This window comes from Blautia fusiformis (genome assembly GCF_020686995.1).
Lineage (GTDB): Bacteria > Bacillota > Clostridia > Lachnospirales > Lachnospiraceae > Blautia_A > Blautia_A fusiformis.
Window position 1 is genome coordinate 57,672 of sequence record NZ_JAJEPT010000009.1, and the last position, 87,566, is coordinate 145,237.

At 42.7% G+C, this 87,566-nt stretch carries 87 protein-coding genes, 2 pseudogenes, 2 riboswitches and 1 other annotated feature (1 of these 92 only partly in view); of the genes and pseudogenes, 12 read left to right on the forward strand and 77 right to left on the reverse strand.

From position 1 onward, the window contains the following. From LKD46_RS09165 to LKD46_RS09225, 13 genes and pseudogenes are all read right to left on the reverse strand, one after another. Positions 1 to 564, reverse strand: partial view of a lantibiotic immunity ABC transporter MutE/EpiE family permease subunit gene (locus LKD46_RS09165; protein ID WP_227574057.1) — the 5' portion only. The gene continues 165 nt to the left of window position 1, outside the view; 564 of the gene's 729 nt are visible here — the first part of the coding sequence; it begins with the start codon at positions 562 to 564; its stop codon lies beyond the left edge, outside the window. A 4-nt stretch (positions 565 to 568) separates the two neighbouring features. Beyond that, positions 569 to 1,270: a lantibiotic protection ABC transporter ATP-binding protein gene (locus LKD46_RS09170; RefSeq protein WP_227574058.1), complete on the reverse strand. Its 702-nt coding sequence runs from the start codon at positions 1,268 to 1,270 to the stop codon at positions 569 to 571. A gap of 101 nt (positions 1,271 to 1,371) precedes the next feature. Continuing rightward, positions 1,372 to 1,563, reverse strand: a pseudogene (locus LKD46_RS09175) (TnpV protein); the annotation flags it as partial. A 227-nt stretch (positions 1,564 to 1,790) separates the two neighbouring features. Continuing rightward, complete coding sequence (gene lepB, locus LKD46_RS09180; protein WP_227574060.1) at positions 1,791 to 2,348, reverse strand: signal peptidase I; 558 nt, start codon at positions 2,346 to 2,348, stop codon at positions 1,791 to 1,793. 10 nt (positions 2,349 to 2,358) lie between these two features. Continuing rightward, positions 2,359 to 2,796 carry a helix-turn-helix transcriptional regulator gene (locus LKD46_RS09185; RefSeq protein WP_110925764.1) on the reverse strand — a complete coding sequence of 146 codons (438 nt, stop codon included), beginning with the start codon at positions 2,794 to 2,796 and terminating at the stop codon, positions 2,359 to 2,361. Positions 2,797 to 2,952: 156 nt separating this feature from the next. Further along, the gene (locus tag LKD46_RS09190; RefSeq protein ID WP_059085741.1) at positions 2,953 to 4,344 is read right to left on the reverse strand and encodes a DUF4179 domain-containing protein; all 1,392 of its coding nucleotides are present in this window, start codon (positions 4,342 to 4,344) and stop codon (positions 2,953 to 2,955) included. After that, on the reverse strand, positions 4,341 to 4,898 hold the full coding sequence (locus LKD46_RS09195) for an RNA polymerase sigma factor (protein ID WP_114002530.1): 558 nt from the start codon (positions 4,896 to 4,898) through the stop codon (positions 4,341 to 4,343). Before LKD46_RS09195 ends, LKD46_RS09190 begins: the two co-directional genes overlap by 4 nt. 304 nt (positions 4,899 to 5,202) lie before the next feature. Continuing rightward, a complete protein-coding gene (locus LKD46_RS09200; RefSeq protein ID WP_114002529.1) occupies positions 5,203 to 5,664 on the reverse strand; it encodes a hypothetical protein in 462 nt (153 codons plus the stop codon). 21 nt (positions 5,665 to 5,685) lie between these two features. After that, a complete protein-coding gene (locus LKD46_RS09205) occupies positions 5,686 to 5,925 on the reverse strand; it encodes a hypothetical protein (protein WP_173761521.1) in 240 nt (79 codons plus the stop codon). Then, positions 5,918 to 6,700, reverse strand: coding sequence for a hypothetical protein (locus LKD46_RS09210; protein WP_227574061.1), 783 nt, complete (start codon positions 6,698 to 6,700; stop codon positions 5,918 to 5,920). Before LKD46_RS09210 ends, LKD46_RS09205 begins: the two co-directional genes overlap by 8 nt. 112 nt (positions 6,701 to 6,812) lie before the next feature. After that, on the reverse strand, positions 6,813 to 8,672 hold the full coding sequence (asnB, locus tag LKD46_RS09215; protein ID WP_227574062.1) for an asparagine synthase (glutamine-hydrolyzing): 1,860 nt from the start codon (positions 8,670 to 8,672) through the stop codon (positions 6,813 to 6,815). A 520-nt stretch (positions 8,673 to 9,192) separates the two neighbouring features. Continuing rightward, positions 9,193 to 10,299 (reverse strand): DUF4179 domain-containing protein, encoded by a 1,107-nt coding sequence (locus LKD46_RS09220; protein WP_173741499.1) that lies wholly within the window; start codon positions 10,297 to 10,299, stop codon positions 9,193 to 9,195. Continuing rightward, on the reverse strand, positions 10,293 to 10,832 hold the full coding sequence (locus LKD46_RS09225; protein ID WP_227574063.1) for an RNA polymerase sigma factor: 540 nt from the start codon (positions 10,830 to 10,832) through the stop codon (positions 10,293 to 10,295). The genes LKD46_RS09220 and LKD46_RS09225 overlap by 7 nt, the downstream gene beginning before the upstream one ends. 746 nt (positions 10,833 to 11,578) lie before the next feature. Between LKD46_RS09225 and LKD46_RS09230 the strand changes: the two genes are divergently transcribed. Both LKD46_RS09230 and LKD46_RS09235 read left to right on the forward strand, forming a co-directional pair. Then, a complete protein-coding gene (locus tag LKD46_RS09230) occupies positions 11,579 to 12,118 on the forward strand; it encodes an RNA polymerase sigma factor (RefSeq protein ID WP_092070503.1) in 540 nt (179 codons plus the stop codon). Next, complete coding sequence (locus LKD46_RS09235; RefSeq protein ID WP_118753133.1) at positions 12,115 to 12,909, forward strand: hypothetical protein; 795 nt, start codon at positions 12,115 to 12,117, stop codon at positions 12,907 to 12,909. Before LKD46_RS09230 ends, LKD46_RS09235 begins: the two co-directional genes overlap by 4 nt. A 273-nt stretch (positions 12,910 to 13,182) precedes the next feature. Here the strand turns inward: LKD46_RS09235 and LKD46_RS09240 are convergent, their stop codons facing one another. The 15 genes from LKD46_RS09240 to LKD46_RS09310 form a co-directional block, all read right to left on the reverse strand. Beyond that, the gene (locus LKD46_RS09240) at positions 13,183 to 13,581 is read right to left on the reverse strand and encodes an IS5 family transposase (protein ID WP_227574064.1); all 399 of its coding nucleotides are present in this window, start codon (positions 13,579 to 13,581) and stop codon (positions 13,183 to 13,185) included. A gap of 212 nt (positions 13,582 to 13,793) precedes the next feature. Next, positions 13,794 to 14,792, reverse strand: coding sequence for an adenosine deaminase (add, locus tag LKD46_RS09245; RefSeq protein ID WP_022427226.1), 999 nt, complete (start codon positions 14,790 to 14,792; stop codon positions 13,794 to 13,796). A 101-nt stretch (positions 14,793 to 14,893) separates the two neighbouring features. After that, positions 14,894 to 16,684 carry an aminopeptidase P family protein gene (locus LKD46_RS09250; RefSeq protein WP_227574065.1) on the reverse strand — a complete coding sequence of 597 codons (1,791 nt, stop codon included), beginning with the start codon at positions 16,682 to 16,684 and terminating at the stop codon, positions 14,894 to 14,896. Between the two features lie 4 nt (positions 16,685 to 16,688). Then, entirely contained in the window at positions 16,689 to 17,492 is an 804-nt protein-coding gene (thiD, locus tag LKD46_RS09255) for a bifunctional hydroxymethylpyrimidine kinase/phosphomethylpyrimidine kinase (RefSeq protein ID WP_015524951.1), read from the reverse strand. Beyond that, positions 17,489 to 18,169, reverse strand: a complete 681-nt coding sequence (locus LKD46_RS09260) for an HAD family hydrolase (RefSeq protein ID WP_173758320.1) — start codon at positions 18,167 to 18,169, stop codon at positions 17,489 to 17,491. Before LKD46_RS09260 ends, thiD begins: the two co-directional genes overlap by 4 nt. 204 nt (positions 18,170 to 18,373) lie before the next feature. After that, positions 18,374 to 19,786, reverse strand: coding sequence for an amidophosphoribosyltransferase (locus tag LKD46_RS09265; protein WP_173739952.1), 1,413 nt, complete (start codon positions 19,784 to 19,786; stop codon positions 18,374 to 18,376). Between the two features lie 262 nt (positions 19,787 to 20,048). Beyond that, entirely contained in the window at positions 20,049 to 22,610 is a 2,562-nt protein-coding gene (locus LKD46_RS09270; RefSeq protein ID WP_227574066.1) for a heavy metal translocating P-type ATPase, read from the reverse strand. 36 nt (positions 22,611 to 22,646) lie between these two features. After that, complete coding sequence (locus tag LKD46_RS09275) at positions 22,647 to 22,958, reverse strand: metal-sensing transcriptional repressor (protein ID WP_227574067.1); 312 nt, start codon at positions 22,956 to 22,958, stop codon at positions 22,647 to 22,649. Positions 22,959 to 23,191: 233 nt separating this feature from the next. Continuing rightward, a complete protein-coding gene (miaB, locus tag LKD46_RS09280; RefSeq protein ID WP_227574068.1) occupies positions 23,192 to 24,589 on the reverse strand; it encodes a tRNA (N6-isopentenyl adenosine(37)-C2)-methylthiotransferase MiaB in 1,398 nt (465 codons plus the stop codon). 130 nt (positions 24,590 to 24,719) lie between these two features. After that, positions 24,720 to 26,294: a cardiolipin synthase gene (gene cls, locus LKD46_RS09285; protein ID WP_118623969.1), complete on the reverse strand. Its 1,575-nt coding sequence runs from the start codon at positions 26,292 to 26,294 to the stop codon at positions 24,720 to 24,722. An 80-nt stretch (positions 26,295 to 26,374) separates the two neighbouring features. Continuing rightward, positions 26,375 to 26,551: a 30S ribosomal protein S21 gene (gene rpsU / locus LKD46_RS09290; protein WP_004222305.1), complete on the reverse strand. Its 177-nt coding sequence runs from the start codon at positions 26,549 to 26,551 to the stop codon at positions 26,375 to 26,377. 165 nt (positions 26,552 to 26,716) lie between these two features. Continuing rightward, positions 26,717 to 29,359, reverse strand: a complete 2,643-nt coding sequence (alaS, locus tag LKD46_RS09295) for an alanine--tRNA ligase (protein WP_173753540.1) — start codon at positions 29,357 to 29,359, stop codon at positions 26,717 to 26,719. A gap of 86 nt (positions 29,360 to 29,445) precedes the next feature. Further along, positions 29,446 to 30,672 carry a tyrosine--tRNA ligase gene (gene tyrS / locus LKD46_RS09300; RefSeq protein ID WP_015524942.1) on the reverse strand — a complete coding sequence of 409 codons (1,227 nt, stop codon included), beginning with the start codon at positions 30,670 to 30,672 and terminating at the stop codon, positions 29,446 to 29,448. Positions 30,673 to 30,720: 48 nt separating this feature from the next. Next, positions 30,721 to 31,041, reverse strand: a binding site (T-box leader). Positions 31,042 to 31,235: 194 nt separating this feature from the next. Then, positions 31,236 to 31,724 carry a ribonuclease HI gene (rnhA, locus tag LKD46_RS09305; protein ID WP_022426546.1) on the reverse strand — a complete coding sequence of 163 codons (489 nt, stop codon included), beginning with the start codon at positions 31,722 to 31,724 and terminating at the stop codon, positions 31,236 to 31,238. Between the two features lie 77 nt (positions 31,725 to 31,801). Beyond that, positions 31,802 to 33,070, reverse strand: a complete 1,269-nt coding sequence (locus LKD46_RS09310; RefSeq protein ID WP_022426547.1) for a cell wall hydrolase — start codon at positions 33,068 to 33,070, stop codon at positions 31,802 to 31,804. 174 nt (positions 33,071 to 33,244) lie between these two features. On the opposite strand from LKD46_RS09310, the gene LKD46_RS09315 reads away from it, so the two are divergent. Beyond that, positions 33,245 to 33,544 carry a hypothetical protein gene (locus tag LKD46_RS09315; protein WP_015524939.1) on the forward strand — a complete coding sequence of 100 codons (300 nt, stop codon included), beginning with the start codon at positions 33,245 to 33,247 and terminating at the stop codon, positions 33,542 to 33,544. Positions 33,545 to 33,563: 19 nt separating this feature from the next. Here LKD46_RS09315 and LKD46_RS16545 read toward each other — a convergent pair whose 3' ends face one another. Next, positions 33,564 to 33,698, reverse strand: a complete 135-nt coding sequence (locus tag LKD46_RS16545; protein WP_022426548.1) for a hypothetical protein — start codon at positions 33,696 to 33,698, stop codon at positions 33,564 to 33,566. Positions 33,699 to 33,804: 106 nt separating this feature from the next. On the opposite strand from LKD46_RS16545, the gene LKD46_RS09320 reads away from it, so the two are divergent. The 6 genes from LKD46_RS09320 to folK all read left to right on the forward strand — a co-directional run bounded on the left by LKD46_RS09320 (position 33,805) and on the right by folK (position 37,585). Further along, a complete protein-coding gene (locus LKD46_RS09320) occupies positions 33,805 to 34,161 on the forward strand; it encodes a hypothetical protein (RefSeq protein ID WP_022426549.1) in 357 nt (118 codons plus the stop codon). Next, positions 34,158 to 34,433: a hypothetical protein gene (locus LKD46_RS09325; protein WP_015524936.1), complete on the forward strand. Its 276-nt coding sequence runs from the start codon at positions 34,158 to 34,160 to the stop codon at positions 34,431 to 34,433. Before LKD46_RS09320 ends, LKD46_RS09325 begins: the two co-directional genes overlap by 4 nt. 219 nt (positions 34,434 to 34,652) lie before the next feature. Then, a riboswitch (THF riboswitch) is annotated at positions 34,653 to 34,749 on the forward strand. Between the two features lie 144 nt (positions 34,750 to 34,893). Next, positions 34,894 to 35,451, forward strand: a complete 558-nt coding sequence (gene folE / locus LKD46_RS09330) for a GTP cyclohydrolase I FolE (protein ID WP_015524935.1) — start codon at positions 34,894 to 34,896, stop codon at positions 35,449 to 35,451. Next, the gene (locus LKD46_RS09335; RefSeq protein WP_227574069.1) at positions 35,451 to 35,927 is read left to right on the forward strand and encodes an HD domain-containing protein; all 477 of its coding nucleotides are present in this window, start codon (positions 35,451 to 35,453) and stop codon (positions 35,925 to 35,927) included. The genes folE and LKD46_RS09335 overlap by 1 nt, the downstream gene beginning before the upstream one ends. 11 nt (positions 35,928 to 35,938) lie before the next feature. Next, positions 35,939 to 36,745: a dihydropteroate synthase gene (gene folP, locus LKD46_RS09340; RefSeq protein ID WP_227574070.1), complete on the forward strand. Its 807-nt coding sequence runs from the start codon at positions 35,939 to 35,941 to the stop codon at positions 36,743 to 36,745. Between the two features lie 9 nt (positions 36,746 to 36,754). Then, a complete protein-coding gene (gene folK, locus LKD46_RS09345) occupies positions 36,755 to 37,585 on the forward strand; it encodes a 2-amino-4-hydroxy-6-hydroxymethyldihydropteridine diphosphokinase (RefSeq protein WP_173753537.1) in 831 nt (276 codons plus the stop codon). Positions 37,586 to 37,675: 90 nt separating this feature from the next. Here folK and putP read toward each other — a convergent pair whose 3' ends face one another. From putP to LKD46_RS09445, 20 genes are all read right to left on the reverse strand, one after another. Next, positions 37,676 to 39,208 carry a sodium/proline symporter PutP gene (putP, locus tag LKD46_RS09350; protein ID WP_118513556.1) on the reverse strand — a complete coding sequence of 511 codons (1,533 nt, stop codon included), beginning with the start codon at positions 39,206 to 39,208 and terminating at the stop codon, positions 37,676 to 37,678. A gap of 172 nt (positions 39,209 to 39,380) precedes the next feature. Beyond that, positions 39,381 to 40,628 (reverse strand): hypothetical protein, encoded by a 1,248-nt coding sequence (locus LKD46_RS09355; protein WP_227574071.1) that lies wholly within the window; start codon positions 40,626 to 40,628, stop codon positions 39,381 to 39,383. Between the two features lie 18 nt (positions 40,629 to 40,646). Then, the gene (locus LKD46_RS09360) at positions 40,647 to 41,612 is read right to left on the reverse strand and encodes an ABC transporter ATP-binding protein (protein WP_118368733.1); all 966 of its coding nucleotides are present in this window, start codon (positions 41,610 to 41,612) and stop codon (positions 40,647 to 40,649) included. Further along, a complete protein-coding gene (locus tag LKD46_RS09365; protein WP_118368732.1) occupies positions 41,605 to 42,390 on the reverse strand; it encodes an ABC transporter ATP-binding protein in 786 nt (261 codons plus the stop codon). The genes LKD46_RS09360 and LKD46_RS09365 overlap by 8 nt, the downstream gene beginning before the upstream one ends. Positions 42,391 to 42,404: 14 nt before the next feature. Beyond that, positions 42,405 to 43,973, reverse strand: coding sequence for an ABC transporter substrate-binding protein (locus LKD46_RS09370; protein WP_118368731.1), 1,569 nt, complete (start codon positions 43,971 to 43,973; stop codon positions 42,405 to 42,407). Positions 43,974 to 44,033: 60 nt separating this feature from the next. Then, positions 44,034 to 44,861 carry a nickel transporter permease gene (gene nikC / locus LKD46_RS09375; protein WP_118368730.1) on the reverse strand — a complete coding sequence of 276 codons (828 nt, stop codon included), beginning with the start codon at positions 44,859 to 44,861 and terminating at the stop codon, positions 44,034 to 44,036. Next, positions 44,862 to 45,800, reverse strand: coding sequence for a nickel ABC transporter permease (nikB, locus tag LKD46_RS09380; RefSeq protein WP_118513550.1), 939 nt, complete (start codon positions 45,798 to 45,800; stop codon positions 44,862 to 44,864). Positions 45,801 to 45,981: 181 nt separating this feature from the next. Beyond that, a riboswitch (cobalamin riboswitch) is annotated at positions 45,982 to 46,170 on the reverse strand. Positions 46,171 to 46,454: 284 nt separating this feature from the next. Then, positions 46,455 to 47,414, reverse strand: a complete 960-nt coding sequence (locus LKD46_RS09385; RefSeq protein WP_227574072.1) for a M14 family metallopeptidase — start codon at positions 47,412 to 47,414, stop codon at positions 46,455 to 46,457. A gap of 172 nt (positions 47,415 to 47,586) precedes the next feature. Further along, positions 47,587 to 48,867 (reverse strand): bifunctional phosphoribosyl-AMP cyclohydrolase/phosphoribosyl-ATP diphosphatase HisIE, encoded by a 1,281-nt coding sequence (gene hisIE, locus LKD46_RS09390; RefSeq protein ID WP_227574073.1) that lies wholly within the window; start codon positions 48,865 to 48,867, stop codon positions 47,587 to 47,589. Positions 48,868 to 48,885: 18 nt separating this feature from the next. Further along, positions 48,886 to 49,473, reverse strand: a complete 588-nt coding sequence (gene hisB, locus LKD46_RS09395) for an imidazoleglycerol-phosphate dehydratase HisB (RefSeq protein WP_021976578.1) — start codon at positions 49,471 to 49,473, stop codon at positions 48,886 to 48,888. Next, complete coding sequence (hisD, locus tag LKD46_RS09400; protein ID WP_227574074.1) at positions 49,473 to 50,783, reverse strand: histidinol dehydrogenase; 1,311 nt, start codon at positions 50,781 to 50,783, stop codon at positions 49,473 to 49,475. The genes hisB and hisD overlap by 1 nt, the downstream gene beginning before the upstream one ends. Positions 50,784 to 50,833: 50 nt before the next feature. Then, positions 50,834 to 51,472, reverse strand: a complete 639-nt coding sequence (hisG, locus tag LKD46_RS09405; RefSeq protein WP_118513540.1) for an ATP phosphoribosyltransferase — start codon at positions 51,470 to 51,472, stop codon at positions 50,834 to 50,836. Next, positions 51,472 to 52,593 (reverse strand): ATP phosphoribosyltransferase regulatory subunit, encoded by a 1,122-nt coding sequence (hisZ, locus tag LKD46_RS09410; RefSeq protein WP_227574075.1) that lies wholly within the window; start codon positions 52,591 to 52,593, stop codon positions 51,472 to 51,474. The genes hisG and hisZ overlap by 1 nt, the downstream gene beginning before the upstream one ends. A gap of 110 nt (positions 52,594 to 52,703) precedes the next feature. Next, positions 52,704 to 53,237 carry a Holliday junction resolvase RecU gene (locus tag LKD46_RS09415; RefSeq protein WP_118513536.1) on the reverse strand — a complete coding sequence of 178 codons (534 nt, stop codon included), beginning with the start codon at positions 53,235 to 53,237 and terminating at the stop codon, positions 52,704 to 52,706. Between the two features lie 12 nt (positions 53,238 to 53,249). Then, on the reverse strand, positions 53,250 to 53,807 hold the full coding sequence (gene lepB, locus LKD46_RS09420; protein WP_118513534.1) for a signal peptidase I: 558 nt from the start codon (positions 53,805 to 53,807) through the stop codon (positions 53,250 to 53,252). Further along, a complete protein-coding gene (locus LKD46_RS09425) occupies positions 53,791 to 54,759 on the reverse strand; it encodes an RluA family pseudouridine synthase (protein WP_227574076.1) in 969 nt (322 codons plus the stop codon). Before LKD46_RS09425 ends, lepB (LKD46_RS09420) begins: the two co-directional genes overlap by 17 nt. A gap of 12 nt (positions 54,760 to 54,771) precedes the next feature. Then, positions 54,772 to 55,392 carry a hypothetical protein gene (locus LKD46_RS09430; protein ID WP_118513530.1) on the reverse strand — a complete coding sequence of 207 codons (621 nt, stop codon included), beginning with the start codon at positions 55,390 to 55,392 and terminating at the stop codon, positions 54,772 to 54,774. After that, a complete protein-coding gene (locus tag LKD46_RS09435; RefSeq protein ID WP_227574077.1) occupies positions 55,355 to 57,229 on the reverse strand; it encodes a YgiQ family radical SAM protein in 1,875 nt (624 codons plus the stop codon). The genes LKD46_RS09430 and LKD46_RS09435 overlap by 38 nt, the downstream gene beginning before the upstream one ends. Before the next feature lie 46 nt (positions 57,230 to 57,275). After that, the gene (locus LKD46_RS09440; RefSeq protein ID WP_118513526.1) at positions 57,276 to 58,088 is read right to left on the reverse strand and encodes a GTP pyrophosphokinase; all 813 of its coding nucleotides are present in this window, start codon (positions 58,086 to 58,088) and stop codon (positions 57,276 to 57,278) included. Positions 58,089 to 58,366: 278 nt separating this feature from the next. Continuing rightward, on the reverse strand, positions 58,367 to 59,812 hold the full coding sequence (locus LKD46_RS09445; RefSeq protein ID WP_118513524.1) for an aminoacyl-histidine dipeptidase: 1,446 nt from the start codon (positions 59,810 to 59,812) through the stop codon (positions 58,367 to 58,369). An 82-nt stretch (positions 59,813 to 59,894) separates the two neighbouring features. Here LKD46_RS09445 and LKD46_RS09450 point away from each other — a divergent pair, with 82 nt between their 5' ends. Beyond that, positions 59,895 to 60,830 (forward strand): hypothetical protein, encoded by a 936-nt coding sequence (locus LKD46_RS09450; RefSeq protein WP_227574078.1) that lies wholly within the window; start codon positions 59,895 to 59,897, stop codon positions 60,828 to 60,830. Here LKD46_RS09450 and LKD46_RS09455 read toward each other — a convergent pair. The 5 genes and pseudogenes from LKD46_RS09455 to LKD46_RS09475 form a co-directional block, all read right to left on the reverse strand. Next, positions 60,807 to 61,445 carry a F0F1 ATP synthase subunit B family protein gene (locus tag LKD46_RS09455; RefSeq protein WP_114002511.1) on the reverse strand — a complete coding sequence of 213 codons (639 nt, stop codon included), beginning with the start codon at positions 61,443 to 61,445 and terminating at the stop codon, positions 60,807 to 60,809. The two genes, LKD46_RS09450 and LKD46_RS09455, sit on opposite strands and share 24 nt — an antisense overlap. 12 nt (positions 61,446 to 61,457) lie before the next feature. Next, positions 61,458 to 61,952, reverse strand: a complete 495-nt coding sequence (gene coaD / locus LKD46_RS09460; RefSeq protein WP_015524910.1) for a pantetheine-phosphate adenylyltransferase — start codon at positions 61,950 to 61,952, stop codon at positions 61,458 to 61,460. Between the two features lie 15 nt (positions 61,953 to 61,967). Next, entirely contained in the window at positions 61,968 to 62,516 is a 549-nt protein-coding gene (rsmD, locus tag LKD46_RS09465) for a 16S rRNA (guanine(966)-N(2))-methyltransferase RsmD (protein ID WP_015524909.1), read from the reverse strand. Next, the gene (locus LKD46_RS09470) at positions 62,513 to 62,908 is read right to left on the reverse strand and encodes a methylglyoxal synthase (RefSeq protein ID WP_015524908.1); all 396 of its coding nucleotides are present in this window, start codon (positions 62,906 to 62,908) and stop codon (positions 62,513 to 62,515) included. The genes rsmD and LKD46_RS09470 overlap by 4 nt, the downstream gene beginning before the upstream one ends. A 172-nt stretch (positions 62,909 to 63,080) precedes the next feature. Next, positions 63,081 to 63,710, reverse strand: a pseudogene (locus LKD46_RS09475) (DNA/RNA non-specific endonuclease); the annotation flags it as partial. Between the two features lie 475 nt (positions 63,711 to 64,185). Here LKD46_RS09475 and LKD46_RS09480 point away from each other — a divergent pair. Next, the gene (locus tag LKD46_RS09480) at positions 64,186 to 64,416 is read left to right on the forward strand and encodes an alpha/beta-type small acid-soluble spore protein (protein ID WP_021651493.1); all 231 of its coding nucleotides are present in this window, start codon (positions 64,186 to 64,188) and stop codon (positions 64,414 to 64,416) included. A gap of 145 nt (positions 64,417 to 64,561) precedes the next feature. Here LKD46_RS09480 and LKD46_RS09485 read toward each other — a convergent pair whose 3' ends face one another. The 8 genes from LKD46_RS09485 to LKD46_RS09520 form a co-directional block, all read right to left on the reverse strand. Then, positions 64,562 to 65,185, reverse strand: coding sequence for a GDSL-type esterase/lipase family protein (locus tag LKD46_RS09485; RefSeq protein WP_118608701.1), 624 nt, complete (start codon positions 65,183 to 65,185; stop codon positions 64,562 to 64,564). 158 nt (positions 65,186 to 65,343) lie between these two features. Beyond that, positions 65,344 to 65,919 carry a DUF6465 family protein gene (locus LKD46_RS09490; RefSeq protein ID WP_015524904.1) on the reverse strand — a complete coding sequence of 192 codons (576 nt, stop codon included), beginning with the start codon at positions 65,917 to 65,919 and terminating at the stop codon, positions 65,344 to 65,346. A gap of 95 nt (positions 65,920 to 66,014) precedes the next feature. Next, positions 66,015 to 69,470: a BspA family leucine-rich repeat surface protein gene (locus tag LKD46_RS09495; protein ID WP_186582496.1), complete on the reverse strand. Its 3,456-nt coding sequence runs from the start codon at positions 69,468 to 69,470 to the stop codon at positions 66,015 to 66,017. Between the two features lie 78 nt (positions 69,471 to 69,548). After that, positions 69,549 to 71,609, reverse strand: coding sequence for an ATP-dependent DNA helicase RecG (gene recG / locus LKD46_RS09500; RefSeq protein ID WP_110103929.1), 2,061 nt, complete (start codon positions 71,607 to 71,609; stop codon positions 69,549 to 69,551). A 12-nt stretch (positions 71,610 to 71,621) separates the two neighbouring features. Further along, positions 71,622 to 73,277, reverse strand: coding sequence for a DAK2 domain-containing protein (locus LKD46_RS09505; RefSeq protein ID WP_110103927.1), 1,656 nt, complete (start codon positions 73,275 to 73,277; stop codon positions 71,622 to 71,624). A gap of 20 nt (positions 73,278 to 73,297) precedes the next feature. Next, complete coding sequence (locus LKD46_RS09510; protein ID WP_015524900.1) at positions 73,298 to 73,657, reverse strand: Asp23/Gls24 family envelope stress response protein; 360 nt, start codon at positions 73,655 to 73,657, stop codon at positions 73,298 to 73,300. Between the two features lie 202 nt (positions 73,658 to 73,859). Next, positions 73,860 to 74,291 carry a flavodoxin family protein gene (locus LKD46_RS09515; RefSeq protein ID WP_227574079.1) on the reverse strand — a complete coding sequence of 144 codons (432 nt, stop codon included), beginning with the start codon at positions 74,289 to 74,291 and terminating at the stop codon, positions 73,860 to 73,862. Further along, positions 74,288 to 74,662: an MmcQ/YjbR family DNA-binding protein gene (locus tag LKD46_RS09520; protein ID WP_110103925.1), complete on the reverse strand. Its 375-nt coding sequence runs from the start codon at positions 74,660 to 74,662 to the stop codon at positions 74,288 to 74,290. The genes LKD46_RS09515 and LKD46_RS09520 overlap by 4 nt, the downstream gene beginning before the upstream one ends. Before the next feature lie 392 nt (positions 74,663 to 75,054). Between LKD46_RS09520 and rpmB the strand changes: the two genes are divergently transcribed. Beyond that, the gene (gene rpmB, locus LKD46_RS09525) at positions 75,055 to 75,243 is read left to right on the forward strand and encodes a 50S ribosomal protein L28 (protein ID WP_015524898.1); all 189 of its coding nucleotides are present in this window, start codon (positions 75,055 to 75,057) and stop codon (positions 75,241 to 75,243) included. Positions 75,244 to 75,340: 97 nt separating this feature from the next. Here rpmB and LKD46_RS09530 read toward each other — a convergent pair whose 3' ends face one another. The 15 genes from LKD46_RS09530 to ruvB all read right to left on the reverse strand — a co-directional run bounded on the left by LKD46_RS09530 (position 75,341) and on the right by ruvB (position 87,417). After that, the gene (locus tag LKD46_RS09530) at positions 75,341 to 75,478 is read right to left on the reverse strand and encodes a hypothetical protein (protein WP_173740860.1); all 138 of its coding nucleotides are present in this window, start codon (positions 75,476 to 75,478) and stop codon (positions 75,341 to 75,343) included. Positions 75,479 to 75,537: 59 nt separating this feature from the next. Then, entirely contained in the window at positions 75,538 to 75,909 is a 372-nt protein-coding gene (locus LKD46_RS09535) for a GerW family sporulation protein (protein ID WP_015524896.1), read from the reverse strand. Continuing rightward, positions 75,893 to 76,954, reverse strand: a complete 1,062-nt coding sequence (locus LKD46_RS09540) for a DUF2953 domain-containing protein (protein ID WP_110103923.1) — start codon at positions 76,952 to 76,954, stop codon at positions 75,893 to 75,895. The genes LKD46_RS09535 and LKD46_RS09540 overlap by 17 nt, the downstream gene beginning before the upstream one ends. A gap of 4 nt (positions 76,955 to 76,958) precedes the next feature. Then, entirely contained in the window at positions 76,959 to 77,270 is a 312-nt protein-coding gene (locus LKD46_RS09545; RefSeq protein WP_110103921.1) for a hypothetical protein, read from the reverse strand. A 63-nt stretch (positions 77,271 to 77,333) separates the two neighbouring features. Then, positions 77,334 to 77,789, reverse strand: coding sequence for an NUDIX hydrolase (locus LKD46_RS09550; RefSeq protein WP_015524893.1), 456 nt, complete (start codon positions 77,787 to 77,789; stop codon positions 77,334 to 77,336). Between the two features lie 100 nt (positions 77,790 to 77,889). Further along, complete coding sequence (locus tag LKD46_RS09555; protein WP_110103920.1) at positions 77,890 to 79,383, reverse strand: peptidoglycan D,D-transpeptidase FtsI family protein; 1,494 nt, start codon at positions 79,381 to 79,383, stop codon at positions 77,890 to 77,892. Next, positions 79,286 to 80,665, reverse strand: a complete 1,380-nt coding sequence (locus LKD46_RS09560; protein ID WP_015524892.1) for an FtsW/RodA/SpoVE family cell cycle protein — start codon at positions 80,663 to 80,665, stop codon at positions 79,286 to 79,288. The genes LKD46_RS09555 and LKD46_RS09560 overlap by 98 nt, the downstream gene beginning before the upstream one ends. A 6-nt stretch (positions 80,666 to 80,671) precedes the next feature. Beyond that, a complete protein-coding gene (locus LKD46_RS09565) occupies positions 80,672 to 82,831 on the reverse strand; it encodes a peptidase U32 family protein (RefSeq protein WP_110103994.1) in 2,160 nt (719 codons plus the stop codon). 88 nt (positions 82,832 to 82,919) lie between these two features. Further along, on the reverse strand, positions 82,920 to 83,327 hold the full coding sequence (locus tag LKD46_RS09570; protein WP_015524889.1) for a cell division protein ZapA: 408 nt from the start codon (positions 83,325 to 83,327) through the stop codon (positions 82,920 to 82,922). 177 nt (positions 83,328 to 83,504) lie between these two features. Further along, positions 83,505 to 84,536, reverse strand: a complete 1,032-nt coding sequence (locus tag LKD46_RS09575) for a peptidoglycan recognition protein family protein (RefSeq protein WP_227574080.1) — start codon at positions 84,534 to 84,536, stop codon at positions 83,505 to 83,507. 392 nt (positions 84,537 to 84,928) lie between these two features. Further along, the gene (locus tag LKD46_RS09580; protein ID WP_110103919.1) at positions 84,929 to 85,261 is read right to left on the reverse strand and encodes a ribonuclease; all 333 of its coding nucleotides are present in this window, start codon (positions 85,259 to 85,261) and stop codon (positions 84,929 to 84,931) included. A 99-nt stretch (positions 85,262 to 85,360) separates the two neighbouring features. Continuing rightward, a complete protein-coding gene (locus LKD46_RS09585) occupies positions 85,361 to 85,624 on the reverse strand; it encodes a DUF6275 family protein (RefSeq protein WP_110103918.1) in 264 nt (87 codons plus the stop codon). A gap of 10 nt (positions 85,625 to 85,634) precedes the next feature. Next, entirely contained in the window at positions 85,635 to 85,937 is a 303-nt protein-coding gene (locus LKD46_RS09590) for a DUF4406 domain-containing protein (protein WP_022426487.1), read from the reverse strand. A gap of 223 nt (positions 85,938 to 86,160) precedes the next feature. Further along, positions 86,161 to 86,322, reverse strand: a complete 162-nt coding sequence (locus tag LKD46_RS16865) for a CdiA C-terminal domain-containing protein (protein ID WP_158526504.1) — start codon at positions 86,320 to 86,322, stop codon at positions 86,161 to 86,163. Between the two features lie 84 nt (positions 86,323 to 86,406). Beyond that, positions 86,407 to 87,417 carry a Holliday junction branch migration DNA helicase RuvB gene (gene ruvB / locus LKD46_RS09600; protein WP_015524888.1) on the reverse strand — a complete coding sequence of 337 codons (1,011 nt, stop codon included), beginning with the start codon at positions 87,415 to 87,417 and terminating at the stop codon, positions 86,407 to 86,409. Positions 87,418 to 87,566 lie beyond the last annotated feature (149 nt).

An 87,566-nucleotide genomic window follows, 5' to 3' on the forward strand; every position in this document is an offset into this window, starting at 1 on the left:
TGGAGCCCAACAATATGGACACAGCCACCATAAGGAGGTAGTTCCAAAAAAGCCGGGAAGAAAAATTCCAAAGGCAGTATTTACTGCAAGCGGCATAAACAATCCTATTTTAAAAATCAAGAATAAGCAAAGCGGAATCTGCCATATAGAAGCTATCATAATAGCAACACTGCCTATAAAGGATTGTCCCGGTGTGAAAATAACGGTTGACGGGGAGATAATATTGCTAACACATACCAACAATGCCAATATAAAAGCCGCAAATATCATTTTTTCAATCAGAATCAGATTTTTACTAATCCAAAATTTTTTCAGATTGATAGACATAGAATATACAGAATAGTATTTATCTGCACGTATTTCTTTTTGATTGGACAAATAGCAAAGAACTGTAATTGTTCCCGGAAGTAAAAAGGAATACCACCAATACAAGGACATATACTGGAATCCAGTAAATCCAGCCATCAGCCAAGCAAAAACTGCTGTAATCAATGGGGCAATTATCAATAATTTATTGAAAAAGGTTCTTCTGAATTTTAAATGTTCTGATTTAAGGTATTTCATATTCTTACATTTCCTTTCTGTTTTTTTTCACAATATCCATGAATAATTTTTCGAGATTTTCTTCAGCATGTAAAACACCTTCATACCCCAAGACACCCTCCGAGATAATGCCGATATGGTCAGCAATCTGCTGTACCTCTGTAAGAATGTGGCTGGAAAGAATTACCGTAATTCCTTTAGAGGGAAAGGAACAAATCAATTCACGGAGTTCTTCTATACCAACAGGATCGAGGCCGTTTGTAGGTTCGTCTAAAATCAGCAGGCGGGGATTGTTTAAAATTGCAATCGCAATTCCCAACCGCTGTTTCATGCCAAGAGAAAATTGTCCTGCCCGTTTCTTTCCGGTATTCGTAAGGCCGACAATATCAAGCGCTTCATGACAGCGTTTATCCGGTAAGCCGAGAAGCTCCGTCCTCACTTTTAAATTTTCAAATGCAGTCAGGTTCTCATAAAGAGGCGGGGTTTCGATTAAGGTTCCTATGTCATTCAAATCTTTTCGGTGCCAAGCGTGGCCGTCAAACTCAATGCTTCCAGATGTCGGTTTCAATATGCCTGTTATCATTTTAAGTGTTGTGGACTTTCCAGCTCCGTTTGGTCCCAACAATCCATAGACGGAATTTTTTTCAATATTCAGCGATATGTTATTTACAACTGTCTGCCTGCTGAATGATTTACAGAGATTTGTTGTTTTCAAGATTATACTCATATTTTACACTATCCTTTCTTTTGATTATGCTAAAAGGATAACTGCAAATTTTGAAGATTTCATAAAGAAAATAGAATTTCTTAAATACATAATAGGAAATACTTGTCCACTTCCAGAAGATGCTTTCCAATCGTATCCTGCAGAAGCATCACCTGATAGGTTGAATTTCGATGGTTTTTCAGATAATCTCTGCGAAGAAAACCATACTTGCCAAGTTGATCCATCTGCTCACCGGATTTATAAGTAAGATCTGGAAGCAGATATCCATTTACATTCGTATACGTTAGTTTCATTTTGTTAGCACTCTCCATTTCTCATCATTTTTTGACCACAAATTTACGACATTTACGACAAATCTGACACTGCTTTACAATACCAGACAAAAGGACTGATACCCCGGAAAGCCTGTAAAACAGGCACTTTTGGGATACACAAGACAGGACAAAAATCGACTTCCATTATCAAATAAAAAACGCGAATATTCCAGTGCTTAATAAGCCACTGATATTCGCGTTTCTTATTATCCTAACCACTTGAAAGATGGATAGTATCTTATAACAGCTTTCCCCACAAGCTGGTCAAATCGTACGAATTTGTTTTTCCATGAACGTGAATCCTTCGAATTATTCCGGTTGTCACCAAGCATGAAATAACTGTTTTCCGGAACTGTATATGGACCATAACTTCCAATCATTTTCTCCGGAATGAAAGAGTCATCCAATGGAGTGGGTGAACCATCAATGTAAACTTTCCCATCCTTAATTTCCACTACTTCTCCCGGCAGTCCGATCACTCTTTTGATAAAAAGACGACTTTCATCATCTGGGTATTTGAATATTACAATATCAAATCGCTCCGGGTCCTTGAACTTTTCAGAAATTTCATAACCGAACAGATCAAGATTAATTCCATACGCAAGCCGAAAGCCGAAAAGGCGGTCTTTCACCATAAGTGTTTTTTCCATGGAGGGTGAAGGGATTTTTGCGTTAATCAAAACAACATTATTGATAACCAGGGTAATCGCCACTACTATTACAAGCAATTTCACATAGCCTAACAGTTCACGCCAGATTTTCATGCTCTCCACCTCACCGTTCTTCATTATTCATATATCTGAACAATCTTTTGTCATATTTTGCTTCCCGGTACCAGCCAATTCCGATCATGATCACGCCTAATACAATGGTAACCGTTCTGACCATTGTATCAGCCGAAAACAGGCAGGTGATTACAATTCCAGTTCCTGCACCTGTAAAAAAGTCAATAACAGACTTTTCCCGTTTCAATGATCCAAGCACTCTTTCTTTATCCATGGTTTTTACCATTTTGACATCTTCCTTTATTAAGACATCGAGAGAAATATCAAAACGGTTGCTGATGTCTATGAGAATCTGCAGATCCGGATAGCTCTTTTCATTTTCCCAATTAGACACAGTCTGTCTGGTAACATGAAATATTTTTCCAAATTCCTCCTGGGTCAGTCCCTTTTCTTTTCGTATTTTTAATATCTGCGTTCCAATGTTCATATTGCTCTGCTCCTGTTCTTCCAATCGGTTTTGCTTTCTCACCTGGATTATATAAAAATTTCTGCCAAATGAAAAGCAATTTACCTTTTACAGCGAAAAAAACAGGTATGCAAAGCTTCTTTGACATGGGATTTTTGAAAACAGATTCACGTTTCTCTACCTAATCTGAATCCTTATTTTATCCCCGACAGGTGTCCAACCAGATTCTGCAGTGATTTCACCTGTAGCTCCATCATAATATGCGCTTTCTTCGGTTCCGTAATCTTCATCCGTTTTATCTGCTGCGTCGGTATTTTCTTTCTGGTCTGTATCGTCTTGAAGCCTTACTTCTGTGGGAGCATCTGCCCCTCCGATAATTTGAGTTTCAACCTGATCCTCTGCATCTGACGGATTTTCTCCCTCCAAAGTATCCTCTGGAACTTCTTCTACCTCTTCTGTAGTCTCACCAATTTCTACAAAATCGTCATCACCCCAGACAGTGTCTGCAGCAGCCATGTAAGGTTCTCTGGTATAAAGCTGTAATTCCAGATAATCGCTGTCAATATCCGGGAGCAAAAGAACCGGACCGTCAGAATCCAGCTGATACATGCCCCAGAAACTGGTTTTAAAACTCCATTGAGTTTTACCATCTGCTGCCGAATTACTGCGCAGTTCATACTGTACCTGATTTCCTTTACTGTCTGTCCCCATAAGCATCATCTCATTACCATTATACAGCTTTTCCTCAAGTTCTTCCGGAATTTCTGCCTTAATTATACTTTGCAGTTTATTCATGGAAAAGTCTGTTAATTTTACGGTTCCTTCTTCTGTTTTAACAGAAACATCTTCCAGCTTTTTATGAACTGTCTGTTTCATAAGCTCCTCATGGGGAATAGAAAAATCAAACTCAAACTCTGCGAAATAATCTTCGCCAAGATTTTCATTTTGATAGGCACCGAGTACCAAATGTACTTCTGGATTTTCTCCCAAATCACCATCAAGGGAAAACCGGGATTCCAGAACAGCATCATAGACATTTTCATCCAGTCCAGTATTTAGCAAATCTTCGTCCGAATATGGCAGAAGGTGTCCGCTTTCGTATTCTTCAATTTTCTGTCCATTTATTGTAGTTTTCTGATAATCAATGTCAAGCTGTGTATTGGCAAAGGTCCAGTCATCCTGGACATCATCCGTGTCCTTTTGCCCGGAAGATGTTTTTTCTGCATGCACCTTTGTTAACAGAACCCCATTATCCAGAACAACTTCTTTTAATGTTACAGTAATTCCTTTGTCTTCCTTAGAGGTATTCAACACTTCCGTATAAGATTCAATGCCTTTTGGGAAACCAAGGGTTTCTCCTATGGACAATGTAATATTTTTTATTGCAGCCTGGATATGTGGATTAGAAAAGATAACAGAACCCAAGGTGACGATCACACAGGCAGCTGCTGCTTTGCTCCACCCTTTTGGTCTCCGGTTTTCCTTTTTTTCACTCCATTCCCGCTCTGCTTCCTCTATATATTTCGGATCAATATTACCAAATTCTTTTGAAAAATCAAACTTTTTCATATGCGTCCTCCTTCTTTTTCCAACAGTTTCAACAGCTTTTTCCGGTTTCTGTATAAATTCATTTTCACGCTTCCCGCTGACATATGATGCCTTTTGGATATTGCAGAAACAGGATCTAAAAACCAGTATCTTCGTACAAAAATATTTCTGTCCTTTGGAGACATTTCTTCCAAAAAACGATTTATGGTTTCCATCAGTTCTTTTTCCGCCAGCTGTTCTTCCACGGTATAAGTTACATTTAGCTGCTCCATTTCCTCCATAACATCTGCCATATGAACATCCGGGCGCTTGCCTGCAAACTTTTTCCTTAAGCGGTCAATACTAAGATTTCTTGTAATCCGACCGCAAAAGTGTGCCAATACAGAAGGATGCGTAGGAGGAATCTGTGACCATACCGAAAACCAGGTATCATTCAGACATTCCTCGGCATCTTCTCTATTCGCCAATAAATTCCAGGCAATCTTGTAGCAATAGGGATGATACTTAGTACTCAATTCTATAATTCCATTCTCATCTCTTTTCAAAAACAGGTTTATAATTTCATCATCATTCATTTACAGGTTGTCCTCCGGGTTTCTTTAAGATAAAAGTCACTGTCCATAATCTGACCAGTAACAGATAAGGCGCCTTTTTGAATAAAAAAATTTCCATTCATATTATATATCGTAAAAAATAGTGGATGGTAACAAAAAAATTTAATTTTTTCAGTTGAGATCCAAACTACAGTTTTGGTTTTCAGAAGGTTACCTTTTAGGGGTAAAAATAATGAAAAGCAGCCGATATTCTCATTTTATATATCATGAGATACCGGCTGCAACTGCTGTTATAAAATATTTTCTTGTTCTGTAGTTTTGTACTTTATATATCCTTGTCATTTCGTAGATTAGAAATTTCAAATGGGTATTGGTTCAATAATTTGATTGTTTCTTTGCAATTTGGGATTAATTGATTTCTTTTATTATATGGAATCGCATTTATGCGCTCTCTTAAATTATGCCGCAGATTGTATGCAAGCCAGTCTGCCGTATCAAAAAAAGCACGATATTCATGTCCATATGCTTTCTCAAGGTTTCCTTTGATATAAGAATAGTAATCGTATCCTTCCGGCACTTTTTTGGTTGTGCTTGCAAAAATCCTTACAATATGATCATATGCATCCCGGTGCTCTTTTAATGGCTGAATCAATGCATCCCCATTTTCTGATATTTCTTCGGCTGTAAGTAGATAAATTTTGGTTTTTTGATGTAATTGATATATCTTTTTCCACAACAGTCCAATCTCATCGTTTTGCATTAGATTAAAAACATTTTGTTCAGCCATTTAAAATACCCCGCTATTGAATTAATGAATTTTTAACTTTGACTCCTTTTCCCTCATTACCAGAAACGATTTTTCATCTAGAATACGGTCACCAAAAATCCGCCAGGATCCACGTCGCTTTATTCGGTCCGCTTTAATAGTGGAGATTTGTCCGTTTTCACAGTCTCTTGAAAAAAATTTCCTATATTTAAAAGTTTCTATTATCCCCCATAGAGTTCCTGCAACTATAAAAAAAAGAAGTACTGCTACAGCTTCAATCATAAATATTCTCCTTATCATCCCAGTTACATGCATCGTCACAATCGGACTGCATCCCAAGGTCTTTTGGTTCGATCACATTTCTTACACTACTACCTGCACTATATTTTTCTCTTCTGTAAATTATGCTAAGATGAACAAATGTTTCTCTGTAAAGTAACAAAAGAATAAATCCAACAAATATACAGGATAGTAATATAACTCCTTTACTAGATGCCACAGACTGCAATTGTGGATTTCCAAGGAAGCAAACTGCTGAAATCAAATCAATCAATGCAAGCAAAAACGTAATTCCCTGCAATAAATTCACTTGAAATACCTGTTTTTTCTTTGCAATCGAACACCCAGCATCATACATATTGTTAATTGCCTGCAATAATATTGTAATATAAAATGGTTTTATATCTGTCATGCTAAATCCACACACTAGTTCTATAAAAATGGTAGCCGTAAAAACCATAGTTTTTATCAGACATTCTAAATAACTGTCCGTTGTAAGTTTTTCATAATAGGCAAATAGAGCAGCATATTCCGGGGAATTCTCCTGGCAGATTTCCATCATCTTCTTTAATTTCTCATAGTAGGCACCTGTGCCAACGCCGCTCTCCACCACCTCCCGATCAAAAGTGCCAGCCATTGGATCCTGGTACAAAAGATATTTAGATGGATTCTGCGCTTCCTGATTTGCCTTTCCATTTAAGAACAATGAGTCGAAAGCATCCAAAACCGTAAAATCTTTCAGATTTCCACCCACATACTCCTTAAACTCTTCCTCCAATAATCCGAAAGTTTCTATACAAACAAATAGAGTTTTATCATAAAAGCCCCAAATACCATTGTCAACGGATTTTTCGTATATTTATATTTTTACCGTCTCATAACCAACTCTCTCACTTCGAACATGTAGCAAAAAATCTATCATACCAGATAAGGAATGTCAAAACTGTCCAGATTTTACGGCTGTTATCTGCCTTTTTCTCTTTGTGCTCTTTCAGAAGTAAAAGAAGCTTATCTGTATGAAAAAACTCTTCTGCTTCTTTCGAGGTAAATAACTCCTTTACCCTCTGATACCAGTCATCCTGCCGCAGCCACACACGGATTGGAATTGGAAAACCAAGTTTCCTACGTTCATCGGTTTCCTGTGGAAGAAATTCTGAAACAGCTTTACGGAAAATATATTTGGTTGTACCCGCTGCAATCTTGGCTTCCTTCGGAAGCTTTGCTGCAAAGTCAAAAACTTCTTTATCCAGAAATGGTACCCTGACTTCCAATGAATGTGCCATGCTCATTTTATCTGCTTTCTGCAAAATATCGCCAGGAAGCCAGTAGCTCAGATCTACAGACTGCATTTTTTCCATGTCTTGAAGTGATCCTCTGTTTTCTGACTCAAGTTGTTCAAAAAATGGTCTTAAATATTCCTGTGTGGAAGGTCCTGTTACTTTATTTTTCAAAATCTGCGCTTTCTCTTTTTCACGGTAAATATATGCATTTCCGATGAAACGTTCTTCCACTTTCATTCCTGCACGGATAAGGAAATCTCGTCCCTTCACATCCGGCAGCTTTGCAGCCAGTTTTCCAATTACACGTCTGACACCAAATGGAATCCAGTCAATTTTTTTCAATGATTCCGGTTCTCTGTAAATATTATATCCACCGAAAAGCTCGTCTGCTCCTTCTCCGGAAAGAACAACCTTGACATGACCTGCAGCCTCTTTTGAGAGAAAGTAGAGTGCAACGGCAGAAGCATCAGCAAGGGGCTCATCCATATGATACATAACATCTGGAAGGGCATCCCAGAATTCCTGCTTGGATATGATTTTCACATGGTGTTTCAAACCTGCTTTTTCTGCCACTTTGGCAGCTTTGTTTACTTCACTATATCGGTCTCCCTCATCGAATCCCACTGTAAATGCCTGATCTGCACCAGAGGAAGAAGCCAGATAACCGGAATCCACTCCCCCGGATAAAAACGCGCCGACTTCCACATCACTTAACATATGATGCTTCACTGAATCCTTTAGAATCTCGGAAAGCTGGCTCCGCAGCTGCGCCACATTCGTCTTATAGTCCCACTGACCTGGTGTAAGCTTTGGTTTGAAATAAGTCTTTATTTCATAGCTTCCGTTTTTATATAAAAGCATATGTCCAGGCATCAGTTTATAAATTCCCTTAAAGAAGGTCTCTTCCAGAGGAGAATATTGAAATGACAAATACTGCTCCAGAGCCTTCTGATTTACTTTCCTTTCATAGCCGGGAAATGCAAGGATACTCTTAATTTCAGAAGCAAATACAAAGTGCCCATCTATTTCGGCATAGTACACAGGCTTAATTCCAAAGAAATCCCTTGCAAGCATCAAACTCTGCTCCTGTTCATTCCATACAGCAAACCCAAACATTCCCCTGAGTTTATCCAGTGCCTTCTCCCCATACTGCTGAATAGTATTTATCAGAACCTCCGTGTCAGAATGAGTACAGAAAGAAATGCCGAAAGCCTCAAGTTCTGCCCGCAGTTCCTTATAATCATAGATCTCTCCATTAAAAACAATATGAAGGTTTCCGTCCGCACTTTCCATAGGCTGCTGCCCATCTTCTAAATCAATAATACTAAGTCTTCGAAAACCCAGCGTAATCTTCTCCCTGCAAAAAGAACCCTCACTATCCGGACCCCTATGCTCAATGGCTTTCATCATCCTTTCAATTACTGTCTTCTGATCCTGTCTGTAACCTGTAAATCCACAGATTCCGCACATTTTATCCTCCGTATCTATTTGATGTAGTTTATACGCTGCAGCAACTTTTTTACCACAATTGAATCCCACATGGTCACATCGTAATCATAGTGGTCTGTGAGTCTGCGCCTCAGCTTGTGTTCTCCCTGTTTTTCTACAGATGTAGAAATCTTTTCTAATTCTACATCTATAGAATCAAAAAGTCAATCTTATTTTCTACAATTGCAGAATCTATGTCATATATTTGATTACCCGTCATGACATACCCCAATGACTCAGTTCTTACAGATTTTCAAACGGTGTGAATGCCTCACTGCTGATAAAATGAAAAGCCGGAAAAACGGTCTTTTGTTACAGAGCCATTTTTCCGACTGTATGGTTACCTATATTTAGTCAACTACCCATTACCTAAAGGTAATGGGCTTGGCAGACTTAGCCAAAAAGAACCGATATCAGTCTTGCAAAGACCTTGTATCGGTTCTTTTTGTATTTTCTCATTATCTAATTATGGGAGGATTTTTCTGTATCACCGAAAAAACTTTTATCCCCGCACTTCAAGCCACTGGTCAATGTTCCCAAAATGTACCGCCTGCAGGTTATCTACATCAACCAGTTGCGGGAAGCTGTTTCTGATGATCAGGACACCGTTTTCCTTATCCTGTTTTTCTCCACCGCCAGCGATGCCTCCCATGGTCCTATCAAGTGTTAAAACCGTTCCATCTTTATAACGCACCTGGTCAATACTAGTTCTGGCATAAAGATCCATGCCATAGTCCGTACCTGCGTACTCAAATTTGTTTTTTTCATCTTCATACACCTTCATAGCTTCATCATAATCAAGATATAATGACCATAAAAGGGGCGTTACTTCCATTTTTTTCACTGTGATTTCATAACCTCCAAAATCACATTTCCGGTTCACTTCCAGAGTTGTCGGAGGCTTTACTGCACCCAGAGTCCATTTAAAATCCCATGTTCCATCTGTAATAACAGTCGTATCATAATCTCCTTCCTCCGTAAGATTCTTTAATGTGATTTCTACTGTTTTATTACTCAGATCATAATCACCGTCATAAGATATACAGGCGTTAAAATATTTAAGATGTGTAGAATTTTGATCTGTTTTCAGTAACACATCCTGTCCTACCCCAGTATTGAAACTTCCAAATCTGTTATCGTCCACTGCATATACTTCTTTTCCATCGATCTTAAAATGTGTCATCTCCTCAAAAGAAGTATGATCAGTCATAGAAATACTGTCCTCTGTTTTCACTTCAAAAAAAGCATACAGGAATCCCTGATCCTGAATAGAATCTGTCAGGGTAACCGTCACACCATTTTGTGTTACAGACTGGTCTATATTCTGAATATAAGTTGATTCCTGCAGTGTCTCCTGCTGTTCCTCCGATGGATCCAGTCTTTTCACCAGGTAATCATTCCATTTAAAGAACTCTTTTGCAGCCACAGTAACAGCCATACCAGTACAGATTACTGCTGCTGCAATCAATAATCGTCCACTGATTTTTTTTCTTTTGTATTTTTTATCAACTGAATCCGCCTGTTCAATCTGTTTTAGTGTATCTTCAAATTTATTATGAAAATCCTGTGGTACTTCCGGTGCGATATTATTCCATTTCTTCTCTAACATGACATTTTCCCCTTTCCTGTTATTCTCTTTAATTGCTTGTTGTTTTTCCCAGTTGCCGGTCTTTTCTCTTCTTCGGATAACTGCACCTTCAAAAACTCTCTTGCACGTGAAAGTCTGCTTTTGATCGTTCCTTCCGGAATATCCAGAGCCTCACTGATCTCTTTCAAGGAAAATCCTTCTAAATAATACAATGTTACCAAAACCCTCAGATTCTCCGGAAGTTCCATAATCGCCATATACAAATGACTGTATCTGTCCTCCTCAGTCATTTTCATATTGTCCATATATTCTTCATATGGAATAACATTTTTTCTTTTCCGAAGAATCCCTTTGCATTCATTGATCAATATCCTTGTGATCCATGTTCGGAAATATTTTTCTTTCTTTAAAGTGGGAAGTTTTTCATATGCCTTAAGAATTGTTTCCTGCACAGCATCCCCACAATCAGAGTCATTCTTCAGAATGGACTTTGATATATGATACAGCATGGCTTCTGCATCCCGAACCTCCTTAATAAATACATCTTTTGTCATAACTTTGTCTTCTCCTTTTGTCCAGCTGGATTACTACTCATGTTTACTTTTACACTAATTAGATGCATCGGAAAGGAAATCGGTTCTCATAAAAGTATTTTTTTCCGTTGCCTCTTCCATTGCCAACGAAATATCTACTTTTTTTAATCGCTGTTCTGTTTATGTTTGTATTTTTTATGTAATTCCGTAATATATTCCTCAAGCTTCTCTTTGTCTTGCTTTTCACAGGCGACCAAAACCAAACACTGCTTAGATCAATCCGATATGCTTTTACTGTTTTCTCACCCAGTTTCTCTGTATATGTGCAATGAAAGATGAGATACTTTATCCCCATTCCAGACAGGTACGCAGAGCATGACTCTCACAAAGCAGTGTCCATTCAGATAGTTGGAACCGTTGTGTGCGGCTCAGTATAGATAATATCAGCAGAAATAAGGTATTTGCTGTCGGAACAGAAAAAGTTTCAAAATAGATCAAAAAATATTGCTGAAGTCTGCCTATCAGTGTTTTTTCGCTGTATAATGTTTTTGCCGTACAGGGTCACTTTCCTTTGTAATGTTTTATGCCAAATTCATTATACATCAGGAAATCCTGTACGATATTTTTTTATAAAAAAGTTGTAAAGTGGTGTATCAATATCATAATTTTCTAAAATTGAAACTTTTTACGCTTTGACAAGATATATAAGAATGTAAAGGTTAAAAGCTTTTAATTTTTGAAAATATTAAAAAGAAAGTAGGATTGATATGACAGATGAAGAAGAACTTTTGCAGCGTCTCAGGAACAGAGAAAAAAATTCAATAGATGAAGCAATCCGAATTTATACGCCGTATTTGAGTACTGTTTTGTATCATATGGCCGGCAATTCACTGCCGAAAGAGGATATTGAAGAAATTGTGGCAGATGTGTTTGTTGTACTTTGGAAGAATACCGGGAGGATAGATTTGCAGAAAGGTACATTACGGTCATATCTTGCTGCTGTTGCCCGGAATTTTGCTCTGAAACGGATAAACAGAAAGATGGACCATACATCTCTTGAAGATATTGAGCTGTCAGATGGCAAAAATTTCATGGAAGAGAATTTTCACAATAATTATGTATGGGAAACAGTTATGAGCCTTGGCGAACCTGACAGCGAGATTTTTGTAAGGCGGTATAAATTTGATGAAAAAATCAAGGATATTTCAAAAGCAATGGGACTTAATATTTCTACAGTTAAGACCAGACTTTCAAGAGGAAAAAGAAAACTCAGAAAAATGTTATCGGATGCGGAGGAAAAATTATGAGAAGAAAAAATTTGCTTAAAGAATTGGGAATACAAAAACAGGCAGATGCTTCCCTCAATGCTCTTGATATTGATACAGAGAATGTCAGACAGAGAGTTTATGCAAAACTTGACTTCGCAGATACAGAAAGGAAGCAAACGACTATGAGATCAAAAAAGAAAATATTACCTTTGTTGATAGCTGCAACACTTACAATTGGAGTTACTGCTATGGCAGCAACAGGAAAGATTTCAATGTGGACAGGTTCATCTGCATCACGTGCTGATTATACATCTCTTCCAACGTCAGAACAGATTACAAAGGATATTGGGTATAGACCGGTATTGATTGATACCTTTGAGAACGGGTACTGCTTCAAAGAGGGCAATATTATAAAAAACAGTTTTAAGGATGGCAATGCAAATGTAATTGAGAATTTTAAATCTGTGTCCTTTGATTATCAGAAGAATGGAGATGTTGTATCGTTTGAACAGCAGAAATTTAACTCAAAACTTACTCCGTCAGGTGATATTATTGCCACTGTAAATGGAACAAATTTGTATTATGTACATTATATAAATAAAGTGGTATCAAATGATTACGAATTGACAGAACAAGATAAAAAAGACCAGTCCAGTGGAAAAGTTATATTCAGTTACAATGACAGTGCTTCTCAGATTGAAGTCAGTCAGGTTCAAAGCGTTAACTGGAATAAGGATGGCATCCAGTATGATTTGCTGCAAATAGATGGAAAATTATCTGCCGGAGAACTTGCAGATATGGCGAGAGAGGTTATTAATAACAGAAGATAAAGAAAAAAGATGGTGGATTCAGTCCGGTTCACCATCTTTTTGTAACTGTTGTGGAAATACCTGTATCGCAGCTGATGCATAATATGTTATAATTTACAGATAGTGTAGCTGTCCAGAACTTTTATAGTTAAAATAAAAGTACAGCCTTTCGATTCATTCAATTAGCTGTACTCTCATTTCCTAGATTGACATGATCCAGCAAAGGGATTGCGTAATTGATATCGTTACGCTGCCCTTCACGGATCATAAAATAAACCGGATAACCGTATGCATCTACAACTGCATGGATTTTTGTGCTGGCTCCACCACGGCTGTGTCCGATTTCGTTTGGAGGCCCCCTTTTTTTGCTCCAGCACTATGCTGATGAGCTTTGACGATAGAAGCGTCCATTGACAGTTCTGTTAATTCGGCTTCTAAGCTCAAAACACGAAAAATATTATCAAGGGTGCCGTCTTCAATCCATTTACGGAAACGGGAATAAACCGTTTGCCAGGAGCCATAACGTTCTGGAAGGTCTCGCCATGGAGCTCCGCTACGAGCAATCCAAACAATTCCATTCAGAATTGTCCGGCTGCATTTTTGTGGGCATCCCTGTTTTCCAGAATTTTCAGGCGGCAGTAATGAAGCTATACGGATCCATTCTTCATCGGTTAATTCGTATCGTCTCAACATAATTTTTCAATTCTATCATAAAAGGATTTTGGGTTCAAGATGGGGTAATGAGAAATTTTCTATCCGGATGTCCTGTTTATTCTTTATGATCATTCCAATACATGCGACAGTGCAGTGCCATTCCCGGAAATAAAAAAACGGCTCATATCTTCATGCTCCAGTTCAAAATTGGTGTCCAGGGCTATCCTTTCGCCTGATAGTTTTCATACAGTTCAGAAAAGAAGCTGTTCTTTCAGTTTCCATTTTCTGTTCCTGGAAGTAAAGGCTGCCTCCACAGAATTCAGAAGCAACAGCCTTTTCTGCTCCTGGGTAAGATCTAACAGAGATTCCATATATCGGAATTCCCGGGAAAGGGTTGTTCTTTCGATCGCCGGATCATCGGTATTTAAGGTTACCTTAAGTCCCATTTCGAGAAATGTTTTCAGCGGATAAGCAGACATTTCTTCCATAGCTTTTGTCTGGCGATTGCTTGTAGGGCACATTTCCAGAAAAACCCCCTTATCCTTTACAAGCTGTATCACTTCCTTATTTCCCGCGATCCTCACACCATGACCGATCCTGACTGCCCCCATATGGACAGCTGTTTTTACATCCTCTGCATTTCCGGCCTCGCCTGCATGGATGGTAAATGGAACCTGATATTCTCTTGCTTTTGCAAAAAGCGCCTCGTAATTTTCTGTTGGAAAGAGTGCCTCGGCTCCTGCAAGATCGATAGCAACCACGCCACCATCTTCAACAAGATATTTTTTTGCCAGCTCCAGAGTTTCCAGATTTTCTTTCTGGTTAAGATCACCGCGCATACAGCATAAGATCAGATTACCGGGGATGGGAGTTCTTTTCAGACCACGTAATGCAGCATGGATCGCTGTTTCCTGAGTCATTTCCTTCTGTGTATGGAGCTGTGGGGCAAAACGAAGTTCTGCGTAGATCACACCGTCTTCCTTCATTTCAGAAAGAATAAGATAAACAGCCTCTTCCAATGCCTCTTCTGTCTGAAGAAGAGAAAGAGGCAGGTCAAAGCATTTCAGAAAATCATTGAGATTTTCGCAGGTATCCGGCACAGAAAGGAGAGAAAGAAGCTCTTCATCTGTGGCAGCCGGAAGCGTGATCTGCTGCAATGCGGCAAGTTTTCTGGCTATCTCTGTTGTAATGCAGCCGTCCAGATGTGCGTGGAGATCGATGTAGTGATCAATTCTATTTTCTGTTTTCATAGGCGCTAAGTACCTCCCTGGTTGGATTTATTCTTATCCCTGAAATGGTTTTGCGTTTCTTATGGTATCTGTCGGAAGGAAATATTAAGGTGAATTCCGGGTTATATTTCCTGTGTGGCTTTTTTTAACCAGGATTGCTCTTCTTCATTCAGATACGGAGAAATCTTTTCGTATACAAGGGCATGATACTGATTGAGCAATTTGCGCTCTCCTGCTTCCATCTGTTCCGGATCGATACCTTCCAGATCAAATGGGACCAGAGTCAGTGGCTCAAATTTCATAAACTGGCCGTAGGATGTTTTTTCGGCTTTTTTGCAAACTACAAGATTTTCGTGACGGATGCCGAATTCATTTTCCGCATAATATCCCGGTTCATCGGAGGTGATCATCCCTTCTTCCAGAACAGGAGCCGGAAGCTCAGCAGGGCTTTTCCAGCGGAAGCTCTGCGGTCCTTCGTGTACATTGAGAAGATAACCTACGCCATGGCCGGTTCCGTGGTTGTAATCCTCTCCCATAGCCCAGAGAGGTCCTCTAGCCAGGGCATCCAGATTCAGGCCGGTACAGCCGTAACGGAATTTTGCTGCTGCCAGGTTCAGGTGTCCACGGAGTACTGCTGTGAAATATTTTTTTTCTTTTTCAGTAACCGGGCCAAGTACAACGGTGCGGGTGATATCAGTAGTGCCCTCCAGATAATGTCCGCCTGTATCCATCAGAACCAGCCCTTTTGGCTCAAGTGGAATATTGGTTTCTTCTGTAGCACTGTAATGGACAATGGCTCCATGTGCACCGTAGGCAATGATGGGATCAAAGCTGTTTCCCTGAAAATTCTCCTGTGCGGAACGGAATTCATAGAGCTTATCAGCAGCGGAAAGCTCGGTGATCTCCTTCATTCCCACATTCTTCTTCAGCCAGTGGATAAACTTCACCATTGCAACGCCATCTTTAATATGGGCTGTCTTTTCATTCCGGACTTCGGTTTCATTTTTGATGGCTTTTGGGAGAAGGGTCAGATTTTCACCGTCCAGGATCGTTACCGTCTTTGGAATACTGCTGACCAGCCGGCTGTTTACATTGCTTCTGGAAAGAAATACCTTTTTCTCTTCGGGAATCGTCTGTACATAGGTGTAAATATCATCATATGGATAAATGGCAATACCGTCTTTGGAAAGTGCTTCCTTAACAGAATCCGAAAAGGCTTTTTCATTGACAAAAAGACGGAGCTCACTGTCATCCAGCACAAGATAGGAAAGAACTACCGGGCAGCAGTGGATATCATTTCCGCGGATATTTAAAAGCCATGCAATGTCATCAAGGGAAGTGAGGATAAAGAGGTCTGCGCCCTTCTCTTTCAGTTTGCTGCGGATCTCACGGATCTTGTCTGCTCTGGATCTTCCGGCCCATTTTTCGGATAATTCCATTACCGGTTCACAGGAAAGTGCCGGACGATCATCCCAGATATTTCCGATGAGATCCTCATTTACAGAAAAATGTACCTGTTTTTTCTGAAGGATTCTTTCTAGCGTCTCTGCTTCTTCTGCGCTTACGGTACGGCCATCGAAGCCGAGACACATTCCCTCTTTCAGATTTTCTTCCAGGAATTTGTGGATCGTTGGTACGTCCGGTTCTCCCATCTTAAACAGAGTAACCGGAGTTCCCTCTAACTGCTGTGCAGCCTGGATAAAATATCTTCCGTCTGTCCAGAGTCCGGCCATGTCCTGCATGATCACGGCAGTTCCGGCAGAACCGGTAAATCCGGTGATGTATTTTCTGCATTTAAAATAATCCCCAACATACTCAGAACCATGAAAATCATCGGTCGGAACCAGATAAGCATCGATTCCCTTTTCCTTCATTTGTTTTCGAAGAGCTGTGATCCGTTCTGTAACTGTCATAATCTTATGCCTCCTCTGTATAACTGTTCTTTATCGCAAAGCCATGATCCATAGGGCCGCTTCCTTTTCCCAGATCCAGCATGGCAGCAAGGGCTCCGGAAATATAGTCCTTGGCACGGTTTACAGATTCCACCATGGAAAATCCCTTTGCAAGGTTGGAAGTGATGGCCGAGGAAAGAGTACATCCTGTTCCGTGGGTATTGGGATTGTCGATCCTTTTTCCCTCAAACCACTGATATGTTCCATTCACATAGAGAAGATCATTGGCATCATTGAGCTTATGTCCGCCCTTGCAGAGAACTGCACAGTGATACTGCTCGGAAACCTGTTTTGCAGCTTCGATCATATCATCGGCGTTTTTGATCTTCCGTCCGGTAAGCACCTCGGTTTCCGGGATATTCGGGGTGAGAAGATCTGCAAGAGGAAACAGTTCTTCCTTCAGAACATCCACCGCCTCCTCACTGATCAGTCTTGCACCGCTTGTGGCAACCATAACCGGGTCCACCACGATATTTTTTGCCCGATACTGTCGGAGCTTTCCTGCGATCATATGGATCAGATCACTTTCGGAAACCATTCCGATCTTTACTGCATCCGGAAAGATATCCGTAAAAATACAGTCCAGCTCCTGACCCAGGAACTCTGCGGTTGCATTCTGGATGGCTGTGACACCGGTGGTGTTCTGGGCAGTCAGCGCGGTGATGGCACTCATGGCGTATACTCCGTTTGCCATCATGGTTTTAATATCGGCCTGGATCCCGGCTCCTCCGCTGGAATCGCTGCCTGCGATGGTTAATGCTGTTTTCATCTTTGGTTTCCTCCGTTTTCTGTGAATATATGGTTCTGTAACTCTGTCAGATCCCGACAGTAGATATAGGCATCCTTTTTCAGCTGTTCCTGATCCGGTTCTCCTAATGCGTCATAAATACCGGCAGTCAGAAATCCTGCATTTCCGGCAGTCTGCAACGCGTAGAGAGAATCCTCCACAACCAGCGTCCGGGATGGCTCCGTTCCCAGTGCTTCTGCAGCTGTAAGATAGACCTTCGGAGAATGTTTGCTTTCTCCGATCTCACTGGTGGTATAGATTTTATCAAAAAAGGAAAGAAGTCCGTTTCTTTCCAGCGCCCGGCAGATATGTTCCCTGGGGCTTGAGGTTGCCACCGCAGCCGGGATTTTCTGTTCTGCAAGGCATTGAAGAAGTTCTCTGGCACCTGATTTTGCCGGGACCTCTTCAAAATAGTATTTACGGATCCGGGATTTCAGATCCATCACGATCTTTTCTTCGGAATACGCAAGAGTAAACCTGTTTTTCAGCCAGTCCGCTCCCTGCTCCATACTCATGGGAAAAAGGATTTCGTCCATTTCCGCAACCGGCTGATATCCCAGATCTGTAATATATCGTTTTCCAAGCTCCTTCCAAACAGAGAGCGAATCCAGAAGGACGCCGTCTGCATCAAATATCACGGCTTTTATAGGAAAAATCATGTTTATGCTCCTGAAAATTTTTTTGTGATACTCTGTCATTGGAACATTACGAAATAATTTCCCATGACATAAAAAACTGATATAAAAAACGCGGATATATCACAAAAGATATATCCGCATTTATTATAAGCCGCAGATATCCAAAATGCAACCGGGAGTTAAGGAGGCTCATCTGAAACAGCAGCTCTATTTTCAAAACATTTTTTATTCTTTACCGTTAAAACAATATGTGCATATATTACAAGGATCGATCCCAATGGATTCCAGAAGATCATCCAGTCTGTGATAACGGAGAGTTGTAAAATTCTGCATCTCGCAGATATCCTGTACCATCTGCTCGTATTTCTCTGTATGTGGATCTGCATATTCATCCAGAACTTCCTGCGGACAGTTGGGGCCTTCTCTCTTCTCGATCACCTGACGAGTGATCAGCTCCATCTCAGATTTGGAACGTGAGAAGTTTAAATATTTGCAGCCGTACATGATTGGCGGGCAGGCAGGACGGACATGAACCTCTTTGGCTCCGCTGCGGTACAGAAATTCGGTTGTCTCGCGAAGCTGGGTGCCACGTACGATGGAATCGTCTATGAGAAGAAGTTTTTTATCCTTGATCAGCGCACGTACCGGGATCAGTTTCATTTTGGCAATAAGGTTACGCTGGTTCTGATTGGTCGGCATAAAAGATCTGGGCCAGGTTGGTGTATATTTAATGAATGGTCTTGCGTAAGGAATGCCGGATTCATTGGCGTATCCGATGGCATGGGCAATGCCGGAATCCGGAACACCGGCTACAATGTCCGGGTGCACGGAATCGCCGTCTCTCTTTGCAAGCATGCTTCCACAGCGGTAGCGCATCTCCTCTACATTTACACCTTCATAAGAGGCTGTCGGATATCCGTAGTAAACCCAGAGGAAGGAACAGATCTTCATTTTCTTTCCGGGCTCAACCAGAGTTTTGACTTCGTCTGCTGTTACGAATACGATCTCTCCGGGGCCAAGTTCTTTATAATCTTCGTATCCAAGGTTGATATAGGCATGACTTTCAAAGGAAATACAGTATGACCCTTCTTTGCGGCCAATTTCCACAGGAGTTCTGCCCATCTTGTCACGGGCTGCATAAATTCCGTCTTTTGTCATAAGGAGCAAAGTCATGGAGCCGTCGATTAGTCCCTGTACGTACTGGATACCTTCCACAAAGTTGTCCTTTTCACAGATCAGTGCAGCGATCAGTTCGGTCACATTGACTGTTCCATTGGTCATCTCCTGAAAATGTACCTTGGTCGTATCATACAGCTGCTGCAGAAGTTCATCGTAATTATTGATCTTTCCCACAAAAGTGAGGGCAAAGCTGCCGATCCTGGAACTGAACAGAAGGGGCTGAGGCTCATAATCAGAAATACATCCGATTCCCATATTTCCCTTCATGGAACCCACATCTCCGTCAAATTTTGTACGGAAAGGCGTGTTCTCAATGTTGTGGATGGCACGGTCAAATCCATGTTCTCCGTAAACAGCCATACCTCCGCGGCGTGTTCCCAGATGAGAATGGTAATCCACTCCGTAAAAAAGCTCCAGTACACAGTCATCATTCGATGCTACTCCAAAAAATCCGCTCATAATGCGCTCCTCTCTACTACTATGATGTTAACGATTTCTGTTATCGTTCCTATATCCATAATCGCTATCAGTATAGCATAAGAGAATTGAAAATAAAAACCAATTTGGCGGATAATCCTGCTTTTTCAGAATAAACTATAAAGATATTAGCCGGATTTATAGAAGTGGAAAATTTTTTCTGTATGAGACAAAAGAAACAGCTCCGCTTTTGCAGAACTGTTTCTTTTGGCCATTTGGCAAATATGTGGTTTAAAAATCCGGTTTATTCCTGGGTGATTCCCTTAAACTCGTAACCGGCTTCCTTGATCACTTCTTCAACCTTTGCCTCGTCAACCTTCTCAGGTACAGAGAATACAGTTGTTCCGTTCTCGTGGGAAGAAACTACGTCTTCTGCTCCGAAAGCTGCCTGGATGGCTTTGTTTACGTGTGCCTCACAGTGTCCGCACATCATTCCTTCTACATTGACCGTTACCTTTACCATTGTTTTGTTCTCCTTTTCTTCTTTTATATTTTCATCATGACTGATGTGTAATGTTACCGGATTTTTGATCGTTTTGTCTTTGTCTGCATTGTGGACCTGAAACAGATTCAGACGCAGCGCATTTGTTACAACACAGAAGCTGGAAAGACTCATGGCCGCAGCTCCGAACATCGGATTCAAGGTCCATCCGAAAAGCGGGATCCAGACACCTGCTGCAAGGGGAATGCCGATTATATTGTAGAAAAATGCCCAGAAAAGATTCTCATGGATATTCCGAAGTGTGGCACGGCTTAAACGTACTGCCGCTGGAACATCGCTTAACTGGCTCTTCATCAGAACGATATCTGCCGCATCAATGGCAATATCTGTTCCTGCACCGATGGCAATTCCGATATCGGCTCTTGTAAGTGCCGGCGCGTCGTTGATACCGTCACCGACCATGGCAACCTTTCCCTGCTCCTTCAGAACGCGGATCACACTTTCTTTTCCATCCGGAAGAACTCCTGCGATCACATCGTCAACTCCTGCCTGAGCTCCGATGGCTTTTGCGGTACGCTCATTGTCACCGGTAAGCATAACTACACGGATTCCCATGTTCTGAAGCTCTTTTACTGCACGGGGACTGTCTTCCTTGATCACATCCGCAACTGCGATGATTCCCAGAAGTTTACCGTTTCGTGTGAAAAGAAGGGGCGTTTTTCCCTGCTCTGCAAGCTGCTCGGCTCTCCTGTTAAGGTCTGCGGAAACCTTTGTCTGGCTGCTGATAAATTTCATGCTTCCGCCTGTCAGTTTGTCACTTCCAAGTATAGCGGAAAGTCCGTTTCCCGGAAGTGCCTGGAAGCCGGTTACTTCAACTGTGGCAAGGTTCTCTTCCTCGGCTTTTTTTAGAACTGCCTTTGCCAGTGGATGTTCACTTTTTTTCTCCAGTGCACAGGCCAGAGAGAGAAGCTCTGTTTCTGTAACTCCCTCAGCCGGGAGAATATCTGTTACCTCCGGCTGACCGCTTGTAATGGTTCCGGTTTTATCCAGTGCGACGATCTGGACTTTTCCTGCTTCCTCCAGGGAAACAGCTGTTTTGAAAAGGATTCCGTTTTTGGCACCCATACCGTTGCCGACCATAATGGCAACCGGTGTTGCAAGGCCAAGTGCGCAGGGGCAGCTGATGACCAGAACGGAAATCCCCCTTGCCAGAGCATAACCGAAGGTCTGTCCTGCAAGAAGCCAGATGATTGTTGTGATCACTGCGATTGTGATCACTGCCGGTACAAACACGCCGGAAACACGGTCTGCGATCTTTGCGATCGGTGCCTTGGTGGCTGCCGCATCACTGACCATCTTGATGATCTGGGAAAGGGTGGTATCCTCTCCTACTCTGGTCGCTTCGCATTTGATAAATCCGGATTGGTTCACGGTTGCCGCAGAAACCATATCTCCGGTTTCTTTATCAACCGGGATACTCTCGCCGGTCAGTGCGGATTCATTGACTGCGGTGGTTCCTTCCAGGATCACTCCGTCCACCGGAATATTCTCTCCCGGGCGGACGACAAAGGTTTCTCCTTTCTGAACCTGCTCTATTGGAACGGTAAGTTCCTTTCCGTTTCGTACTACAACCGCAGTTTTTGGCGCAAGCTTCATAAGGCTTTTCAGGGCATCGGTAGTCTTTCCTTTGGAACGGGCTTCCAGCATTTTTCCTACGGTGATCAATGTCAGGATCATGGCTGCAGATTCAAAATAAAAATCCATCATGTAATTCATAACTGCAGCAGAATCTCCATCTACCTGCGCTCTTGTCATGGCAAACAGGGCATAGACACTCCACAGGAAGGATGCCATAGAGCCAAGAGCTACCAGAGTATCCATATTGGGGGAACGGTGCCACAGACTCTTAAATCCGTTGATGAAAAACTTCTGGTTGATCACCATGATGATACCAGCCAGGAGCAGCTGTACCAGTCCCATGGCTACGTGATTGCCGTCAAACCATTTCGGCAGTGGCCATCCCCACATCATGTGCCCCATGGAGAAATACATCAGCACCAGCAAAAATCCCACGGATGTGATAAGACGTTTCTTTAGGATCGGAGTTTCATGATCTTCCAGCGCTTCTTCTGCCGCAGACATGGAAATCTTCGCTCCGGCAGCTCCGCCCTTTAAGGATGCACCATATCCGGCGGCTTCCACTGCGGCAATGATCTCACCGGATGAAGCGATTCCTTCAACTCCCATGGAGTTGGTCAGAAGACTGACGGAACAGCTATTCACCCCCGGAACTTTTGATACGGCTTTTTCCACACGGGCAGAGCAGGCAGCGCAGCTCATACCAGTTACATTATATTGTTCCATTTTCTTTCAGTACCTCCTAAAATCCAGTTTGTCCCTTTATTTCATAAGCTTCTGGAGGGTTGCTACCAGCTCATCAATGGTCTCATCCTTACCTTCCCGGATATCCCGGGCAACGCAGGTGCGGATGTGGCTGGCAAGCAGCTCTTTGTTGAACGCATTCACTGCAGCATTGACTGCAGCGGACTGGATCAGGATATCATTACAGTAGGCATCATTCTCCATCATTCCTATAATGCCTCTGATCTGGCCTTCAATACGTTTCAGACGGTTGATCAGCTTTTTTTTCTTCTCTTCTGAACGTGCAGTGTGTTTTTCACAGCAGCAGGGACAGACTTTCTTTTCAGACATAGGCTGTCTCTCCTTTCTCATAAATACCCTTATGGGGTATCCTCTATATATGGAATATATATATACCCTCATGGGGTATTTGTCAATAGAAACAGTATTTTTATAATAAAAAAGCCCGCTCATCCGATAATGGTAATGAGCGGGCAATATAAACTTATAATTAGCCGAATCAGTTAAGTCCCCCACGGGGTTGCGAAAAGCAATAAGCAGTGGGTGAGGACTTGGCTATAATTCTACTCTTCCACGATATGTCCGAAATAATAGAATCCCTTGCAGGTATCTAGGCTTACTTTTACATATTTGCCGATGAGATCTTTTTCTCCCGGGAAATGAACCAGAAGATTATGCTGGGTACGGCCAGTAAGAGTACCCTTCTCCCGGTTTTCATCTTCTACCAGGATTTCCTGAATGGTTCCCTGGAAACGGGAGGAATTCTCCCGGCCCTTTTCCTGTACCAGGGTAAGAAGACGGCTGAAACGGTCTTTTACCACATCCTCCGGCACCTGATTTTCCATGCCGGCTGCAGGGGTTCCGCTTCGTTTGGAATAAATAAATGTGAAGGCAGTATCGTAATTTGCCTTTCTTACAACATCCAGTGTTTCCTGGAAATCTTCTTCTGTTTCTCCTGGAAATCCGACCATGATATCTGTTGTCAGCGAAATATCCGGGATCGCCTTACGGATCTTATCTACCAGCTCCAGATATTTCTCCTTGTCGTAACGGCGGTTCATTTCCTTTAAGACTCTGCTGCTTCCGGACTGCAGCGGAAGATGCAGATGGTGACAGATCTTCTGGCTCTCTGCCATGGTCTGGATCAGCTCATCGGACAGGTCCTTCGGATGGGAAGTCATAAAACGGATACGCTTTAGCCCTTCGATCTTTTCCACTTCTTTCAGAAGTTCTGCAAAGGTTACCGGTGTTTCCAGAGTTTTTCCGTAGGAGTTTACATTCTGACCAAGAAGCATGATCTCAGTAACGCCATCTGCGACCAGTTCCTCGATTTCGCGGATGATGGCCTGTGGCTCGCGGCTCTTTTCGCGGCCGCGGACATAAGGAACGATGCAGTAGCTGCAGAAGTTATTGCAGCCAAACATTACGCTGACTCCTGTTTTGAAGGAGTATTTGCGGGAAGTTGGCATGCCCTCTACGATTTCATCGGATTCCTTCCAGATATCAATGATCTGGTCGTCGGTCTGCAGCGTCCGGTAAAAAAGCTCCGGGAATTTGTGGATATTATGGGTTCCGAATACAAGATTTACATATTTATAATCCTTACGGATCTTTTCTACTACGTGATGCTCCTGCATCATACATCCGAACAGTACGATCTTCATATCCGGGTGATTCCGTTTGATGCTCTTTAAATGTCCAAGATGTCCATAGATCTTCTGATTGGCATTTTCCCGGACTGTACAGGTGTTAAATACAACTGCATCAGCATCCTCGGTATCTACCATTTCATATCCCATTTTTTCCATGATGGCCGCAATAGACTCTGTCTGGATGGAGTTCATCTGGCATCCTTCATTCTGGATGTGGAAGGTGGGACGTTTCGTACTGTTTTTGGCAAGAAGCTCTTTACATTTTTCGATGTACTGAAGCTGGATCTCTGTTTCTTTGTTCTGGCTCAAATCAATTCCTCCAATAACTAAAATTTCATATGTATCTATAAATAATTCTTCGTTAGACAATATCAGACGGGAGCGTTTAACTCCCGTCTGGTATATCATACAGAATTTACAGTTGTCTGTCAAAGAGTTTTTATAATAGCGGTGCAAAAACTCTCAGTACGTTCTGAATGGCACGTACCACAATATTTCTCTTCTGGCAGAATGCCAGATCAATGGGATCACAGTACTCCAGGGTTTCTGTAAAATCATCCCGGATGTCCAGGATCACATCATTCTTATACATCCAGACACCATCTTCAAAATGCAGATAAAGGCTTCGGTAATCCAGATTTATGGTTCCTACGACGCCTACTTTGTCATCACAGACAAAAGATTTTGCATGTAAAAATCCCGGCTGGTATTCGTAGATCTTTACACCTGCTTCCAGAAGCTGTTTATAATAAGACTGTGTCAGCAGGAAGACCATTTTTTTGTCCGGGATGCCTGGTGTCATGATCCGGACATCTACACCGCTTTTTGCAGCGAGGCACAGGGCGGTCATCATCTCATTATCTATGATCAGATATGGCGTGCAGATATAAACATAGTTTTTGGCACGATTGATAATATTAAGATAAACGTTCTCTCCTACGATCTCATCGTCCAGGGGGGAATCGCAGAATGGCTGGACATAACCGCTTCCCGGAAATTCGTTGGGGTGCCACCTGTGCGGAACATAATTTCCGAAATCAAGAGAAGTATCTGTTCTGGTAACGATTCCCCACATATACAGGAACATAGCTGTCATATTCCAGACGCCTTCTCCTTTCAGCATAACGGCTGTATCCTTCCAGTGGCCAAACCGTTTTCGCTGATTGATATATTCGTCAGCCAGGTTGATGCCGCCGGTAAAACCGGTCCAGCCATCGATCACACAGATCTTACGGTGGTCACGGTTATTCTGGATAATATTAAGAATCGGACGGAATCGGTTGAATACTTCGCATTTGATCCCCCGCTGGCGCATCTCCTGATCATACTTGTACGGCAATGTGGTAAGGCAGCCGAAGCCGTCATAGATCAATCGGACATCCACTCCTTCTTTAGCCTTTTTTTCAAGGATATTAAGGATCGTCTGCCACATTACCCCGTCATTTATGATGAAATATTCGATAAAAATAAAATGCTTTGCCTGCTCCAGTTCATGCACCAGAACCGGAAACATATCATCTCCTACCTGAAAATACTCTGCTGTGGTATTCTCGTGAACCGGATATCTGGAATACTGCCAGATATAATCCGACTGGATCCTCATGGAACGGTCGTCTTCGTTTAAACGTTTTCTTGTGAGTTCTGAGACTTCCAGGTATTCTGCAGTTTCAGCAATAAGATTCTGATAATGCTGTTCCATCACAGTACCGATCCTTGATTTACCGAAAAGAAGGTACAGGGAAACACCAAATACCGGAAAAATAAGGATCAGCATCGTCCAGGCGAGCTTATAGGATGGATTGATCTTTTTATTTACGATCCACAGAACAACCAGAAAACCTATGGCCTGCATTCCAATCGTCACCCATCTGGAGTATTCCATAATCCGGAAAAGGGCGATCAGCAGCCATGCCAGCTGCACAACAAGAGCCAGAGCTACATAAAAAATTCGATTAAATAATAATTTAAGGAGCGATCGCAATGGTTTGATAATCAGTTTAATAAACAAATTCATATTTCTTTCCTTCGTCAAACGTTCCTGTTTCTATTTAATTAAAAATCCCTGACCATATAGCCAGGGATTTTTGCGCACAATTAATTATATTTACGTTTTCTTGCGGCTTCAGATTTTTTCTTACGACGAACGCTTGGCTTCTCGTAATGCTCTCTCTTACGGATTTCCTGCTGGATTCCCGCCTTAGCACAGCTTCTCTTGAATCTGCGAAGAGCGCTATCTAAAGTCTCGTTCTCTTTTACGATAACGTTTGACATAGACTCACACCTAACCTCCCTCCAGTTGTAGATTGTGCTAAAATACAACTGTCTGGGTATTTTTCTTGCACGAGTGTTATTATATAGCATAACAAGTGCTTTCGTCAACATCTTTTTCGATTTTTATGAAAAAAATGTCAAAACTGTAAATCACGCGCAACTTTGTTATTTTGTGAGCTGTTTTTCAAGGATTCCTGCTGCTGCGTCCATAGCTTCCTGAGCCTTTTCCGGATTCTTTCCGCCGGCCTGTGCCATGTTCGGACGTCCGCCGCCGCCACCGCCAACGATCGCTGCCACGGCTTTGATCAGGTTTCCTGCATGAGCGCCTGCTTTCTGAGCTGCATCCGTTGCCATTGCAAGAAGATTAACCTTGCCGTCGTTTACTGCTGCAAGAAGGACAACACCTTCGCCAAGCTGCTCTTTCAGTTTATCACCCAGGTCTCTGAGACCGTTCATGTCAACGCCCTCAACTTTGGCTGCAAGGAGTTTTACGCTGTTTACTTCAACGACTTTATCCATGACATCGCCAAGTGCACTCTGGGCAGCTTTGCTCTTGAGGGATTCATTTTCGCTCTGAAGAGCCTTTACCTCAGCCTGCAGGTGGCTGATCTTTTCTACAACCTCGGCTGTATTGGCCTTTAATGCTTTTGCGGCCTCATGGAGAAGCTCTTCCTGCTTTCTGTAGTATTCGATAACTGCTTTGCCGGTAAGTGCCTCAATACGGCGTACACCAGCTGCGATACCGGATTCGGAAACGATCTTAAAGAGCAAGATGGAGCTTGTATTCTTTACATGAGTACCACCACAGAGCTCTTTGGAAAAGTCTCCCATGGATACTACACGTACCTTCTGGTCATATTTCTCACCAAAGAGAGCCATTGCTCCGGATTTCTTTGCTTCTTCCACATCCATGACATCGGTATGGACATCAAGACCTGCCAGGATCTCTTTGTTTACAAGATCTTCTGTTGCCTGGATCTCTTCTGCTGTCATTGCCTGGAAATGAGCAAAGTCAAAACGAAGTCTGTCCGGAGTTACCAGAGAACCCTTCTGCTCTACGTGGGAACCAAGAACAGTTTTCAGTGCTTTCTGAAGAAGATGTGTTGCACTGTGGTTTTTCTCGGTATCTTTTCTTGCTTCTTCGTTTACCTTCAGGGATACTGTCTCACCTGAGGAAATCATACCGGATTCCATATGTCCTACATGACCGAATTTGCCACCGCGGAGTTTGATGGTGTCCTCAACAACAAATTTACCGTTTGCAGTCTCGATCACACCGGTATCACCTTCCTGTCCACCCATTGTTGCATAGAAAGGAGTCTGCTCTACAAATACGGTACCCTTCTGTCCCTCTGTGAGAGAATCTACGATTTCTGTTTCTGTGGTAAGGACAGTAACCTTGGAATCAAAGGTAAGATGATCGTAGCCGACGAATTCTGTTGTTACGTTTACATCGATATCATCGTATACGGTTGCGTCTGCACCCATATAGTTGGTTACTTCACGGGCAGTACGTGCCTTGACTCTCTGCTCTTCCATTGCCTTCTGGAAGCCTTCCTCGTCAATGCCGTAACCTTTCTCCTCAAGGATCTCTTTTGTAAGGTCAAGAGGGAATCCGTACGTATCATAAAGCTTGAATGCGTTATCACCGGAAAGGGTCTTTTCACCTGCTTTTTTCATATCCTCTTCCATGTCGGAAAGGATGCGAAGTCCCTGATCGATAGTTTTGTTGAACTGATTCTCCTCATTTGTGAGTACACGGAAGATGAACTCTTTCTTCTCCTCAAGCTCCGGATATCCGGCTTTGGAGCTCTCAATTACCTGTGCACTTAATTTGGCAAGGAAAGTCCCCTCAATACCGAGAAGACGTCCATGACGTGCTGCACGGCGGATCAGACGGCGGAGAACATATCCACGTCCCTCATTGGTGGGCATGATTCCATCGGAGATCATAAATGTTGCGGAACGGATATGGTCCGTGATCAGACGGATGGAAACATCATCTGCATAGTTTTTCTCATATTCTTTATGTGCGATCTCACATACAAGATTACGAAGTGCACAAATTGTATCTACATCAAAAATAGAATCTACATCCTGAACAACTACAGCAAGACGCTCAAGTCCCATACCGGTATCGATGTTTTTCTGTTTCAGGGTTGTGTAGTTTCCGTTTCCATCGTTCTCGAACTGTGTGAAAACGTTGTTCCATACTTCCATGTAACGGTCGCAGTCGCAGCCTACCGTGCATCCGGGTTTGCCGCAGCCGTATTTCTCTCCGCGGTCATAATAGATCTCAGAACATGGACCACACGGACCTGCTCCATGCTCCCAGAAATTATCTTCTTTTCCGAAACGGAAAATACGTTCAGACGGAATCCCTACCTCTTTGTTCCAGATATCGAAGGCTTCATCATCATCCTGGTAAATGGATGGGTAGAGACGGTCTGCATCAAGTCCTACAACCTCTGTAAGAAACTCCCAGGACCAGTGGATGGCTTCTCTCTTGAAGTAATCACCAAAAGAAAAGTTACCAAGCATTTCAAAGAAAGTACCGTGACGTGCGGTTTTACCTACGTTCTCGATATCTCCGGTACGGATACATTTCTGGCAGGTTGTCACTCTTGTTCTTGGCGGCTTCTCAGCACCTGTAAAATATGGTTTCAGCGGAGCCATACCTGCGTTGATCAGCAGAAGACTCTTATCTCCCTGAGGAACCAGGGAAAAGCTTTTCATTACAAGATGGCCCTTGCTTTCCATAAAGTCAAGGAACATCTTACGAAGTTCGTTCACTCCGTACTTTTTCATGTTGTTATCCTCCTTGTGTCAACCCTACCTGTCAGCATTTCCGGAATGCGGTAGTTTTATCCCGGAAATGTCACAGATATGGGAAATTATTTTACACAGATCTTTTTGAATTTTTTCTTGCCTCGTTTCAGAACGATCCCGTCCCCTGCAAAAGCATCCTTCTCAACCGTGTGGTAAATGTCGGTGAGCTTCTCACCATCGATGGATACACCACCCTGCTGGATCGCACGGCGACCCTCGGAACGGCTTGGTACCAGCTCTGCTTTTACAAGAAGTGTGATCAGGTCGATTTTTCCTTCCTCGTCAAAATCTTCCTCTGAAAGCTCTGTTGTAGGCATATGAGAAGTATCTGCACCTGAGAACAGTGCGCGGGCACCCTCCTGTGCTTTCTTGGCTTCCTCCTCACCATGTACAAGCTCTGTCAGCTGGTATGCAAGGATCTCCTTGGCTTTGTTCAGCTCGCTGCCTTCCCATTTGGCCATCTCGTCGATCTCCTCAAGAGGAAGGAAGGTAAGAAGACGCATACATTTGATAACGTCAGCATCATCTACATTTCTCCAGTACTGGTAGAAATCGAACGGGGATGTCTTATTCGGATCAAGCCATACAGCTCCGGACTGTGTTTTTCCCATTTTTTTGCCCTCAGAATTGAGAAGCAGTGTGATGGTCATGGCATAGGCATCCTTGCCAAGCTTACGGCGGATCAGCTCAGTACCGCCAAGCATATTGCTCCACTGGTCATCGCCACCGAACTGCATGTTGCAGCCATATTTCTGGTACAGCATGTAGAAGTCGTAGCTCTGCATGATCATGTAGTTAAATTCCAGGAAGCTTAAGCCTCGCTCCATACGCTGTTTGTAGCACTCTGCTGTCAGCATACGGTTTACGGAAAAGTGAGCACCTACCTCACGGAGAAGCTCTACATAGTTAAGGTTCATAAGCCAGTCAGCATTGTTTACCATAAGAGCTTTTCCATCAGAGAAATCGATGAAACGGCTCATCTGCTGCTTGAAGCAGTCAATATTGTGCTGGATGGTTTCTTTTGTCAGCATCTGACGCATATCGGTCCTTCCGGACGGATCACCGATCATTCCTGTTCCGCCGCCAAGAAGGGCGATCGGACGGTTTCCTGCCATCTGCAGTCTCTTCATCAGGCAAAGAGCCATGAAGTGACCTACATGAAGGCTGTCTGCTGTAGGGTCAAAGCCAATATAGAATGTGGCTTTCCCGTTATTTACCATCTCTTTGATCTCGTCTTCGTCTGTAACCTGTGCGATCAGGCCACGTGCTTTCAGTTCTTCCCAAACTGTCATTGTTCTTTCCTCCTGTATAGTCATATAAAAAATGCCCGGTTCCTGTCCGTTTAGGACGAGAACCGGGTCCCGCGTTACCACCTAAATTTACAGAAAACTCGCATTTCCTGCCTCATAAAGTGAATCTACATCCCGTTATATCCATATATATCAAGATATAAAACCACTTCAGCACAATAACGGGTGCCATTCCGTCGCAGCCTATCTATAATACGCTATTATTATAAAGTTTATAATTTACAGTATCAAGTCCCGATTCGGTGCGCAGCTCCGGGATGTATTCACAAAAGTTCTACCCTGCGCCTCTCACCTGCCGGCTGCTCTCTGTGGGGTTTTCCTCAAGCTACTTTTTCCCTTCCAAGCCTTTTACTATACTATATGAAGTATACAAACTGCTTTTTTGTTTGTCAAGAAATTTTAATATTGCTTTGACAACTTAAAGTGGCAGAATGTTACTTTTTACTCTGTTCTCAGTAACACGCTTCGCGATGCACAGAATTTACGCAGATCGCATAAATTCGCGCGGTATGTTTCGGGTTTTCTGTGAGTGATAAGTGGAACTTTTATTTCTGTAAGCCATTTATTCCTTCATCTACGTAAAGGTCATTGCCGTCTGCCGCTGATGTGGCAAGCTGATCACACCGTTCATTTAACGGATTATCTGCATGTCCCTTAACCCAGTGGAAGCTTACCTGATGCTGCTCCTTGGCCTTTAAAAGGCGTTTCCAGAGATCTACGTTCTTCACATCTTCGTTTTTTCCACGTTTCCAGTTTTTCTTCAGCCAGGAATCGATCCAGTGCTGATTAAAAGCATCTACCAGATATTTGGAATCGGAATACAGATCCACCTGGCAGGGGCGGTTCAGTGTTTCCAGTGCTACGATGGCTGCCATCAGTTCCATCCGGTTGTTTGTGGTTTTTTTGTAGCCTCTGGACAGTTCACGTTCATGTAACTGGCCTTTGGTATCGATGTACTGAAGAACTGCTCCGTAGCCTCCCGGTCCATCCGGATTTCCCCGGGCTGCACCATCCGTATAGATTTTTACCTGCATATTTGCTTCTCCTTAAATTTTCAATTTTATGTCCATACGCCTGTTTGTTCAAAGTTTACTGCCGGAGACTATGTTGCTTATACCCAGTCTACAAAAAATGTATGGCCTTTATAAGTTTCATATTTCACTTTGCTGAAATTCAGATTTTGGTTCCAGAAATAGCTGGTCATCATGAAATACATATAATTAAAATCTTTCTGTTTAAATCCGCTGAGTGTTCTGGCTTTGCCGGAAGTGACATGTTTATTGAAAATAGTCATTGCTTCTCTTGCAGCCTGATAAGCAAGAGTACGATTTTCAAACTGACCATTGAGACGTTTGAGAAGGGCCCCGTTCCGCACTACAGAATACTGTGGGGTTGTGCTGCTTCCGATATTCTCATAGATCACACCTCGTATCGTAGATGGAAATTCCTTGTCTGATTTGATCGTACGATTCAGAACACAAAGTGCTACTGCTTCCATTCCGATCTTGCCCTGATCGCCTGCCTCCGATTCGCAAAGTGCGGCCAGCAGTGCTTCATCGGATGTCTTGCCGTTGGCTATTCCAGGATGGCTCTTATATTCTTTTACCATAGTGTAATATCTGCTGTTTTTGGTATCGTAAACTTTGACATCTCCATTGCTGACATTTAGATTTGGTTTGGTAGTCTTCGCAGTGGCCACTCCGTCTGCTGCGATGGAGTATGTAATTCCATTCACTGTCACGGAGGTACTTACTGCCATGACACCGTTGGATTTAAAATAATAGTTCTTCTGATTGATCGTCTTCAGACCAGTATACATATAACCGGTACTGGTGGCAAAATAGTAGCTGATATTTTTGGATTTGTTTTTTACCCATTTGGTTGCCATATAACCGGAAGTTTTGTAAAAATAACGTTTCTGCCCTTTGCTGTTGGTGAGCCAGCCGGTTGCCATAATGCCTCCGCCTTTTGTGAAATAACGTTTCCTTCCCTTGCTGCAGTTTACCCAGCCTGTGGTAAGCTTACCTGTTTTGGGATTGAAATAGCGCTTATGGCCTTTGGAATCTGTCATCCAGCCGGTTGCCATAACACCCTTGCCTTTTGTAAAATAGTAGGTATATTTGCCATTGACCTTCATCCAGCCCTTTACCTGTACTCCGGTCTTTGTGTTAAAGTAGTACTTGTATCCGCCCAGGGTCATCCAGCCTTTCTGCTTGCTCCCATCACTTTTTATGTAGTATGTTTTTCCATCGATAGTTTTAAAGCCTGCAGTGGCAGCCTGTACCTCTTTTGCAGAAGCAGAAAAAACTGTGCTTCCCACGATCAGCAGCATGGCAAGCATCAGACCCTTCAGCCATTTTTTTGTTCTGAAACTCTTCATAATTTTCCCCATTTCCTGTTTTAGATATAAAAGCTAGTTTGTCTCAAAAATTACAAAAATGTTACATTTCGTTTATTATATCGTAATGAATAAACACTGTCAACTTTTTTGTAACTGTGGACGGACTCCTGCCATATGATGAAGTGTAAATAAAATTTGCTGGAGGACTTATCGATGAGTGACTTAGCGGCTACCAATTGTGGATGTGATTGCGGATGTGGTTGTGATTCCGGATGTAGCACAGGATGTGGATGTAACAATAACTGTGGCTGTAATAATGGCTGCGGAAATTCCCTGTTTGGAAACGGTGGAAACAGCTGCTCCTGTATCCTTTGGATCATCTGTCTGATGTGTTGCTGTGGAAACAACAGTGGCTGTGGCTGTAATAACAACGGCTGCAACGACAGCTGTTGGATCATCATCCTTCTTCTGCTTTTGTGCGGAAATGGATGCGGCTGCAACAATTGCTGCTGATCTTTTGAAAAGGCAGAGGTTATTTCCTCTGCCTTTTCTGCTGCCGTTTTTTTGCTTCCTCCTGTTTCTGTTTTTTCTCTTCCAGACATTTCAGATCTATTTCATAAAAAGAATTTCCATCAATGACAAGTTCCTGTTTTTTTTCAGATTCCATAATCACATTCCTTTGAAAAATTTCTTCTATATATAATATGACCAGAGAAGGTTTCTGTCATATTTCTTTCTGCAAATTCATAGATTTCAGGAAAAAGGATTTTTTTATGGAACAGGAGCCTATCGCACGTACTGCTCTGGATGAAATGGTGGAAAGTGACCAGGATCAGATGCTGAAAGCCATGATCCCGTACCTTCCTTCTTCCGGGCAGCGGTTTTTATCTGTGTATACGAAAGTCCGGGAACTTCGGAATACCATGTCGCTTTTTCAAAGCAGCCGTAGAACAGCCGATCTGCAGGCTACCGGTTTTTCCGGCACCGATCCTCTGGAAATGCTGCAGGATATCCGTAAGTGCTGTGGCGGAGAAAATCGCCGTCAGATCGATCATATCACCAGTCTTATGGCTACGATCCAGATGCTTCAGATCATGAATGAAGATTCGTCAGGAGGTGAGAATCCATGAGTGATGACTGGAAAAATAATCCCCGGCTTTCCGGAATGGACCCTCAGAAGCTTTCCATGCTTCAGGGTCTGGCAGATCAGGGATTGGGGAAAAATCCGTCCGAACTTCTGCCTTTTATCATGGGCGCAGCTTCTAAAGGAAAAAATGCGGGCTTAAATTTCAGCTCTGATGAGATCTCCACTATCATAGAAGTTCTGAAAATGGGGAAAAGTCCGGCAGAGGCAGCTAAGCTTGACAGAATTGTGAATCTGATGAAAATGATACGTCATTAACAGCTCTGTGATCCCGGAACAGCGGTTTTCTGTTCCGGGATTTTCTACTTTGTAATTCTTTTTATATTTGTCGGAATATAATCTGCAAAAATCTGACATATCCATAGATTCTATCGCATAATTCATAGAACATATTCCCTATTTTTGTGATATTTTTTTATCATTTTCCCTTTCTTCTTATATCAGTATATGGTATACTTGTCCGTGAAATGAATGATATGCAAAATAGGATTTTATGCGTCAAGTGTTTGGCGAATGGGGAGTTGTCGCCAGAACGAAAAGTACGTCTTACGGTATGAAATCCGCACCCGTTGCAGCAATATAAGAGAATATCTCATATTGTGTAGGGCTTTTTCGACATACGTTCTATTACAATTGGAGATATCTTTTTTTATGCGCAAAAATAAAAGAGACAGTCTCCGAAAAACGTGATTTTTTTAACAAATGGAGGTTGTTATTTATGGTAGACAAAGCAAAAGTTGAAGAGGCGATCAAGCTTCTTCTCGAGGGAATCGGCGAGGATGTAAACAGAGAGGGACTGCAGGGAACTCCGGAACGTATCGCCCGCATGTGCGAGGAAATTTATGGCGGACTTGATAATGAAGCGGATGAACATCTTCAGAAACAGTTTCATGTAGAGAACAATGAAATGGTTCTGGAAAAGGATATTACCTTTTATTCCATGTGTGAACATCATCTTATGCCCTTTTACGGAAAAGCTCATATCGCATATATCCCAAATGGCAAGGTTACCGGCTTAAGCAAGCTGGCCCGTACCGTTGATGTGTATGCAAGAAGACCGCAAATCCAGGAACGTCTGACTGTGCAGATCGCAGATGCGCTGGAACGTGTTCTCGCTCCTAAGGGAATCATGGTTATGCTGGAAGCGGAGCATACCTGCATGACCATGCGTGGGATCAAAAAGCCGGGAAGCAAAACGGTTACGACTGTTACCAGAGGTGAATTTAAAGAAAATATGGAGCTTCAGAAACAGTTCCTTGCTATGGTCAAGGACTGATGGACAGAGTGAATCAGATCTGGAATCATCCGCTCTATCAGAATGAGCTTAATAAGCTTCAGCTTCTGGAGACTGACCGTGAATTCTGCAGACATACACCGGAGCATTTTTTGGATGTGGCACGCCTTGCCTATATCAGAGCACTTGAGGAAAATGCTCCTGTTTCAAAGGAACTGATCTACTGTACTGCTCTTCTTCACGATATCGGACGGGCCAGACAGTATGAAGATGGTACGCCTCATGATGAGGCCGGCGCTGCTATTGCCGGGCAAATATTAAATGAGCTTGGATTTTCTATGGAAGAAATCGAAGTGATCGTTTCGGCAATACGTGGTCACAGAGCTCAGACGGATCAGACAGTTCTTGGAAAACTGCTTTATACTGCGGATAAAAGCTCCAGAAACTGTTTTTTCTGTAAAGCAGAGCCGGAATGTTACTGGTCTCCTGCCAAAAAAAATATGACGATCCAATATTAGGAGGTTTTTCCATGAAAATCGGAAATCGTGAGTTTGATGTAAAAAACAAAACATATATTATGGGTATCCTAAATGTCACACCGGATTCTTTCTCAGATGGCGGAAAATGGAACGATATGGATCATGCCCTGAAACATACAGAAGCTATGATCGCCGAAGGTGCTGATATTCTGGATATCGGTGGGGAATCCACACGTCCGGGGCATACACCGGTTGGTGCACAGGAGGAGATCGAGCGTGTTCTTCCTGTTATCGAAGCAGTAAAAGGGCGTTTCGATATCCCCATCTCTGTAGATACTTATAAGGGATGTGTTGCGGAGGAAGCCCTGAAACACGGAGCAGATCTTATCAATGACATCTGGGGACTGAAATATGATCCTGAAATGGCTCCTGTCATTGCCAGATATCAGGCTCCCTGCTGTCTGATGCATAACAAAGACAATACCGAATACAATAATTTTATTGTGGATATGCTGGCAGAAACCCAGGAATGTGTCAATATTGCCAAACGTGCCGGTATTGCCGATGATAAGATCATCCTTGATCCTGGTGTCGGATTTGGTAAAACCTATGAGATGAACCTGATGACCATGGATAATCTGGAGCTTTTCCGGAAGCTGGGATATCCGGTGCTTCTTGGTACCTCCAGAAAATCCATGATCGGACTTGCACTTGATCTTCCTGTAGATCAGCGTGTAGAGGGAACCCTTGCCACATCGGTGATCGGTGTTATGAAGGGCTGTGCATTTGTCCGTGTTCATGACATCAAAGAAAATAAACGCGTCATCCAGATGACAGAAGCTATTCTGGGACGTTAGGAGGAACTGATGGATAAAATCGAAATCAGAGATCTTGAGATTTTTGCAAACCATGGCGTGTTTCCGGAAGAAACAGCTCTCGGACAGAAATTTGTTGTTTCTGCTGTTATGTATACAGAAACACGTCCGGCAGGGCTGACAGATGATCTTTCTGCTTCCATCAATTATGGAGAAGTCAGTCATATGATCACCGATTTTCTTCAGAAAAATACTTATAAACTTTTGGAGGCTGCTGTGGAGAATCTGGCAGAGATGCTGTTGCTTTCTCTCCCATTGTTAAAAAAGGTCACCCTTCGTATTGAAAAGCCCTGGGCTCCGGTAAGACTTCCACTGAAAACTGTTGCTGTGGAAATTACCCGAGGCTGGCATACAGCTTATATTGCTTTTGGTTCCAATATGGGAGATAAGAAGAAATACCTGGATAATGCGATCCAGGGGCTTCGAGATATGAAAGAGATTGTTGTTGAAAAGGTTTCAGAGTATCTTGTAACGGAGCCTTACGGGGATGTGGAGCAGGATGAGTTTCTCAACGGAGCCTTAAGAGTCCGGACGCTGCTTTCTCCGGAGGAGCTTCTTGACAGGCTGCATGTGCTGGAACAGGCTGCGGACCGAAAAAGGATCATTCACTGGGGACCAAGGACACTGGATCTGGATATTCTGTTTTACGATAATGAGATCATTGATACAGTGGAGCTGCATGTGCCTCATATTGATATGGAAAACAGGGATTTTGTGCTGAAGCCTATGGTAGAGATCGCACCGTATCTTCGGCATCCGGTGTTGAATTTAACAATGGAGCAGTTGTTAAAAAAGCTTGAGGGAAAAACTTTGGCGGTGTAACTTTATTTGTTAAGACAAGCCCGATACAGATTCTTTACTACAATCTGTATCGGGCTTGTCTAATATGTATATAAGCTATTGAAAAAAATTTTATTTACGGTTTACCAGGTCGAATTCGTCGGTGATCTCTTTGGATGGTGCCTTAGTAATAAGGCTGACGATGATATTTGCTGCGATGGCTACCAGAAAAGCGGGAAGAAGTTCATAGATTCCCCAGGCGCCACCCAGTTTGCTGATTCCGTATTTCCAGATGAATACCATGGAACCGCCGCAGATCATTCCTGCCAGGGCTCCCTGCCAGTTGGAACGTCTCCAGAATAATGCCAGAAGCACCACCGGGCCGAATACGGCTCCGAAGCCTGCCCAGGCAAAGGATACGATAGTAAACACAGAACTGTTCGGGTCGCGGGCAATAAACATGGCTACTACTGCAATGAGAAGAAGCGTGATCTTATCGGCTGCCATGCTTTCTTTTTTTGTTTCTTTATCCTTCAGGATGCTTCCGAGAAGGTCGGAAGAAACTGCTGAGGATGCTGCCAGGAGCTGAGAATCTGCAGTTGACATGGTGGATGCAAGGATTCCTGCAAGGATGAGTCCTGCAAGGATTGCTGCAATTACACCATGTTTACTGAGAAGATCTGCGATCTGAACGATAATTGTCTCAGATGCGGAACCTTCCAGAAGGGCAAACTCTCCTGCTGCTGTCATTCCAAGTCCTACCACACCGATCAGTACTGCCACTGCCAGTGAGATCACTACCCATATAGTTGCTACTCTTCTGGAAAGTGTAAGCTTCTCTTCGTCTTCGATCGCCATGAAACGAAGAAGAATATGCGGCATTCCGAAATATCCAAGTCCCCATGCAAGCATGGAAATAATATTAAGCAGTGGATATGCCTGTTCTGTTCCGGTTGTCGGATCATATGTAGTAAACATAGTCAGATATCCGGGCAGTGATCTTGCATGGTCTGCAACTGCTTCAATACCACCTGCTGTGTTGATCCCGAATACAAATACGATCACAAGAGCGATGGACATGATGATACTCTGGATAAAGTCCGTGGTAGATGCTGCCAGGAATCCTCCCAGTGTGGTGTATCCAACGATGACCAGTGCACTGATGATCATAGCCGGCAGATATTTTACACCGAAGAGACTTGCAAAAAGTTTACCACAGGCTGCAAATCCGGAAGCTGTATACGGAATAAAAAAGATCACGATAAAAATCGCTCCGATAGACTGCAGGATCTTTTTCTCATCTCTGTAACGATTACTGAAAAAGGATGGCAATGTAATGGAATTTCCTGCCACATGTGTGTAGCGGCGGATTCTTTTTGCCACGATCCTCCAGTTTACGTAAGTTCCAATCGCAAGGCCAATGGCTGTCCAGCCTGCATCTGCAATACCGGTAAGATAAGCAAGCCCAGGCAGGCCCATCAGAAGCCAGCTGCTCATGTCAGAAGCCTCTGCACTCATAGCTGTTACAAGTGGTCCAAGCTTTCGGCCTCCAAGATAGAAGTCAGAACTGTCATTATTGTTCTTGGAGCACAGATAACCTACAAAGATCATTGCACCCAGATAGACGATAATGGCTGCCATTATACAAATATGTGCTGTTGTCATGTTTCTCTCCCTTCCATGTATGTTTTCACATATTTATAGATATTATTATATTAACTTAAGAAAGTAAAGGGTATTTTGGGATTTTTTACATATTTTCTGTATAAAATTGTATAAATAACAAGAAAAAGGGCTGAACCCGATAAACAAGCTCAGCTCTTTTCAACATTTCTGTTTAATTTTCTTCGATACGTTTCTCTACGTCTTCTACTGTATATGCTTCTGTCAGTACTTTCAGAGCCTCCGGTGTGGTGTCTGTATTGTAAGCTTTGATCACTTCCATCAGATCTGCACAGCTGTATGCATTTTCGTAAATATCCTGTGTATATCCGTAAAGCTCGTTGAAAGTATCTTTATCCGATGCATTCCAGAATCCCTGATACAGACGAACTGTGTTGTAATCTGTATCGTCAGTGTTTGCCTCCGGATGACCGGACATTGCGTTATACAGGATCGCAAAAGCAGGGCCTCCCATGGATGCATATTTTCCGGCAATGTAATCAATCTTAGGATTTCCAAAAGAATCCTCATCATTGATCTCATCATGGTTTTCCATGGAGAAGCAGTCAACTGCTCCAACCTTGATGTTAGACCCCTGCTCCTCTTCTTTTGATGTAATGAGTTTCATGATCTCATCAACATTGAAAGTACAGAAAACCGCATCATAATCTCCATCTACAAAAGCATGTTTCAGGTTATTGATTCCTTTTGGGTCTGTCATATATCCAGGACAGATGGTAATGGTGATATCATCTTTACCGGCATCTACAACCGTTGTTTCCTCCGATGCAGCAAGTTTTTCCACATCTTCGGAATAGGTCAGACCTTCTTTTTCAGCCAGTCCTTCCAGAACACCGATGGTTCTCTGGAGATGCATATAGTTCCCCTTAGAAGCACCGCCTGACGGTATGAGGTAATTATTTGTATCTGTATCTGCAAAATACTCAGCCATATTATAACCGGCCTCATAATCAGCCTTTGCATCCGGGCCCACACTTCCGAGGAAATACTGGCTTGTTTTTATCTGCTCATAATCTTTATCGCTGATGCTTCCGGAACCAAGAACATAGTACATCTCTTCTTCATCGCAGGCTTCTACAATCTTCTGAATATCCTGACCATAGAAGGAGATGATTCCGCTTACGCCCTGCAGTTTCATTGCACGAATGAAATCAATCTCATCCTCTGCGGAATTGATGCTTCCTGAAAAATAGAACTTCACTGGGAATCCCTGCTGGATATAATCCCTGTAATAGCTCATAAACATGTTCATTTCCGGGCTGTCCTGATTATATACTACAACACCGATCGTATACTGAAGATCTCCGTCTTCCACAGCAGCAGAAACTTTTTTTCCGCTGACAGCAAAAACAGCAAGCATCAACAGCAGAATGCCTAATATTTTTAAGTTTTTAAATGTCATACTGTTTTTTGCCTTTCTTTATTTCTCAGTTACATAATGGCAGGCAACTTCATGTCCTGCTTCCATTTCCTTAAGTACAGGCCTTGTTGTTTTACATTTTTCCATGCAATGCTCACAGCGGTTCTGGAACGGGCATCCGTGAGGAACGTCCAGAGGACTTGGTGCCTCACTCTCAATACTCTCGATCTTTTTGTGCTGATCCATATGAATGGAAAACTGTGCTCCCAGAAGTGCCTGTGTATACGGATGGAGAGAGTTTTTCGCAACATCCTCCCCAGGAATTACCTCTACAATATTTCCAAGATACATAACTGCGATCTGATGAGCAAAAGAACGAATCAGCGCCAGGTCATGACAGATAAACAGCATACTGATATTCTTTTCTTTCTGAAGGCGCACAAGAAGCTGGATCACGGATTCCTGTACAGAAACATCCAGTGCAGAGGTAGCCTCATCACATACCAGAATCTCCGGTTCCAGAGAAAGTGCACGTGCAATACTAATACGCTGTCTCTGACCACCACTCATGTTATGGGGATAACGGTCTACAAAATCTCCAGGAAGCTCTACCATCTCCAGAAGTTCTCTGGCCTTGGCTTCTTTTTCACTTTTTTTCAGTTTCCCATAATTGATCAGTGGCTCTGTAAGAATGTCCACGATCTTCATTTTCGGATCAAAAGAAGCAAGCGGATCCTGGAATACCATCTGCATGTTCTGACGGTTCAGCCAGGTTTCCTTTTTGGAAAGATCTGCAAGATTTTTTCCATGGTAAAGGATCTCACCGCTGGTCGGCTTGTCAAGGGAAATGACCATACGGACAAATGTTGATTTACCGCAGCCACTCTCTCCTACGATTCCCAGAGTTTTTCCTTTATATACATTTAAGTTTACATCGTTACAGGCTGTTAAGGTTCTGCCGCCGGAAGCCGGGAACTGCTTTACGATATGCTTCGCACTAAGTACGATATCAGATTCATTAAACATAACGCTGTCCCTCCATTTCCGGCACTGCAGCCAGCAGTTTCTTAGTATAATCACTGGTCGGGTGATTCATAACTTCATCACGGGTTCCCTGATCCACAACTTTTCCATGCTGCATAACTACCAGCTGGTCAGCCATATAGGCTGCAACACCGATGTTATGGGTAACGATGATGATACCCGTTCCGAAATCATCACGGAGTTCCATCATCTGGCGTACGATCTGTGCCTGCGTGGTTACATCCAGGGCACTGGTCGGCTCATCTGCAAGAAGCAGTTCCGGGTTAAAAGTCATAGCCATGGCAATACCAACTCGCTGGCGCATACCACCGGAAAGCTGGTGAGGATAACTTTTCATGATATTTTCCGCGTCTGGAAGACGCATTTTCTGAAGCATGGAGCAGCCTTTTTTCCATGCTTCTGCTTTGGATACGTCAGTATGTGTACAAATATACTCCACATACTGACTGCCAATCTTACGAATCGGGTTTAAGGTTCCACCGCAGTCCTGGAAGATCATGGAAATACGGGTACCTCTTAATTTTCTCCATTCATCCTTTGTATTGGAAAGCAGAGATTTTCCGTTGAACTGGATATCACCGGCACTTACCCGGCCGCCCCCGGCAAGTGCGCCGAGAACAGCACGGATAACAGTTGTTTTTCCACTTCCACTCTCTCCTACTACACTGATGATCTCACCTTTCTTCATGGAAAGATTGAAATGCTCAATGATAGGTGCCTGCTTTCCGTACTGAACGGAAAGATCCTTGATTTCAAGCATAAATAAACGCTCCTTTACTCGGCAAGAGTGATATCCTTTGTCAGCCAGTAGTAGTCCATCGGATACATCTTAACGCCAGTTACCTTCTTATTGGAGAAGAGATAAGTTGTCTCATATCCGAAGAATACAGTTGCTGCATCGTCCATGATATCCTGCTGGATGTCAACGATGAGATCTTTTCTCTTATCCTCATCAAATGTCTGAGCAAGCTCATCAAGAAGCTTATCTACATCCGGATTGTTATATCCTGCAGTGTTGTTTGCAGAAGAGCTGTACCAGTTCTCTCTTAAGTAGTTCTCCGGGTCACCGGTGTTGGCAACCAGTACGTTCCAGATAAGAAGGTCATACTGTCCGGAATCTCTCATGTCAAGAAGTGTCTCATAACTTACTGTATTCAGGTTTACGTTGATACCGATCTCTTTCAGGCTGGCCTGTGCTGCCTGTGCGTATACACCAAGCTCTGCACGGCTTGTGTAGATAACAAAATCAAGAACAAGCGGATCTCCGTCCGGAGTCTCTACATATCCGTCGCCATCAACATCTTTGTATCCAGCATCCTCGAGGATCTTTTTAGCGCTGTCCGGATCGTAAGAGTTTTCATCGTTAAGATCATCAAATCCAAAGTCAAGTGTTGGCGGAACCGGTGCTTTACCAGCTGTTGCACCACCCTCAAGAAGAGTGTTGCAGTATGTCTCTTTGTCAAGTCCACGGAGAAGTGCCTGACGAAGTGCCTTGTCGCTGAGTGCATGATCCTCATTCTGGTTCATGAATGCATAAGTAGAACGAAGAGACTGAAGCTCCTGGATGTCGTAATTGTCATTTCCCTCAAACTCAACCAGGTTCTCTGTTTTCAGGTTGTAAGCGATATCGATCTCGCCTGTCTGAAGAGCCATGGAACGTGTTGTCTGGTCATCGACACATTTCAGAGTAACTCTGTCAAGCGGAACTTCGCCATCCCAGTAGTTCTCATTCTTTACTACAACGCAGGAGTCTGTCGGGCTGAAAGACTCTACTGCATAAGGTCCTGTACAGATCGGTCCTTCCATTGCAAATGTGGAATCATCAACATTTGTATCAACGATCAGAAACAGCGGGTCTGCAAGGCATCCGGCCATGTTTGCGTTTGCTCTGTTCAGGTGGAAGATCAGGTTCTGTCCGTCAACTTCAATACTATCAAGGTCAAAGAACTCCGGAACACGGTCGCTCTTCTCAGCTGTACGCTCGATGGAAGCTTTTACCATCTCCGGTGTCATATCATCGCCGTTGGAGAATTTTACACCCTCACGGATCTTGAATGTCCATGTTTTTCCATCTTCACTGTTGTCCCACTCTTCTGCAAGACATGGAACGATATCACCGTTCTCATCGAATTTTGTAAGGCACTCACCGATCGCATAACGGGATACAACCCAGCTGAAATACTGCTCTGTCGGCTCAAGTGTATCTGCAAAGCTTGTTACTCCAATCGTGATTTCCTTATCACTGCTCTTATCGCCCTTTGCCTGAGCCACTGTTGTCATAGAAAAAGTCATCATACATGCAAGTGTAGCAGCCAGCACTTTTTTAACTACGTTATTTCTCATTTCATCCTCCTAAAGATAAATATACTGATTATTGGTGTTGGTTTGTTACAGAAACGTTTTTTAATCCTGGCGCGGATCCAGTACATCACGGATGCTGTCTCCAAGCATATTGAAAACAACAACACAGATCACGATCGCAATACCAGGGTAGATCATAAGCCATGGCGCTTTTGCCATGTAAGTTCTTCCTTCATTCAGCATCAGTCCCCACTCCGGTGTCGGCGCAGTTGCACCAAATCCCAGGAATGAAAGGGAAGCCAGCTCCAGCATCATGGTTCCGATATCTGCTGCCGCAGTTACCACCATCTGGGTTACCATGTTCGGAAGAACGTGTACAAGAAGAATTTTCCAGGTCTTTGTTCCGTTTACCACTGCAGCTTCTATATAAAGACTCTTCTTGACTTTCAAAACCATACTTCTTGCAAGGCGGGCATACTTCGTCCAGCTTACAGCCGCGATGGAGATAACGGCATTTACCAGGTTTGGTCCCAGCATACCGGCAATGGCGATGGCCAGTACAAGGCCGGGGAAAGAGATCATCATATCTGCGATACGCATAATCACCGCGTCCACAACGCCACCGAAATATCCGGCAATAACTCCTAAAAATGTACCGATCACAAAAATCACCGCAACCAGACATAATGTCATGATCAGGGAAGTTCTTGTTCCGAAAATAACACGGGAAAGAAGATCTCGTCCAAGTTTATCCGTTCCGAACGGATGAGCGGAACTCGGCTCCTGCAGTGATTCAGTCATAACTGCATTCAGCGGATCATATGGCGCAAGCTGCGGTGCGAAGATCGCAACGCCAATTACCACCAGGCCCAGAATGAAGAAAAGAGTGAACTGTTTATTTTCTTTAAATACTCGTAATACCTTTTTCAATTATCTATCCTCCTTAAGTCTTGGATCGAGATAAGTGTAGGACAGATCCACAAGCAGGTTGATGCACATGTACAGGATCGCGATCCAGAGTACATAGCCCTGTACAAGAGGATAGTCACGACAGGAAATTGCCTTTACTGCCATATTTCCCATACCAGGCCAGTTGTAAATGATCTCTACAACTGCGGTACCTCCAAGGAGGCTTCCAAGGGAAAGACCCAGCAGTGTTACCAGCGGAAGCATTACATTAGGAAGAACGTGTTTCCAAAGGATCACGCTTTCTTTGATTCCACGCATTCTTGCACCGGTCACATAATCCTGGTGAAGCTCCTCCAGCACCGCACTTCTTACCTGGCGGGTATATTTCGCAGACATGGCAAGTGCAAGAGTCAGTGCCGGAAGGATCATAGACTTGAAATCCGTACTTCCTCCTGCTACATTGATCCAGCGAAGCTGAACACCAAAGATACTGAGAAGGATCAGGCCCAGCCAGAAGCTTGGAACAGATACTCCCACAAAGGTAATTCCTCTCACAAAATAATCCGGGAATTTGTTCTGATATACAGCGGCCAGGATTCCAAGCGGTATGGAAATAATGACCATCATCAAAAGTGCCAGCAAAGACATCCTCAGCGTTGGCCAGAAACAGGATACCAGTTTATCCGTTACCGGCATTTTGAAAGAATAGGACTGTCCCATATCTCCTGTAACAACACCCTTCAGCCAGGAACCATACTGCACGAGAAAGGGCTGATCAAGGCCAAGCTCATGTCTTGTTTGTTCCAGAAGCTCCGGTGTCGGAAGATTACCACATTCTGTCAGCATGATCTCCGCAGGATCACCAGGTGACAGGTAGGTCAGTCCAAATGTGAAAAAGCTGATTCCAAATAATACAATGATGATCTGGAGAAATCTTTTTCCTATTTGTTTCTTTGTCACGTTTTACTCCTTTCCTCATTTGATGCGATTTTAACATTGCCGTTTTAATTGAGTTAGATAAAAAAACTACTGGATTCTTATTATGCAGAACATGCATGGAATTTTAGAAATTTGCACGAAAAAAGCCCGCGATGAAATACGGGCACATAAAAAAATATGCTTCCTATCTTCCGTAAGAATCATTTTAAAACAATTGCAAGCAGGTCTCCTGACTTAGGATCCTTACCCTCAGACACCTTCCCGGTCTATTTCTCACGCACTCGACCAGTGGTATTTTGTCTGAGGATTCCCCCTTACAGTGACGGGATCGTACCGGATTTACACCGGTTTCCCTATTAATCCTCTCGGAACTTACAACGGCTGATGTGAAAATCAGCAAATGCTGTTAAATTACCTAAATATTATACGATAAAACTATAGTTTATGTCTATGGAAAAATGTTATATTTTTTGAAAACTCATAAATTTTGTTAAAGATGCTTGAATTGTATATATCCCCCATTGGGGATTTGACAATTAAATTTATCTGATCTGCTAAAAAAACACGGATTTTACCTCGCTGTTTTTACAAATAGAATAGCAAATGGTAAAACCCGGTTTTCTTACTGTTTCAATATGTTTTCAGACAGAAGCGTTCTGAAAAGATTGTTTACTATCAGGTCAGAGTATCTGTGATCGCCGCATATGCGATCATCGGTCCGTCTTCAATGATATTCAGGCTGGCTGTCTGATAAAGTACGACTCCGTTTTCAGTTGCAATAGACGTGTAAAGTAAATTTCCATAGTAATCTCTCAGTTCACCCAGTTCTTCCCCCTTAAAGAAGTACTCTCCAGGCTTCTTGGATGGATACCAGCATCCGGTATACGGCGCATATTCATAGACTACATTTTCAAGAAGCATCTGACGGTAATGCTTCAGACCATGACACGTCTTTCCCTGGAGATGAAAAACAAGGTGACGGACATCTCTTTTATCCTGTTCTACTTCCTCCCAGGTCCAGTAGCTGTGTCCGCCTCTTTCGATAAGAATACTTGGAATTCCAAGAGAAGAAGCATAATTATAGGCGCCACCTGTGGCGGTTGTGGAACGGACTACATATTTTACGCCGATATGCCGTGCCATATGTAATGACTTCTCTGCTGTTTTTTCATCTACAACCCCTACATAATAAACATAGGGATGAAGTTGTTCGAACCCATCTCCGCTATGCAGGTCGATATAATAATCTGCTATGGAAAAAAGTTTCGTTACTATAGTATGGGCAATACGATCTGCAGCTGTTCCCTCAGGATCTCCGGGGAAAACGCGGTTCAGGTTCTTGCCATCCTCATAGACCAGACTCATGGTGCGATGCTCAAAGCCGCTGACGTTGACCAGTGGAACGATGATCACATTTCCCTTCAGTTCTTCCGGCTGAAATTCTTTTGCAAGTTCCATTGCTGCCTGGATTCCCACATACTCCGCACTGTGTATTCCTGCCGTGATCAGGACCGTCGGTCCGTCTTCCACTCCGCATATCACAGTTGCCGGCATTGCCATGCCATTTCCTGAGATCTTAATTTTTCCCTGTGCCTTCTCTCCTTTTTCAATCACCCAGTCATCAATTTTGATCATTGATTGTTTCCCTTTTCCTTTTTTATATTTCCGCACTTTTGACGATAAGTATAACATGCCTAACCGAAATTGTATATATTCTTTTTAGGATTCCAGGAATACATAAAAAAGCTTCCGTAACCGTTTTTTCTGACCCGGTGTACAGAAGCTTTTTTCCTGAATGATATATAATTTATCTTTTCGCCAGTTCCCTAGTGATTTCTTCCCAGCTGACGCCTTTTTCCACCATGAGTACCATCATATGATAAAGAAAATCTGAAATTTCATATTTAATCTCTTCTTTATCCGGATTTTTGGCTGCAATGACGATCTCTGTGCATTCTTCACCGACTTTTTTCAAAATCTTGTCGATTCCTTTATCAAAAAGACAATTAGTATAGGAACCTTCCTTTGGATGCTCTTTTCGGTCAGTGATCACATCATACACATTCTGGAACACGTGAAGTGGATTGGTATCATCGTACTCTTTTTTCATCAGCGGTTTGAAGAAACAGGTACGGTTTCCTGTATGGCAGGCTGCTCCAACCTGCTCCACTTTGGCAAGGATCGTATCATTATCACAGTCAATAGTAAGAGCCTTTACATACTGTACATGTCCGGATGTCAGACCTTTGGTCCAGAGCTCATTCCGGCTGCGGCTCCAGTATGTCATTTTTCCCAGCTTCAATGTTGTGTTAAAAGCAAGCTCATTCATATAGGCCAGCATCAGTACTTCATCCGTCCGGTAATCCTGGACAATAACCGGAACCATTCCGTCACTGTTTAATTTAAAATCCGACCATGCAATATTACTTTTATATGTGTTTACCGGAATTCTGGCTTCTTCGCAGGTTTCCTTAAATGTATGCAGATCATTTTCAAGACTGCTTACATAAGCACCGCAAAGTCCGGACACAGCTGCTTCTCCTAAAAGCTTCAGAACGTTCTCAGATCTGTTTTCATCGGTATGAAGAACAATGGAAATCTGCGAAATCTCTGCGATTTCATTTTCGACAGTGTCCAGAGCCAGAACAGTGTCTGCATATTTTTCAATCAGATCCTGATTTTCTGTGAATTCTCTCAGATCAGAGATGCTGATCATCATACGCTCTTTTCCAAAGCGCCGGGATACTTCTTCCAGAAGCTTGATATTATTCTCTTTCGAAAAATTCAGTACAACTTTGGCACATCCCGCATAGATCAGCTTTTTTACATCTTCCATACGTTTGATATTTCCCGCTGCGATAACCGGGATCTCAGATGCCTGGCAGATATCACGGATTTTTCCAATCGCACGGTCATGCTCTGCATCTGCGGAAGAAAAGTCAAATACCAGAAGCTCATCTGCCCCATTGTCACCGTAAAATTTTGCAAGTGTTTCTACATTTCCGTCTCCGAAAAGATTTCTCTGTCCAAATCCTGTTACCGCTTTTTCTGAATGAAGATAAAGACATGGGATCAACTGTTTGTTCATAAGTGGTCTCCTTCTGTATCAGAGGCTTCCCTTGGTAGAAAGCACGTCTGTGATCCGGGAATCGTATTGTGTTGCTGCATCAAGGGCTTTCGCAAAGCTTTTAAACATGGCCTCTGCCACATGATGGCTGTTTCCTCCGGAAAGAACTTTGATGTGAAGATTCATTGCCGCAGAATAGGATACTGCATAAAAGAATTCTTTTACCATCTCTGTGGCCATATCCCCTATTTTTTCAGTAGAAAACTCTGCATCCCATCCAAGATAAGGTCTTCCGGAAAGATCTACTGCGCAGAGTACAAGCACTTCATCCATAGGAAGGATACAGCTGCCGTAACGTTTGATCCCTTTTTTGTCGCCAACTGCCTCGCGGATAGCGTTTCCAAGGACGATTCCTGTATCTTCAATGGTGTGATGATCATCTACATTCAGATCACCGTGGACTCTCAGCGTAAGATCATACAGTCCATGTCGCGTAAAACCGTCCAGCATATGGTCAAAAAAGCCAATACCTGTATCAATATCGGAACTTCCCGTTCCATCAATATTCAGCTGCAGACGTATCTGTGTTTCTTTTGTGTTTCTTTCGATCAGTGCTTCTCTTGCCATTATTCGTTCTCCTTGTCCTCTTCCTCAAAACGGACTGCAATGGAATTTGCGTGTGCAGTCAGCTGTTCCGATGTGGCAAACTGGATAATGTCCTTGTGGATCTTTCGGAGTGCTTCTCTTGAATAATATACAATACTGGATTTTTTGATAAAATCATCTACAGAAAGTGCGGAGAAAAATTTGGCAGTCCCATTGGTAGGAAGCACATGGTTTGGTCCTGCAAAATAATCTCCAAGTGGTTCAGAGCTGTGCTCTCCGATAAAGATCGCACCTGCATTTCGCACCTTCATCATATCTTCAAAAGGATTCTTTGTGACGATCTCCATATGTTCAGAAGCAATTTCATTGGCAGCCTCAATGGCCTCGTCCATATCTTCTGCGATCAGGATATAGCCAAAGTTCTCCAGGGATTTCTCGATAATGGCTTTCCTGGAAAGTACCTCAACAAAACCTCTGACTTCTTTATCTACCTGATCTGCAAATTCCTCATTTGTTGTGATCAGAATCGCAGATGCCATCTCATCGTGCTCTGCCTGAGAAAGAAGATCTGCTGCAATATAACGTGGATTTGCAGTCTCATCTGCAAGAACGAGGATCTCGCTTGGGCCGGCGATAGAATCAATGCTTACGTATCCATAAACTGCCTTTTTTGCAAGCGCAACAAAAATATTTCCGGGCCCTACGATTTTGTCAACCTTTGGAATACTCTCGGTTCCATATGCAAGTGCTCCGATAGCCTGTGCACCACCCACTTTATAGATTTCATCTGCACCGGCTTCGTTGGCAGCAACAAGTGTGCTTGGATTTACTTTTCCGTCTTTTCCAGGAGGTGTTGTCATTACAATACGGTCAACACCGGCAACTTTTGCAGGAACGATATTCATCAGCACGGAAGACGGATATACAGCCTTTCCACCGGGAACGTAAACACCTACACGGTTCAGAGCGGTTACCTTCTGACCAAGCATGGTTCCGTCTGTTGTGCTTGTGAACCAGCTGTTCTGAAGCTGCTTTTCGTGATAGCTGCGGATATTCACCAGTGCTTTTTTGATCACATCGATCAGGGAAGGATCTACCAGCTTGTATGCTTCCTCGATCTCCTCCGGTGTTACACGGATCGTATCCCCTGTCACTTCGACTTTATCAAATTCTCTGGTAAATGCAAATAACGCGGTATCTCCCTCTGCTTTTACTTTGGCAAGTATATTTGCTACTGCATCCTCGTATTTTCCATAATTATTAGGGCTTCTTTTTAAGAGAGTTTCCAGAATATCTTTTGTAGATTCTTTGGTGAGTTTTACCTTACGCATAATAAATTCTGCCTTCTTTCTGTATTTTGGAGGTTCATCTGTTGCTCAGTTTATTTGACCACACCTCGAAGTTCCGTGATCAGTTTGCGGATCCGTTCATCTTCCATTTTCATGCTGACCTGATTGACTACCATACGTGCAGACAGCGGGCAGACTTCTTCCAGCACCTTCAGGCCATTCTCACGAAGGGTGCTTCCGGTTTCCACGATATCCACGATAACCTCGGAAAGTCCTACGATCGGTGCAAGCTCGATGGAACCGTTCAGCTTAATGATCTCCACAGTCTGATGCTTTTTGTTATAGAAGTAATCCTTTGCAATATTTGGATATTTTGTAGCTACACGGATCAGCTGATTGTTATTCAGAACTTCTCTGGCGCTTTCAGGGCCGCAAACGCACATGCGACATGCTCCAAATCCAAGATCCATAACCTCATATAGCTTTCTTCCTTCTTCCAGAATGGTATCCTTACCTACGATACCGATATCTGCTGCACCATACTCTACATAAGTCGGCACATCCGGACCTTTTGCAAGGAAAAACTTCAGCTTCAGTTCCTCGTTGGTAAAGATCAGCTTTCGGGAATCTTTGTCACGCATCTCCTCACATGTAATACCGATCTTCTCAAACATATCCAGTGTTTTGCTGGCCAGACGCCCTTTTGTGAGGGCAAATGTAAGATATCTCATCAGTCCTGCTCCTCCTTTGTCGGGCACAATGCCACTTTTTTACCTTCGTTTCGAAGCTCCATTGCTTCCTGGATCGCTTTTTTCAGATTTGCCGGATCATAGGTGATCACAATGGTCTTATCACCGGCCGGAGCAGTCAGCTTCTGTCTGGAAAGCGCGAGCATCAGGTTATCAACCACAATGGCAAATCCAATGGAAGAAGCCGGTTTTCCGAAATGTTTCATCAATTCGTTGTATCGTCCGCCTTTGAGCAGAGGTTCACCGGTTCCATATGTATAGGCCTGGAAAATGATCCCTGTATAATAACGGAACTTACTGAGCATTCCAAAATCAAAAGCAATATATTTCTCACAGCCGTATACTTTCAGGATCTCATAAATTTCTTCCAGTCGTTTTACTGCAGAAAGTGCCTCCGGATTGGAGGTGAGTTTTTTTGCTTTTTCCAGCACTTCTGCTGAACCGAACATCTGAGGCAGTTCAGCAAAAGCCTTGGAAAGGTTATCGCCTAAATTCTGTCCCTTAAGAAGTTCTTCCACACCAAAATAATTCTTCTGAGAGATCAGCTCACGAAGATGCTCTTCTATCTCTGGCTCCAGATCTGCCTCTGCAAGCAGGGATTTATAATAATCTACCTGGCCTACGCTAACCTGGAATTCGGTAAGTCCTGCTGCCTTCAGACACTCCACGGTCATAGCAAGAATTTCAGCATCTGCTGCTGCAGAATCATCTCCCATATGTTCAACACCCATCTGAGTATTTTCTTTCATCTGACCTCTGTAACTGGAATTGTTGATAAATGTATTTCCGGTATAACAAAGTCTTACAGGTCCCTTTTCCGGATCAAAATAAGTTGCACATGCTCTGGAAACAGACGGTGTAAAGTCGGGTCTGAGAACAAGTGTGTTTCCCTCTCTGTCAAAAAATTTATATAAATCCTTGGATGGGATCGTTCCTACTTCATTGCTGAACACTTCAAAATACTCAAATCCCGGTGTTTCTATATCTTCATATCCATATCTTGAAAACACCTGGTGGAGCTCCTTCTGGAGCCGTTTTTTGCGGCCGCATTCCTCTCCATAAATGTCCCGCACACCTTCAGGTGTATGAAAAATACGCTGCATGTTCATTTCCTCCGTAACACGTTTTGAGATTCCCTGTGTTTCACTTTAATTCGCTACCATGCTACCACAGAAAAACTTAAATCTGATTATATAGGAAACCTTTCCAAAAGTCAATCCCGTAATTGCAGATCTTTCTGGATTCCTTCCAGATAAGGAACCAGAAATCCATTTTTTCCGGAAAGATAAAATTCCTGGTCCAGCTCTTCCCGACGAAAACTTTTTCGTCCGCCGTCTTCCATCCTTTTCCAGAATTCCTTCAGCTTACGAAGGGTAAGATAATAAAAAACATTATCTGCGCTGAAATAGATCAGAAAAAAAGCAATCCCCTTCTGCTTTTCAAACTCATCCATAAATGCTACCTGATGAGGATGAATGTTCGCAAGGGGAAAAGTTTTTACACAGCATTCTTTTGCATCGAAGCAGACAGGGATTCCCTGTACTGCTCCGATATAATCTACGGTACTTTTCTGTTCAAAATATGCCAGCGTGATATGCCGGGAGGTTTTATCCATTTTAACCGGGGTGATAGGCGTCGGAATTTTCTGGATGAGGGCCAATCCCTTTTCCCTGTACTGCTCATTGGTACGATTGATAAGTTCCTCCAGAGTAGAACCACGAAGTCCTCTGCTGTTCCATGTTGCCATAAGAGCTGTCCTTTAATCCAGAAGCTTGATGGATGGGAAATAACGGATCTCCGCTTTTCCGACGATCTGATCAAACTGTACATACGTATTCTGCCAGTATCGGGAATCCTTGGAATTGTTACGGTTGTCTCCCATCATAAAGTAACAGTTTTCCGGTACTTCGTATGGTCCGAAGCTTCCAAGAGGAGTTTCCGGCACAAAGGAATCATCCAGAGGTGTCTCTGAATCATTGATATAAACTTTACCATCTTTGATCTCTACTTTATCTCCGGGAAGACCGATGATACGTTTGATGAACAGCTGAGACTCATCATCCGGATATTTGAAGATCACAATGTCAAAGCGTTCCGGATCTTTCCATTTTTTTGAGATCTCGTGGCCAAATACATCCATATTCAGACCATAGGCCAGACGATAACCAAAGATACGATCCCCGGTCATAATGGTATTTTCCATAGATTCTGACGGGATCTTTGCATTGATCAGTACTACATTGTTGATAACCAGGACTACAACTACCACGATGATGATCATCTTGACGTAATCCCATATTTCATTCCAGATTTTCATAATAACTCTCCTCCAACTTTTCCTCTTTTAGTGTTTTGAGAAAGATTTCCGGAAGCGGTGCCGTAAAGACCTTCCCGGATAAATATGACAGGCTTCCTTTCATAGATGGAAACTCCATTCGAAAAGAATGAAGCAGCTGTCCTTTCAGTTTTTTATCGGCTTTTCCATATTTGGGATCACCAACAATCGAATGTCCCTCCGAAGCAAGGTGGGCACGAATCTGATGTGCACGTCCTGTGATCAGTTCAACCTTAAGAAGGGTACGGGTTCCATTGGTGCCCAACGGATAATACTTTGTTTCCACTGGCAGGGCATTTTCTTTCTCTTGTTTATAGATGGTTACTTTGTTGCTTTTTTTATCTTTTGCCAGATAACCTTTGATATATCTTTCTTCTTTTAAAACTCCCTCTACAAGACAGAGGTAATATTTATGAAGTTCCCTGGACTTGAACATCCCTGAAAGTTCCTGCAGACCGGAAAGGCTTTTGCCTGCCGCTATAAGTCCGCTGGTATTGCGGTCAAGGCGGTTGCATACGGAAGGACGAAAGGTTCTCAGATCATTTTCTGTAAGAGAGCCATTTTTCAGAAGATAGCCGGTCAGATATTCTACCAGTGAAGAGGTTCCGTCATCAGCAGGCTGAGAAAGCATTCCTGCCGGTTTGTTGATCAACAGGATATTTTCATCCTCGTAAATGATATCCAGAGCATAATGTGCCCGTGGAGCAGAATCATTTCCGCTGAATTTTTCAAATGTTTCATCACTTAAAAACAGTTTTACATGATCTCCTGAAAACAGCTTTTCATTCCCGGTGGCTTTTTTTCCATTGAGCGTGATATTTTTTTTCCTCATCATTTTGTAGAAAAAGCTCTTTGGAGCTTCACGGAGAAGCTTGGCCAGATATTTGTCAAAACGCTGTCCGGCCTCGTTTTCGTTAATGATAAATTCTTTCATTATATAATGCTCCTACAGACAGATTGCCAGGATCGTATGTTTGATCAGTTCTTCTCTGGAAAGATCCGGGTATCGTTCATCCGGTGTGAATTTAATCCCGTTTCTCAGAGATTCTTTGTGCTCATTCATGGAATCCAGACGTTCCAGATAGGGCTTCAGGTCCTTCAGGATCTTTACATCCACTTTATATCCGTTTTTACGGATGATTTTCTGTGACTGCTCTGCAAGGTAGGTGATATCTGCTTTTGGATCACTGGTATAACCCACTACTGTATTTCCGCACACGGCAACAGCGTCCAGGTAACCGCTTTTCTCATAAAAAGTCATGTACATTTCATAGGACATGACCAGGTCTCCTGCATGTTCGCAGATCTCTTTATAGATCTTTTCATCCATAGGATGACGTAACAGGATCATGATCAGGCTTACCATGGATTTACAGCCTGGCAGACAGCCTACTACGGTCAGAACCGTCCAGACTGTCATTCTTGTTCCGTTGACGGCCCACGCCACAAAGAAAATGAGCAGTGGAAGCGAAAATAATCCTGCGGTGATCAGGAGCCTTCGTTTTTTTTCGCTGTTAAAATAACCGAAATCACCTTTTTTTGTTTTTCTTTTTCTGGTATCTTTCATGTGCCGAACTCCTTGTCTGTGTTTTTTTGGCCTTTTTATGAAGCTCTCTGGGGCGGATCAGACATTTCGGTCCAAAGCCGACCAGATCCATACGTCCGGTCATCTTAAGTCCTTCCAGGACAAGTTCGCGATTTTCCGGATTTTTATACTGCATCAGTGCTCGCTGTATTGCTTTTTCATGTGGATTTTTTGGCACATATACCTTTTCGCCTGTCAGCGGATGGATTCCTGTGTAATACATACAGGTAGAAAGTGTTGATGGCGTTGGATAAAAATCCTGAACCTGCTCCGGTGTAAATCCGAGATCACGGACGTATTCCGCAAGTTTCACGGCTTCCTTCATTGTACACCCGGGATGGGACGACATGAAATACGGAACGGCATATTGCTGCTTACCAGTCCGCGCATTTGCTTTTTCATATTCCTTCAGAAAGCCCTCATAAACCTCGTGCCTGGGTTTGCCCATAAACTTCAGGACTTCATCAGAAACATGCTCCGGTGCTACCCGCAGCTGACCGCTGACGTGATATTTCACAAGCTCATTAAGAAAAGTTTTATCCGGGTCTGCCATCAGATAATCAAACCGAATGCCGGAACGGACAAAAACTTTTTTAACTTTGGGGATATTCCTGACCTTTCTGAGAAGCTGAAGATAATCCTTGTGGTCTACCGTCAGATTCTTACACGGAGAAGGAAACAGGCACTGCCGCTCCTTGCAGACTCCTTTTGTCAGCTGCTTTTTGCAGGAAGGATAACGGAAATCAGCCGTGGGGCCTCCTACATCATGGATATAGCCTTTAAAATCCGGATCCTCTGTCATCTTTTCAGCTTCTTTCAGAATGGAATCGTGACTTCTCGTCTGAAGGATACGGCCCTGATGAAAGGTCAGCGCACAGAAATTACAGCTTCCAAAGCATCCTCTGTTGCTGGTCAGACTGAATTTGATCTCTTTCAGTGCCGGAATCCCGCCCTTTTTCTGATACATGGGATGATATTGTCCTGTATAAGGCAGATCGTAAACATCGTCCATTTCCATCTGCGTCAGAGGCTGCGATGGTGGATTCTGTATCACATATCCACGGTTCCCATAAGATTCTGCCAGAGGCTTTGCTGTAAATGGATCTGTGTTTCGGTACTGAATGGCAAAGCTGTCCGCATAAGATTTTTTATCGGTCTGTACCTGTTCAAATGACGGAAGGACCACCGGATCGTAAACCCTGCTGATATCATGGCTTTTAAAAACCGTCCCTGCCACATATGTGATCTCCTGGACCGGAATCCCGCTTTGCAGGGCTTCTGCGATCTCCAGGATGGAATGTTCCCCCATTCCATAAGAGATCAGATCCGCACCGGAATCGATCAGAATACTGTGCTTGACCTTATTTTCCCAATAATCGTAATGTGCCATTCTTCGAAGACTGGCTTCGATCCCGCCAAGAATGACAGGCGTATGTTTATAGGTCTGCCGGATCAGATTGCTGTATACAACAGAAGCCCTGTCCGGTCTTAATCCCATTTTTCCTCCTGGAGAATAGGCATCTGTGCTTCGGTGCTTTTTGGAAACCGTATAATGATTCACCATGGAATCCATGTTTCCGGCTGTAACGAGAAAACCCAGGCGCGGTTCCCCGAACACCTGGATGCTCTCCTTCTTTCGCCAGTCAGGCTGAGGGATCATGCCTACACGATATCCTCTGCTTTCCAGAAGACGTCCAATGATCGCAGATCCAAAAGACGGATGATCCACATAGGCATCTCCTGTCACGTAGACAAAATCCAACTCATCCCAGCCTCTTGACTTCATATCTTCTCTTGTAACTGGTAAAAAATCCTGCATTTATAATTCCTCGTATGTAAGTGTATTAGTACTGTCTGCTCTGTGTTCATATGCTGTGATGGACTGCCTGGGCACGATAACCCTCTGCAATGATATCCAGCTGCCTGTGGAAGCGTTCCAGCTGACGCAGATCCTTGGTTTTGAATACCCGCAGGAACTCATCCTGTATTTTGCTGACTTCCCGTTCACTGGAAACACGGTAGAGATTTTCAATATTATTCAGAATATCCTTTACAAGATTGGACTGCATCTGAGATGAATTCTGAGCATCCATGATCTCGTTGCGCACAGAAGACATTTCATGATCCAGCGAAATGATCGCATCGGATGCTTTACTAAGACGTTCTGCTACATGAGGAGGCATATCACCTTTGTATTTATACTGAAGGGAATGTTCGATCGTTGCCCAGAAATTCATTGCCATGGTACGGATCTGTATTTCTACCTGAAGCCGTTTCGGCCCGTTAATAGTCTCCACTGTATAATAAAGGATCATGTGATAACTCCGGTAACCGCTCTGCTTGATATGCGTCAGATAGTTCTTTTCACTTTTGACTTCCATATCTGTTCTTTTTCGGATGATCGCAGCAACGGTATCGATATCTTCTTCAAACTGACAAATGATCCGTACTCCTGCCAGATCTTCCATTTCTGTTTCCAGCTGTTCGATCGGAATATCTTTGCGCTGCATTTTCTCCAGGATACTGGAAACGCTTTTTACTCTTCCACTGACTTGTTCAATGGGAGAATAACGATCATTTTCGTGATACTCTTCTATCATATGTTTAAACTTGACTGTCAGTTCTTTGACAGCCAGCTCGTAAGGGCACAAAATACTTCGCCATAACTGTATTTCCATGTTGCTCGCTCCTTATCATCTGCCGTCAGTCTCTTTTTTGTTTTGGTGACAGCGGCATACATTTTTTATTATAACATATGTTTTGAAAAAAAAGGGATTGTTTATCAATTTTTTATTAAAAAATTATAGAATTATTTTCCTTTTTGTGTGATGCATCCACAAATCTATATATATGTAAAATTCTGTATTTTATGAATATTTTTTATCAGGGCATAAAAATACCCTGGAGAAACCTTTCGTTTCTCCAGGGTAAAAGTTCGAACATACTCCGAACTGGATCAGTCTTTCAGATTTTTGAGAACCTGTACAAGATAGTTCCATACTCTTTCTGTGGAAGCAATGCTGAGAACCTCCTCGGATGTATGGATATCCTTCATATCCGGTCCAAGGGATACACAGTCCAGTCCTTCCATTTTTTTATAGAAAAGCCCACATTCAAGGCCTGCGTGGATCGCAACAACTTCAGGCTTATGGCCATACATTTCCTCAAAAACTGCAACCATTTTATCTCGTAACGGAGAGTCTTTTCTGTACTCCCATGCCGGATATGCACCCTGTACTTCATAGTCGCCACCAAGAAATTCTGTAAGATATTCAATCTTATCAGATAATGCACTGCATGCAGCGTCTACAGAGCTTCTTACACTGGAACTTGCAAAAAGCTCGTCCTCATCCAGACGGAGGATGCCGATATTGCTGGAGGTTTCCACCAGACCTTTGATGGTTCCGCTCATTTTTTGGATTCCGAATGGTACATTCTGCAGATAAAATACGATTTTTTCCTGACTTGTAGGATGAAGAACCTCTGCTGTTGCAGTATCCTTTTCTGTTATTTCAAAAGTAATGTTTTCGTCAGAGCCTGTATATTCCTCACGGACCTGCTCCTGGAGCTCTTTTGCGTAAGCTTTTACCTCAGCAACGGAATCGGTAAGAAATTCTGCGGTGCACTCTCTTGTAATGGCATTGTCTTTTTGTCCGCCTGTAAGAGAAATAAGGGCATATTCCGATTTTTTCTTAAGTCCGTAAAGAAACCGTCCCATAAGTTTATTGGCATTAGCTCTGTTCTTGTCAATCTCGGCACCGGAATGTCCGCCCATAAGTCCACAGACTTTGACCTGTACCTTTTCTCCTTCTCCTTCTACACGCTGGACAGGGATATGGCTGATACCGGAGAGACCGCCGGCACAGCTGATCCAGAGGCTTCCCTCCGCTTCAGAATCCAGATTGATAAATCTTCTTCCTTTCAGCACGCTGCAGTCAAGACCAACTGCACCAAGAAGGCCGATCTCCTCATCAACAGTGAGCAGCACTTCAAGAGGAGGGTGTGGAATATCTGTACTGTCAAGAAGGGCAAGGCCATAAGCAACTGCAATACCATCATCACCGCCAAGAGTTGTTCCGTTGGCTGTGATATAACCATCTTTTACAGAGATGTTCAAACCATCTTTTGTAAAATCATGATCTACATCTGGTCGTTTTTCACATACCATGTCCATGTGGCCCTGGATGATCACTGTGGGAGAATTCTCATATCCTGGTGTGCCTGGTTTGTAGATCACTACATTATTCAGCTCGTCCTGTACGTATCTGAATCCATGATCCTTCGCAAATTCCACAAGGAAATCACTGATCTGTTTTGTATTTCTGGAACCATGAGGAATCTTGCAGATTTCTTCAAAATAATGAAAAACTCTCTTTGGTTCACAATTTTCTAATACTGGCATAAATTCTGCCTCCTTCTGCTTCATAAATTCATTTGTCTTTTATAATAATCATATACTGTAAAAAAAGCAAGGACCTGTTTTTATGAAACGAAAAATAATCATATTTTTCTATATCTGCCTGTTGCTTTTTCTGCTTTTTCATCCAAAAGAAGCTCTTACTGGAGTAAAAAATGGCCTTGGATTGTGGTTGAATATCATGATTCCCACTCTATTGCCATTTCTGATCCTGACAGGAGCATTATTGAAAACCGGAAATATCCGGAAGCTTCTGAAACCATCTGCTTTCTTCTGGAAAACGTTTTTCGGGCTTTCACCTGCTGGAGCCTATGTTCTGATCCTGGGTCTGTTATGCGGATATCCTATGGGAGCTAAACTGGCACATGATCTGTACATAAACCAGCAGATTTCCCGCAGAGAAGGGGAATATCTTCTTACGTTTAGCTGCAATGCAAGTCCCGCATTTATCATTTCCTATCTTTCCGGCATACTCTTGAAAAATAAGATATCAGCAGTACAGATGATCCTCACTTTTCTGGCGGCAGATCTCTTTTGTATGCTGTTTTTCCGTTACGTTGTATATCGCGGGCATACCGTGGACTCTGTCTGCGTAAACAAGATAAAAAAAGAGACATACCAACAGGACTCCACAGGAGCCATCCTGGATGTCTCGATCATGGACGGATTTGAAACCATCACACGTCTCGGGGGCTATATTCTCATCTTCTCACTGATACTCGCCTGTATCAGATTTTACTGGCCATTTCATGCACAAAGCTGTATGCTGCTCACAGCACCACTGGAACTAACTACCGGGTTGGAACAGATTGCCGACGCACCACTGCCATGGAAAAGCAGATACCTTGCTTCTATGATCCTGACTTCTTTTGGTGGCTTTTGTGTCATGGCTCAGACAAAAAGCGTATTGGAAAACAGTTTGTCACTGATCCCCTACGCTATTTCAAAATGTCTGAACGCCAGTGTGATATTCCTGATCCTAGTTTTCTCCGATATCGTCTAACAGATCTTCGTCTTCTTTTGTTACAGAAGAACTGTCATCATCCTGGAAGGTATTGGAGATTGCCGCTGCCTGAGCAGTCTGTGGTGCAAGCTCCTGACGATTATGATTAACAACCTCAAGGCAGCTCTGCAGAGCATCAATAAATGCTTTATATTTACCACCGGCATCTTCAAGTGTCTGATTCAGGACAGAACCGATATTAGCCATCATATCATCTGTGTATGTGATCGCACTGAGACGAATGCTGTTTGCATCCTGTGTTGCAGAATCAAGAATCTCCTGAGCCTGCTTGTTTGCAGCATTTATGGTCTCATTTGCCTGTGCATATGCTTTCTGCATGATCTCATGCTGTGTAACAAGTTCCTGAGCTTTGGCCTGAGCATCTGCGATCAGACTGTCAGCTTTAGCCTGAGCATCCTCAAGGATCGCATCCTTATTGCTGATGATCTTCTGATAACGTTTGATCTCATCCGGAGTTTTCAGACGAAGTTCACGTAAATACTCCTCAATCTCTTCTTTGTTCACTACGATCTTGGTAGTGGAAAGAGGCTGGAATTTACAGCTGTCCACATACTCTTCAATCTCCTGAATAATCTGTTCAATTCTGCTGCTCATAATACACTCTCCTTATTTCTCTGTTTCTCTTTTTTTCAATTTCTCTTCGACTGCATCCGTAATCTCACGTGGAGCGAATTTGCTCAGATCTCCTCCGAAATTAGCAACTTCTTTCATGATCGTGGAGCTTAAGTATGCATATTCCAGACTGGTTGTAAGAAAAACGGTGTCCACATCCGGTGCCAGAACACGATTAGTCTGGGCCATCTGCAGTTCATATTCAAAATCCGTGACAGCACGAAGCCCTCGAACGATCACCTGGGCATGGTTTTCCCTGGCAAAGTTCACTGACAGGCCCTCGAATGCTTTCACCTCCACATTCGGGATATCTTTTGTCGCCTTTGTTAGTATCTTAACACGTTCTTCTACAGAAAACAACGGACTTTTTGCAGAATTATGCAAAACTCCCACTATAACCCGGTCAAATGAAATGCTTGCCCGCTTAATGATGTCAAGATGGCCATAGGTTGCCGGGTCAAAGCTTCCCGGGTATACTGCTGTTATCATATGTCTGTCTCTCTTTCATTTTTTTAGGAAAACATGCTTGTTGGTTTTATATTCCTTGGAACGTACCAGATGATATCCAAGGTCCTCTACATAAGAAAAATCCGTATGTAGATCTTCCTCCACAACGATCAGCGTGTTTTCATCTGCAAGAGTGCTGTCAGCCAGATACTCAAGGACTGGTTGTTCCAGATGCTGTTCGTATGGTGCATCCATAAAAATACAGTCAAATGGTTCTCCGCCTTCCAGTGAACGCAGTGCCTGAAGCACATCCATGTTCAGCAGTTTACCACCATCCGTGAGTTTTGTAAATGAAAGATTTTCGCGGATGCAAGTACATGCTTTGGGATTTTTTTCCACAAACACGGCATACTCGGCTCCACGGCTCAGAGCTTCAATACCGATCGCTCCGCTTCCGGAAAACAGATCCAGAAACCGACAACCCGGTATTTCAGGCTGGAGAATGTTAAAAAGAGTTTCCTTAATACGGTCTGTTGTTGGTCGTGTCTCATTTCCGGGAATGGTTTTTAAGTTTAATCTACGTGCTTTTCCTGCTATGACTCTCATTTCAGATTTAATCTCCAATCCAGATCACCGCGGGCCAGTCCAAGGATCAGAAGTTCCGCAGTGGCAATATTTGTAGCAACCGGAATGTTGTACTGGTCGCAGCGTTTAACAATGCTCATGATATCCGGCTCTACCGGGTCCATCATGACAGGGTTATAAAACAGGATCACCATATCCAGATCCTGACGCTCTACCATCTCCATAAACTGCTTGTCTCCGCCTATACTTCCGGCAAGAAACTTGTGAACGTGAAGACTGGTTGCTTCCTCAATTCTTCTTCCTGTTGTTCCGGTTGCATATACTTCATGTTTGGCAAGGATATTCTTGTATGCAATACAGAAGTCTTCAATCAGAACTTTCTTACTGTTATGCGCAATAATTCCTAAATTCATAATTCACCTCTCCATTCTGCCCTTGGGTTACATCCCTTTTTCCCCTTTATATAGGTAAAATCATATAACTCTGTAACTGATTCTAGCATAACGCCCAAAAAAGTGCAATTTAATTCATGTAAATTCATGAAAAATTAATATTTTCCCCGGCGTTACTCCATATACTCTATTCTTCCCAGCTGTTTCCTGTAGTATAATCAATTTCAATTCCCGGCTGTATGTTATAAACAAAAACATGGAAAAATATCTTCTGGTCTTTAACGGATTCGGCTTCCATTTCCACACCCCGGGCTACCAGTTCATCTCCCTTAAAAAACGGAGTTACACGATACATGCAGGGATTTCCTGTACTGTGCACGTAATCTGCAACCTCATTTTCAAAAGGAAGCATTCCCGTCACATTGAGATATCTGGTTCCTGTGATAAGATTTTTCCTGTTTGCATTCTCTCCAGTCAGCTGATATCCGATAAGATGGCAGCGATTATACAGATACCTGCCATCTACATTTTCATATTTTACAGTATGCCATCCTGTAGGCTTCACCATTCCGATCGCTCCTCGCTCTTCATCAGGCATCAGCTCCGGTGTGATCTTGGATTCTGCATAACCACAGCGCCCCAGGGAATCTAGTTCACTATAAAATTCGTATGCAGGTCCTGCGCTTTTTTCATCAGAAAAAGAGGGTATATTTCCATTGATCTCCACATATGGACTGCCGCTGTATTCCGGAATCTGATCCAGAGAAACAGATTCTGTCTGCCCTCCTGTCTTCGTCTGAGATTGTTTCAGTAATCCTGTCACTGCATCGGAAGCGGATTCCGAAACATCTTCCCAGAGGATCTGCGCATTTTCTTCTATATATGTAAGAAATACCTGTCCGAAGATCCGGCTTTGATCTTTTACCTCTTTCAGGCTCCGCGGCGGCATCCAGCCATTACATACTGCAAGGATGACACATAGGATAATGGCTGTGAGTATTTTTCGCCTGGGCTGTTTTTTTCGTTTATATTTTCGCTTGTATGTAGGATAACGCTTCTTTTTCACGGGCTCCCCTTACTTTTTTGTCTGACAGATATTATATGTGATGCGGAGATTATTATAACCGCAATTCTAGTCAAAAAGCAACCATACATTCGCTTTTTTACTGCGGTATAATTTATGAACGGAAATATTTTTATATGTTAAATTTCCTTTAACTGCCAGTGTATTATTTTATGGTTTTCACATACTAGCAATGTAACAGTAAACCAAATAACAACCAAGGAGGAAATGAATTATGCCAAGTAACACTTCTTCTAACAAAGCAGTTGTACCGGAAGCAAAGGGCGCACTTGACCGTTTCAAATATGAGGTAGCAAACGAGCTGGGTGTTCCGCTTACAGACGGATACAACGGAAACCTGACTTCCAAACAGAACGGATCCGTAGGTGGATATATGGTCAAAAAGATGATCGAAGCACAGGAACGCCAGATGTCCAGCGGCTCCCAGGGCGGCCAGCAGTACTAAATCTGTACGCGCAGGTAGATCTATTACTATGCTGAGTTGATCTAAGCTCATGCAAAAAAGATGCTGTCTGACAGAACTGAAAAACTGCCAGACAACATCTTTTTATTTTATATAAGATCCAAAAGTCTTAAAATCCTATATTCATTTACAGCAATTCCTGTACTTTTCGATATACAACCTCTGCAAATTTCTTATGTCCTGCTGCATTCAGATGTTCCTGATCTGCGTCACAGCAATGTACATAGGATGCTGCCGGAAGGAAACTGATATGACGTTCAGCTGCGATTTTTTCATAAACAGGCTGCAGATTTCTGGAAACGATCACAGACTCTCTGGAAAACTCCTGGTCATATCCTTCCTGCCATACTTTTTCTCCCAGGTAGATCGGAGCCATGAGAAGGACTTTCGCTTTTGGTGCATATTCCTGGACCTGATCCAGCAATCTTATGATTCCCTTTCCAATTACATCTGCGGATGCTCCGAAAACAGTTTTGCAGTCATTGGTTCCCAGCATCAGCGTGATCACATCCACCTGGGCATGTGTTTCCAGAAGTGTGGGAAGAAGTGCAGTTCCTTTTCTTCCGTCGCGGAGCGGATCTTCGAAAACCGTTGTTCTTCCGCACAGTCCTTCCTCGATCACGCGATATTCTTCTTTATTCAGTTTTTCCTGGAGAAGGCTTGTCCAGCGTACTCCCCACGGTAGTCTCTCTCTGCTCTCTCCGTCATATCCCCATGTATTGGAATCTCCAAAGCATAATATCTGTTTCATTTTACCATATCCCTATCTATTTAGTATGTTATTACTTAAATGAATAATAACATGCTATTTGGAATTGGTCAAATATGCAAAAGAAATAGCCTGCTATAGACATTCTCTATAACAGGCCAATATATATCTTTTAAAATACTGTTCGATGAAGATTTTGTTTACAGTCCGATAAATCCTGTAACATCTCCGTTGATCACATAATGTGCACCATTATCTTCGGGTTTAATGTAGATTTTGAGATCTTTCAGTTCAGAAGCTTTTTTGCCCATATCCTCTGTCCAGATCTTTTTGATCCTGTCAGCAACCTCTGAAGTATGTATCTCTTTGCCCCAGTACTGAACATATACTTCTGTCACTGGCTCAGCTTTCTTAGCTGCTGTTGTCTTAGCAGCCGTCTTGGTTGTTGTTTTCTTAGCTGCAGTTGTTTTTCGTGTTGTTGTCTTCTTGGCAGCGGTTTTCTTAGCTGGCTCTTCTGATTTTACAGCTGTTGTTTTCTCTTCAGCAGATTTTACTTCTGCTGTTTTTTCTTCTACTGGTTTCTCAGCGGCAGGTTTTACCTCAGCTGTCTTCTCAGCTGCTTTTGTTTCTACAGAAGCTTTTGCATCGTCTGTCTTCGGTGTCTCAGCCTTAACGGCTTTCTCTTCGGATGCGGTTACTACAGATTTTGCAGGAGTCTCGCTTATTGAAGCCGTTTTTACAGTTGTCTTGGTTGCAGCTTTCTTTGTTCTAGCCATGTTTATAGCCTCCTTACAAGGGATTTGTTAATCTTTTCTCATGCAATACAATACTACGATTTGAAAGTTTTGTAAAGAAAAGTTTCAAAAGTCTATTAGTTAAGGCTGTAATTTACAGCATGTACACGATAAGTTACACTGCTTTTACTATATGTCCAGTTATGACGCAGCAGACAATTATGATGACGTCCGTCCCCATCCAGATTACACTCTATCACTTTAAATGAATCACTGTAAACTTCTGTAACGATAGCCGAATGTCCATTATTATTGATGCGCACATAGTCTCCTACCTGAACATTATTATCATATATTCTTTGAAGGCCTGATACTCTCTGCCCTTCCCAGATATCATAAAATACTTTTCTTGCAAACCCATCACACTGGATAGCCCCGTCAAACTTATTGCAATCATACTCGCCATTACCTGGTATCGGATCAATTCCGCTCTGAGTTCCGTGATGTTTGCATGGAACATCACTGATCGTATCCTGAAATCTTTCAGGAGCTCCGCTGCTGTCCAGATTATCTGTCAGATCTGAATAACTGTTTACAACATGGTTCCAAAATTTCCCATCAGGAAATTTGATTTTTTCATCTTCAATTCTCTGCTGCAGATTTTTCTTTTTAATAACAGTAAGATTAACAATTACCGGCTTCGCTGCATTATAAAACGTTGTACTTTTTGTAGTAACTGTGATCTGCACTTCTCTCTGAATATCGTTTTCTTGCCATTCCTTCAAAGTAACCGTTCCATCAGAAGCTACCGATGCAATAGCACTGTTGCTGCTGGAATAAACCAATGTTGCATTCTGATCTGCTTTTGCCCCGAGATTGAATGCTCCATCATAGATCTTACGTTCCTGCTGCTGTACACAGCTGACAGATGGAGTTCCTTTTACCGTAGTGATCGTCAGTTTCCTGGTTGCCGGAGCATAGGAAGAAGATTTCGCTGCAGTGATCTGGATTGTAACTTTTCCAAGCTTCTTTGCCTTTTTAAAGTTCAAATTACCTTTGGAATCCACAGAAACAATACTGGTATCTAAGGACTTATAAGTAAGTTTCCCACCTTCTGAAGGAACTTTGGCACCAAGAGATTTTATTGTAGTGGAATACGCTATTTTTGCCCCATTCTTTACAGCAGTGGTAATATTCTGTCTTTTCAGCACATTAATCTTAATTGCAATATTCTGTGCCTGATAATGTTTGGTCGCCGCAACTTTTACAGTAACTGTTGCCACTCCCTCTCCATTAAGCATAATCTTGCTATTTTTTACAGATGCAATTTTTGCATTAGTGGTTGAATATGTCACTTTTGCAAATTCTTTTTTTCCTGAAACACTGATTTTGTAGGATTTACCTTTGTCTGTATAAAGTTTTGTAATACTTCCTGGTGTAACTTTTACCGGCTGTTTTGCTTTGCTGATCTTATAAGCTATTTTTTTTGTACCTGTAAAATTGCCCTTTCCTGTGATTTGTAAGGTTGCTGTTCCAGGTTCTTTATTATTAAGATATTTATATGTATAATCTTTTTCATTCTGTAATGAGATCATTCCGGCCGCATTGGCTTTCGGCATATAAATAGAAAATGCGGGAGTTTTTGCCTGTCCATCCCAGGTGTAAATCGTTGTCTTCAAATTAACTTGAACTTTACCGTCAAGACTGCATGCTTTGATGGTAAAATATTTAGAAACAGAATCTTTGTAACTTCCCTTTCCTGTGATTTTTGCAACAGCTTTTGTTCCCGTTTTTGTATTATTAGAATAAGTTACTGTATAATCTGTGCCGCTTTTTAATGTTGTATTTCCAAGTTTAACAGTTACACCTGGCTTCTGCGGACTTCCATTGTAAGTTGCAGTTTTTACAGTTACCTTTGCCGTTTTGATGCTCTTTCTAACTACTGGTTTTGAAGCAACTACCTTTAAAGTGATACATTTACTGTTCGTTGGCATGGTCGTATATTTTTTGCCTGAGCTGTCTGACATGGTAAATGGAAGTTCTATAGAGCACTTCAGGTTCGGGATTGTTTTCAGTGTTTTAAGATTATCCATATAGTACAGCATATATCTTGCATCATTGACGCTAGATGTATTAAACTTACTGAGGTTTAGAGATTCCAGGCTGCTACAGGAGTTAAACATATATCCCATCTTTACCACTTCAGAAGTATTGAAATGGCTCACGTCCACAGCTTTTAACGCATAGCAGCGTGAAAACATTCCTTCCATAGATTTTACTTTTGATGTGTTAAATTTAGAAACATCCAGAGAAGTCATTTTTTTAAGCTCGCCAAACATAGAATTCATATCTACTACCTTGGATGTATCAAAATTTTTAATATTGAGGCTTGTTAAAGACTCATTTCCATAAAACATGAAATACATATTCTGTACATTAGAAGTATTAAAACTGTTCAGATCCAGAGACTTGAGCTTGCTCATAGTACAGAACATTTTGCCCATATCTTCTACATTTGATGTATTAAAGTTTCGTACATTTAACTGTGTAAGACTTTCGCACCGTTCGAACATACCGTTCATATATACAACATTTGCTGTATTGAAATTACTGACATTCAACTGTGTAAGGCTTTCACAGCAATAAAACATCTCCTCCATAGTCGTAACATTCGCTGTATTAAATCTACTGACGTCCAACTGTTTAAGATTCCGACATTCACGGAACATTCCGCTCATCCTTGTCACTCTGGAAGTATTAAAATTCCGGACATTCAGCTGTGTAAGGCTTTCACAGCCTAAAAACATGCTATTCATATCATTAACTTTTGAAGTATCAAATTTACTGACATCCAGAGTTTTTAATTTACTGCAATTTCGGAACATTCCCTGCATATGAGATACATTTCCGGTTTTCAATGAACCAGTATCCAGCTGTGTAAGGCTTTCACAATCTGAGAACATAAAGGCCATGTCTGTCACCTTACTGAAATCACAGTTTTTAAAAGTGATCCTGGTAAGATTCCTGCATCCCTTAAACATAGCTCTTGTCTTTGTGATTCCGGAAATTTCAACTATGGCTGTTTTAATATCATCCTGCCATTTACTCCAGCCCCTTTCTGCATCCCAATAATAATCTGAGGTATCATAGTCACCGTTTCCTTTTAATGTAAGACATCCGGATGTATCAATTGACCAGGCAATATCTCCGGTGATTCCTCCATCCATCATGCTTGCGGAAGCACTTACAGCATCTTCTTCTCTATCAGAAAAGTCATCACTTTCTGCCATTTCTTCTGTTTCCGGTTCTTCCGAAAGATTTTCAGTGTCCTCCGACATTTCTATATTATCCGCTTCTTCCGGCTCTTCTTCTAATTCCTGTTCTGTGCTATCAGGTAATTCTGCTGCTTCATCGTCTGCTGAGATTCCATCTTCAAAAATATCTTCCTCAGAAAAACTTTCCTCTGGACTGTCAGTCTCCTCATTTACATTTTCCTGGACTGTTTCCGGTTCTGTCTCTGAAGCCATGGTTATCCCTGCATTGCCAAAGATCATAGACCCTGATAAAACGACACACAGAAGTTTTTTGATCATTTTTCTCCTCATCCTGTTTTCTCCCTTTTTCTTTTTATACTAAAACGAAGTTCTGATTCTTCGCTTTGCTCCATCCAATTAGATCCCCAGATTTTCCAGTTCTTCACTCATATACCCCTTGAGATGCTCCTTTAAAGCCTTATGCTGAGGCAGGATAAGATCAAAATCCAGTGCCAGGATCTCACCAGCTGCTTCACTTGCATTCTTCAGGATTCCCGCATCATTGTAGATATCACCGATCTTAAATTCCATCAGTCCGCTCTGGCGGATACCGAAAAGATCTCCTGGGCCCCGAAGCTTCAGATCTTCTCCGGCTATATAAAATCCATCATTGGATTCATTGAGGATCTTCAGACGTTTAGAAGTATTTTCTTCATTATTTCCCTGGATAAAAATGCAGTAAGACTGATGCTCTCCACGCCCTACACGGCCACGGAGCTGGTGAAGCTGTGCAAGACCGAATCGTTCTGCATTTTCCACCATCATAACGGTAGCATTTGGCACATTCACTCCAACCTCCACAACCGTGGTAGATACCAGTACCTGGATCTCATCGGAAGCAAAGGCCTCCATGATCCTGTTCTTTTCTTTTGGCTTCATTTTGCCGTGAAGGATCTCTACTCTGATCTCGTCAGGCAGGACTTCCTGAAGCTTTCTGGCATAATCTGTGACATTCTCTGCATCCAGTCCTTCGCTCTCTTCCACCATTGGGCAGATCACATAAGCCTGTCTTCCCATCTGCACCTGCTTTTCAATAAAAGAATACGCCTTGGGGCGGTAGGAAGTTCCTACTACGCAATTTTTGATCGGAAGCCTTTTTGCAGGAAGCTCATCGATGATCGAAATATCCAGATCTCCGTATAAAATGATCGCCAGTGTCCGGGGAATAGGGGTTGCACTCATAACAAGTACATGTGGCGGATTTCCTCTGGTCGTCAGCGCTTCCCTCTGGCGAACGCCGAATCTGTGCTGCTCATCTGTGATCACAAGACCCAGATTCTTATATTCCACCTTTTCCTGGATCAGGGCATGAGTACCGATGATCACATTCACTTCGCCGGTTGCGATCTTCTGATAGATTTCACGCTTCTGTCTGGCTGTGGTAGATCCTGTCAGAAGAACCGGGTGGCAGGAAATGATATTCTGCTCTTCCATCAGCTTCAGAAAGCCTTCGTAATGCTGATTAGCCAGAACCTCTGTCGGCACCATCAATGCACTCTGAAAGCCATTTTCTGCTGAAAGTACCATAGCTAAAAACGCGATCACAGTTTTACCGCTTCCAACATCTCCCTGCACAAGTCTGGACATCAGCTTATGGCTGCTCAGATCTCGTTCGATCTCGTGCCAGACATTCTTCTGAGCTCCGGTCAGGTCATAGGGAAGCCCTTCTATGATTTCCTCGGTTGTCCATACTGGTTTCATTGGAAAAGTGTTTGGAGCCTCTTCGGTTTTCTCCTTCAGAAGCTGTATTGCCAGCACAAAAAGCAGGAACTCATCGAATACCAGACGTTTCCTGGCTGTGAGAAGCTCCTGCATATTTTTCGGAAAATGGATAGTCCGGATCGCATAATTGGCATCCGCAAGCTGATAGCGTTCCCGTATTTCCTCCGGCAGATATTCCCCATGGAGAGGTCTTGTATCCAAAATCTGATGTACCAACTTCGTGATCATCTTGTTGGAAAGACCTTTCGTCAGACCATATACAGGCTGCATACTGTGAATGATCTCCTCATAAGCTGCCGGGGTAAAAATCTCCGGATGTTCCATTTGAGGACGGCCTTTTTTTCTGGTGATCTTTCCTCTGAGGATAAAAACACTGCCCTTTTTGAGTGTTCCCCTCAAATAAGGCGCATTGAACCAGGCAACCGGCAATCGGCCGCTTGCATCTGCCACAGTTGTTGTCAGAACCTGGAGATTGCGTACCTGGTTAATATAAATACCTGTTGCTATAGTGACACGGATAGAGACTGTTTTGTCCTCCTCTGCTGATGCAATCTCCACAGGCTCCTCATATATATCGTAAGTCCGCGGATAATAACGGAGAAGCTCTTCCGCAGTCGTGATCCCGATCTTCTGGAAAAGCTTCTCTGTTTTCTCACCCACGCCTTTTAATTCACGTAAAGGTGTCTTTTCATTCATTTTTTGTGCTCTTTATTCTACAGAAATCAGATAGTAGTAAATCGGCTGTCCACCCTGGTTCAGCTCAACCTCGCACTCCGGATATTTCTCAGTAAGAGAATCAGAAAGTGCCTCTGCATCTTCCTCAGATACATCTTCACCATAGTAAACGCTGATGATCTCAGATTCCTCGTCAACCATCTCTGCTACCATCTCCTCCGCTACCTGAAGTCGATCTCTGCCTACTGCAAGGATGCCTGCATCACCGATTCCCATGATATCTCCCTCATGGATTTCCTTGTCATCAATACGTGTATCACGGACTGCATAAGTGATCTGTCCGGTTTTCACTCTGGAAATCGCATCGGTCATGGAAGCAAGGTTCTCCTCGCCGCCCTTTTCCGGAACAAAGCTGATCATTGCGGAAATTCCCTGTGGAATCGTCTTGGTTGGTACTACAATGATCTCCTTGTCCTCAGTCAGATCTCTTGCCTGGTTAGCTGCAAGGATAATATTCTTGTTATTCGGGAAAATATAAATTGTTTTTGCATGTACTTTCTCAATAGCATTGAGCATATCCTCTGTACTCGGGTTCATAGTCTGACCGCCTTCGATCAGATAATCTACGCCAAGCTCACGGAAAATCTGAGAAAGTCCCTCACCTACTGATACAGAAATAAATCCGTGATCCTTCGGAGGTTCTTTATTTTCTGCCTGTTCTTTTGCAAGTTTTTCAGCGTCTTTGATCAGTTTTTCCTGATGTTCTTCTCTCATATTGTCAATCTTCATGCGGGAAAGCTGACCATACGTGAGTGCACGTTCAAAAGCCTGTCCCGGATGATTGGTGTGTACGTGTACCTTGACAATCTCATCATCTGCCACCAGAACAATGGAATCACCGATGGAATCCAGAAATTCACGGAAACGATCGATCTCCTCCTGTGGAAGCGGTTTTTCAAGAAGGATAATAAACTCTGTACAATATCCAAATTTGATATCTGCCTCTGCCTGAGGAGAAATCTTTGTGATCTTAGGAGCAGCAGCTGTCTCAAACTGGGAATAATCCACTTCTTTTCCATGATATCCGTCGATGGCACCACGGAAGACTTCCAGAAGTCCCTGTCCGCCAGAATCCACAACACCTGCTTCTTTCAGGACTGGAAGCATCTCCGGTGTTCTGGCAAGAGTTTCCTCTGCATGCTGAAAGATTCCGTCGAAAAAAGCATCCAGATCTTCTGCAGCATCGGCAAGCTCTGCGGCTCTGTCTGCAGCAGCTCTGGCTACAGTAAGAATGGTTCCCTCTTTTGGTTTCATAACTGCTTTGTATGCAGTTTCAACGCCTCGCTCCATAGCTGCGGCAATGGCAGGTGCATCCAGATCTGTAAGTTTACGCACACCTCTGGTAAATCCACGCAGAAGCTGTGACAGGATAACACCGGAATTACCTCTGGCTCCACGGAGGGAACCGGAAGAAATTGCCTTTGCCAGGGATTCCATATCCGGATCTGTAAGAGCACCTACTTCAGAAGCAGCAGACATGATGGTAAGCGTCATATTGGTTCCCGTATCTCCATCAGGTACAGGAAACACATTCAGTTCATTGATCCACTCTTTCTTCGCTTCCAGATTCTTTGCTCCGGACAGAAACATTCTGGAAAGTATTTTAGCATCTATGGTTTTGTTATTCACCACAAGTTCCTCCTCTAAAACTAATCTATTGCACGCACGCCCTCAACCATAATGTTGATCTTTTCAATCTCCATTCCTGTAAAGGCTTCGACTTTATATTTTACATTGTTGACAAGATTGTCCGCAATAGTACTGATATTCACGCCATATGCTACGATGACATGAAAATTCAGCCGGATCTTATTATCATCCGTGATCTTAACACTGATACCATGTTTCAGGCTGTCAATACGCAAAAGCTTGACCAGGCCATCCTTCATACTGATAGCTGCCATTCCGATGATACCAAAACACTCTACCGCCACACTGCCGGCATAAGTCGCAATGACATCTGTATCAATTACGATCTGACCCAATCCGGAATCTATACGTCCATTCATATGGTTACCTCCATTGTTTCATTCAGATTAAATTATATAAAACTATTATAACCTTTTTTTTATAATTACGCAATGATAGAGTTCAACTTGTTTTATCTTATAGAAAATTAAGCTCATCCACTCTATTGAAGGGAAACCCCGAATTGCGATGGAGCATACTGGCCGATACTATGAAGCCGGTTTTTCCTTTTCGTTTATCTACTTATAATCCTTTTACAAACGCAACTGCATTTTTTATATCTTCTTCATCTGGATGCCCTTTTGCAATTCCACCAACCAGTTTAAATGGACCAAATGTGTCATAACCCTTGCACCCGAATTTTCCTATCACTTTGGAACGCTTCTTGTCCAAAATCTGCTCAATAGATTTATAAATCGCACTTCCACCATAAGTACAGATCAGAAATACCTTTTTGTCGTCCGGTAGATTCTTCTCTGCAAATCCCAATAATGACTGATGAAATTTTGAAAAATAGATTCCTGATGCAAACCCAATCATATCATAACTGCTCAGATCTGCATCGGGTTGTTTTACAGCATCAATCAAATCAACCTGACACTCTTCTGCTATGCTCTTTACTAATTTTTCTGTATTTCCATGATGTACCGATGCATATATGATTGCTTTTTTCATTTGTTTTCCTTTCTGCCTGCGCCATCAATCAGGTCATAACTCATGTCCAAAAAGTCCAGTATCTTTGCTTTACTGACCGAACCATCCAGTAAAATCGTGATCCAGTGCTGCTTGTTCATATGGTATCCAGGTAAAAATCCATGCGTCTGAATAATCATATTCGTCATGTCCGGATCACACTTTACATCCATGATATCAACCGGATCTTTTCCTTCTAATCCCAGTTTTGATTTTTCAATAGTCATGATCACTGCATACCATTTTCCGTTTTTATGTCGGAGTACTGCACTGTCTGGCGATTTACTCCATAAATATTCTGGGACTGTTCCGTACTGTTTCTGCACATATTTAAAGATTTCTTCCGTCTTCACAATCTATTCAACTCCTGACGTTTCTGATATCCTACCTATAATCATACCACATTTTCGGATTCCGAACTACCTGCCAAATTCTTTTGCATTTTCCCGGTTTTCCTATTCTCATATGCCAGTTCAGCAAGAATATGTTCTATTCAGCTTCAGGAAAGAGACCAGGCCAAAGAAAAAACGATAAATTAATTCGCACTGGGTAATTTTCTATGTTTCAAATTGATCTAAACCATACACACAACGCTTAATTCTACCATGATCCGCCCTGTTCCCGGAGGTATGGAATACTTTCCTTAAAACTCTTTGCAGAATTTTTGATAAATTTCCTTTTTTTGCTTGCAAAAGAGCAATTCATCTGTTAAAATGGTGACTGTTGATAAAAGGAGGTGCTATTCATGGCTAAATGTGCAATCTGCGATAAAGGAGCTCATTTCGGAAACAATGTGAGTCATTCCCATAGAAGATCCAACAAAATGTGGAAATCTAACGTTAAATCCGTCAGAGTAAAAACAACTGCCGGCGGAGCAAAGAAAATGTATGTATGTACTTCTTGTTTAAGATCCGGAAAAGTTGAAAGAGCGTAAGTAATATCGTATGCCCCCGTAGAATGCGGGGGCTGTTTTTTTATCTTTAAGACAGATAAATTACAAGCGGGAAGTATGCCAGGTGCACACTTCCCGCTTATCTGCAAAACATATGATATCCGCATAGCAGACATATGACTGCCATTGCGATCACAATAAAATTCTCTGTAATAAGGATACCAAGAACCATGCCCACACCAATAAAAAACAGCATAAAACCAGTTAGCTTTCCCACTCCTGTCTGCTCATTTCCTGTTTTTTATTACAGTATATGCATGAAATCTAAATGGAATACTACTCTTCTTTCCCGTCTGTATCCTCGGCATTGCCTGCACCTGGTGCAAAACGGTTCACAAAATCCGGCACCATATCCAGAACCTTGGTAAGGCCATCCTGATTTTTTACGTTTACAAGTTTGGTGCTTCCATTCTGGATCACAAGCACTGCACAGGGAGACATCTTTCCGGCAAGACCTCCGCCGCCATTGTTCTTCTTGTCCCCTTCAAAAGCTCCGGCTCCCACGCCGAAGGATACATCGACCAGAGGAAGGATAATGGTATCGCCTACATGAATGGCATCGCCAACCACTGTCTTGGCCGATACAAAGCCATCCATTCCTTTAAATAATGAATTCACGGTATCTTTGAAATTATTCTCTTTCTCCATGATTTACCTCCTTATGTCTCCATCGGTGGATGACGTATTTTATATTTTTATTGAAATAAAGCTTCGCTGCTGTTGTGAGAACTACAATTCCATAAATCCTTCCCTTTAACATGATCTCTCCCTCAAGAACATTTTCATTATCAAAAAGGGGCGCTGCTTCGATCTTGTTTTTATGAAAAGGAATCGTCATTCCTAATACAGCCAATACCATACCTGTAACTGCCGGATCTTCATTGCCAAATGTGATCTTTCCGGTGATCCTTGTCGGAAGCACATGATAAATCAGTTTTTTTGCATTTTTCCACAGAAAGGAAAGAGCCTCTCTGGTTCGGGGATGGTCTAAAAATTCCTTCCACCAGTTTATCTTATCACAGAAATTCCGGATTGTTAATGCAAGACTTTGAATTTTTTTCAGAATCCTTTTGGGGATTCCAAGAAAATTCTGTACGATTCGGAACAGCTTTCCAACTGTCATTTTTATTTTTCCCACTATATTCAAAATTAAATCTGCAATCTTTGTCCGAAGCCTCTTTTCATCTTCCGATATTTCTTCGGAAATCGATATCGGCTCCATTATTACATTTTCCGAAATTTCATTTATATCTTCAACAGTATCTTCCTGAGGCTCAGACATTTGCAGCTCTGCGGTATCGTTCTGATTTTCGCTTTTTGATGTCTTTTCATGACTTCCAGAAGCCTCTGTCTGTTTTTTTGCATTTTGATTTCCGGAGTTGGAAAGAGCTCTTGGTTTCTTTTTTTTACGAAACAGATTTTTAAATTTTTCCAAAGGAATCCCTAACAAACATATTTTTGTTTTCAGAACGCCCTGCTCCCAGAATACCTGTGCAGAAATTATATGAAGCAGCCAGCTCACTTCACCGAAAGCATGTATTTCCCGAAGACTATCCGTACGGTCTTTTTTTAAATTCCCTCTGTATCTGATTGGACAAAATAAAAGAAGCAGCAGGATCAGAAAGATCAGCCCGATCAGAATCCCCAGAAGGATCAATATCCATTTTATTATCAGCCATAATATATGCAGCATTGGTTCACCTGTTTTTCAGATATTCTTTTATTTTAAAATTTCCAGTTTCGGTATAAACCTGTTCGATCATATCCTGTACCATCTGTATAGCACCGGATTTTCCTCTAGCCATTCCAACGATCAAAGGACAGGTGGCTCTGGCGCTTCGCTGTACAAGCATGCCTGCGGGAAGAATTTCCAAAATATTTCCGGGATTATCAGACAAAGTAACAACGTAGATATCCGGCACGAATTTACCAGCAGTGATCCTGGTTCTTATTCTAGTAGGATTTTTTACATCATTTCCTATGTAATAGTTTTTCATCCATTTCAGCAATCTGCCCTCACCTCCGTTATAATGCCAAACAGGGCTGCGTATGTACACAGCCCTGTCCTGTTGTTAAAAATACTTCTGCTGTTTCGCCCAGACGCCTTCACTTCGCATTTCCAGATACTCCTGATAGGCCTGTTCCACGATATGCTTCTCGTTGGAAAAACGGAGAAGATGATAGATCTCATGAAACTTATAGTATCCGGAATCTACAAAATATTCCTCTCGCTGGGGTTTGCTATGATAATTATCAGCTATCATGAGATACCAGTGTACCTCTTTCATTACCACATCCTCCGGAACGGTGAAATTATACTGGCTCTTACCGATATATTTCACGATAGAGGCCCGAACACCTGCTTCTTCCATTACTTCACGTAAAGCAGTCTGTTCAAAAGTCTCTCCTTTTTCTACAGTTCCTTTGGGAAGCACCCATCCTTCATAACGGTTCCTGTAGGATTTATACAATGCCAGAATCTTACCCCGATGAATTACCACACCGCCACAGCTTGTTGCTTCTATCATATTGCAATCCTCCTGTAATGCGTGTGTCTTTTGCACTGGCTATAGTATACCTCTTTTTTACCTTATAGGCAAGGGGCAAGAAGCAGATACTGTTCTCAATTTAATCGAAATAATATGCATCAAAAACATCGGCCGCAATGGGAACTGCCGCTTCGCTTCCGGTTCCGCCGTTTTCCACGATCACTGCAATGGCGATATCCGGATCATCTACATTAGAATAACCCACAAACCAGGAATGACTGGAACCATTTTCATCAAACTCCGCAGAACCGGTCTTTCCGGCAACAGTATATCCTCGTCCATTCAATGCGGAAGCCGTACCGTTTTCAACTACATTTTTCATTAGTTTTCCAAGGATATTGGCTTCATTTCTTGTCATCAGACGTTTGTATTCTGTTTTTTCTGTTTCCCTGACCGTATCACCGGAATTATTCACAATCTTATCGATCATAGTTGGCTTCATCAGTACACCATCATTGGCGATGGCACTTGTGATCAATGCCATATGCATCGGAGAAACAAGAGTGTTACCCTGGCCGATCGAGGTCTGCATCACAAGTGCATTCGGAGAATCTTTATCAAGGGTAAAGCGACTGGTTTTATAGGAATTCAGCGGAAGCGCCCTATTAAAGAGCAGATCCTCTGCAGTACTTTTCAGAGTATCTCCTCCCAGACCAAGTCCCATATCTGCAAATGCACAGTTACAGGAATGTGCAAATGCGGAATAAAAATCCTCCTGTCCATGTACTGCACCATTGTAACACTGGATCGTGTGGTCATCCACTGTGATACTTCCCTGACACAGATAGGAATATCCCTCCAGTGATCCCTTTTGTCTGAAATAATCCAGTGCCGTGACGATCTTAAATGTTGATCCCGGAGGATAAGCTCCATTGGTTGCACGGTTTAAAAGGCTGCTGTTACTTTCATCATTAACAAGGGTATCCCAGTTCTGTGCGATCGTGTTCGGATCAAAATCCGGTTTGCTCACCATAGCCAGGATACGTCCGGTGGATGGCTCCAGTACAACTACCGCTCCTCTGCGGTCTCCCAGAGAATTGTATGCTGTTGTCTGAAGATCTGCATTCAGACTGGAGATCACGGTATCACCCTGATTCTTTTTTCCCAGGAATTCATTTTTCATCTGTTCCAGAAAAAATGAATGGGAGGTGAGAAGCTGGAAATTTGCTTCCGATTCCAAACCGCTCTTACCATTGGTATCATATCCTACTGCATGTGCAAAAATATTGGAAAACGGATACGTTCTCTCTTCTGTTCCATCTTCATACACATTGGTCTGTGCCAGGACCTCACCATCCGAAGACTGGATACTTCCACGTACTACCCGGTCCGAAAATGTATCCTGACGGGTGTTGTACGGGCTGTTGATAAAATCTTCGCTTTTTATGGCGTCAAAATAAACCAGATATCCGATCAGACTGACAAAGATCAATATAAAGAAGGCCGATACAAAAGTTAAAGGCCGGTTCTTTTTTCTACGGAGTCTGGCGATTTCTCTTTCTCTCAGGCGTTGCTCTCTTTCCTCTTCTTTCAATCGTTTCTTTTCGCTGCGTTTCAATTTGTTCGTCCTCATCTTCCCTCAGAATATACAGTCCCTGAATGATCGCAAGCATCAGGATGGTACACATGACAGAACTGCCTCCGTAACTCACCAGCGGAAGTGTAACTCCTGTCATTGGAATAAACTTGGTTGCACCGCCGATGGTCAGAAATACCTGAAAAGCATATTCTGTTCCGAGCCCCAGTGCGATCAGTTTATAAAACGGATTCCTGATCTTTAGTGCAATAGTAACGATCATCAGAAAAAAGCTTGTGCATACAAGAATCAGGCAGATGGCAAAAATGCCACCCAGTTCCTCGCAAATAGCACTGAAGATAAAATCATTTTTTACGACCGGAATCTTCTCCGGAGAGCCCTGACAAAGTCCCATTCCAAACCAGCCTCCGGTTCCGATCGCAAACAGAGACTGCACGATCTGATAACCTTCATTTTGATAGACAGCCATCGGATCCTTCCAGGCACTGACTCGCTGACGGACATGTCCAAAAAGATGATATGCGATCACCGAACCAACGCATCCTCCGCCAAGTCCCAGAAATAAATAGCTCGGATTTCTGGTTGCAACATAGATCAGTACAAGGTAGGTGACAAAAAAGATCACTGCACTACCCAGATCCCTGGAAAGAACCAGGATCCCTACATGGATCACTGCAACGATCGTAGCCAGTACTACTTTGCGAAAATCCACCTTGGTACACAGAAGTGATGCCATAAAAAATACGAAGGTTATCTTGATCACCTCGGAAGGCTGGATTCCCATAAGAGAAAGCTTTGCACCGTAGCTTGTGCTTGCCAGAACAAGAACTGCCGCCAGAAGTACAATACCAATTCCGGCATAAGCCCATGTAAGATCCTTTAAAAATTTCATTTTTCGTATCATTACCGGTATCACCAGTGATACTGCACTACCTGCGGCCACGATCAGAAGCTGCTTAGTTGCAGACGGAAGTGAAAGCCGGCAGAGCATGATAAATCCTACGCTCAGGAGCATACACATATTATTTAAAAGAAGCAGCGATGCATTCTGATAAATAATTCGATAAAGGATCTGGATCGCTGCAAAAAAGATCATCATTTCGATATAGAACAGGATGACCCTGAAATCCATGCTTTTTAAATAGATCACAAGAAATGCTGTAAAATCAATAAAAAAGATCATGGTCAGCTGCTGATGGAGCAGTTCTCTCTTTTCTTCCTCATCCTGCCGCCACACCATATAAAAACAATGAAAGGTATAGACGATCATCAATGTGAGGATCACATACTTAGATAATTCTGTAATTACATTAATCATACACTTTTACTCGGCTCCTCTTTTAAAATGGCCTTTTGTATACCTGCGTCCGGAAGGTTTTCCGTTTTCCTGATAAACCGTCCGGAATTCTTTCAGGATCGCTTTTGCTTTCTCTGGCTCTTCGATCGTAAATGCCAGTCGCAAAGAGTGAAGGTTCAGTTTTTTTACCTGATCTTTTTCACCCGGAAGTCCGTAAGGAATGCTGTTATAAATGATATTATAACAGTATTTTGCTTTTTCGGAGATGTTTTTTCCCCATGGATCACAACTGCATTTTACCGGAAATTCACTGTTATAGCGGTCTTTCAGATAAGCCGTCTCATATTTTCCTGTACATCCGAAAAGATTCTTCCTTACACACTGCGCGGAAAGCATCAGTGGGATATAACCATATAAAAGCAGCTCCGAAGAAGTATTATCTCTGTGTTTCAGTTCACCCTCATTCAACTCAAGGGGGACTGTATTTCGAAGAACTCCCTCTTCCCGCCAGAAATCAACGCTCTGATCATTCCAGGTATACATGGATGCATCCAGGATACATTTTTCGCCATATCCCATTTTTTTCAGTATGGCGTAAGATTCCAGATTTCTTACCAGAAAACCCTTCATACCCTGCTCCAACCATTTTTGAGCTGATCGAAGCCACTTTTCGGGGATTTCTCCGCGATGGATATGTGGAGTAGAAAGATATAATTCACTGCTTGCAGCAAGTTCCGGTGAAAAATATTTTTCCATAGTATCAAAAGGAAAATAAAAACCTGTAATCCCCGGTTCGTTCAAAAGTACTTCCGCAGTATCCGAACGTTCACAGGATACATACACAGGCAGGCTGTCTGTTACCCTTCTGTGACAGGCAGCCTGATCCTTAGATTTCGTCGGCTGCTTCGTAACCTGTGCTCTCTTCTGACATCCGATCAGTGCTTCCCGCAGCTGACTCAGAGCATCTCTTCGTACTTCATTGAGAACTTTAACCGGAACAAAAATCCTTCCATTTATTTCAATGTTCAGATCCTCCCACTGAAAATCTGTATTTCCCAGTTTCTCCATCTGCTGACGGATCCTCTGTTCTTCCATTGGCTGATTTTTAGCAAACTGTACCTCACCGCCCATAGCAGTTACTGTCTGGCCCTTGCAGGTTATTTCCAGTATAACAGGACTTTCAGGAGAAAGTATTAAATTCCCATGAATTTTTTCTTTTATTTTTCTGATCTCCGGCTGGATATTACCGGATTTTTTTTCATTGGCAAAAGCCATCATTTCCGGTCCGCGATACATATCATAGTATCCTTTGCAGGATCCTCCACGACTGAAAAGCTCAAGAAGATACTTCCGGTCTTTTTCCTGAACGTGATATTCTTTTCCACTTAAATACATATCCAGATATTTTCGATATACTGCCGTGACGCCCGCTGTGTACGCCGGCTGTTTCATACGCCCTTCGATCTTCAGAGACATAACACCCGCCTCCAGGATATTCGGAAGAATATCCAAAGTGCAGATATCTTTCAGGCTTAATGCACAAAAATCCTTGTCTCCTTTATATTTTCTGTGATCCATGGTTACACTGTAAGGAAGCCTGCATGGCTGCGCACAGCGGCCACGGTTTCCGCTTCTTCCACCGAAAATACTGCTCATCAGACACTGGCCGGAATAGCTGTAACAGAGAGCTCCATGGATAAAAGTCTCTATTTCCAGAGGACTTGCCTTATGCATGGCAGATATCTCTTCCAGGGAAAGCTCTCTGGCCGGAACCACACGAGTTGCTCCCTTTTCCTCCAGAAACCGCATTCCCTCCAGTCCGGTTACTGTCATCTGTGTGCTTGCGTGAATATCCAGATCCGGGAAATTCCGGCGTATAAAAGAAAATACTCCCAGATCCTGTACGATCACCGCATCCAGACCTGCCTCATAATATGGAAGCAGATATTCAAACAGCTGATCATCCAGTTCACGGTTCTTCAAAAGTGTATTCACAGTAAGATATAATTTACGGTTATGGATATGTGCGGTCTCAATGGCAGTGATCAGCTCTTCCTGGGTGAAGTTCTGCGCATAAGCTCTTGCTCCAAAAGCCGGTCCTCCTACATATACCGCATCAGCCCCGGCACCAATAGCTGCCTCAAAGCTTTCATAAGAACCTGCCGGCGAGAGCAGTTCTGTTATCATATTTTTCAAAGTATTCCCTCATCTCCCATCTGTTAATCAATCCGATGACCATAAAACAAAAGAGGATTACCGAAGCAATCCCCCATCCTTATTTAAGCAGTTCATCAAGTTCTTTCTCCAGTTCCTTCACCTTACCGTCCAGAAGATTCTTCTGTTCCTGAGCTTCCTGTTCTGCCTTCTTCGCCTCTTCAATCTGCATTTTCAAAGAAATCAGTTCATGTTTCAGATCATACATCTCCTGGTCTTTCTGCTGCAGATCCTGTTCAAAAATCTCCGCCTGCTTCTTTGCCTTAAAATAATCATCTGTAATATTCAGACTGAGCAGTGTATGTTTGGTCTCCATGGCCTGTCTGGAGTATCCCGGCATCTGACTCAGCTCACTGATCTTATTATTCATATAGGCTGCAACCTTCTGAAAATATTCCTCGGACTCATACCCGCCCAGAGTAATGATCTTTCCATCGATAACAACCTGTGCTGTATTCTTTACCGCCATTCGTAAAGCCTCCTGAATTTATCTGTTACTGGTAATTTCCTCAATAACATTCCTCTGCATTGCCGGTCTTACAACCCGCAATTTCTTTTATTATAACTGATTCCCGCAAAAATGTATAGAAGTTTTTCTATTATTTTGTCGATTACAATATTTTCCTTAAAGATGCAAATGTTTTTCTCAATTATGAGTGTTGGCTTTCATGTGTTCGATCACCCTTTTCCAGGAATCAATACCGCAGGTTCCACTTACCTTTACGCCTGTGTTTTTCTGGAAAACTTTCAGAGATGCTTCTGTATCGTCTCCGAAATGGCCATCCACAGTAACACCAAGTACAGACTGCAGCACAGAAACTGCAACGCCGGAATTCCCTTTCCGGATGATCGGAAGCTGGGTCTCAAATTTTCCTGTCAGAACTACTGCCTTTTCTGAAGTCTGTACAGGATACACTGCTTTTCCGTTCCAGTCATAGATGGTGTAGCCCTGTTTCCACTCTTTCTTTGCATTCTCAAGGCTCTTGTATGCTCCAATCTGGCTCTTGCTGTCAGCCCAGGACTTTCTTGTGCGATAATACTTATCTACCGTTGGCGTGGTGGTCTCAGCTCCGATCAGTTGCTTGAACCGGTTCCAGTCACCTTTTGCACGGATCGCTGACGGGCAGTTCTTTGCGCATACATCATAATGCTGCACAACTCTGTCAGCCGGGATTCCCAGCTGTTTCATAAGCTGTTTGCACACCTGTACTGTATTCTGGAAAGCTTTCTCATAGTTATAGCCCGCCTGGACGCACATCTCGATTCCTACTGAATTTCTATTGTTGACAGTACCGAACAGCCGACCTCCGTAGTTGACGCCTACGTGCCATGCTCCACGGTTGTATGGAAGCGCCTGATACGCCTCTGTGTCGTCCACATATACATGTGCAGAATAGCCTTTAAAGTTTCCATCATGTTGAGCCTTAGCATGTGCTTTCGCATTTGCACCCTTGGCATAGTTATCTGTGTTGTGAATTACGATATATGCCGGTTTATGACCTGCATAGCTGTTGTTGTTACTGATAAGACTTGTGTTGATATTCATGGTTGTACTCTCCTTTTCTGTTTTTGATGTCTTATTTGATGCCTTAATAGATAATATGCCATTCAAAATGCTGATGATCTTCTGACCATAATTCCTGCCGGATACCTGAGCTTTTCCCATAATCTTTAACATATGTTTCCTCCAATAAAAAAAGACGATTACTCGCCTCCTAAAAATACTTGAATTATTTTTTTCGAAATGGTATATTGATAATACAAAGGAACAACCGCCCACAAGGGGTTGAACTCAGTGAATAGCGAAATAGAAATTCCACCCTACACTCAGCCAAAGTTTTGGGGTGGTTTTTCTATGTAGAAAATTACTTACAAAACGTCAAAACGAACGTAAGCAATGCCAGAATGAACATACCAAAAGCCATGAGGTCTTTGAAATCAAAATGATTCTTGTCCATCAGCACCACATCCATTCTATGTAGAATAGAGGTCAGCCACCCTGCAACACGATTGCTCCGTGTTCTATATTATCATATCGTCCTTTGATGTTCAACGAATTTCACAAAGGGATCACTCGCCCTCTGAATCTTTGTATTTCGTCCTGTCCCAGATACCTTTTACTTTTTCCCAACCGCCGGTCGCAACCAAATACACTACAAACGCCGCAATAATCGATGCGAAAATATAATACCAGGTGACAGCTGTCTTATAATACGTGCACAGGACTGCCAGTGCCACCGGACACAGGATCAGTGATGTGACCAGTGCTACAATACTTGTCGGGATCTTATTAAGTCCCGGGAGCTCTTTGATCACCTGCACAATAATCGATACCAGGAACGCCAGCACCCCGATCAGCGCCAGACCATATGTTACATACTGCATCATTACATTTACATTCATGTTCATTCTCCTTTTCTTTCCAGATCTTCTATTCTATGACATGAGCAAATGATTGTTTCCATGTAGTGTTTCCCTTCTCCGACTGTTGCACCGGCGCAATTACAGTTTAAAGCACATGTTTTGAAATTTCTTATAAGCATCAAAGTATAACTCGTGCTTATCTCCGTTATATGTCAGCTCATAATACATTCCATCCGGCACAGTCGTGCTCAGAAGTGCTTTACTGTTCTGTAATGTCTTACAACTCCATACCACGTACACATACTGTACTGTGATCTGTTTTCCATCGATCTTATCCATGTGTGAATTGGTATATTCAGCTACTTTTACTTTGCAAAGTCTTAAAAATTCTTCATTTCCCATTCCTTACCTCCTACACATGGTCAATTCTCGGAATTCCATACTCAACCGCACGCTCATGTTCGATCTTGCATCCTCTTGCTTTCTGCCAGTCTTTTGCAAAATAAGCGATATCGGCATCAGATAAAAACTCCAGGGACTTTCCAATGAACCACAGAGGTTTTGCTCCTACCGGTGCTGACTGGAAGAAAGAATCAATAACCTCTACAGGTTCTCTCAACAACTCTTCTGCCGCTTTGATTGCCACCTTTCGCTCTGCAAGAATCTCCTCGTCTGCTTTGCCACTCATTGGCTGACTGATAAATAATTTCTTCATTTCTTGTCCTCTCTTTCTTAAAAAAGTGTATAAAAATACCACCTGTCATTTTCTGACTGGTGGATAATTATTGTTTATTTTAAGTCTTGCATTCTTGTGTATATTATCGTAAAATACACATAAGATATCTTAATAAGAACCATTCGCAGTACCCATGATCTTTTAGATCGTACAGCTGAATGGTTCTTATTTTTTATTTCTTTGATAAACACCAATTATTTTTCTATCCTTGTACAATGCGATCTCTTCCAAAAAAGGAGAGATGTGTTGATCTGAACAGATTATTGACCTGCTCCATTATTTCGCCCTCTTTCAGCGGGCAATCCGTTATATCAAAAATAAAGTTTCCTGCCTGGCGCTTTTTCTTTTTTACCGCATTATACAGAACGTTTTTTCACCTGTGCTAATAGTCTTCAATTCAGATTCTCTGGTAACTCAGTTACCGAGTAATTCACTTTTTTTATGACCTTTACTTTGTCGATAAATCAGGACGAGGATATCCAAGATGGGTATATGCCAGCACGGAAGCCATTCTTCCACGTGGAGTTCTGTTAAGGAAACCTGTCTGCAAAAGATAGGGTTCATACACGTCTTCCAGTGTTCCGGAGTCTTCTCCGATCGATGCGGCAAGTGTTTCAAGCCCCACGGGGCCGCCCTGAAAATTCAGGATCAAGGTCTGGAGAATGCGGCGGTCTGTTTTATCAAGGCCATACTGATCTACTTCCAGAAGATCCAATGCGAAGCAGGCAACATCGTAGGTGATCACACCATTATACTTCACCTGGGCGAAATCACGTACTCTCTTCAGAAGACGGTTGGCCAGACGGGGGGTTCCTCTGGAACGCTTGGCGATCTCGGCAGCTCCATTGGGTTCGATTTCCACGCCAAGCACCTGAGCGGAACGTAGAATGATCGTCGTCAGTTCTTTTTTATCATAAAACTCCAGTCTCTGTGTTACGCCAAAACGATCACGAAGCGGCGCGGAAAGAAGACCTGCCCTCGTTGTTGCACCTACCAATGTAAACTTCGGAAGATCCAGACGAATGGAACGGGCGGATGCTCCTTTGCCGATCATGATATCGATAGCAAAATCTTCCATTGCCGGGTAAAGAACCTCTTCTACCTGTCGATTCAGTCTGTGTATCTCATCTACAAACAGCACATCTCCTTCCTGAAGGTTGTTCAGGATCGCAGCCATTTCGCCTGGCTTTTCAATCGCAGGACCTGATGTTACCTTCATATGTGTTCCCATCTCATTGGCAATGATCGCGGAAAGTGTAGTCTTTCCCAGCCCCGGAGGTCCATAAAACAGCACATGATCCAGTGAATCATGACGCTGCTTTGCTGCTTCGATATAAATTTTCAGGGTATCTTTTGTTTTCTGTTGACCAATATACTCATCCAGACTCTGAGGCCTTAAATTTCCCTCCAGGGAAAAATCCTCTTCTGTAACATCTGTTGTAATGATCCTGTTCTCCATTTGCTATGCTCCGTTCTATTTCATTTCAGTGCGAGCATGTTTGCTCTTACTCACGGCGGTGACATGCTCCCACCACTTAAATCTTACGATTTTGAAGTGGGGGCTTCCTGCTCGATTACCCTTTAGGGCAAAGCTAAAACAGGCTATCC

Bases quoted from the DNA above. Each gene is read 5' to 3' on its own strand.
- LKD46_RS09580 (WP_110103919.1), bottom strand. From the start codon at position 85,261: ATGAATGTAAATGTAATGATGCAGTATGTAACATATGGTCTGGCGCTG.
- LKD46_RS09310 (WP_022426547.1), bottom strand. From the start codon at position 33,070: ATGAAGAGTTTCAGAACAAAAAAATGGCTGAAGGGTCTGATGCTTGCC.
- hisD (WP_227574074.1), bottom strand. From the start codon at position 50,783: ATGCGTAAGGTAAAACTCACCAAAGAATCTACAAAAGATATTCTGGAA.
- LKD46_RS09510 (WP_015524900.1), bottom strand. From the start codon at position 73,657: ATGAATGGACGTATAGATTCCGGATTGGGTCAGATCGTAATTGATACA.
- cls (WP_118623969.1), bottom strand. From the start codon at position 26,294: ATGAATTTGTTTATTAAACTGATTATCAAACCATTGCGATCGCTCCTT.
- LKD46_RS09325 (WP_015524936.1), top strand. From the start codon at position 34,158: ATGAGTGATGACTGGAAAAATAATCCCCGGCTTTCCGGAATGGACCCT.
- LKD46_RS09575 (WP_227574080.1), bottom strand. From the start codon at position 84,536: ATGTTAAAGATTATGGGAAAAGCTCAGGTATCCGGCAGGAATTATGGT.
- LKD46_RS09455 (WP_114002511.1), bottom strand. From the start codon at position 61,445: ATGAGCAGCAGAATTGAACAGATTATTCAGGAGATTGAAGAGTATGTG.
- LKD46_RS09220 (WP_173741499.1), bottom strand. From the start codon at position 10,299: ATGTTAGAGAAGAAATGGAATAATATCGCACCGGAAGTACCACAGGAT.
- LKD46_RS09385 (WP_227574072.1), bottom strand. From the start codon at position 47,414: ATGATCAAAATTGATGACTGGGTGATTGAAAAAGGAGAGAAGGCACAG.
- LKD46_RS09450 (WP_227574078.1), top strand. From the start codon at position 59,895: ATGAAACGAAAAATAATCATATTTTTCTATATCTGCCTGTTGCTTTTT.
- LKD46_RS09240 (WP_227574064.1), bottom strand. From the start codon at position 13,581: ATGTTGAGACGATACGAATTAACCGATGAAGAATGGATCCGTATAGCT.
- LKD46_RS09480 (WP_021651493.1), top strand. From the start codon at position 64,186: ATGCCAAGTAACACTTCTTCTAACAAAGCAGTTGTACCGGAAGCAAAG.
- rsmD (WP_015524909.1), bottom strand. From the start codon at position 62,516: ATGAGAGTCATAGCAGGAAAAGCACGTAGATTAAACTTAAAAACCATT.
- LKD46_RS09565 (WP_110103994.1), bottom strand. From the start codon at position 82,831: ATGATAACAGAACTGCTCTCGCCGGCAGGTTCTTATGAAAGCTTTGAG.
- LKD46_RS09470 (WP_015524908.1), bottom strand. From the start codon at position 62,908: ATGAATTTAGGAATTATTGCGCATAACAGTAAGAAAGTTCTGATTGAA.
- LKD46_RS09370 (WP_118368731.1), bottom strand. From the start codon at position 43,973: ATGAGAAATAACGTAGTTAAAAAAGTGCTGGCTGCTACACTTGCATGT.
- LKD46_RS09440 (WP_118513526.1), bottom strand. From the start codon at position 58,088: ATGGAAATACAGTTATGGCGAAGTATTTTGTGCCCTTACGAGCTGGCT.
- LKD46_RS09335 (WP_227574069.1), top strand. From the start codon at position 35,451: ATGGACAGAGTGAATCAGATCTGGAATCATCCGCTCTATCAGAATGAG.
- LKD46_RS09435 (WP_227574077.1), bottom strand. From the start codon at position 57,229: ATGCAGGATTTTTTACCAGTTACAAGAGAAGATATGAAGTCAAGAGGC.
- LKD46_RS09190 (WP_059085741.1), bottom strand. From the start codon at position 4,344: ATGAAAAAGTTTGATTTTTCAAAAGAATTTGGTAATATTGATCCGAAA.
- LKD46_RS09555 (WP_110103920.1), bottom strand. From the start codon at position 79,383: ATGAGGACGAACAAATTGAAACGCAGCGAAAAGAAACGATTGAAAGAA.
- LKD46_RS09195 (WP_114002530.1), bottom strand. From the start codon at position 4,898: ATGAATGATGATGAAATTATAAACCTGTTTTTGAAAAGAGATGAGAAT.
- rnhA (WP_022426546.1), bottom strand. From the start codon at position 31,724: ATGCAGGTAAAAATCTATACGGATGGTGCAGCCCGGGGAAATCCGGAT.
- coaD (WP_015524910.1), bottom strand. From the start codon at position 61,952: ATGATAACAGCAGTATACCCGGGAAGCTTTGACCCGGCAACCTATGGC.
- folK (WP_173753537.1), top strand. From the start codon at position 36,755: ATGGATAAAATCGAAATCAGAGATCTTGAGATTTTTGCAAACCATGGC.
- LKD46_RS09485 (WP_118608701.1), bottom strand. From the start codon at position 65,185: ATGAAACAGATATTATGCTTTGGAGATTCCAATACATGGGGATATGAC.
- LKD46_RS09265 (WP_173739952.1), bottom strand. From the start codon at position 19,786: ATGAGCGGATTTTTTGGAGTAGCATCGAATGATGACTGTGTACTGGAG.
- tyrS (WP_015524942.1), bottom strand. From the start codon at position 30,672: ATGACAGTTTGGGAAGAACTGAAAGCACGTGGCCTGATCGCACAGGTT.
- LKD46_RS09445 (WP_118513524.1), bottom strand. From the start codon at position 59,812: ATGCCAGTATTAGAAAATTGTGAACCAAAGAGAGTTTTTCATTATTTT.
- LKD46_RS09490 (WP_015524904.1), bottom strand. From the start codon at position 65,919: ATGGCTAGAACAAAGAAAGCTGCAACCAAGACAACTGTAAAAACGGCT.
- hisIE (WP_227574073.1), bottom strand. From the start codon at position 48,867: ATGAACAAACAGTTGATCCCATGTCTTTATCTTCATTCAGAAAAAGCG.
- folE (WP_015524935.1), top strand. From the start codon at position 34,894: ATGGTAGACAAAGCAAAAGTTGAAGAGGCGATCAAGCTTCTTCTCGAG.
- LKD46_RS09320 (WP_022426549.1), top strand. From the start codon at position 33,805: ATGGAACAGGAGCCTATCGCACGTACTGCTCTGGATGAAATGGTGGAA.
- LKD46_RS09235 (WP_118753133.1), top strand. From the start codon at position 12,115: ATGAGAAGAAAAAATTTGCTTAAAGAATTGGGAATACAAAAACAGGCA.
- LKD46_RS09585 (WP_110103918.1), bottom strand. From the start codon at position 85,624: ATGGGAAATGAAGAATTTTTAAGACTTTGCAAAGTAAAAGTAGCTGAA.
- LKD46_RS09185 (WP_110925764.1), bottom strand. From the start codon at position 2,796: ATGAACATTGGAACGCAGATATTAAAAATACGAAAAGAAAAGGGACTG.
- LKD46_RS09515 (WP_227574079.1), bottom strand. From the start codon at position 74,291: ATGAAAAAAGCAATCATATATGCATCGGTACATCATGGAAATACAGAA.
- alaS (WP_173753540.1), bottom strand. From the start codon at position 29,359: ATGAAAAAGTACGGAGTGAACGAACTTCGTAAGATGTTCCTTGACTTT.
- hisB (WP_021976578.1), bottom strand. From the start codon at position 49,473: ATGGCAAGAGAAGCACTGATCGAAAGAAACACAAAAGAAACACAGATA.
- LKD46_RS09250 (WP_227574065.1), bottom strand. From the start codon at position 16,684: ATGACAGTTACAGAACGGATCACAGCTCTTCGAAAACAAATGAAGGAA.
- LKD46_RS09425 (WP_227574076.1), bottom strand. From the start codon at position 54,759: ATGAAAGAATTTATCATTAACGAAAACGAGGCCGGACAGCGTTTTGAC.
- LKD46_RS09570 (WP_015524889.1), bottom strand. From the start codon at position 83,327: ATGGCGGTAAAGAATACAGCACAGGTTGTTATCGATGGAAAGATCATT.
- add (WP_022427226.1), bottom strand. From the start codon at position 14,792: ATGAAAACAGAAAATAGAATTGATCACTACATCGATCTCCACGCACAT.
- LKD46_RS09230 (WP_092070503.1), top strand. From the start codon at position 11,579: ATGACAGATGAAGAAGAACTTTTGCAGCGTCTCAGGAACAGAGAAAAA.
- ruvB (WP_015524888.1), bottom strand. From the start codon at position 87,417: ATGGAGAACAGGATCATTACAACAGATGTTACAGAAGAGGATTTTTCC.
- LKD46_RS09200 (WP_114002529.1), bottom strand. From the start codon at position 5,664: ATGGCTGAACAAAATGTTTTTAATCTAATGCAAAACGATGAGATTGGA.
- LKD46_RS09535 (WP_015524896.1), bottom strand. From the start codon at position 75,909: ATGGAGAAAGAGAATAATTTCAAAGATACCGTGAATTCATTATTTAAA.
- LKD46_RS09275 (WP_227574067.1), bottom strand. From the start codon at position 22,958: ATGTCTGAAAAGAAAGTCTGTCCCTGCTGCTGTGAAAAACACACTGCA.
- LKD46_RS09225 (WP_227574063.1), bottom strand. From the start codon at position 10,832: ATGACAAAAGATGTATTTATTAAGGAGGTTCGGGATGCAGAAGCCATG.
- LKD46_RS16545 (WP_022426548.1), bottom strand. From the start codon at position 33,698: ATGGAATCTGAAAAAAAACAGGAACTTGTCATTGATGGAAATTCTTTT.
- LKD46_RS09550 (WP_015524893.1), bottom strand. From the start codon at position 77,789: ATGATAGAAGCAACAAGCTGTGGCGGTGTGGTAATTCATCGGGGTAAG.
- LKD46_RS09495 (WP_186582496.1), bottom strand. From the start codon at position 69,470: ATGATCAAAAAACTTCTGTGTGTCGTTTTATCAGGGTCTATGATCTTT.
- hisG (WP_118513540.1), bottom strand. From the start codon at position 51,472: ATGAGATATCTTACATTTGCCCTCACAAAAGGGCGTCTGGCCAGCAAA.
- rpsU (WP_004222305.1), bottom strand. From the start codon at position 26,551: ATGTCAAACGTTATCGTAAAAGAGAACGAGACTTTAGATAGCGCTCTT.
- LKD46_RS09360 (WP_118368733.1), bottom strand. From the start codon at position 41,612: ATGTTTAATGAATCTGATATCGTACTTAGTGCGAAGCATATCGTAAAG.
- LKD46_RS09205 (WP_173761521.1), bottom strand. From the start codon at position 5,925: ATGATTGAAGCTGTAGCAGTACTTCTTTTTTTTATAGTTGCAGGAACT.
- folP (WP_227574070.1), top strand. From the start codon at position 35,939: ATGAAAATCGGAAATCGTGAGTTTGATGTAAAAAACAAAACATATATT.
- LKD46_RS09315 (WP_015524939.1), top strand. From the start codon at position 33,245: ATGAGTGACTTAGCGGCTACCAATTGTGGATGTGATTGCGGATGTGGT.
- LKD46_RS09355 (WP_227574071.1), bottom strand. From the start codon at position 40,628: ATGACATTTAAAAACTTAAAAATATTAGGCATTCTGCTGTTGATGCTT.
- rpmB (WP_015524898.1), top strand. From the start codon at position 75,055: ATGGCTAAATGTGCAATCTGCGATAAAGGAGCTCATTTCGGAAACAAT.
- thiD (WP_015524951.1), bottom strand. From the start codon at position 17,492: ATGAAAACAGCATTAACCATCGCAGGCAGCGATTCCAGCGGAGGAGCC.
- hisZ (WP_227574075.1), bottom strand. From the start codon at position 52,593: ATGCAGCGTATTTTTCATACACCTGAAGGTGTGCGGGACATTTATGGA.
- LKD46_RS09260 (WP_173758320.1), bottom strand. From the start codon at position 18,169: ATGATTTTTCCTATAAAAGCCGTGATATTTGATGCAGACGGCGTCCTT.
- LKD46_RS09590 (WP_022426487.1), bottom strand. From the start codon at position 85,937: ATGAAGAAATTATTTATCAGTCAGCCAATGAGTGGCAAAGCAGACGAG.
- lepB (WP_118513534.1), bottom strand. From the start codon at position 53,807: ATGAAAATCTGGAATGAAATATGGGATTACGTCAAGATGATCATCATC.
- recG (WP_110103929.1), bottom strand. From the start codon at position 71,609: ATGAATGAAAAGACACCTTTACGTGAATTAAAAGGCGTGGGTGAGAAA.
- putP (WP_118513556.1), bottom strand. From the start codon at position 39,208: ATGACAACAGCACATATTTGTATAATGGCAGCCATTATCGTCTATCTG.
- LKD46_RS09430 (WP_118513530.1), bottom strand. From the start codon at position 55,392: ATGAAAGATACCAGAAAAAGAAAAACAAAAAAAGGTGATTTCGGTTAT.
- LKD46_RS09540 (WP_110103923.1), bottom strand. From the start codon at position 76,954: ATGCTGCATATATTATGGCTGATAATAAAATGGATATTGATCCTTCTG.
- lepB (WP_227574060.1), bottom strand. From the start codon at position 2,348: ATGAAAATCTGGCGTGAACTGTTAGGCTATGTGAAATTGCTTGTAATA.
- LKD46_RS09365 (WP_118368732.1), bottom strand. From the start codon at position 42,390: ATGCTTGAAATCAAGGATCTTTCCGTTCAGTACGGAAAGCAGGCACCT.
- LKD46_RS09560 (WP_015524892.1), bottom strand. From the start codon at position 80,665: ATGATTAATGTAATTACAGAATTATCTAAGTATGTGATCCTCACATTG.
- LKD46_RS09270 (WP_227574066.1), bottom strand. From the start codon at position 22,610: ATGGAACAATATAATGTAACTGGTATGAGCTGCGCTGCCTGCTCTGCC.
- LKD46_RS09170 (WP_227574058.1), bottom strand. From the start codon at position 1,270: ATGAGTATAATCTTGAAAACAACAAATCTCTGTAAATCATTCAGCAGG.
- asnB (WP_227574062.1), bottom strand. From the start codon at position 8,672: ATGTGCGGAATCTGTGGATTTACAGGTTACAGACAGGATCAGAAGACA.
- LKD46_RS09415 (WP_118513536.1), bottom strand. From the start codon at position 53,237: ATGGCAACATGGAACAGCAGAGGACTTCGTGGTTCTACTCTGGAGGAA.